109 protein-coding genes and 7 pseudogenes (1 of these 116 running past the window's edge) are annotated in these 113,243 nt (G+C 60.3%); 54 read left to right on the top strand and 62 right to left on the bottom strand.

Annotated elements, in window-relative coordinates; genetic code table 11:
* Window positions 1-1,583, bottom strand: the 5' portion of a protein-coding gene (traA, locus tag FJ978_RS01995) for a Ti-type conjugative transfer relaxase TraA (RefSeq protein ID WP_140569716.1). It extends 1,465 nt beyond the left edge of the window; 1,583 of the gene's 3,048 nt are visible here — the first part of the coding sequence; its start codon is at window positions 1,581-1,583; its stop codon lies off the left edge, out of view.
* A gap of 172 nt (window positions 1,584-1,755) precedes the next feature.
* Between traA and FJ978_RS01990 the strand changes: the two genes are divergently transcribed.
* The 3 genes from FJ978_RS01990 (at window position 1,756) to FJ978_RS01980 (ending at window position 3,218) form a co-directional block, all read left to right on the top strand.
* Complete coding sequence (locus FJ978_RS01990) at window positions 1,756-2,082, top strand: conjugal transfer protein TraD (protein ID WP_210241432.1); 327 nt, start codon at window positions 1,756-1,758, stop codon at window positions 2,080-2,082.
* 1 nt (window position 2,083) lies between these two features.
* The gene (locus FJ978_RS01985) at window positions 2,084-2,326 is read left to right on the top strand and encodes a conjugal transfer protein TraD (protein WP_140569713.1); all 243 of its coding nucleotides are present in this window, start codon (window positions 2,084-2,086) and stop codon (window positions 2,324-2,326) included.
* A gap of 265 nt (window positions 2,327-2,591) precedes the next feature.
* A complete protein-coding gene (locus FJ978_RS01980; RefSeq protein ID WP_140569711.1) occupies window positions 2,592-3,218 on the top strand; it encodes a hypothetical protein in 627 nt (208 codons plus the stop codon).
* Window positions 3,219-3,434: 216 nt separating this feature from the next.
* On the opposite strand, the gene cydB is transcribed toward FJ978_RS01980, so the two are convergent.
* From cydB to FJ978_RS01935, 9 genes and pseudogenes are all read right to left on the bottom strand, one after another.
* A complete protein-coding gene (gene cydB, locus FJ978_RS01975; protein WP_140569710.1) occupies window positions 3,435-4,445 on the bottom strand; it encodes a cytochrome d ubiquinol oxidase subunit II in 1,011 nt (336 codons plus the stop codon).
* The gene (locus FJ978_RS01970; protein ID WP_140569708.1) at window positions 4,442-5,845 is read right to left on the bottom strand and encodes a cytochrome ubiquinol oxidase subunit I; all 1,404 of its coding nucleotides are present in this window, start codon (window positions 5,843-5,845) and stop codon (window positions 4,442-4,444) included. Before FJ978_RS01970 ends, cydB begins: the two co-directional genes overlap by 4 nt.
* Window positions 5,835-6,065 (bottom strand): hypothetical protein, encoded by a 231-nt coding sequence (locus tag FJ978_RS01965; RefSeq protein WP_140569707.1) that lies wholly within the window; start codon window positions 6,063-6,065, stop codon window positions 5,835-5,837. The genes FJ978_RS01970 and FJ978_RS01965 overlap by 11 nt, the downstream gene beginning before the upstream one ends.
* Before the next feature lie 681 nt (window positions 6,066-6,746).
* A complete protein-coding gene (locus FJ978_RS01960) occupies window positions 6,747-7,298 on the bottom strand; it encodes a DUF488 domain-containing protein (RefSeq protein WP_140569913.1) in 552 nt (183 codons plus the stop codon).
* A gap of 497 nt (window positions 7,299-7,795) precedes the next feature.
* Window positions 7,796-7,912, bottom strand: a pseudogene (locus FJ978_RS01955) (GTP cyclohydrolase I FolE); the annotation flags it as partial.
* 306 nt (window positions 7,913-8,218) lie between these two features.
* Window positions 8,219-10,237, bottom strand: coding sequence for a hydantoinase/oxoprolinase family protein (locus FJ978_RS01950; RefSeq protein ID WP_140569705.1), 2,019 nt, complete (start codon window positions 10,235-10,237; stop codon window positions 8,219-8,221).
* Window positions 10,238-10,241: 4 nt separating this feature from the next.
* The gene (gene fdxA / locus FJ978_RS01945; RefSeq protein ID WP_140569704.1) at window positions 10,242-10,580 is read right to left on the bottom strand and encodes a ferredoxin FdxA; all 339 of its coding nucleotides are present in this window, start codon (window positions 10,578-10,580) and stop codon (window positions 10,242-10,244) included.
* Between the two features lie 10 nt (window positions 10,581-10,590).
* Window positions 10,591-11,283, bottom strand: a complete 693-nt coding sequence (locus FJ978_RS01940) for a CBS domain-containing protein (protein WP_140569702.1) — start codon at window positions 11,281-11,283, stop codon at window positions 10,591-10,593.
* Window positions 11,284-11,294: 11 nt separating this feature from the next.
* Window positions 11,295-11,816 (bottom strand): hypothetical protein, encoded by a 522-nt coding sequence (locus FJ978_RS01935; RefSeq protein ID WP_140569700.1) that lies wholly within the window; start codon window positions 11,814-11,816, stop codon window positions 11,295-11,297.
* Between the two features lie 315 nt (window positions 11,817-12,131).
* On the opposite strand from FJ978_RS01935, the gene FJ978_RS01930 reads away from it, so the two are divergent.
* The 8 genes from FJ978_RS01930 to mnhG all read left to right on the top strand — a co-directional run bounded on the left by FJ978_RS01930 (window position 12,132) and on the right by mnhG (window position 19,080).
* Window positions 12,132-12,431 (top strand): XRE family transcriptional regulator, encoded by a 300-nt coding sequence (locus tag FJ978_RS01930; protein ID WP_140569699.1) that lies wholly within the window; start codon window positions 12,132-12,134, stop codon window positions 12,429-12,431.
* 90 nt (window positions 12,432-12,521) lie between these two features.
* Window positions 12,522-12,728 (top strand): hypothetical protein, encoded by a 207-nt coding sequence (locus FJ978_RS01925; protein WP_140569697.1) that lies wholly within the window; start codon window positions 12,522-12,524, stop codon window positions 12,726-12,728.
* A 306-nt stretch (window positions 12,729-13,034) separates the two neighbouring features.
* Entirely contained in the window at window positions 13,035-15,953 is a 2,919-nt protein-coding gene (locus FJ978_RS01920) for a monovalent cation/H+ antiporter subunit A (RefSeq protein WP_140569696.1), read from the top strand.
* Window positions 15,953-16,294, top strand: coding sequence for a Na+/H+ antiporter subunit C (locus tag FJ978_RS01915; protein WP_140569694.1), 342 nt, complete (start codon window positions 15,953-15,955; stop codon window positions 16,292-16,294). The genes FJ978_RS01920 and FJ978_RS01915 overlap by 1 nt, the downstream gene beginning before the upstream one ends.
* Window positions 16,294-17,934: a monovalent cation/H+ antiporter subunit D gene (locus FJ978_RS01910; RefSeq protein ID WP_140569692.1), complete on the top strand. Its 1,641-nt coding sequence runs from the start codon at window positions 16,294-16,296 to the stop codon at window positions 17,932-17,934. Before FJ978_RS01915 ends, FJ978_RS01910 begins: the two co-directional genes overlap by 1 nt.
* On the top strand, window positions 17,931-18,416 hold the full coding sequence (locus tag FJ978_RS01905; protein WP_140569690.1) for a Na+/H+ antiporter subunit E: 486 nt from the start codon (window positions 17,931-17,933) through the stop codon (window positions 18,414-18,416). Before FJ978_RS01910 ends, FJ978_RS01905 begins: the two co-directional genes overlap by 4 nt.
* Window positions 18,413-18,694, top strand: coding sequence for a K+/H+ antiporter subunit F (locus tag FJ978_RS01900; RefSeq protein ID WP_140569688.1), 282 nt, complete (start codon window positions 18,413-18,415; stop codon window positions 18,692-18,694). The genes FJ978_RS01905 and FJ978_RS01900 overlap by 4 nt, the downstream gene beginning before the upstream one ends.
* Window positions 18,691-19,080: a monovalent cation/H(+) antiporter subunit G gene (mnhG, locus tag FJ978_RS01895; RefSeq protein ID WP_140569685.1), complete on the top strand. Its 390-nt coding sequence runs from the start codon at window positions 18,691-18,693 to the stop codon at window positions 19,078-19,080. The genes FJ978_RS01900 and mnhG overlap by 4 nt, the downstream gene beginning before the upstream one ends.
* A gap of 7 nt (window positions 19,081-19,087) precedes the next feature.
* Here the strand turns inward: mnhG and FJ978_RS01890 are convergent, their stop codons facing one another.
* Window positions 19,088-19,945, bottom strand: coding sequence for a universal stress protein (locus FJ978_RS01890; protein WP_140569683.1), 858 nt, complete (start codon window positions 19,943-19,945; stop codon window positions 19,088-19,090).
* 464 nt (window positions 19,946-20,409) lie between these two features.
* On the opposite strand from FJ978_RS01890, the gene rnk reads away from it, so the two are divergent.
* The 3 genes from rnk to FJ978_RS33355 all read left to right on the top strand — a co-directional run bounded on the left by rnk (window position 20,410) and on the right by FJ978_RS33355 (window position 21,823).
* Window positions 20,410-20,874, top strand: a complete 465-nt coding sequence (gene rnk, locus FJ978_RS01885; protein WP_140569682.1) for a nucleoside diphosphate kinase regulator — start codon at window positions 20,410-20,412, stop codon at window positions 20,872-20,874.
* A gap of 161 nt (window positions 20,875-21,035) precedes the next feature.
* A complete protein-coding gene (locus tag FJ978_RS01880) occupies window positions 21,036-21,599 on the top strand; it encodes a nucleoside-diphosphate kinase (protein WP_140569680.1) in 564 nt (187 codons plus the stop codon).
* A 95-nt stretch (window positions 21,600-21,694) separates the two neighbouring features.
* Window positions 21,695-21,823 carry a hypothetical protein gene (locus FJ978_RS33355; RefSeq protein WP_281406132.1) on the top strand — a complete coding sequence of 43 codons (129 nt, stop codon included), beginning with the start codon at window positions 21,695-21,697 and terminating at the stop codon, window positions 21,821-21,823.
* A gap of 74 nt (window positions 21,824-21,897) precedes the next feature.
* On the opposite strand, the gene FJ978_RS01875 is transcribed toward FJ978_RS33355, so the two are convergent.
* Entirely contained in the window at window positions 21,898-22,743 is an 846-nt protein-coding gene (locus FJ978_RS01875; protein ID WP_140569678.1) for a LysR family transcriptional regulator, read from the bottom strand.
* Between the two features lie 119 nt (window positions 22,744-22,862).
* Between FJ978_RS01875 and FJ978_RS01870 the strand changes: the two are divergent.
* From FJ978_RS01870 to FJ978_RS33345, 4 genes and pseudogenes are all read left to right on the top strand, one after another.
* Window positions 22,863-23,522 (top strand): annotated as a pseudogene (locus FJ978_RS01870) (5-formyltetrahydrofolate cyclo-ligase).
* A 102-nt stretch (window positions 23,523-23,624) separates the two neighbouring features.
* Window positions 23,625-25,220: a cytochrome c oxidase subunit I gene (gene ctaD / locus FJ978_RS01865; RefSeq protein ID WP_140569676.1), complete on the top strand. Its 1,596-nt coding sequence runs from the start codon at window positions 23,625-23,627 to the stop codon at window positions 25,218-25,220.
* A 61-nt stretch (window positions 25,221-25,281) separates the two neighbouring features.
* Window positions 25,282-25,614, top strand: coding sequence for a TIM44-like domain-containing protein (locus FJ978_RS33350; protein ID WP_140569674.1), 333 nt, complete (start codon window positions 25,282-25,284; stop codon window positions 25,612-25,614).
* Window positions 25,607-25,903 carry a Tim44/TimA family putative adaptor protein gene (locus tag FJ978_RS33345; RefSeq protein WP_140569672.1) on the top strand — a complete coding sequence of 99 codons (297 nt, stop codon included), beginning with the start codon at window positions 25,607-25,609 and terminating at the stop codon, window positions 25,901-25,903. The genes FJ978_RS33350 and FJ978_RS33345 overlap by 8 nt, the downstream gene beginning before the upstream one ends.
* A gap of 109 nt (window positions 25,904-26,012) precedes the next feature.
* Here the strand turns inward: FJ978_RS33345 and FJ978_RS01850 are convergent, their stop codons facing one another.
* From FJ978_RS01850 to FJ978_RS01810, 9 genes are all read right to left on the bottom strand, one after another.
* On the bottom strand, window positions 26,013-26,834 hold the full coding sequence (locus FJ978_RS01850; protein WP_140569671.1) for a universal stress protein: 822 nt from the start codon (window positions 26,832-26,834) through the stop codon (window positions 26,013-26,015).
* Window positions 26,835-27,029: 195 nt separating this feature from the next.
* A complete protein-coding gene (locus FJ978_RS01845; RefSeq protein ID WP_140569669.1) occupies window positions 27,030-27,326 on the bottom strand; it encodes a hypothetical protein in 297 nt (98 codons plus the stop codon).
* 83 nt (window positions 27,327-27,409) lie between these two features.
* Complete coding sequence (locus tag FJ978_RS01840) at window positions 27,410-28,942, bottom strand: FAD-dependent oxidoreductase (RefSeq protein WP_140569667.1); 1,533 nt, start codon at window positions 28,940-28,942, stop codon at window positions 27,410-27,412.
* A 262-nt stretch (window positions 28,943-29,204) separates the two neighbouring features.
* A complete protein-coding gene (gene fsa, locus FJ978_RS01835; RefSeq protein WP_140569666.1) occupies window positions 29,205-29,861 on the bottom strand; it encodes a fructose-6-phosphate aldolase in 657 nt (218 codons plus the stop codon).
* A 124-nt stretch (window positions 29,862-29,985) separates the two neighbouring features.
* The gene (locus FJ978_RS01830) at window positions 29,986-30,357 is read right to left on the bottom strand and encodes a DUF488 domain-containing protein (RefSeq protein WP_140569664.1); all 372 of its coding nucleotides are present in this window, start codon (window positions 30,355-30,357) and stop codon (window positions 29,986-29,988) included.
* Window positions 30,357-30,575, bottom strand: a complete 219-nt coding sequence (locus tag FJ978_RS01825) for a hypothetical protein (protein WP_140569662.1) — start codon at window positions 30,573-30,575, stop codon at window positions 30,357-30,359. The genes FJ978_RS01830 and FJ978_RS01825 overlap by 1 nt, the downstream gene beginning before the upstream one ends.
* Window positions 30,576-30,613: 38 nt before the next feature.
* Window positions 30,614-31,021, bottom strand: coding sequence for a cytochrome c family protein (locus FJ978_RS01820; protein ID WP_140569660.1), 408 nt, complete (start codon window positions 31,019-31,021; stop codon window positions 30,614-30,616).
* A gap of 118 nt (window positions 31,022-31,139) precedes the next feature.
* The gene (locus FJ978_RS01815) at window positions 31,140-32,909 is read right to left on the bottom strand and encodes a GMC family oxidoreductase (RefSeq protein WP_140569658.1); all 1,770 of its coding nucleotides are present in this window, start codon (window positions 32,907-32,909) and stop codon (window positions 31,140-31,142) included.
* A gap of 27 nt (window positions 32,910-32,936) precedes the next feature.
* Window positions 32,937-33,677: a gluconate 2-dehydrogenase subunit 3 family protein gene (locus FJ978_RS01810; protein ID WP_181176672.1), complete on the bottom strand. Its 741-nt coding sequence runs from the start codon at window positions 33,675-33,677 to the stop codon at window positions 32,937-32,939.
* 218 nt (window positions 33,678-33,895) lie between these two features.
* Here FJ978_RS01810 and FJ978_RS01805 point away from each other — a divergent pair, with 218 nt between their 5' ends.
* On the top strand, window positions 33,896-34,768 hold the full coding sequence (locus tag FJ978_RS01805) for a LysR family transcriptional regulator (RefSeq protein WP_140569654.1): 873 nt from the start codon (window positions 33,896-33,898) through the stop codon (window positions 34,766-34,768).
* Here FJ978_RS01805 and FJ978_RS01800 read toward each other — a convergent pair.
* From FJ978_RS01800 to FJ978_RS01790, 3 genes are all read right to left on the bottom strand, one after another.
* A complete protein-coding gene (locus FJ978_RS01800; RefSeq protein WP_140569652.1) occupies window positions 34,761-35,591 on the bottom strand; it encodes an ATP-binding protein in 831 nt (276 codons plus the stop codon). The two genes, FJ978_RS01805 and FJ978_RS01800, sit on opposite strands and share 8 nt — an antisense overlap.
* Before the next feature lie 114 nt (window positions 35,592-35,705).
* Complete coding sequence (locus tag FJ978_RS01795; RefSeq protein WP_181176673.1) at window positions 35,706-36,230, bottom strand: plastocyanin/azurin family copper-binding protein; 525 nt, start codon at window positions 36,228-36,230, stop codon at window positions 35,706-35,708.
* The gene (locus tag FJ978_RS01790; protein ID WP_140569650.1) at window positions 36,227-36,640 is read right to left on the bottom strand and encodes a DUF5602 domain-containing protein; all 414 of its coding nucleotides are present in this window, start codon (window positions 36,638-36,640) and stop codon (window positions 36,227-36,229) included. The genes FJ978_RS01795 and FJ978_RS01790 overlap by 4 nt, the downstream gene beginning before the upstream one ends.
* 433 nt (window positions 36,641-37,073) lie before the next feature.
* Here FJ978_RS01790 and FJ978_RS01785 point away from each other — a divergent pair, with 433 nt between their 5' ends.
* The 4 genes from FJ978_RS01785 to FJ978_RS32670 all read left to right on the top strand — a co-directional run bounded on the left by FJ978_RS01785 (window position 37,074) and on the right by FJ978_RS32670 (window position 38,879).
* Window positions 37,074-37,595, top strand: coding sequence for a PTS sugar transporter subunit IIA (locus FJ978_RS01785; protein ID WP_246678027.1), 522 nt, complete (start codon window positions 37,074-37,076; stop codon window positions 37,593-37,595).
* Between the two features lie 189 nt (window positions 37,596-37,784).
* On the top strand, window positions 37,785-38,174 hold the full coding sequence (locus tag FJ978_RS01780; protein ID WP_210241431.1) for a group III truncated hemoglobin: 390 nt from the start codon (window positions 37,785-37,787) through the stop codon (window positions 38,172-38,174).
* 61 nt (window positions 38,175-38,235) lie between these two features.
* Complete coding sequence (locus tag FJ978_RS01775) at window positions 38,236-38,697, top strand: Rrf2 family transcriptional regulator (RefSeq protein ID WP_140569646.1); 462 nt, start codon at window positions 38,236-38,238, stop codon at window positions 38,695-38,697.
* Window positions 38,698-38,735: 38 nt separating this feature from the next.
* The gene (locus FJ978_RS32670; protein WP_181176674.1) at window positions 38,736-38,879 is read left to right on the top strand and encodes a hypothetical protein; all 144 of its coding nucleotides are present in this window, start codon (window positions 38,736-38,738) and stop codon (window positions 38,877-38,879) included.
* A 369-nt stretch (window positions 38,880-39,248) separates the two neighbouring features.
* On the opposite strand, the gene FJ978_RS01770 is transcribed toward FJ978_RS32670, so the two are convergent.
* From FJ978_RS01770 to FJ978_RS01730, 8 genes are all read right to left on the bottom strand, one after another.
* Window positions 39,249-39,911 carry an ABC transporter ATP-binding protein gene (locus FJ978_RS01770; protein ID WP_246678032.1) on the bottom strand — a complete coding sequence of 221 codons (663 nt, stop codon included), beginning with the start codon at window positions 39,909-39,911 and terminating at the stop codon, window positions 39,249-39,251.
* Window positions 39,912-40,021: 110 nt separating this feature from the next.
* Window positions 40,022-40,750: an ABC transporter ATP-binding protein gene (locus tag FJ978_RS01765; RefSeq protein WP_140569642.1), complete on the bottom strand. Its 729-nt coding sequence runs from the start codon at window positions 40,748-40,750 to the stop codon at window positions 40,022-40,024.
* Window positions 40,747-41,694: a branched-chain amino acid ABC transporter permease gene (locus tag FJ978_RS01760; protein ID WP_140569641.1), complete on the bottom strand. Its 948-nt coding sequence runs from the start codon at window positions 41,692-41,694 to the stop codon at window positions 40,747-40,749. Before FJ978_RS01760 ends, FJ978_RS01765 begins: the two co-directional genes overlap by 4 nt.
* On the bottom strand, window positions 41,691-42,554 hold the full coding sequence (locus FJ978_RS01755; RefSeq protein ID WP_140569639.1) for a branched-chain amino acid ABC transporter permease: 864 nt from the start codon (window positions 42,552-42,554) through the stop codon (window positions 41,691-41,693). Before FJ978_RS01755 ends, FJ978_RS01760 begins: the two co-directional genes overlap by 4 nt.
* A 30-nt stretch (window positions 42,555-42,584) precedes the next feature.
* The gene (locus tag FJ978_RS01750; RefSeq protein WP_246678031.1) at window positions 42,585-43,781 is read right to left on the bottom strand and encodes an amino acid ABC transporter substrate-binding protein; all 1,197 of its coding nucleotides are present in this window, start codon (window positions 43,779-43,781) and stop codon (window positions 42,585-42,587) included.
* A gap of 855 nt (window positions 43,782-44,636) precedes the next feature.
* Window positions 44,637-46,073, bottom strand: a complete 1,437-nt coding sequence (locus FJ978_RS01740) for a glycosyl hydrolase (protein WP_140569636.1) — start codon at window positions 46,071-46,073, stop codon at window positions 44,637-44,639.
* A complete protein-coding gene (locus FJ978_RS01735) occupies window positions 46,070-47,632 on the bottom strand; it encodes a GMC family oxidoreductase (protein ID WP_140569634.1) in 1,563 nt (520 codons plus the stop codon). The genes FJ978_RS01740 and FJ978_RS01735 overlap by 4 nt, the downstream gene beginning before the upstream one ends.
* A 4-nt stretch (window positions 47,633-47,636) precedes the next feature.
* Window positions 47,637-48,446: an SDR family oxidoreductase gene (locus FJ978_RS01730; protein ID WP_140569632.1), complete on the bottom strand. Its 810-nt coding sequence runs from the start codon at window positions 48,444-48,446 to the stop codon at window positions 47,637-47,639.
* A gap of 247 nt (window positions 48,447-48,693) precedes the next feature.
* Here FJ978_RS01730 and FJ978_RS01725 point away from each other — a divergent pair, with 247 nt between their 5' ends.
* The 5 genes and pseudogenes from FJ978_RS01725 (at window position 48,694) to FJ978_RS33060 (ending at window position 52,871) form a co-directional block, all read left to right on the top strand.
* Window positions 48,694-49,167, top strand: coding sequence for a DoxX family membrane protein (locus tag FJ978_RS01725; RefSeq protein WP_140569631.1), 474 nt, complete (start codon window positions 48,694-48,696; stop codon window positions 49,165-49,167).
* The gene (locus FJ978_RS01720) at window positions 49,164-49,607 is read left to right on the top strand and encodes a cupin domain-containing protein (RefSeq protein ID WP_140569629.1); all 444 of its coding nucleotides are present in this window, start codon (window positions 49,164-49,166) and stop codon (window positions 49,605-49,607) included. The genes FJ978_RS01725 and FJ978_RS01720 overlap by 4 nt, the downstream gene beginning before the upstream one ends.
* Window positions 49,608-49,611: 4 nt before the next feature.
* Window positions 49,612-50,514, top strand: a complete 903-nt coding sequence (locus tag FJ978_RS01715; protein ID WP_140569628.1) for an SMP-30/gluconolactonase/LRE family protein — start codon at window positions 49,612-49,614, stop codon at window positions 50,512-50,514.
* Window positions 50,511-51,236 (top strand): annotated as a pseudogene (locus FJ978_RS33480) (VOC family protein); the annotation flags it as partial. The gene FJ978_RS01715 and the pseudogene FJ978_RS33480, both read left to right, overlap by 4 nt.
* Window positions 51,237-51,560: 324 nt before the next feature.
* Window positions 51,561-52,871, top strand: coding sequence for a glucoamylase family protein (locus tag FJ978_RS33060; RefSeq protein ID WP_246678030.1), 1,311 nt, complete (start codon window positions 51,561-51,563; stop codon window positions 52,869-52,871).
* A 64-nt stretch (window positions 52,872-52,935) separates the two neighbouring features.
* Here FJ978_RS33060 and FJ978_RS01705 read toward each other — a convergent pair whose 3' ends face one another.
* The 4 genes from FJ978_RS01705 to FJ978_RS01690 form a co-directional block, all read right to left on the bottom strand.
* Window positions 52,936-53,634 carry an ABC transporter ATP-binding protein gene (locus FJ978_RS01705; protein WP_140569625.1) on the bottom strand — a complete coding sequence of 233 codons (699 nt, stop codon included), beginning with the start codon at window positions 53,632-53,634 and terminating at the stop codon, window positions 52,936-52,938.
* Complete coding sequence (locus FJ978_RS01700) at window positions 53,631-55,466, bottom strand: branched-chain amino acid ABC transporter ATP-binding protein/permease (RefSeq protein WP_140569623.1); 1,836 nt, start codon at window positions 55,464-55,466, stop codon at window positions 53,631-53,633. The genes FJ978_RS01705 and FJ978_RS01700 overlap by 4 nt, the downstream gene beginning before the upstream one ends.
* Before the next feature lie 13 nt (window positions 55,467-55,479).
* Complete coding sequence (locus FJ978_RS01695; protein WP_140569621.1) at window positions 55,480-56,355, bottom strand: branched-chain amino acid ABC transporter permease; 876 nt, start codon at window positions 56,353-56,355, stop codon at window positions 55,480-55,482.
* Between the two features lie 202 nt (window positions 56,356-56,557).
* Window positions 56,558-57,910, bottom strand: coding sequence for a substrate-binding protein (locus FJ978_RS01690; RefSeq protein WP_140569620.1), 1,353 nt, complete (start codon window positions 57,908-57,910; stop codon window positions 56,558-56,560).
* 232 nt (window positions 57,911-58,142) lie between these two features.
* On the opposite strand from FJ978_RS01690, the gene FJ978_RS01685 reads away from it, so the two are divergent.
* Complete coding sequence (locus FJ978_RS01685) at window positions 58,143-58,886, top strand: Crp/Fnr family transcriptional regulator (RefSeq protein ID WP_140569618.1); 744 nt, start codon at window positions 58,143-58,145, stop codon at window positions 58,884-58,886.
* Window positions 58,887-59,168: 282 nt separating this feature from the next.
* The gene (locus FJ978_RS01680; protein WP_140569616.1) at window positions 59,169-59,768 is read left to right on the top strand and encodes a carbonic anhydrase; all 600 of its coding nucleotides are present in this window, start codon (window positions 59,169-59,171) and stop codon (window positions 59,766-59,768) included.
* Between the two features lie 218 nt (window positions 59,769-59,986).
* Here the strand turns inward: FJ978_RS01680 and FJ978_RS01675 are convergent, their stop codons facing one another.
* Entirely contained in the window at window positions 59,987-60,883 is an 897-nt protein-coding gene (locus tag FJ978_RS01675; RefSeq protein ID WP_140569614.1) for a LysR family transcriptional regulator, read from the bottom strand.
* Window positions 60,884-60,998: 115 nt separating this feature from the next.
* Here FJ978_RS01675 and FJ978_RS01670 point away from each other — a divergent pair, with 115 nt between their 5' ends.
* The 4 genes from FJ978_RS01670 (at window position 60,999) to FJ978_RS01655 (ending at window position 64,074) form a co-directional block, all read left to right on the top strand.
* On the top strand, window positions 60,999-61,865 hold the full coding sequence (locus FJ978_RS01670; protein WP_140569612.1) for an NmrA/HSCARG family protein: 867 nt from the start codon (window positions 60,999-61,001) through the stop codon (window positions 61,863-61,865).
* A 47-nt stretch (window positions 61,866-61,912) separates the two neighbouring features.
* Window positions 61,913-62,716 carry an alpha/beta hydrolase gene (locus FJ978_RS01665; RefSeq protein WP_210241429.1) on the top strand — a complete coding sequence of 268 codons (804 nt, stop codon included), beginning with the start codon at window positions 61,913-61,915 and terminating at the stop codon, window positions 62,714-62,716.
* Window positions 62,717-62,864: 148 nt separating this feature from the next.
* Complete coding sequence (locus tag FJ978_RS01660) at window positions 62,865-63,494, top strand: SDR family oxidoreductase (RefSeq protein WP_140569611.1); 630 nt, start codon at window positions 62,865-62,867, stop codon at window positions 63,492-63,494.
* Window positions 63,495-63,627: 133 nt separating this feature from the next.
* On the top strand, window positions 63,628-64,074 hold the full coding sequence (locus FJ978_RS01655) for a hypothetical protein (RefSeq protein ID WP_246678025.1): 447 nt from the start codon (window positions 63,628-63,630) through the stop codon (window positions 64,072-64,074).
* Window positions 64,075-65,644: 1,570 nt separating this feature from the next.
* Here the strand turns inward: FJ978_RS01655 and FJ978_RS01640 are convergent.
* From FJ978_RS01640 to FJ978_RS01630, 3 genes and pseudogenes are all read right to left on the bottom strand, one after another.
* Window positions 65,645-65,929: a hypothetical protein gene (locus FJ978_RS01640; RefSeq protein WP_140569900.1), complete on the bottom strand. Its 285-nt coding sequence runs from the start codon at window positions 65,927-65,929 to the stop codon at window positions 65,645-65,647.
* Between the two features lie 219 nt (window positions 65,930-66,148).
* A pseudogene (locus FJ978_RS01635) lies at window positions 66,149-66,379 on the bottom strand (hypothetical protein); the annotation flags it as partial.
* 430 nt (window positions 66,380-66,809) lie between these two features.
* A complete protein-coding gene (locus FJ978_RS01630; protein ID WP_140569609.1) occupies window positions 66,810-67,673 on the bottom strand; it encodes an ATP-dependent DNA ligase in 864 nt (287 codons plus the stop codon).
* 83 nt (window positions 67,674-67,756) lie between these two features.
* Between FJ978_RS01630 and FJ978_RS01625 the strand changes: the two genes are divergently transcribed.
* The 3 genes from FJ978_RS01625 to FJ978_RS01605 all read left to right on the top strand — a co-directional run bounded on the left by FJ978_RS01625 (window position 67,757) and on the right by FJ978_RS01605 (window position 69,219).
* Entirely contained in the window at window positions 67,757-67,951 is a 195-nt protein-coding gene (locus FJ978_RS01625) for a hypothetical protein (RefSeq protein WP_140569607.1), read from the top strand.
* Between the two features lie 127 nt (window positions 67,952-68,078).
* Complete coding sequence (locus FJ978_RS01620; protein WP_140569605.1) at window positions 68,079-68,309, top strand: hypothetical protein; 231 nt, start codon at window positions 68,079-68,081, stop codon at window positions 68,307-68,309.
* Between the two features lie 676 nt (window positions 68,310-68,985).
* Window positions 68,986-69,219, top strand: a complete 234-nt coding sequence (locus FJ978_RS01605; RefSeq protein ID WP_140569603.1) for a polymerase — start codon at window positions 68,986-68,988, stop codon at window positions 69,217-69,219.
* Window positions 69,220-69,667: 448 nt separating this feature from the next.
* On the opposite strand, the gene FJ978_RS01600 is transcribed toward FJ978_RS01605, so the two are convergent.
* Window positions 69,668-69,943, bottom strand: coding sequence for a DUF3102 domain-containing protein (locus FJ978_RS01600; protein ID WP_140569601.1), 276 nt, complete (start codon window positions 69,941-69,943; stop codon window positions 69,668-69,670).
* Window positions 69,944-70,155: 212 nt separating this feature from the next.
* Between FJ978_RS01600 and FJ978_RS01595 the strand changes: the two genes are divergently transcribed.
* The 4 genes from FJ978_RS01595 to FJ978_RS01580 all read left to right on the top strand — a co-directional run bounded on the left by FJ978_RS01595 (window position 70,156) and on the right by FJ978_RS01580 (window position 72,311).
* The gene (locus FJ978_RS01595) at window positions 70,156-70,413 is read left to right on the top strand and encodes a hypothetical protein (protein WP_140569599.1); all 258 of its coding nucleotides are present in this window, start codon (window positions 70,156-70,158) and stop codon (window positions 70,411-70,413) included.
* Between the two features lie 2 nt (window positions 70,414-70,415).
* Complete coding sequence (locus FJ978_RS33055; protein ID WP_246678023.1) at window positions 70,416-70,808, top strand: hypothetical protein; 393 nt, start codon at window positions 70,416-70,418, stop codon at window positions 70,806-70,808.
* An 816-nt stretch (window positions 70,809-71,624) separates the two neighbouring features.
* Window positions 71,625-71,828: a hypothetical protein gene (locus FJ978_RS01585; RefSeq protein ID WP_140569595.1), complete on the top strand. Its 204-nt coding sequence runs from the start codon at window positions 71,625-71,627 to the stop codon at window positions 71,826-71,828.
* A 291-nt stretch (window positions 71,829-72,119) separates the two neighbouring features.
* A complete protein-coding gene (locus tag FJ978_RS01580; RefSeq protein ID WP_140569593.1) occupies window positions 72,120-72,311 on the top strand; it encodes a hypothetical protein in 192 nt (63 codons plus the stop codon).
* A gap of 2,296 nt (window positions 72,312-74,607) precedes the next feature.
* Here the strand turns inward: FJ978_RS01580 and FJ978_RS01550 are convergent.
* The 4 genes from FJ978_RS01550 to FJ978_RS01535 form a co-directional block, all read right to left on the bottom strand.
* Window positions 74,608-74,811, bottom strand: a complete 204-nt coding sequence (locus tag FJ978_RS01550) for a hypothetical protein (RefSeq protein ID WP_140569585.1) — start codon at window positions 74,809-74,811, stop codon at window positions 74,608-74,610.
* Window positions 74,812-75,138: 327 nt separating this feature from the next.
* Window positions 75,139-75,936 (bottom strand): hypothetical protein, encoded by a 798-nt coding sequence (locus FJ978_RS01545; RefSeq protein WP_140569583.1) that lies wholly within the window; start codon window positions 75,934-75,936, stop codon window positions 75,139-75,141.
* 184 nt (window positions 75,937-76,120) lie between these two features.
* A complete protein-coding gene (locus tag FJ978_RS01540) occupies window positions 76,121-76,261 on the bottom strand; it encodes a hypothetical protein (protein WP_246678021.1) in 141 nt (46 codons plus the stop codon).
* Between the two features lie 651 nt (window positions 76,262-76,912).
* The gene (locus FJ978_RS01535; protein WP_140569581.1) at window positions 76,913-77,137 is read right to left on the bottom strand and encodes a hypothetical protein; all 225 of its coding nucleotides are present in this window, start codon (window positions 77,135-77,137) and stop codon (window positions 76,913-76,915) included.
* 319 nt (window positions 77,138-77,456) lie between these two features.
* Here FJ978_RS01535 and FJ978_RS01530 point away from each other — a divergent pair, with 319 nt between their 5' ends.
* A complete protein-coding gene (locus tag FJ978_RS01530; protein WP_140569579.1) occupies window positions 77,457-77,711 on the top strand; it encodes a hypothetical protein in 255 nt (84 codons plus the stop codon).
* 451 nt (window positions 77,712-78,162) lie between these two features.
* Here FJ978_RS01530 and FJ978_RS01525 read toward each other — a convergent pair whose 3' ends face one another.
* The 3 genes from FJ978_RS01525 to FJ978_RS01515 all read right to left on the bottom strand — a co-directional run bounded on the left by FJ978_RS01525 (window position 78,163) and on the right by FJ978_RS01515 (window position 79,653).
* Complete coding sequence (locus tag FJ978_RS01525) at window positions 78,163-78,654, bottom strand: class I SAM-dependent methyltransferase (RefSeq protein WP_140569577.1); 492 nt, start codon at window positions 78,652-78,654, stop codon at window positions 78,163-78,165.
* Window positions 78,655-78,788: 134 nt separating this feature from the next.
* Window positions 78,789-79,145, bottom strand: coding sequence for a lactoylglutathione lyase (locus FJ978_RS01520; RefSeq protein ID WP_013895432.1), 357 nt, complete (start codon window positions 79,143-79,145; stop codon window positions 78,789-78,791).
* A gap of 109 nt (window positions 79,146-79,254) precedes the next feature.
* Complete coding sequence (locus tag FJ978_RS01515; RefSeq protein WP_013895431.1) at window positions 79,255-79,653, bottom strand: MAPEG family protein; 399 nt, start codon at window positions 79,651-79,653, stop codon at window positions 79,255-79,257.
* 1,311 nt (window positions 79,654-80,964) lie between these two features.
* Here FJ978_RS01515 and FJ978_RS01505 point away from each other — a divergent pair.
* Complete coding sequence (locus FJ978_RS01505; RefSeq protein ID WP_140569575.1) at window positions 80,965-81,279, top strand: preprotein translocase subunit YajC; 315 nt, start codon at window positions 80,965-80,967, stop codon at window positions 81,277-81,279.
* 738 nt (window positions 81,280-82,017) lie between these two features.
* Window positions 82,018-84,174: a glycogen debranching N-terminal domain-containing protein gene (locus tag FJ978_RS01500; protein ID WP_013895428.1), complete on the top strand. Its 2,157-nt coding sequence runs from the start codon at window positions 82,018-82,020 to the stop codon at window positions 84,172-84,174.
* Window positions 84,175-84,537: 363 nt separating this feature from the next.
* Here the strand turns inward: FJ978_RS01500 and FJ978_RS01495 are convergent, their stop codons facing one another.
* The 4 genes from FJ978_RS01495 to FJ978_RS01480 all read right to left on the bottom strand — a co-directional run bounded on the left by FJ978_RS01495 (window position 84,538) and on the right by FJ978_RS01480 (window position 89,902).
* The gene (locus tag FJ978_RS01495; protein WP_013895427.1) at window positions 84,538-84,834 is read right to left on the bottom strand and encodes a DUF982 domain-containing protein; all 297 of its coding nucleotides are present in this window, start codon (window positions 84,832-84,834) and stop codon (window positions 84,538-84,540) included.
* Window positions 84,835-85,022: 188 nt separating this feature from the next.
* Window positions 85,023-87,191, bottom strand: a complete 2,169-nt coding sequence (locus FJ978_RS01490) for an amylo-alpha-1,6-glucosidase (protein WP_013895426.1) — start codon at window positions 87,189-87,191, stop codon at window positions 85,023-85,025.
* 189 nt (window positions 87,192-87,380) lie between these two features.
* The gene (locus FJ978_RS01485) at window positions 87,381-88,493 is read right to left on the bottom strand and encodes a glycosyltransferase family 4 protein (RefSeq protein ID WP_140569895.1); all 1,113 of its coding nucleotides are present in this window, start codon (window positions 88,491-88,493) and stop codon (window positions 87,381-87,383) included.
* 14 nt (window positions 88,494-88,507) lie between these two features.
* Window positions 88,508-89,902: a Do family serine endopeptidase gene (locus FJ978_RS01480; RefSeq protein WP_140569574.1), complete on the bottom strand. Its 1,395-nt coding sequence runs from the start codon at window positions 89,900-89,902 to the stop codon at window positions 88,508-88,510.
* Window positions 89,903-90,148: 246 nt separating this feature from the next.
* Here FJ978_RS01480 and FJ978_RS01475 point away from each other — a divergent pair, with 246 nt between their 5' ends.
* From FJ978_RS01475 to FJ978_RS01450, 6 genes and pseudogenes are all read left to right on the top strand, one after another.
* Entirely contained in the window at window positions 90,149-90,508 is a 360-nt protein-coding gene (locus FJ978_RS01475; RefSeq protein ID WP_140569892.1) for a hypothetical protein, read from the top strand.
* Between the two features lie 264 nt (window positions 90,509-90,772).
* A complete protein-coding gene (locus FJ978_RS01470; protein ID WP_140569572.1) occupies window positions 90,773-91,243 on the top strand; it encodes an Hsp20 family protein in 471 nt (156 codons plus the stop codon).
* 75 nt (window positions 91,244-91,318) lie between these two features.
* Window positions 91,319-91,813, top strand: a complete 495-nt coding sequence (locus FJ978_RS01465) for an Hsp20/alpha crystallin family protein (protein WP_140569571.1) — start codon at window positions 91,319-91,321, stop codon at window positions 91,811-91,813.
* Window positions 91,814-91,884: 71 nt separating this feature from the next.
* Window positions 91,885-92,628 (top strand): NADH dehydrogenase ubiquinone Fe-S protein 4, encoded by a 744-nt coding sequence (locus FJ978_RS01460; RefSeq protein WP_140569570.1) that lies wholly within the window; start codon window positions 91,885-91,887, stop codon window positions 92,626-92,628.
* Between the two features lie 10 nt (window positions 92,629-92,638).
* The gene (locus FJ978_RS01455; protein WP_140569568.1) at window positions 92,639-92,947 is read left to right on the top strand and encodes a DNA-directed RNA polymerase subunit omega; all 309 of its coding nucleotides are present in this window, start codon (window positions 92,639-92,641) and stop codon (window positions 92,945-92,947) included.
* 24 nt (window positions 92,948-92,971) lie between these two features.
* Window positions 92,972-93,336 (top strand): annotated as a pseudogene (locus FJ978_RS01450) (SPW repeat protein).
* A gap of 83 nt (window positions 93,337-93,419) precedes the next feature.
* On the opposite strand, the gene FJ978_RS01445 reads toward FJ978_RS01450, so the two are convergent.
* The 4 genes and pseudogenes from FJ978_RS01445 to FJ978_RS01435 form a co-directional block, all read right to left on the bottom strand.
* On the bottom strand, window positions 93,420-94,547 hold the full coding sequence (locus tag FJ978_RS01445) for an ATP-binding protein (RefSeq protein WP_140569567.1): 1,128 nt from the start codon (window positions 94,545-94,547) through the stop codon (window positions 93,420-93,422).
* An 11-nt stretch (window positions 94,548-94,558) separates the two neighbouring features.
* A complete protein-coding gene (locus tag FJ978_RS33045) occupies window positions 94,559-95,239 on the bottom strand; it encodes an ATPase domain-containing protein (RefSeq protein WP_246678019.1) in 681 nt (226 codons plus the stop codon).
* 124 nt (window positions 95,240-95,363) lie between these two features.
* Window positions 95,364-95,954, bottom strand: a pseudogene (locus FJ978_RS33040) (ATPase domain-containing protein); the annotation flags it as partial.
* Window positions 95,955-96,021: 67 nt separating this feature from the next.
* The gene (locus tag FJ978_RS01435; protein WP_013895415.1) at window positions 96,022-96,342 is read right to left on the bottom strand and encodes a circadian clock KaiB family protein; all 321 of its coding nucleotides are present in this window, start codon (window positions 96,340-96,342) and stop codon (window positions 96,022-96,024) included.
* A gap of 359 nt (window positions 96,343-96,701) precedes the next feature.
* Between FJ978_RS01435 and FJ978_RS01430 the strand changes: the two genes are divergently transcribed.
* Both FJ978_RS01430 and FJ978_RS01425 read left to right on the top strand, forming a co-directional pair.
* On the top strand, window positions 96,702-97,343 hold the full coding sequence (locus tag FJ978_RS01430) for a Crp/Fnr family transcriptional regulator (RefSeq protein WP_342447410.1): 642 nt from the start codon (window positions 96,702-96,704) through the stop codon (window positions 97,341-97,343).
* Between the two features lie 262 nt (window positions 97,344-97,605).
* The gene (locus tag FJ978_RS01425) at window positions 97,606-98,778 is read left to right on the top strand and encodes an MFS transporter (protein ID WP_013895413.1); all 1,173 of its coding nucleotides are present in this window, start codon (window positions 97,606-97,608) and stop codon (window positions 98,776-98,778) included.
* A gap of 1,469 nt (window positions 98,779-100,247) precedes the next feature.
* On the opposite strand, the gene FJ978_RS01415 is transcribed toward FJ978_RS01425, so the two are convergent.
* On the bottom strand, window positions 100,248-101,444 hold the full coding sequence (locus FJ978_RS01415) for an MFS transporter (RefSeq protein WP_013895410.1): 1,197 nt from the start codon (window positions 101,442-101,444) through the stop codon (window positions 100,248-100,250).
* Between the two features lie 177 nt (window positions 101,445-101,621).
* Here FJ978_RS01415 and FJ978_RS01410 point away from each other — a divergent pair, with 177 nt between their 5' ends.
* Window positions 101,622-102,557 carry a LysR family transcriptional regulator gene (locus FJ978_RS01410; protein WP_013895409.1) on the top strand — a complete coding sequence of 312 codons (936 nt, stop codon included), beginning with the start codon at window positions 101,622-101,624 and terminating at the stop codon, window positions 102,555-102,557.
* Window positions 102,558-103,144: 587 nt separating this feature from the next.
* Here the strand turns inward: FJ978_RS01410 and FJ978_RS01405 are convergent.
* The 4 genes and pseudogenes from FJ978_RS01405 to FJ978_RS01390 all read right to left on the bottom strand — a co-directional run bounded on the left by FJ978_RS01405 (window position 103,145) and on the right by FJ978_RS01390 (window position 106,789).
* Window positions 103,145-104,371, bottom strand: coding sequence for an MFS transporter (locus FJ978_RS01405; RefSeq protein WP_140569563.1), 1,227 nt, complete (start codon window positions 104,369-104,371; stop codon window positions 103,145-103,147).
* Complete coding sequence (locus tag FJ978_RS01400) at window positions 104,368-105,756, bottom strand: NAD(P)-binding domain-containing protein (RefSeq protein WP_140569561.1); 1,389 nt, start codon at window positions 105,754-105,756, stop codon at window positions 104,368-104,370. The genes FJ978_RS01405 and FJ978_RS01400 overlap by 4 nt, the downstream gene beginning before the upstream one ends.
* A gap of 44 nt (window positions 105,757-105,800) precedes the next feature.
* Window positions 105,801-105,938: pseudogene (locus FJ978_RS33035) on the bottom strand (transcriptional regulator); the annotation flags it as partial.
* A gap of 149 nt (window positions 105,939-106,087) precedes the next feature.
* Window positions 106,088-106,789 (bottom strand): DUF4336 domain-containing protein, encoded by a 702-nt coding sequence (locus FJ978_RS01390; protein ID WP_140569560.1) that lies wholly within the window; start codon window positions 106,787-106,789, stop codon window positions 106,088-106,090.
* Window positions 106,790-107,279: 490 nt separating this feature from the next.
* On the opposite strand from FJ978_RS01390, the gene FJ978_RS01385 reads away from it, so the two are divergent.
* Window positions 107,280-109,073, top strand: a complete 1,794-nt coding sequence (locus FJ978_RS01385; RefSeq protein WP_140569558.1) for a PAS domain S-box protein — start codon at window positions 107,280-107,282, stop codon at window positions 109,071-109,073.
* A 1,276-nt stretch (window positions 109,074-110,349) separates the two neighbouring features.
* On the opposite strand, the gene FJ978_RS01370 is transcribed toward FJ978_RS01385, so the two are convergent.
* The gene (locus FJ978_RS01370) at window positions 110,350-112,932 is read right to left on the bottom strand and encodes an EAL domain-containing protein (protein WP_140569890.1); all 2,583 of its coding nucleotides are present in this window, start codon (window positions 112,930-112,932) and stop codon (window positions 110,350-110,352) included.
* Between the last annotated feature and the right edge of the window lie 311 nt (window positions 112,933-113,243).

Below are 113,243 nucleotides of genomic sequence, written 5' to 3'. Positions count from 1 at the left end.
GCATCGATCGCGGCGCCGATCCTGCCGGTTGCCAGATCGCGCGTGGCATCGCGCTGCCAGTCCTCGCGCTGCCGGCGCACCTGACCGATTTCGACGCCGCCGCGTCGCTCGTGGATGGAACGGAATGCAGCGCCGGCTTCGATGGCCTGCAACTGCTGCGGATCCCCAACGAGGACGACTTTTGCGCCAACGTCCGCCGCATGGGAAAGCACGCGCTCCAACTGGCGCGTGCCGACCATGCCGGCCTCATCGATCACCAGCACATCGCGGGCGGTGAGCAGATCCCTGCCCTGTCCCCAACCATGCTCCAGACTGGCGATGGTGCGTGACGAGATGCCTGATCCGCCTTCCAGATTCTCGGCGGCAATGCCGGAGAGTGCGGCGCCTCGAACCTCGAAGCCCGCCGCTGCCCATGCCTGGCGCGCAACGCCCAGCATGGCGCTTTTGCCCGTTCCGGCAAAGCCGACAACGATACCAAGCCCGTGACCATCGGTGATGTGCGCAAGCGCATCGGTCTGCTCGCCTGACAGGACAAGCCCGCGTTGCGCGGCCCGCGCCAGCGCTGCCTCGCGATGTGCGTTGCTCACCGCGTGGCGCTCGTCCAAATCCATACGCTGCGCAGCGCGGTGAAGGCGCTGCTCGGTCTCGATCATCTGCCTTGTGGTGAAGCGGTCTTCGCCGCGTCCGTCCTTGCCGAGTCCGACCAGATCGGGTGCGTTGCTGATGGCTCCCACCACCTCGTTGAACTGCTCCATGCCTTCGCTGTGGCGATGCGAGAACTTGGCAATGTCCTTTCGGGTGAAGGTCGATTGCTGATGCGTGATGGCATCGAGCGCCACGGATGGATCGGCAAGGATGCGCGCGCCATTGTTGCGCGCGATCTCGCGATGCAGTTCGGCGCGATCTGCTTCAATGTCGCCAGCAGCAAGGCCACCGCCCTCAATGCGTTGCGCCGGTGCACCAATCTGCGTTTGCGGCTCCAATGAAATGCCCTGCGCTTCCAGACTGCGATGATCGATGCGTGCGTCGATGTCGAGTTCGGCAAGGCGTTCATTGGCCAGCTCCGCCCATCGCTCGCGCCAGCGCTCGACCATCTGGGTAGCATTCCAGTCTCGAACCTTCGCCCCAAAACCGTTCGCGTCCACGGACCGCATGGTCAGCATGACATGAGCATGCGGCTTGGGGCTGCCATCCTCCGCCCTGTCCCAATGCACATTGAGATCGGCGACCATGCCCCGGCTGACAAACTCGACTTGTACAAAGTCGCGGGCCAGTTCGATGCCTTGCGCCTGGCTGAGTTCGCGCGGGAGCGAAAATTCGACCTCGCGGGCAAGCTGCGCGTCCTTGCGCACCTCGAACGCCTCGACATCGTTCCACAGCCGTTCGCGGTCGCGCCACGCCTCGGGCGCATCCTCAGGCAACATCACCTCGGAATGGACGACACCGCGTTTGGCCGAGAAATCATGGCTGCGTTCGATCCGCTCGTCGCGCAGCCGCGACGCTGAACGGTAGGCGGCTGACGCCACCGAGCTCGAGCCTGCCTTGCGGCCAATGACCTTGACGTGAAGATGATAGATCGCCATCGCGACCAGATCATTTGCACGTCAAAGCGCACGTCGGCACGACGTATAAGCGCGCCCTCCCTCGAAAAATTCTCGGGATGGACCAGCCCGTGCCGGGCTGTCTCGGCAACCCTGAAGCCTTCCGGGGTGCGCTCGCCTATCATAGCCACATCAACAATCAATGGAGAAGGCCATGCGCAAACCACGGGACTTCGACGCCGAACTGAAGGCGCTGGAAGAAAAAGCGCGCGAGCTCAAAACGCGGAAGGTGCAGCAACTTGGCGAGCTGGTGATCGCCACCGGCGCCGATCAGCTCAGCACCGACGAACTGGCCGGCGCACTGGTTGCAATTGCCGAGACGGTCGACACGGCAAAGCGCGAGGCATGGGCCAAGCGTGGGGTGACGTTTTTCGAAAGCCGGTCCCGGCGAGCTGCTCCGGCATCTCAGCGCAACCCTCGCAGCGCTCCAGCGCAATCGGGCAGCCCACAATCGCAGACAGGCGGCTCTGGCTCGCAATGACATGCGTACATGGCAGGTCGAGCGTCGCAAGCGTACCCGGCAGCTCATCGAACTTGGCGGTCTCGTCGCCAAGGCAGGCATCGTTGATCTGACCAATGACGATCGCGCTACCATCTACGGCGCGCTGCTTTGGATCGCCGCCAAGCTGCAAAGCCATGAAGGCGGTCATGCGCGGAACTTGTGGGCCGCAAAGGGAAGGCAGGCGTTCGATGCGGAACGGCATGGTGAGCCGAAGGCCCGGTAAACGAAGCGGTGTCTCGCGCAAATAGCGGGCGGCGCGAAGCACCCAAAGGCGTAGCTCCGCCCGCCTTGCACCAGCAGCCAAGGATTTCGAGCCTGTCGGGAACGTACAGGTTTGGCAGCAATGCGGACGCCGCTCTTTATTTCCCGCCACGAGCCACACCGAGTGTTTCACCGCCTAGTGGCGGGGATCTACGGAAAAACCATCCAACAGACACCCGACGGGTTTCGCGTTTCGGTTGCGCCGCGCTCTGTGGCAGAATTCTCTTATGCAAATAGAGGAAATCAAATCCCGCCTGGAGAAGGCCGTCACGTTATTCATGGACGACCAGAAGCAGCTGCTCGAACTCGATGTGAACGAGCGCGCATTAGGGGCGACGCTCGCCCATCTTTTCGTGCGCGAGCTCTTTCCGGATCACAAGGTCGATGCCGAGTACAATCGTGTCAGTCTTGACGGCAGCCCGAAGCGGCTAAACTTGCCACTGAAATGCGGTGGGGAAAACACGCCCGTCTACTCCGATATCGTCGTGCATCATCGCGGCGACAGTGAAGAGAACATCTTGGTCGTCGAAATCAAAAAGCCGACAGAATCGAACAGCGGAATCTGTTCCGGCGCCTTGCGGTCTTCTGCCTGCCCGGTCCCGCCGGCCTCTTCGCAACACCCCAATCTCCTGGGCACTGCAGCGAACACCTGTTTGCACAGCTTCGGTCGACCTTGGGCATTTGAGCGCATAACCGCACGTCGAGGGAAGACCACGAGCGGGGGCTCATCGCGTTCAACTGTGGGCTGGCATGGATCGCAACATCATAGGACCGTTCGATCAAACATCGCTTGGAATGCACTAGTTGCGCAGAGCCTGAAAGGGAACGGCGTCGGTGAGGTCTTGAAAGACTGAGCAAGAAAGGGAAGTCGGCCGACCGATCACAGTGAGCTTCCAAAGCACAGTGGCCCACTGCTGTCTGCGCTTCTGAGCCATAGAAGAGCGGGTACCTGCGCAGGTAGTTCTTGGCGATAGGTTGCGGACAGTTTAGGTGACGTCACCGGAACGGCCACACCGCAGCTCACAGTCTCGTTAGAGCTGGCACCAAGCGACTGAGTGGCGCACACGAAATCAATGATATCCGACATCTGTACGGACCTTGCCGCGAAACACCCAATAGGACCAGCCGGTGTACATCAGAATCACCGGCAGCAACACGAGCGTGCCGACAAGCAGGAAGGCTTGCGTGCGCTCGGACGAAGCCGATTCCCAAAGCGTGAAATGATAAGGAACAATCATCGGAAAGAGGCTGATCGCGATACCGACGTAAGAGAGCATGAAAAGACCGATGGCGCCGATGAAGGGCTTTATCTCACTTGCGCTGTCCAGAACCTGCCACGTGAAGAATGCCACCGCCGCGGTCGCTACGGGCACCGGGGCCAAGTATAGAATGTTGGGCCAGGCAAACCAGCGCGAGGCGATGGCCTCGCTCATGAATGGGGTCCAGATGCTGACCAAGCCGATACCGATGAGCACGCCAACAAGGCACACGCGGCCGTGCCGACGCGCTGTTTCCTGTACGGCTCCGTTTGTCTTCAAGATCAGCCAGCCCGCGCCCAAAAGCCCATAGCCGAACAGAAGGGCAAAGCCGGTCAAAAGCGAGAACGGCGTCAGAAAGTCGAAGGACCCTCCCGAGAACTGCCTGCCAGTGACCTCGAAACCCTGGATGAAGGCGCCGAGCACGACCCCTTGAGCAAAGGTGGCGACGGCCGAGCCGTAGCAGAAACCATGGTCCCAGAAGGTCTTGTGCTCGGCATCGCGGAAGCGGAACTCGAACGCCACGCCACGGAACACCAGTGCCAGCAGCATGACGAGAATGGGAAAATACACCGCGGGAATGATGATGGCGAAGGCGAGCGGAAACGCCGCAAGAAGCCCCAGGCCGCCCAGCACCAGCCATGTCTCGTTGCCATCCCAGATCGGCGCGATCGAGTTCATGATCGTGTTGCGGGACGCTGTGTCGGGCGCGAAGCCGTAAAGCATGCCGACGCCAAGGTCGAAGCCGTCCAGAAGCACGTAGAAAAACACCGCCATGCCGAGGATCAGCGTCCATATCGGCACGAAATCGAGAACCTGGCTCATCGCACTTCCCCCTCTCGTAGTTCGACCGCTCCGGCACGAACCGGCGCCTCTGGCCTGCCCCCTTCAATCTCAGCGCCCTCGTCGGCGACGATGGACGGGCCTTTGCGCACGATGCGCAGCATCAGGAATAGGCCCGCGGGATAGATGATGAGATAGACGGCGATGTAGCCAAGCAGCGAGATGACAACATCGGACCTCGTTAGCGACGGTGTCACTGATTCCGCCGTTCGTAGAAGGCCGTAGACCGTCCAGGGTTGACGTCCGACCTCGGTGGTAATCCATCCGGCGATAACCGCCACGAAACCGATGGGCGCCGCGATCTGAGTGATCGTGAGAAAAGCCGGCGAAGTGTCCAGCCGGCCGCGCCAGCGAAGCCATCCACCAAAAAGGACGAGGCCGAGCATCAGCATGCCGCAGCCGACCATGATGCGGAAGGCGAAGAAGGGGATCGCGACGGGCGGACGCTGATCGGCCGGAAAGTCCTTGAGGCCCTTGATCTCGCCGTCAAGCTGGTGGGTTAGGATGAGGCTGCCGAGCCGTGGAAGGTCGATGGCAAAGAGGTTGCGCTCGCCCTTGTCGTCGGGAATAGCGAACAGGGTCAGTGGCACTTGCCGCGCGGTTTCCCAACGCGCTTCGATTGCAGCGAGCTTTGCCGGCTGGTGCTCAAGCGTGTTCAGACCGTGCTGGTCGCCGATGAAAATCTGGAGTGGGACTAGCACTGTAAGCAGCCATAGCGTCATCGACAGCATCGTTCGCCCTTCCGCGGCCGACCTCCCGCGACGTATCAGATAGGCGCCGACGCCCATGACGACGAAGCCGGTCGTGACGAAGAAGGCGACGACGGTGTGCGCCAACCGGTAGGGAAAGGAAGGATTGAAGACCACCTTGAACCAGTCGGTCGGGAAGAACCGGCCGTCGATGATCTCGTAGCCGGCCGGCGTCTGCATCCAGCTATTTGCCGACAGGATCCAGAAGGAAGAAAGCAAAGTTCCCAGTGCCACCATCAGCGCGGCGACAAAATGCGCCCAGCGTGGCACCAACTGCCGTCCGAACAGAAGGACGCCAAGGAAGGCCGCCTCCAGGAAGAACGCCGTCAGGCCCTCATAGGCGAAGAGCGGTGAAAGGACATTGGCGGTCGCGTCGGAAAAGCGGCTCCAGTTCGTGCCGAACTGGAAAGGCATGACAACGCCTGTGACGACGCCCATGCCGAAAGCAATCGAGAATATTTTGATCCAGAACGTCGAGATGCGGAGATAGATGTCCTTCCCGGTGAAAAAATTGATGCCCTCCAGCATCGCGATGAAGGCGGCCAACCCAACGGTGATGGCCGGCAGCAGGATGTGCCAGCCGATCACCCAGGCAAATTGCAGTCGCGACAGGAATACAGGATCAAAATCCATTACTCGTCTCTCCCGATGCATGCGAGCCGGCGAGAATCACTTCATCTGCTACTTCACCAGCCGCAGCCACAGTGATAACGGCCCGCTTCAACACCAGGATCAAGCTATAGAAATTGGCGTAACTGTCGACACCGGATTCCAAACCGCTCTTCTTTCCCACCTTCAAGTGAGCGACCTGCGCACCCAGCGTTGCTCGTGAGCCTTCGAAAAGGGCAGCCAAATGACAAATGAATTGTCCAGCGGCTGCTGCGACAGTCAGCGGCCTCCGTTCGCCCCTGAAAGAAAGCTGATCTCAAAGCCTACAGCCGAAGCCGGCGACTTGGCGCGACATCTTCTGGCATTCAATCCTCTAACCACACCATGCGAAAACAAGGCCGTAGTTCCGTCAAGCCGCGGAAGACGCTCCTTCGCCTGTGCTTCCGTGAGCCTTGGTGAGATGATGACCGGCTGACTCCGGCTCCCGGTGTCGACCTTCTGGTTGTCGGTGAGTTGCAGGCTGTTTCGGAAAAATTGCGGCCCGCACTCGGCGGATAGGTCAGGCTGAGACGAATTTCATGTTGGATCAATGTTGTAGACCGCGCGCACCGTCTCACTTGGATCGGTCTCGGCGTGGTTTCACCGCATGTCTCGTCGACGACCTTGGCCGAAGAACCGATCCGATCCGTGATCAGCCGCGCACCCGCAACAATGCCGAAACCGGCGGCACTAAGCTGGCCACGGTAAACGGCTGGTTTACGCGCGCGTTTCGGGCACCGAAGGTATCTACAAGATCTACGGAGAGCGTCTTCGCGGACAAGATCACTTGCGTGAAATCCTGACAAGGGCGCAGACGATCATCGACCACGCCTTTGGGACACCGGAGGCAAACTGAGCCGGCCGCACCGCTGGCAATGATCGATGTTTAGTTCCCAAGGAAATGCTCCCCGGGATAAACGATCGTTCTATCCTCGCGCACGACAGCGCCGGGCGTCAGGCTGGCCTCCTCGACATGACCTGCCCCGAGGATGTGCATGACGTGTTCGCCTTCTCCGAGCAGGTAGTCGGCAATGATGCGGCGGTGGCAGCGCCACCAGACCGCTTCCGCACACATGACTGCGCAGCGACGCTCACTGCCAAGCTCTCTCAGTTGCGCCAAGCCTTTGGCGAACGGCTCCGTCAGCGCATAGTCGGCGTAGTTGCGAAAGCTATTTACGCGCCAATAGCTATTGGGGGAAGGCACCGGCCCACGCGCCTTGCCCCGCAAGCCGCCGAGCGCAGCGATATGCTCATAGCCGATCCGCCACGGCGCCAACGTTATGGGAAGGCTGTCTTCGTTGAACTGCGGATTGGTGCGAGAGCGCGGCATCGACCTTACATCGACAACGAAATCGACGCGAGACGCCTGAAGCAGTTCGGCGAACTCGACGATCGTTCGCGTGGAATGGCCAATGGTGAAGAAGGTGTTCGTTTTGATTCCAATCTGACGGCGCTCGGCGACCCTGGCCAGTTCGGCGCGGGTCGGGGTTCGTTTTCCAACGCCATAGTCAATCCGGCAAAGCTATAGTAACTCACCACAGCGTCGATAGTGCGGATTTTGAAACCATGCGTTCTGGAAATTGCGTGGGAACGACCGAACGAAACCCGGCAAAATGCTTGCTCCTGAACGCCCGGCAGTTTCCGGTTTGTCGCTGTGGGAGATAACGCACGCACTAAATTGAGTGCTTGTGCTGCCTAGCTGCGTAACGACACCCGAAAGATCGGAACCGCCCGCGGCGATTCAGGATTCGGTGTTGCTAGCAACCCGCTCAACAAATCGCATCTCTGGGAGTAGGTAACGGGGCGATCCGACCAACGGACAAGCGACGGCAGGACGAGAAGTCGGTGCTGCCATCAGTCCCCCCTAAAATTTCCGCACGAAAGGCAGTGTCAACGCGTGCAAGACGTTTGAATCGTCACATTCCGCTATGAGAATTCGATAAGTCCGGACAGGGCCGGATCGTCGCCAGCCCATAAGATCAGAGTCCTGACCGCCGCCTCTGCATCGGAGCGCGTCGGGCGCGCGCGGGCGACTGGCCTAAGCTCTCTCACTGAATTTCCCCCGGCGGCTGCCGGCGCGGCGTCTTCGATGCCGTCTAGAATTTGCGATTGTAGGCACATCGATCTCTCCAGTTCCATGCTCTAAACCATTGGATGGGGTTTGCGAGGATTGGTTCCCGAAAGCACGACACAGGCAGGAAAGCTTGCCGACCGTGGAAACTGCCCCAACCTCTGCGGAGTAATGTCTCACAGTATTCTTGGCTATATCTGGCGCCAGATCTGCATCGTCTCCGTGACCGTTGAAGCGCTCCAACGCTCGTACATGCGGCCATAGCTGCAGCGCGGCAATGATCTGCGTCACGACGCGATACGCGGCCGCCCGGTGGCTGTCGCGACGACGATGGCTTCGACGAAAGTGCGTTCGCCTTCGATTGTAGCAACCCTTATGTCCCGTGCGATCTCGATCCGAGCCTGGTCGGTTCCGGCGCGCTCGGCAAGGCCTGCCGCCAAGGCAAAAATGTGGGCCTCGGCGGCAGCCATCGCTTCGTCCTCGGTGTCATAGTCATCCAACCGCTCGCCTGAATTCAGACGGAAAAGGCCGATCTCGGGTTGGCTGACGCGCGCTTCAGCCGACATCCTCACTTGCCCGACGACGGCACCCAGCGCATTCGCGACATCTGCGTGTTCAGCGATGCTGCAGTCATTGCCGATCAATTGCGGTAGACCGGCATAATGGAGCGTGGCAGAGGCCCCCAGGCCGATTACCGGCCGGTCGAGTGCGATCGACAGCCGCGCCATGCCGCCTCGCCGGCCAATCGCCCGCTGAACCAGCGGATTGGCAACGGATACGCCGCCATCCAGCCCATCCTCGGCAAAGACTGTTTCAAGAAGTGCTTCGGCAGAACGCCGGGTAACGGCGGCGAGAACCATCTCGGAAAAAGTTTCTGCGTCTTTGGCGACTTGATGCCCCTGGCCATCACGCTTGCGCGAGAACAATTCGGCGCCCAGTCGAGCCGCGACAGGATCCCAATTCCCCTGACGGCCGAGCACATGGGCCGCATCGGATGGCGTGAAGCCCGCGATATGCACCAGACCACGCGCAACCAAGCGATTGAGTGTTGCGACCTGTGATGTCGATACGAGCAGCCGATCGAGCGCAGCGGGAATTGCCGAAATGTCGGCATAGAGCCGCGCCTCGGTAACTGTCAGGCCCGCAGCCAGACGCTCGGGCACTCCTGTGCGCAACGCGAAGCGGCCATCCAGCCGGCTGGTGTTAGGGCTGAGCAATTGGCGCTTGAGTACTTTATATATGGCATGGCCGTGCTTCACCGCGGCCAGCGCCAGTGGCACGAGCCGACGGGGTCCGAGAACGATCGTCGAAGTCAGCGACCGCTCATGGAGCGAGACTTCCGAATCTCCGCCGAGGCCAAAGGTGCGCATGGCGACGGCTTCCACCATGGTTCGCATTGCGCCGACGGTAGCGCCTTCCGAGTCGAGCCGCAGGCGACCGCCGTCGAGAACGGCTATGTCGGTGGTGGTGCCGCCGATGTCGGACACCACTGCGTCATCGATGCCGGTCATGTACCGCGCCCCCACCAGGCTTGCCGCTGGTCCTGACAGGATGGTCTCGATCGGCCGGGCGCGGGCGAATTCAGCGGTGACAAGCGCGCCGTCGCCGCGCACGACCATGAGCGGAGCGACGATCCCGCGTCTTGCCAGAAAGCCCTCCGTGGCGTCGACAAGGCGATCGATCATCGAGATCAACCGGGCATTGAGAAGCGTGGTCAGCGCCCGACGCGGGCCGCCGAGTTTCGACGACAATTCGTGCGAACAGGTCACCGGAAGACCGGTACGCTCGCGGATGACATCGCGCACTGCAACTTCATGTTCGGGATTGCGAACGGCAAAATAGGAGGCCACGGCAACGCCGGAAACCGTGCTAGCGAGCGACGGCAGCGCAGCCACGAGAGCGTCCAGCACCAGCTGACGCGGATCGCCGTGGACGTCGTGCCCGCCCGGGCAGAAGATCACGGGATCGGAGCCGAGAGCCTTTGACAATCCGTTCCGGGCAAGGTCGGCTTCAGCGAAGCCGATCATCACCAGCGCGACCCGTCCGCCCTGCCCTTCGACGAGGGCGTTGGTCGCGAGCGTGGTCGACATGGAGACGAGCTTGATCGCGCCGGGTTCGATGGCAGCCTCGGATAAAACAGCGTCGACGGCACCGCCGATGCCCTCGGCAAGATCGTGCCGTGTGGTCAGCGATTTGGCCTTGGCCACGATACCGGTGAATTCCGACCACAGCACCGCATCGGTGTACGTGCCGCCGGTGTCGATGCCCAGACAAAGAGGCGACGGCTCCTGCGCATGTCCGTTCATGTGATCAGTCGCCCTGCCCCGGTTCCGGCGAGAAATATTTCGCGAGCTTGTTCGCTTCGCCGTCGAACGCCTTGGCGTCGGCGGGTGGATCGCGCTTGATCGCAATATTAGGCCATACAGACGCGTACTCCGCATTCAGCGCGAGCCAATCGTCGAGACCAGGTACGGTATCGGGAAAAATGGCCTTCGCCGGGCATTCGGGCTCGCACACGCCGCAGTCGATGCATTCGTCGGGGTGGATGACGAGCATGTTCTCGCCCTCGTAGAAACAGTCCACAGGACAGACTTCAACGCAGTCCATGTATTTGCATCTGATGCAATTGTCAGTGACCACGAACGTCATTCCGTGGCCTTCAGACCAAACCGTAGGTCATATCGAGGGGAATGCGATGGTCGTCGATAGCAAGTACGCCAGCGGTGTTTTCGGCCAGGACGATCGAGGCTTTCCTCTCCTGCTCCGACATGTACGTTCCCCACAGGGTGACCACGCCGTTGTTCACGCTCACCTCCGAAGTCGAGGGCCACGATTCGGATCGCAAGGCGTCGACAATCTCCATCCTGATGCTGCTGTCGTCGTGCAAGGCCGGAGCGCGCCAGCCTTTCCTGGCGACGACCAGCGCCCGCACCAGATTGGCGCGACTGACGATCCCCACCACCTGTCCGTCGCGAAGCACCGGAACTCGCTTGATCCGATTGCGTTCAAGCAGGGTTGCGATCTCGGCGACTGGCGTGCTCTCGACCACTGTCGCAACCCGCTGTGTCATGACGTCGGTCACATGCTCGGAATGAGACTTGACATAGCCTTCCGCCTGAGCCGCGTTGTTGGTGAACAAATGAAGCCACCAGGAACGAGCCTGCGGCACCGTGCCGATCTCCGCCCGGCGGATCAGATCTCCTTCGCTGACGATGCCCAGCAGCGCACCTCGATCAATCACCGGCACGGCGCTGATCCCGTGCGACAGGAGAATATCGGCGACCTCATCCATCGTACTGTCAGGCCCTACCGCAATGACAGGTGACGTCATGACGTCCTTGGCGATCAGCATTTCGTTCTCCTTCACCTGTCTGCGGGCGGCAGAACCGGCGGCAAGGTCGTTCCAGAGCCTTGCCCGTCGCCAGCATGGAGGTGGACCGCGCGATAGAACTCCCTCGCATGGAAAGCATAGGCTTCCAGATTGGTCGGATCGCCAGCGAACAGCCCCATATCCTTGGCTTTCCGGAAGAACCAGGGAGCGGGCAGACCGGGCTCGAGCGCCTTCACGGCAACAGCTGCAAGCAACGGCTGGCCTTCGCCCGCATCGTCGTCCATCAGTTGTTCGAGCGCATCCCGGATCACCCCTGTTGCGTCCGAACCGACCATGCTCTCGGCCAGTCTTGCATAGGTGATCGGCAGCCGGGTCTGTGCTTGCAGGAGCAGTTCCTCTCGCAGCCGTCTTTTGAGGGCATTGTCATCCACGAGAGCGATCGGGCCGCGGCCATCTACATCGAGGCGGCTGGCAGATCCCATTCGCCCTACTACATGACGCTGGATGTCCCTGCCGGAAAGTATTCTGCCGAAATCATATTCAAGCCTGTCCATTATGATCATCGCCGAGCCCAAGGTGCCCCTCGTGGGATACGCCAAGAACTCCCCTGGCGTTGAGACTGCTGGCTGGCACCGAATGAGTCAATTTCGTTACGCACGAGCTTCACTCGTCCTTACCTGCAAGACAAACGAAATTTATTGCCGCTTTAGCACAATTATTCTGCATGATAATTGGATTGCGGCGCGTAGCATGGCCCTTCCCTTTTGCAATTCGATATGCACTTTTGATTGGATTGAGCCATCGACTCCGGGAATGCGGCTTTCAGCAAGCGGCGATTTCGGCCTCGAAAGCGAGCAGGAGATTTTACGATGATCACTGGTGCTCAATGCCGTGCTGCTCGCGCGCTGGTCGAATGGTCCCGTGACAAACTCTCCAGCAATTCAGGCGTGGATGCCTTGGTCATCGAGGAATTCGAGCGCCGGATCAACCTTCCCGACCAGGATATCTGCGACAAGCTGCAAACCGCGCTTGAAAACGCCGGCGCCGTTTTCATCGCGGAGAATGGCGGCGGTGTCGGCGTTCGCCTGAAACTCAACCGCTCGGAAGTCAGACGAATTGGCGTCCTGGAAAATGAAGGCGGCATCGTCGGAACGGACGCCGTTCCATAGGTTTTCGGAGCCCGATGGGATCGGCGTCCCGGTCCGCTGCTGGGCAGTTCCGATCCCGCTTGGCTGGGCAGGCGCAAGAAAGAGTCCTTCATGACGGTTATCTGGGACGATCTCACCGAGGACGAGCAAACGGCGCTCAAACGAATGAACCGCGGACCTTACCCATCTCTATCGGAAGCCTTGGCCCAACGCCTTGTCTTGCTCGGACTGGCGGAAGAAAGACCGGGCGGGACCGGGATAAACAGGGCCGGAAGAGAACTGGTGATAGCCACCTTGCTTGGCGCCCGCCACGACTAGGCGTGCGTCAAACGGATCGGATGGCAGCTGGCGACCGGGCAGCTGACGGCATGCCGGAAGCAGCCGAACGCCACCTTTCTCGGAGAGTCCCCGGCGGGGCTCCCAGCACGGTACAGTGCTTGACACGCGAATCCCTGGTCGTTTTCAGCGAGTCCTCCAAGCTGCTCCTGCCTCGAGTTGACTGGCCTCGCGTGGCGCCCGGTTGCTAAGGGAGAACGCACCAATCAATGCCTTGCCCAACTTCATCGGAGAACCATAATGGGCGAGCCAGGCATGGTTTTCTCCACTGACATTGGGCAGCAATAGATGACAGACGACACGGCGCTGATACTGATGATCGTCCTGCCTTTCGCAGGCAGCCTTGCCGCTATCATACTCCCGACAAACGCCCGCAGCGCTGCAGCGATCCTCGCCGGCGCAGTGGCTTTTATCTGTCTGGGTCTGGCGGTCATGTTTTATCCCTCCGTACTGGATCGAGGTGTGGTGAGCAGCGATATCGAATGGCTTCCGACGCTTGGCCTTGATTTCACTTTGCGGATGGACGGATTTGCCTGGCTGTTCGCCATGCTCATAAGCGGCATCGGCTTTCTCGTCGTCATTTATGCGCGCTACTACATGGCGCCGGAAGATCCCGTTCCCAGGTTCTTTTCGTTCTTTCTTGCGTTCATGGGATCGATGCTCGGGGTCGTCATTTCCGGAAACTTGATCCTGCTGGTCGTATTCTGGGAACTGACCAGCATCTTTTCCTTCCTGCTGATCGGCTATTGGCATCACAATGCAAATGCACGCGATGGCGCGCGCATGGCGCTAACCATCACCGGAATCGGCGGTCTTGGATTGCTCGGCGGTGTCCTGCTGATCGGCCATATCGTTGGAAGCTACGACCTCGAACGTGTTTTGGCCTCGGACGACCTTATCCGCTCCCACGATCTCTATGTGCCCACCCTGCTTCTTGTGCTCCTCGGGGCGTTCACCAAGAGCGCGCAGTTTCCGTTCCATTTCTGGCTGCCCAACGCGATGGCTGCACCGACCCCGGTCTCGGCCTACCTGCACTCAGCGACCATGGTGAAGGCCGGCGTGTTCCTGTTGGCGCGCCTGTGGCCGGTGCTTGCGGGGACATACGAATGGTTCTGGATCGTCGGCTTCGCCGGCATGATGTCTTTCGTTTTGGGAGCTTATTTTGCGATCTTCCAGCGGGACATCAAGGGTTTGCTCGCCTACTCGACCATCAGCCATCTCGGCCTGATTACACTTCTGCTCAGCCTCGGTAGCCCGTTGGGGGCCGTCGCCGCCATCTTCCACATGATGAACCACGCCACGTTCAAAGCCTCGTTGTTCATGGCCGCCGGTATCATCGACCATGAGACCGGAACGCGCGACATGCAGCGGCTGGGCGGGCTTTTCCGCTTCATGCCCTACACCGCAACGCTCGCCATGGTGGCAAGCGCGGCAATGGCTGGCGTCCCCCTCCTCAACGGATTTCTCTCCAAGGAAATGTTCTTCGCCGAGGCGATCGAAACGCACGCCGATTCCATTCTCGATACCGCAGCGCCTTATGCAGCCGTCCTGGGCAGCGCTTTCGCGGTTGCCTACTCGGCACGGTTCATCCACAGCGTGTTTTTCGGGCGGCTGCCGGCTGATCTGCCTCGCGAACCTCACGAACCGCCGTTTTTCATGCGGTTTCCGATCCAACTTCTTGTGCTCGCCTGTCTCCTGGTTGGCACCGTTCCCGGCCTAACCATCGGTCCGTTCCTCCACACCGCCGTCACCTCCGTCCTAGGACCCGCGACGCCACAGTACAGTCTGGCTATCTGGCACGGGTTCACAATTCCTCTGTTCATGAGTGTGTTGGCGCTTGCCGGTGGCGCAATCCTTTATCTGCTGCTGAAGGACTATCTGGCGCGCTGCGAGGACGGCCCCCCCTACTTCCGCCGTCTCAGGGGCCAGCGCGTCTTCGAGCGCGTGTTGGTGGTGGTTTCGTGGAGAGGTGCCCGCTTCCTGGAAAGGTTTCTCGGAACGCGGCGGCTCCAGCCGCAACTTCGCTTGCTGGTCGTCGTGGCCTTCATCGCCGCCGCTTGGCCACTCTACAGGCTAGGTTTCGGTCCTGGTCGGCTGACAGCCCAAGGTGTCGACCTCACCTTCGCCGGCATCTGGGCAGTCGGCGTCGTGTGCGCCCTCGGCGCCGCGTGGCAAGCCAAGTTCCACCGGCTGTTCGCCCTTGTCCTGCTCGGCGGAGCCGGACTTGTCACCTGCATCACCTTCGTCTGGTTTTCCGCGCCAGACCTCGCGCTCACTCAACTGCTCGTGGAGGTGGTGACCACGGTTCTCATCCTTCTGGGATTGCGCTGGTTGCCCAAGCGATCGGCAGACGTCGCCCCCGGCCTGGTCACGACTGGCGCAAGACTACGTCGCCACCGCGATCTGGCCATTGCGGTGGTGTGCGGGACCGGCATGACCATTATCGCCTATGCGGTCATGACACGGATCCCGCCCGTCACTATCGCCGACTTCTTCCTGAAAAAGGCCTATTCGGAAGGAGGCGGCAAGAACGTCGTCAACGTCATCCTGGTGGACTTCCGGGGTTTCGACACGTTCGGCGAGATCACGGTTCTCGGCATCGTCGCCTTGACGGTGTTCGCCCTGCTTCGCCGGTTCCGGCCGGCGCCCGACAATATCGAATCCCCTGAACAGCAACGCCTCCAGAGGGCATTCGACGAAGCCAGGCCCGATCGCGAGGCGGGCGATACGGTGAGCGACTATTTGCTGATCCCGGCGGTAATCATGCAATGGCTGTTCCCGGTCATCATCGTGTTCGCCGCCTATCTGTTCATGCGCGGCCACGATCTCCCGGGCGGCGGCTTTGTCGCCGGAATCGCATTGGCCGCCGCCTTCATCTTGCAATATCTGGCGGCGGGCACACGCTGGGTTGAAGACAGGTTGCGGGTCCTGCCGGTGAACTGGATCGGCTTCGGCCTTCTCCTGGCGGCCCTCGTCGGGGCGGCCTCCTGGCTGTTCGGATACCCTTTCCTGACCTCGTATTCGCGCTATGTCGAATTGCCACTGATCGGTTCCGTGCCGGCGGCTACCGCGACCCTTTTCGATCTCGGCGTCTTTTCCCTCGTTCTTGGTGCGACCGTGCTGATGCTGGTTGCTCTCGCCCACCAGTCCATCCGCCGATTGCGTGCATACCGGATCGTCGCGCAAAGCAACGAGGAAATCGCGTAGTGGAGCTTGTCCTCGCCATCGGGATCGGCGTACTGACGGGGTCCGGCGTTTGGCTGTTACTTCGGCCGCGGACCTTTCAGGTCATCATCGGCCTGTCGCTCATCGGCTATGGGGTCAATCTGTTCATCTTCTCGATGGGCAGACTGAGGGTGAATACGCCACCCGTTCTCCAATCCGGAGCGGTGGTCAACCCAGGGGACTACGCCGATCCCATCCCGCAGGCGCTTGTTTTGACCGCGATCGTCATCGGCTTCGCGACAACGGCCCTGTTCCTCGTGGTGCTGCTCGTATCGCGCGGCCTGACGGGCAGCGACCATGTCGACGGCAGGGAGCCCAATTGATGGAAACGGCAGGTCATCTCATGATCATGCCGATCGTCCTGCCGCTCGCGGCAGGGGCCGTTCTGCTGCTGCTGGACGAGCGCCGCCATGTCGTCAAGGCAGTGATCAGCATCGTCTCGGCGCTTGCGCTGATGGTCATCGCCATCGCTCTGCTTCGCTCGGTCGACAATGCCTCTGCATCGTCAACAACCACCGACGTCTATCTGCTCGGCAATTGGCGGGCGCCATTCGGCATCGTGCTCGTGCTCGACAGGCTGTCCGCCCTGATGCTGGTTCTGACCAGCGTACTGGCGCTCGCTTCCCTGGCCTTCTCGCTGGCGCGCTGGCACAAGGGAGGGCCGCATTTCCATACGCTCTTCCAGTTTCTGCTGATGGGGCTGAACGGGGCGTTCCTCACCGGCGACCTGTTCAACCTGTTCGTCTTCTTCGAGGTGCTTCTGGCTGCATCCTATGGTCTCGTTCTGCATGGCTCGGGGCCGCTCCGCGTCAAGGCGGGCCTGCACTACATTGCAGTCAATCTCGCGGCTTCGTCGCTGTTTCTGATCGGGGTCAGCCTGATCTACGGCGTGACCGGCACACTGAACATGGCAGATCTTGCGCAGCGAATCCCGACGGTGCCGGCGCAGGATCGAATGCTGCTCGAAGCAGGCGCCGCCGTCCTCGGGGTCGCCTTCCTGGTCAAGGCGGGGATGTGGCCGCTGAGCTTCTGGCTGCCGGGCGCTTATTCGGCGGCAGCGGCCCCGGTCGCCGCGATCTTCGTGATCATGACCAAGGTCGGCTTCTATATCCTGCTGAGGCTTTCCCTGTTGCTGTTTGGCGCAGACGCCGGCGCCACAGCGGGCTTTGGCGACTCGTGGCTGTTGTTCGGCGGCATGGCCACCCTCGCCTTCGGCGCTATCGGCGTGTTGGCGTCGCAGGCAGTGGGCCGGCTCGCCGGCTTCAGCATCCTCGTCTCATCCGGCACACTGCTGGCCGCGATCGGGATGGCCGATGCGAGAGTCACAGCCGGAGCCCTCTTCTACATGGTCAGTTCAACCCTGACGATCGGCGCGTTCTTTCTCCTGATCGAGCTCATCGAGCGGGTGCAGGACCCAGCCGCGCATGTTCTATCGGTGACCATGGAAGCCTATGGCGACGACATGGAGGAGCAAGTGCCAGAGCAGGAGGAAGTCGGCCTTGCCATCCCCGGCACGCTGGCCGTTCTCGGCATCTGTTTCGCGGCATGCGGCCTCTTGCTCGCTGGCCTGCCACCGCTTTCGGGATTTGTCGGAAAGTTCGCGCTGCTGAGTGCGATGGTGCGCCCCGATGCGGTGGCGGGCGCCGGCCTAATCGCGGGCTCGACATGGATCCTGGTCGCGTTGCTGATCCTGTCCGGCCTCTGCGCCCTGATCGCCACGATGCGCGCTGGCATCCAGATTTTCTGGGCGCCGATCGAAGGCACCGTACCTCGCGTGCTGCTCCTGGAGATCGCGCCAGTAGCCTTCCTCCTGACGCTCTGCCTGTTGATGACGGTCCAGGGTGGACCGATGATGCGCTACATGGATGCGACCGCCCAATCGCTGCATTCGCCCGCGGACTACTTGCGAGATGTTCTGTCCACCCAGCCGATACCAGGGCCCAACGCGCCGAGGGACAAATGAGCGCTCTTCTGCCTTATCCGCTGCTGACAGCTTCGCTGCTCGCGATGTGGACACTGCTCAATGGGCTGTCCATCGGCCAGGTGTTTCTCGGCGTCGTGATCGCTCTCGCAGCGTCCTTGGCCATGGCAGCGCTTCAGCCCGCTAAACCAAAAATACGACGCTGGGACATGATCCCGCAATTGGTCCTGGTCGTCCTGGCGGACATTCTTCGCTCCAACATCGCCGTGACGGGGATCATCTTGGAAGGCGGGCGGCATACGCGAACATCCGGCTTCGTGATGATCCCGCTCGAACTGCGCGACCGGACTGGGTTGGCCGTACTCGCTTGCATCATCACCAGCACGCCCGGCACCGCCTGGGTCGAATATCACGCCGGCAGCGGCAGGCTTCGGATCCATGTTCTCGACCTGATCGACCAGCAGGCGTGGATCGACCTGATCAAGCAGCGTTATGAACGGCGGTTGATGGAGATTTTCGAATGAGCGGCGTCATAATCGCATGGTCCGTCACCATCGCTCAATTGCTTCTGGTCGCCGCCATGGCATGTGCTCTGCTGCGCCTCGTTCGGGGGCCGCGCGCGCAGGACCGGATCCTGAGCTTCGATGCGCTCTATGTCGGCGCCATGCTTCTCCTGCTGACCTTCGGCATCCGTGCCGGCAGCACGGTCTATTTCGAGGCTGCCCTGGTGATCGCGCTGCTCGGCTTTGTCTCGACCGTGGCGCTGGCGAAATTCCTTATGCGCGGCGAGGTAATAGAATGACCCCTGTCGCCGACCTGCCGGTCTGGGCTGCTCTGCTCACGGGGTTCTTCCTGATCCTGGGGTCGACGCTGACCCTGCTCGGGTCGGTCGGGCTCCTGAGGTTCAGAAGCTTTTACGAACGAATTCACGCCCCGACACTAGGGACCACCTGGGGAACGGGCGGTGTTCTGATCGCCTCGATCATCTTTCATTCCGTGCTTCAGTCGAAACCTGTCCTGCACGAGATACTGATCGCACTGTTCGTGACTGTCACGACACCAGTCTCGCTTATGCTCCTGGCGCGCGCGGCGCTTTACCGGGACCGCAGCGAAGGCAACGATGGCGTCCCGCCATTCGAGACGGCCGCGAAATCCCAAGACGAACAACCACGATCATCTGGCGCGTAGGCCACGATCAACTTCGGATCGGCGGCACCGCGAAAACATCCACGTCGACCGATCGCAGAACGCTTTCTGTCACGCTTCCCAGAAGTACCTTGATGAGACCCGAACGGCCATGCGTTCCGATCACCAGAAGGTCGGGCGCCACCTCCCTGATCGCCTCCATGATTGCTTCGACGGGGCCTGCTTCCTTGATACGCAGCGACCAGTTGTCGACGCCAAAGTCGTTCGCCTCCAGAAACGCGACCAGTTCCCTACCCGCCTGCAAACGTTCTGCCGCCACGTAGCGCGCTATCTCGTCCTTGCCTATTCCAGCATTTGACATTTTTCCCTTGGCGAACGCATCGAAACCATGGACCAGCGAAAGACTGGCGTCGCCTATCAGCCCACTTTCCCTCGCCATCCTGATTGCGCGCGCCGACGGGTCGGACATATCCACGGCGGCCATCACCTTTTTGTATGAATGCTCTACCTCAGCATTCACCATGAGCACCGGGAATGGTCCGGTTCGGATCACACGCTCGATGGTCGTTCCGACAAAAATATCGCGGAGCAACTGCTTGCGGTGCGCGCCCATGACAATGAGATCCGCCGAGCCCGCCGCGGCCGCCTTCAGAATGCCGTCGAACGGATCGCCAGCAACAACGGTGGACTTACAGGGGAGCCCCTGGAGTTCGGGGATCGAGACCATTTGTTGTTCAAGATATCGCTGTGCCTCACGTCTTTCGAGCTCGAGTATATCTGCGGGCTGGTCGTCGTCGACGACATGGACGAGCGTGAGTTCGGCGCTGAATTCCCTAGCCACTAGACCAGCTCGCCGCAATGCACGTTGTGAACGGGTGGAAAAATCTGTCGCGGCAAGGATTTTCATGGCAGCTCCTTGTTCCTCGTCCCTGAGATCATAACCGCCTATCGTTCAGCGGCCTTTCGCTGGTGATCCAGCTGACGATGCTATCGCTTATTCGAAGTGGCATCCTAGGCGGCGGCTCCACTGTGCTGCAAGGGCCGGAAATGCTTGATCGGCTTCTCTTGCCGCAGGCCTGGCGTCCGCGCGGCTTGACTTCGCAAATTACTTCCCCAACTATAGGTGTATGAGTACCGCTGCCAAAATCCGCCGTGATTTTCTTTTCCGGGTTTGCCCCATAGCGGGATCATAACCCCCGGCTCGGTTGCCATGCGCGCCCCGAGCCGAGGGGTGAACATGTAAAAATATTGGCGCAGGGTTGCATCAGTCCCTGCGGAATCGGCGCATTCAGCAACAAATTTTCGTCTCACTGAAAACCGTTGGCGACCCCTAGGCGGGTTCCGGACGCGAGGCAGAACATGAGTATTCAAATGCAAGACAACACGAAAATCCGGCGCAAGCCGAACATCCGCATCTCGAAGTCGGACCACGCGCGGCTATCGGCCCTCGCGAACACCGTTGCCGCCCGAACTCCGGAGGCGGCAGATGAGTTGTTCGCAGAGCTCGAGCGCGCCCGCATCGTCGCCGATGCCTGGGTCTCCGCCGGCACCGTCCGGATGGGTTCGACCGTGACTTTCAAACCCGACACCGGCGATCGGAAAACGGTCACGCTGGTTTTCCCCGGCGATGCGGACATCTCCGAAGGAAAGGTTTCAATCCTCACACCGATCGGCACAGCGCTGATCGGCCTCTCGGCTGGGCAGTCGATCATGTGGACCGCCCGGGACGGGCGTCGGCATGAATTGTTGGTGCTTGACGTGAGCCAGCCCGCTCCGGAAGGCGATGTCGCCGATCGGCGCGCGCCAGCGTCTTCAGCAGTTGCTGCGGGCGTCTAGACATGGGCGTTGCCATCCGTCTCTTCAATCACGCGGGCAGTCTGATCGCGGGAGCGTGACCCCTGGGCCGGCCTATCCTGGTCGGCGCAGGGGTAGCTTTCCACCATCCGATCAATTGCTTGTCGCCGGAAACCCTTCGTTGGTCCGGCTGGAGACGTGTCATGTCCACTATCGATAGTTGCCAACTGACCACCAAGGACTACACCATTCTTGAGGTGATGCGGGAGCGCCATCCGATCCACGACGAAACGTTCTCGACTATTCTCCAACGGAAGATTTCGAGCGCAGTCGTGATGTTTCGGGAAGACATCCCGGCAAACGTCGTCACGCTCAGCAGCCGCGTGGCCTATCGGGTAAACGACGGCCCTGCCGAAACCCGCATCGTCGCACATGACCACATGCGCGGTTTGGTTGGCATGCTGTTGCCTATCACCAATCCGCGCGGCCTGGCGCTGCTCGGTCTGGCCGAGGGTCAGTCCATTTCCATTCCGACCTCGGACGGCAGCCTTGAAACGCTGACTGTACATGAAGTGGTTTATCAGCCAGAAGCCGCAAGGCGCGAGAGGCTGAAGCTGGCGGGAGTTGCCGAGCCGTGGCCGCCGCGGCCGGGCGGGCCGGGTCTGCGCGTCGTCCATCGTTCCGATGAACCGCACGACGAAGCTCAGAACAAAGTCGCGGTGGTCTTCGATGCCGGGTTCGACGACCCGGGACCGTCGGCCGCCTGAGAACTCGACTGTCCCGAAGGCTTTGAAGGCGGGCGGAAAAGCGTTCCTTCGGGCCTTGCCTGTATCAATTGAGGCCGACAAAGTAGGGGCTGACTATGGATGACTACGACAACCAGAAGGGCGCCAAGCCTGAAGATGTGCGAGCCGCGTTGAGAGGCTGGGCATTCTTCGCCGTTCTAATGGTAGGAATCTTTGGCCTGGCCTACGCTTTGATCGAAAGATGATCCGACGAAGCCGACCGGCGTGTCGTTTCAGCCTTTGCGATCAAACGCCGTGGCTTCGCGCCGGGCAGCGGCGATCATTTCACCACTTGCTTCAGACCGCGCAGCGCCTCCTGCACGTCGGCTCGCGCCTCGTTTGCTTCGGGATACACTGCATAGGCCGGATAGGTGAATTCCGGCGCGCCTACTACCACCTCCAGTTGCCCGGCCTCAATATGGGGAGCTGCTGCGCCCCTGCGGAAATAACCCATTCCGCCGGCGCGCAAGATGTAGCTCAGCCCAAGCGGTCCCAGGCCGACCATCAATCCCGGCTCGCCGAAGGCAGAGGAACTGGCACCATGCTGGGCCGCAAACAGCGGCCCCCAGTCGACATAGACATAGTCCTTGGAGCCGCCGGGTTCCCCGTCTCGGTCCATGGTCCGGACCAGGACGAGTTGCTCCTCGACGAGAAGTTCCACCCTGAAACCCGGCAGCAGCTTCGGCGCATAGAGCACCGCGATGTCGAGGACCCCGGTCCTGAGTTGCTCGATCAGTTGGTCCGGTACGCCGACTTGGGCTTGGATGGCGATTTCGGGCCTGGCTTTCTTCATCCAGACCAGCCAATCGAGCAGCAGCGGGTTCCATAGGCTGAGTTCTCCGCCCAAGGCAACGACGCTTGTCCGTCCCGATGGGATGGCGAGCTGGTGTCGAGCGCGTTCCCATATCTGCACAAAGGACTGGGCGAACCGCTCGAACTCGCGACCCGCCGGCGTCAGTTGCGCACCGTTGCGGTTGCGAATGAAGAGCTGCCGTCCGAGCTCCTCCTCCAGCGTGCGTATGCGCGCGCTCACGGTGGTCTGCGTGACATGAAGGCGATCCGCGGCCTTCAGGAAGCTGCCCGAATGGACGATTTCAAGGAAAGTCCGTGCTCGATCAATGTCCACGGGCTCCTCCTATGAACGCAATAATTTTGCACTGATACAGCATTTAATTCCGTTTGCCTTCCTGTTTCCCGCGGAGCACGTTTTCACCAAACGTGTGGCGCACGGATACGGAGCTACCGATGGCCGAAAAGAGATACCCCGACACTGAAATCCACGAATACGCATCTCCGCCCTGCTATGCGCACGAGCTTTCGCCCGAGTATGGCGGGCATCCGGAGACTGCAGAATCCTGGAGCGAAATCCTGCGCTGGCGAAAGGCAGAGCGGCAGAGATTGATCGAGGAGCGCCTCGCTATCGATGTGATGAGAGGAAGGCCAGGTCGGACCGTATCGCTTCGAGCCTCGATCTTGCCATCGGCAAGGTCAGCGGACGCATCGTCAGCGGCTATTGGCCGTTCCGCGGCGAGCCGGACCTTCGCAACTGGTCGATCAAGATCATCGAGCGCGGCGGCAGGATAGCGCTTCCCGTTGTCATCAGGAAAGGCTGGCCGCTTGAGTTCCGGTCCTGGCGGCCGGGTGATCCGCTCGAGCGCGGCGTTTGGAACATCCTGGTTCCCTCACGTGCCTTCGGTCCTGCCGCATATCGTGATCGCTCCGGTGGTCGGCTTCGACGGCGCGAATTACCGCCTGGGATATGGCGGCGGCTTCTTCGACAGGACGCTCGCGGCTATGCAGAGGCGGCCGCTGGTTATCGGAGTTGGTTACGCGGGAAGCCGGCTCCGAACGATCCATCCGCAGCCTCACGACATCCCGATGGACGTAATCGTCACGGACGCCTGAAACACGAAGCAGGCAGCGCTTGGTTTTCCGGTTGCGACGGCGACTGAACGTCGCCCTCGTGGAAATCATCCTGCATGCCTGAATGAACGGCAGGAGAGCATAATGTCGAACCCAGCAACAACGTTCGATGACCACAAGCCCCGTTTTCTCGCCAGGTGGCTTTGGTCCACGAACCACAAGGATATCGGGACGCTTTATCTGCTGTTCTCGATCATGACGGGGGTCTTCGGCACCGCGCTTTCCGTGTTGATTCGCATCGAACTGCAGGAGCCGGGACTGCAGATATTCGGCGATCCGGCAGTCTACAACGTCGTCGTCAGCGCCCATGGGCTGGTGATGATCTTTTTCGTCCTCATGCCGGCGCTGATCGGCGGTTTCGGCAACTGGATGGTGCCGATCATGATCGGCGCGCCCGACATGGCGTTTCCGCGACTGAACAATATCTCGTTCTGGCTTCTGGTGATGGCGTTCATCCTCTTCATCACCTCGATGTTCGTTCCTGGAGCGCCCGGCACTCTCGGCCACGGCGGCGGCTGGACGCTCTATCCGCCGCTCTCGACCTCCGGCCAGCCCGGCCCCGCTGTCGACCTCGTCATTCTTTCGATCCATCTTGCGGGCGCTTCCTCAATCCTCGGCGCCATCAACTTCATCACCACAATCTTCAACATGCGCGCTCCTGGAATGACGATGCACAAGATGCCTCTGTTCGCCTGGTCGATGCTGGTCACTGCATTCATGCTTCTCATGTCGCTGCCGGTGCTCGCTGGCGCGATCACGATGCTGCTCACGGATCGCAACTTTGGCACGACTTTCTTCATCCCCGACGGCGGCGGTGATCCGATCCTTTACCAGCATCTGTTCTGGTTCTTCGGTCATCCCGAAGTCTACATCATGATTCTTCCCGGCTTTGGCATCATCAGCCATGTCATCTCGACCTTCGCCAAGAAGCCGATCTTCGGCTATATCGGCATGGCTTACGCCATGGTGGCAATCGGGGCGATCGGCTTTGTGGTGTGGGCACATCATATGTACACGACCGGGCTGTCGGTCGACACTCAGCGCTACTTCGCCTTCGCTTCGATGGTCATTGCCGTTCCGACCGGCGTGAAAGTGTTTTCGTGGCTGGCCACGATGTGGGGAGGATCGATCGAGTTCAAGACTCCGATGCTCTGGGCTGTCGGCTTCGTCCTCCTCTTCACCATCGGCGGCGTCACCGGCATCATGGTCGCCAGCCCCGGGATCGACCGCTCGTTGCACGACACCTATTTCGTGATCGCCCACTTCCACTATGTGCTGTCCTTGGGAGCCGTCTTCGCCATCTTCGCAGGCTTCTACTACTGGTTCCCGAAGATGACCGGCTACATGTACAATGAAAGGATGGGCAAGCTGCATTTCTGGCTGATGTTCGTCGGCGTGAACCTCGTCTTCTTCCCGCAGCATTTTCTCGGCATGGCCGGCATGCCGAGACGCTATGCTGACTACCCCGATGCTTTCGCCGGGTGGAATTTCGTGTCGTCGATCGGGGCTTACATTTCAACTGCCGGACTGGTCGTCTTCTTCATCACGGTGGCGGAAGCTTTCAGCCGCAGACGCCAGGCCACTGCCAATCCATGGGGCGAAGGCGCGACCACGCTCGAATGGCAACTGCCGTCGCCACCGCCCTTCCATCAGTGGGAGAAGCTGCCGCGCATTACCTAATCTTCGCTCCGGTTGGAGATCGGTGCCAGCTGTCGCTTCGACATATCGTCGGGAGAACGTCATGAACGAAACCACAGATCCAAACAGCCACATGCTGCTCTTGGGGATCGTCGCGTTTTATTGGGCCTTGCTGAGCACTTGGGGCCAAACCCAGCCGCGTCAAGGCAACGACAAGGCCAAGCGTGATGATGCGCCGACGGGCCAACGGAACGACAGTGACGAACGCAGGGCCTCCGCCGATATCTTCTTGGATGGGATTCGAAAGATCGACCCGGATTTCGACGTCGCCGCGTTTCTGGCTGGCGCCAAGACAGCCTATGAAACTATTCTGCGGGCCTATGCGGACAGTGACATCCAGACGTTGAAGCGGCCTAGTCGGGCCGGAAGTGCTTGATGCCTTCGAGCTAGCCATTTCGGAACGCCGGGACCGCAAGGAGACGCTGCATCTCACCTTCATCGGCACCAGCGAAGCAAAGATCGTCGATACCCTTGAGGAGGACGGCACCACTGAGATTGTGGTCCGATACGTTTCCGAGTTGGTGAGCGTTACACGCTCGGCCAACAACGAGATCGTCGCCGGCGATCCCGAGCAGATTGTTGAGGTGATCGACAAGTGGACGTTCGCCTGTGAAACCCAGTCAACGAAGCGAAATTGGATGTTGATCGCCACGTCAGGCGAGTAACGGGTATGTGCTCTTCCGGTAAGCCTGGCTGACAGCCTGGTCGCAGCTGCGCGGCATCCGCGGATGTGTCAGCTTGTGACCATGCGCGTCCACTATTCGAGTATCGCGATCAATTCGACATGACTCGGTTCAGTCGACCATTTTCAAGCAGTGAGCGTGTAGCACCGCCGAAGATCCATCCCCTGAACCTGCTGTGGCCGAAGGCGCCGGATATGATCAGATCGGCATGCATCGCGTCGGCGACATCGGCGATCGTTCCGCCATCGGATTTTTCCGGAAAAACGTCCGCCTTCGCCTTCACGCCGTGAAAGGAAAGTAAGGCAACAACATCGTCCAGACTATTCCAGGTTTCGTCGGTTGCGTCATTGTCGATCGTAATGACACGAACCTCCTGAGCCATTTGCAAAAAGGGCATGGCGTCAGTAACCGCGCGCCTGGCTTCACGCGTGTCCTTCCATCCGACAAGGATCTTGTCGATGCGGAAATTTTCCTGGTTGCTCGAGGCGACAAAGACTGGCCGTCCTGCTTGAAGGATCAGGCTGCCGAGATCGGTGGACCGATGGACGTTGCCAGAAGAGGCACCCTCGGGCGGTGCTGTGACGATGAGATCGGCCACACGCGCCGCGCTGATCAGCAAGCGGGTCGGATTGCCCACGGCCCCACGCCATTCCGTCTCAACCGTTGCGCCAGCAAGATCTTCGAATTCCGCGCGGAGGTCCTCAATTCGTCGCTCGATGTTCTTGCGGTGGCGCATCATGCTCTCTCCGTCGAAGGCCACTCCTCCTTCCATTACGAAGGGCGGCGGAACGTCGGCGGCCGAGAGACCGATCAGGCGCGCATCAAACCGCTGGGCCAGATCGACGCCAAGCTTGACTACAGGAGCGATCATACCGTCGATGTCGAGATTGAGAACGATTGACTTGTAGCCCATTGGGCGTTCCTTCCATGTTGGAGATGATGCCGGCTCGGCCAACGGGAAAACGTCAACAGACATCCTGCCGCGCAACGCGGCTTCACCGGCAACCCTCAAAGCTGGAGGTCTACCTGCGCAGTTTCAAAAAAGTCGATGATGAACGATCGTTGTGGTGAGAAGTGCGCCGGCCGGCTGATCGAGAACGTCCTCTCCCTACTCGAACATGATCCGAGCGGTACCTCTTTTGGCGATCAACAGTCTCCGAGCCTCCTGGATCCGCTCAGCCTGTTGTTTGGTATAGGGACCCATCGGCCGGGTCTTTTCATCGCCGCGACGGACCCGGCAGTACCAGCGGCCCCTGTCCGAAAAGATTTCGACCGAGGTCGGTGCATCGTTAGCAGCCTGTCTGGCGAGCTCGTCGATGAATTTCACGACCTTTGAATAGTGCTGGGCGGGCCCAACAGTGCGAAAACCGTCGGTGACGCCAAGTTCCTGATGCAGTGTGGACATAGTCGAACTCCTTTCAGTCACAACCACATTCCCGTTCGCCATTTTGACCGCCCTCTTCGGCCCGGATTGCCGCAGAGCGCTTGCTAGGCTATTTGGCGCTCTATCTCGGCCTCGGCCTCCAGGCTCTCTATGTCACGGAAGATCGAAGCGACTGCCAGCGTGCGCCCATCGCGCTTGAAGCGCAGCAGGCAGTCTCTGGCACCGATATCTCCCTCGACCGCGATCTCGTCCCATTGCCCAGCATGGCCGACATAGTTGATGGGCACGTCGTAGTGCTGGCTCCAGAAGAACGGCACAGCTGCGAATTTCTCGCGATGGCCGAGCATGTTCAGGGCCGCGGTTTGCCCCTGCCTCTCTGCAACCACCCAATGCTCGACCCGAATGTTCTCGCCAGTGTGAGAATCCGGCCACCGCGCAATGTCGCCGGCCGCGAATATGTCCGGTGCGCTCGTCTCCAGGAAGGCATTCACGGTGACGCCGCGGTCAAGGACGAGCCCCGCCTTTTCGGCAACCCCGGTTCGCGGCCGCACGCCGACGCCGACGACGACGAAATCCGCCGCCAACGTACCGCCGCTGCTAAGTTTCACCTTCCTGCCGTCGATGCTGGCCGGCGTGTTCTCAAGATGGAATACGACGCCCTTCTCCTCATGGAGTGCGCGGATGAAGTCGCCCATTTGCGGACCGAGGACCCGTTCCATGGGCCGTTTATCCGGCGCCACGACATGAACTTCGATATTGCGCGCGCGCAGGGCTGCGGCAACTTCCAGGCCGATGAAACTGGCGCCAAGCACGACGGCGCGGCGCGCGGTCGTCGCTCGCTCGACGATCGCCTTGCAATCTGCAAACGAGCGCAGCGTGTGAACGTGTGGCTGGTCGGCGCCGGGGATGGTCAGGCGGACAGGTTCGGCGCCGGTCGCAATCAGCAGCCTGTCGTAAGGGATCCTTCCTTCATCGATGAGGACGACCTCGCGGGAACGCAGGTTGATATCGACGGCCTTCGTATCGAGACGCAGGTCGATATTGTTTTTTGAATAGAATTTCTCGCCGCGGAGCGGGATCCAGTCCTCCGGGGTCTTTCCGGCGAGATAGTCCTTGGAGAGGTTGGGCCGGTCGACGGGTGGCGCATGGTCGTCGCTGATCATCACGATGCTGCCCTGGTACTGCTCCCGCCGCAGCATTTCGGCCGCCGCGAAACCAGCCGCGCCGCCGCCGACAATGACGATTTTCTCGGGGGGCCGGCCAGCGTCTCCGCCGCGCGGCTTCGGCGCCGTCCGTTTGAGTTTCTCGCCCACGAATATCCGCCCATCGCGCTGTTCCACCGACCAGCAAGCGAGTGGATTGAAGGCAGGCGCTCGCAAGGCTTCGCCTGTGCGCAAATCGAAGCAAGCATGATGCCACGGGCACCGAATGGTATCCGCCACCACAAGACCGTCACCAAGCGGTCCGCTATAATGTGTGCATGTCGCGCCGATGGCGAAGATCTCGGCCCCGCGGTGCACCAGCAACACCTGCTCATCGCCGCAATGGCCGACAAGCTTTCCGCCATCGGGAAGGTCGGACAGTGCGATCCCCTGGACCAGATCCGGTCCGTTTAATTTGGTATCAGCTTCAGCCATATCCTTCTCCTTGGCGATCCGGTGTCAAAATCGCTCGTGCGGCGAAGCGGCAATCCCACTACTTCGGGATACCTTCTGCCTGGCTAGTGCGCCTTTCAGATTCTCAGAGCCATCTGCGCCAACATTCCGACTGTGTGATGCATTGGGCTGAGTGGTTCCACACTGCAGTTTCCCGCTCTCGCGGATATCGTGCAAACGAATTTAATCGGTAATTAAGTGCAGTTTTCATGATGGCTTCGCTCGGAGATTCCACTGCGCCCAATTACAGGATTGCCTGCCCAGTCTTTCCCCAGTCGGCAAGAAAGGATTCGAGGCCCTTGTCGGTGAGTGGGTGCCTGGCGAGGCTTCTGAGTATCGCTGGCGGTACGGTCGCGATATCTGCGCCTGCGATCGCCGCCTGTTTGACATGGAGAGGGGTGCGAATTGAAGACGCCAGGATTTCCGTCGTGAAGGATTTGTCGTTGTCGTAGATCTTGCGGATTTCTCGGATCACCTCCATGCCGTCCAGACCAAGATCGTCGAGCCTGCCGACGAACGGCGAAATGAAGGTCGCGCCTGCCTTGGCTGCGAGCAGCGCCTGGTTGGCTGAAAAGCACAGGGTGGCATTGACTTTGTGGCCGAGCAGACTGAGAGCCCGGCAAGCCCTGAACCCTTCCCAGGTCGACGGCACCTTGACTGCCACGTTGGCGGCAATGCCGGCCAAAAGCTTTCCCTCGGCGACCATGCCGTCGAAATGGATCGCGGTGACTTCTGCTGAAACCGGACCCTCGATCGTCTGGCAAATCTCCTTGATCACATCCCTGATCGGTCGTCCGGTCTTTGCCACAAGCGACGGGTTTGTGGTCACCCCGTCGAGAACGCCAGCGGCGGCAAGATCACGAATTTCGGAAATATCGGCGGTATCGACGAAGAATTTCATAGTCTTCTCCTCTAAGGTGAGCGCCCATCGATCATTGGATGGGTGTTTTCTGCTTTGGTTCCCGGAGAGTTTGTTGTCGTGGCGCGGATCGCACGCCCAATGGCAGTGGAGGAGCGCCCCGTCTCTATCGGTGTCTCAGCAAAATCTCTCTAAGGACGACGGCATCGTTGTGGGCCTCGTCATGAGCCGAGTAGACGAGTGTGATGGCCCCCTCGCGCGTCATGTCGCGCAGTTGCTCGAGTTCACCGCGATGCTCACGGATTTCCGCCGCATATCGCCGGCGGAATTCCGCCCAACGGGCTGGATCGTGTCCGAACCATTGCCGAAGCTCGGTGCTTGGCGCGAGTTCCTTCATCCAACAGTCGATGGCGGCTTCGGCCTTCTTGACCCCTCGCGGCCAAAGCCGGTCGACCAACACTCGCTTGCCATCGTCGGTAGCGGGACTCTCATATGCCCGTTTCAATTTCACGCTCTCGCCGACGATGTTTTCGTTCATTAGCGTCGTGTCCCGTCTGTCTCCGTCTCGTTGACAGCATCAAGAAGGTCGGAGAATTCATTTCTAAGGATCGCCTCGTCGGCTTCGTCCGATACGATCAGAAAGACGTCGCCACGATACCGCTCGATCCAGTGACGACCCGCACCATGGCTGCGCAGGTAGTCACCGATCCGGTGGATCGAGGAATATCCCAGGCCCTGGTGTAGCAGGAACTTCATAAAGGTCGTGCTTTGCGATCCGGAAGATTGCCCCTAACTCAAGGACCGACCTTCTGTCCTTGGGCGTTGAACTGTTTCAGGTAGGCGATCACGTCGGCGATGTCCTGGTCCTTGCTGAGACCGGCAAACGTCATCTTTGTGCCGGGGACCAGTTTGCGCGGTGCGTGCAGATAAGTCGTCAGCGTCGGTTCATCCCAGGTCAAACCGGAATTCTTGTTCGCCGCTGAATAGTCGTAGCCCGGATACACGCCGGCCGCTCGGCCGACGACGCCGTTCAAGGCCGGACCTACTCCGTTCTTGGCGTCTGGGCCGACCGAGTGGCAGGCCATGCACCTCTTGAAGACGGTTGCGCCGGCTTCGGCGTTGCCGGGGGATGCCTCCAGCGCATGGGCCGACCCGACTGTAGTGAGAATTGCGGTTGTCAATCCAAGCAAAGTCGATTTCATGTTTGCTTCTTTCAACGAGTTAAGGGTTGGTTTCGGTCGACTGGCCCTGGCAATCTGGGGATCGAACGCACCCAGTCTGCCGGACCCGAACCGCGGATCCGGATCCGGCAGCGTTGCCTCAGGAGGGAACCAGTGGGCCGGGGTTCTTCAGATACGTGTTCTTGATCGCGTCCACCGCCCAGTAAGCAAGAGCGCCTACGGGTCCGGTCGGGTTCTTCCCGGCGTTCTGGGGAAACACGCAAGCGCCGGTCACGAACACGTTCGGGACATCCCAGACCTGAAGGTATTTGTTCAGGACACTGGTGTTCGGATCGGTTCCAAACACTGCCCCGCCCGTGTTGTGCGTGCTTTGATAAGGCACGATCGAATAGGGCACTGGGGGAATGCTCCGATCGACCTTGGTCGCACCCATCTCCTTGGCGATCTTCACGCAGATGTCGGCCTGACCGTTCATTTGCTTGACCTCGTTGTCCTGGAAGTCGAACGTCATCCTCATCAATGGACGCCCGAAGACGTCGGTGTAGGTCGGGTCGAGGCTGAGATAGTTCTGTCGGTAAGCCATCACCGCGCCCTGGTTGCCGACGCTGGCCGCGTGGTCGTAATTGTCGACCACTGCCTTCTTCCAGGCGGAGCCCCAGCGCGGCGTGCCGTGCGGAGTTGGATGCGACTGGATGGGCCGGGCGCCCGAGTTGCTGCAGCTGATGCCGCCGCCGCCGATGTAGCCGGCCTTCACGAAATCGTAGTTGTCGCCGTTGAAATCGTCCATGGTCGTGCCGAGCGCACCGGCGCCCATGAAGCGATTGAGGATGGTTTCCTTGTCGAAGAAGGCCGTAGCCCCGCCGCCGCACTGATACGCGTAATTGCGACCGACTACGCCCTTGCCCGTGGCCGGGTCATAAGGCACGCCGATGCCCGATTGCAGCAGCAGGTTGACGTTGCCGAGCGCGTAGGCTGACAGGATGATGAGGTCGGCAGGCTGTTCGAATTCGCGCCCGCGTGCGTCGAGATAGGTGACGCTGACCGCTTTCTTGCGGGTCGAGTCGAGATTGACCTTCAGCACGATCGAGTTGGTGCGCACTTCGAAGTTCGGGTTCTTCATCGCCAGCGGAATGACGGTGAAATGCGGGCTGGCCTTGGCATTGGCCTCGCAGCCGAAACGCTCGCAGAAGCCACAATAGTGACATTGGCCGAAGGCCACGCCATCGGGATTGACGTAGTCCCGCGACGCGTTTGACGACGGATTGGGGAAAGGGTGGTAGCCAAGATTGCGAGCCGCCTTCTCGAACATCACCATGCTCTGCGCGGCGATCATCGGCGGGTTGGGGTATTCCTCCTTTCGCGATCCTTCGAAGATGTTGCCACCATCGATCTTACGGCCGTTGATGTTGCCGGCCTTGCCCGAGGTGCCGCAGGTCTTTTCGAACTTGTCGTAGTAGGGTTCGAGATCGTCATAGGTGATCGGCCAGTCCTGCAGGTGCATGTCCGATGGAATGATCTTTTCGCCGTATTTGTCGACCGTCCTGGTGCGCGCCTGGTGGTCCCATTCGAGCCAGCGCCAGGTGACGCCGTTCCAGTGAACACCGGCGCCGCCCATGCCCTGGCCAGGCAGGAACGAGCCCAGTTGGCGCATCGGCAGCGCCGTTTGCGATTCACTATTGCGGAAGGTGATGGTTTCGCGCCGGACGTTTTGCATGAGATCGTAGCGGGCGGCGTAGCGCAGTTCGTCATGGATCTGCGGGTCGATGAAATCCGGATTGGTGTCGCGCGGGCCTCCCCGCTCAAGGGCGACGATTTTCAGCTTGGTCGAAGCAAGTTCCTTGGCGATGATGCCGCCCGTCCAGCCCAGGCCGACAATCAGGACATCGACAGCGTTGAGTTTGGTGGCCATGTTATCGTCTCCTTTTTCTTTCGGCGATTAAACGAGATCCTGGATGCCCTTCGGTTCAGCCGTGTAGGGCTTGTTCCGAAACGGTTCGATCTTGTCCATGTACATGGCGTCGGCACCTGGAAACCCGATCATCTTCCAGGCCGCCCTGCCCTTGTTCCCGCCATACATCGGGTCGGCGAAATAGCCCTCGATCGTCAGCTGAAGCAGCAGTCCGAAGAAGGTCGCTGTGGGCACGGTTGGGAGCTCGACCTTCTCGCTCTCGAGATCGTTCATCACCGCGGCCCGATCCTTTGCAGAAAGGCCGTCGAAGGTACTCTTGTGGTTTTTCTGTACGTAAGCGCCGACGTCGGCGATGCCGGCACGGATCAGTTCCGATGGCGTCATCGGCAATTGATAGCCCTGCTCGGGCGTACCCTCGCCAAACGGTCCTTCCAGATACAGGCGGTCGCCCTTGCCGTACCCGCCTGCCATCTGCCGGTCGATGTAGGTCGCAACGCCGAGTTCCTTGGCGCCAGGGCCTGTTGAATCGCTCGGTATAAGCATATCGACCGCCGCCTCGATGAAAGCGGACTCATCGACGTTGAAGAATTCGTAGCCAATGCCTCCAGTCTGAGGTTCGGTGGCGGCGGTCACGTGATGATGTTTTGTATCGGCCGTCGCAGCCACGATTTCGTCCGCCGACGCGGATCCCCCTAGCGGCAGAGTACTCGCCGCCGCTCCGGCAGCTCCGGCCGCGCCGAACAGCTTCAGAAAGTCGCGCCGCCCCACATCGCCTTGGCTCTTTTCTCTCCTCGACATGATTACTCCTATGACGCTGCAGGCAAAACGATGGGGACGGTGGAGAGAGCTTGCGCTCGCTCCAACCGGCGCTGCGCAGCATCCAGCGCTAAGCTTGGTGGATTTTTAAGGAAGCCTATTAGCAGTGCGATCTATTTGACAAACGAATTTGATTGACATTTGAGGGCAATTTTTATGCTATGTCCCTCGTGGACATCGAACTCGCCCGCACCTTCATTGAGATCGTTTCGACCGGAAGTTTCATTCGGGCTTCGGAGCGGCTCAACGTCGCGCAGACGACGGTTAGCGCGCGTATCCGCAGTCTTGAGCAGCAGCTGGGCCGGCCGCTTTTTGTCCGGCATAAAGGCGGGGCTTCGCTCACTCCGGCCGGTGAGCAGTTCCTGCGCCACGCGCCGATGTTCGTCCAGCTATGGCAACGCACTCTTCATCAGGTCGCCGTGCCCCCGGGGCGCCGAGCGGTCCTAACCGTCGGCAGCGAAGTCAGCCTTGCGCAACCCCTTCTGCTCGATTGGGTCCGATGGATGCGCGGATCGCTCCAGGACATTGCACTTCGAGTACACGTCGACGTGCCACAGGATTTGATCAACCAGGTCGCGTCGGGAATGGTCGATCTAGCGATCATGTACGCACCGCCACACAGACCAGGTTTGAAGATCGATCTGCTTCTGGAGGAAAAACTCGTCCTCGTGACTACCGATTCCGAAGCGCGCCTCCTGGACGAATCCGATTATGTTTATATGGATTGGGGGCCGGATTTTGGCCTTCACCACGGAATGAATTTCCCGAGTGCTGCGCCCGATCTTTCTTTCGATCTCGGTCCGCTCGCACTGAGCTATGTTCTTGCGACTGGCGGATCCGGATATTTCAGGATGAGTTCTGTGCAGCCTCACATAACAGCCGGCCGGCTGCATCTTGTGCCTGAGATGCCGCAATTCTCCTATCCGGTGTACGCGGTGCAATCCGCAAGCGCGGACGAGAGCGTCGTTGGTCCCGCTCTTGCAGGACTGCATTCCGTCGCACGCGACATCAAATCGCAGGATTCCTTTTCGACGCTTAAGTAGCCTGTTCGATTGATGGGAATAGGAGGTCGACTGTCGTTCCGACGCCTTGCTCGCTCGCAACCCGGATCTGGCCACCAACCATCTTCGCCAATGCCTGAACGTGCGACAGTCCTATCCCTGTGCCCTTCTCGCCCTTCGTCGTGAAGAAGGGTTCGAATGCCTTTTGCAAGACCTCCGGAGGCATGCCGCAACCGTGATCTTTCACGCGAACGCACGCGTAGGTTCCCGGCCCGGGCGGGTCTGGTGACGCGGCCGTCTGCACCAATCGCCCGGTGATGACCTGGATCTCGCCGCCGTTCGGCATGGCATCCCGCGCATTGATGACGAGATTAAGCACTGCTGCGTCGAAAAATGCGGGATCGATCAGGCAGTGCGGGATACCAGAACCAAGTTCGAGCTTCACTCTGATGTCCGGTCCCGCGCCATACCTGAGGAAAGGCTCGAAAGAGCTGAGGAACTCATTCAAGTCACCAGCGTGGGCATCGAGTTCCTGATGCTTTGCGAAAGCGAGCAGCTGCGACGTCAATTCGATCCCTCGGTCGATTCCGTCCCGTGCGGCGGCAATGTAGGCCCGCACACTTTCGGGCTCGTCGGCTCGTCTCTCCGCAAGCCTCAGGCCGGATTCGATTACTGCCAGGAGATTCCTGAAATCATGGGCAATTCCGCCAGTCATCTCGCCCACGGCGGCAAGCCGATGTGTCGCACGCTCACGTTGTTGGACAGCGGTTAGGACGTTGATGGGCATGTCCGATACATGAGCGCTCTCGCCGTGCTCCATTTGGGAGCGTGATTGAATATCGCGCGGAGAAATATTGCCTGTCATGAAGGTCGCCCCCAATCGATCGATAACTAGCGACGGTCGGGAAACTCGCGCTTCCACTCGCACCGTTGCATTCAGTCCTCCCTGTTGCCGATAGTCGTATGCCTCATGGATGGCCTAGGCGCGCCGGACGATCCCTTTCGCCATGATGTCTTCGACCCTCGGAAACGCGTTGAGGGCCTCCTCTGGGAGGCCGTCATTGGCCCCGGCAAGTTCAGTCCAGCCGTTCGTCTCGGGTTCGCCGACAATGATGCGGCCGACCATTCCGGCGTGCTCATGCGGGATACAATAATAGTCGTAGACCCCCTGTTCAGTGAAGGTGACCGAAAAGCTTTCGCTCGGCAGGAGGTAGTCGGAATCCCACGATTTTGCCGCCCCGGGCATGCGAAGCGATCGCCCGAAGTTTGTCGGATTGTACGCCGTCGTCGTGTGCGAATTGCCAGGATTGAGATTGGTCCAGCGGACCGTCTGACCTGGTTTGATCAGAATGCCGATCGGATCGAACCACACGTGCGAGCCCTCGTCGCGCCCTTGCATCCCGATGTCCACCGCCCTGCTGGCCCATGCGGTCGACGGGAATAGGGAAAGGGAGGCGGCAAGCCCGCCGCCCTTTGCCAGCATCTCACGACGCGTGAGCGTCATTTGGCAATCCGCGCTTCGTCAGCAACCGAGACATGCCATAGCACGACGTGGGCATGCGGGACTTCGACGCCTGGATGGCCGGCATTGTAGTAGACATCGACGTGGTCGACATTTCCGCCCGGGGCCGCGAGGTCGTCAAAACGCTTGTCCGGATTGAGATCCTTGATCGGCAGCATGTAGATGGTGCTGACAAGCTTGCCGTCGTGGTCATAGGCAAGGAACGGCCCCGCCGGCAATGTAGCCGGATCAACGAAGAGTTGGCCCATGCCTGGTAGGAAGTCGGGCAATTTCACTAGCTTGCTGACCTGTTGGTAAGGAGCAGCTGGCGGGGATTTGGTTACCTCGTTCGCCGCAAAGGCGCAACACGAGCTACCCGTTGTGAGGACGACTGCGAGGGCGAGATGTTTCATCACGCTATCTTCCTTCTTTAACTAAAAAAGCGACGACAAAAATCTGGACAAGTTTGGCAATGCGCTTTTCATTTGCTGGCGCGGTGTGTTCGCGCCCGCCCAGCAAGCAGGAGACCATTCTGTTCGTCAAACGAAATTAATTGCCGTTTCAGTGCATTATTTCTGTTCGTAAAGCGCACACCGTTTTGCTTGATTTCGAAAGAATTTTTACTATTTTCGGATTGCTATGAATATGTTTCAGACTCGATTTCGACAAAGTCGAAACGCCTCAAAACAGGCTCGTAGCCCGGACGCGAGAGGGCGCTGGCGTCGCGTCCGGGACAGCCAGGACCTCCATTTCGTTCCTTGTGAACTCTGCCCTGCTTAAGCAACGCGGCTGGACGCCATTTAAAGATGCGTGTCGCACGAGGTTGGCTCTGATGACATCCCCACCTTGTCAGATGACGACATTTTGCTCGGCCTTGTGACCAAGGGAAAGCAATCGGCCCTGTCAAAAATTGCCGTCAGGATTGCTCGGAGAACTGGGCTTGACGAGCAGGTAATTCTGCGTGGTCTTTTCGACCGGGAGCGCCTCGGCTCAATGGGCATCGGTCGTGGCGTCGCGATCCCCCACGCTCTGCTCAGTACAATCTATTCGCCGGTCGCATCTTTGACACGCTTGGCTCAACCCATTCATTTTGATGGTCCGGACGACGATCCCGTGGATCTCATTTACACTGTGCTCTGGCCGAGCTCTGCCACTCCCACCTTTCTTCCTGCCCTTTCGCGAATATGTCGCCTGCTTCGGGCACCTCATTTTCGGGAGCAACTGCGGCTGGCACGGTCATCTGATGAGGCGTTGGCGACTCTCGAAACTGAGCCGAATCAGGAATTCCCCGCCAATTTAGGTACTTCCCGCCTCAGGCCTGGCATTGTTTCAGGGCTCGTCATTCGCGGCTTGGTCGAACAGACCTAATTCTGGTGAATGTCGCGCAATAAGATAGATTGACAATCTATCTTTTATGGAGGATTCATCGAAGAGCGACCAAGGCCGCAGGCAGCTTGCGTCGGAGAAAACAGGAGCTACGGAATGACCGGAAACGGTCGAAGCAAGAGAACAATCGTGGTCGACGGTTTGCCATTGCCCGACATACTCGACGAGGCAATGATCCGCCGTGTAGTCCACGGTTTTTATGACGAAATTCGTCGTGATGATCTTCTCGGTCCCATCTTCCGCGATCGGATCGAGCCAGATAAATGGCCGCAGCATCTGGCGAAGATGTGTGACTTCTGGTCTGCAACTCTTCTTCGGACATCCCGTTACGACGGCAGGCCCCTGCCGCCACACCTGGCCATATCCGGTCTCGACGCTCCGCATTTCCGTCGCTGGCTAACGTTGTTTCGGACGACGGTGCGTCGCACTTGTCCGGCCGAAGTGGCGACGCTTTTTATGGATCGCGCGCTGCGCATCGCCCACAGTTTCCGTCTCGCGATAACCTTCAACCGCGGCGAGCCCACGATTGGGATCGAACCCATCGTCGAGAAGGACCTGTGATGCAGCATCGGTTTGTGAGTGGCTTCCGCCAATGCGCACCAATCGGCGACAGGAGACATCCATGCGGCTGACTGCCTTCTCGGACTATGCCTTGCGGATGCTGATGTACGCCGCCTCAGCTGCCGATCGCCTGATTACGATTGAGGAAACCGCCCGCACCTTTAAAGTGTCGAAGACGCATCTGAACAAAGTCGCCAATACCCTGACCCGCAGCGGCTATTTGAAGGCAATCCGCGGCCGTTCCGGGGGCCTTGTTCTGGGTTGTCGGCCCGAGATGATCCGGATTGGCGACGTAATACGACTGACCGAGCCGGATTTCGCCCTTGTGGAGTGCTTTGCCTCCGGAAACCAGTGCGTGCTGACTGCCTCCTGCAAGCTTTCAGGCATGTTTGGCGAAGCGATAGCCTCCTTCCAGAACACTCTTGACCGCTACACGTTAGCCGACATCGTGCTGATGCCCGGGGACTTCCTCGGCGCACCGACATCACCGGCTCGTGCCGGGTCGGCACGCGGCGGCGGATAATGTAGCGCCAGCAGCTTTCCCTCGAACGGAGACGAGCCATGGCTGAACCAAAGAAGAACGATCAACAGGTAACAAAGACGATTGATTCTGGCATCGACCCGGACAACAATCTGCTGCCGATGCTCATTGGCGGACTTGTCCTCATAGTGATCGGCGCGGTCATCGTGATGATGTTTGTCTAGTTGCGGAACGGGGAGCGTGACGCTATTAACCCACGCTGGTCCGAGTGCCTGGACGAACCGAGCTCCGATTTGGTGGGCGCCGGTGTCGAACGGCATCGACGGAGATGGCACAGACCGGTTAGAAAATGGTGGTGGGGATGTCATAAGACGCGCTGCTGACGTTTCGAGCTCTCGCGGCACAAGCTTTCGAAGGCGCATGCCGTACTTCGTGCCTGCTGCGAGATAGATGAGTCCATGGAAAGAAATTCAACCGCAGCCTGGCGCCGCTGTCCGAATGGACGCCTGACGCCCAGTGGCTTGCACAGGTCTGCATCAAGCATTGCCCGGCACTGCGGCTCGCTCATGGCCATCGAGCTCGAGTCGCACCACCTACAGCCCGAGATATGCCTTGCGCACTTCCGGGTCGTCGATCAGCGCCTTTGCCGCGCCATGGTGGACGATGCGGCCGGTCTCCATGACATAGCCGCGATCGGCGCCCGAAAGCGCCAGGTGCACGTCCTGTTCGACCAGCAGGATCGTGACGCCTTCCTTGCGGACCGCCGCCAAAACCTCCAGCAACTGCTCGACAATCACCGGCGCCAGGCCAAGGCTCATTTCGTCGATCATCAACAGCACCGGCGCCGCCATAAGACCGCGCGCCATGGCACACATCTGCTGCTCGCCGCCTGACAGCGAGCCGGCAAGCTGGAGACGGCGCTCGCCAAGACGCGGGAACAGGCCGTAGATACGTTCGAGGTCCCGACCGATCGCCTGGCCGTCGCCGCGCCTGTAGGCGCCCATCAGCAGGTTGTCCTCGATGCTCATCCGGTCGAAAAGCTGGCGGCCCTCCGGCACCTGAACCAGCCCTGTGCCAAACGCCTCGTCGGGCGTCATCGGCGAAAGGTCGCGGCCGGCGAACTCAATCGTGCCGGTCGAGCCGATCACCCGCGACAGCGCTCTCAGCAGCGTCGTCTTGCCGGCGCCGTTGCTGCCCACCAGTGCGACGATCTCGGCTTTATTGACCTCCAGCGAGACCTCGCGCAGCACCGGCATGCCGCCATAGCCGGCCCCGAGGCTGGACACCTTCAGCAGGGGTGCCGCATTGCTCGGCGTGCCTGCGGCCGCACTGCTTGCGTCGCGGCCGCCATTCGGTTTCCTGCCGATCATTCCCGCCTCCTGCCGAGATAGGCTTCGACCACCGTGCGCTCGGCGAGCACCGCATCGGGCGCACCGTCGGCGATCTTCACGCCGTGGTGCAACACCAGCAGGCGGTCGGACAGGCTCTTGATCGCCTTGATGACATGCTCGATTACCAGGATCGAAATGCCGCTATCGCGAAGTTTTCGGATCACGCCGATCACCTCGTCGATCTCGACATGGTTCAGGCCCGCCATCACCTCGTCGCACAAAAGCAGCTTTGGCTGCATGGCCAGCGCCTTGGCGAGTTCCAACCGCTTTCGGCCTGGCCCGCCGAGCTCGTCGGCGCGCTGGTCGCCGAATCTGCCGAGCCCGACGAATTCGAGATGGCCTTGCGCCCGCTCGCGCGCCTCCGCAAGGCCGCCATTGTTGCGGCCGAACAGGGCGCCGACGGCGACATTGTCAAGCACCGAAAGGCCCGGAAACGGCCGCATGATCTGAAAGGTACGTCCGATGCCTAGCCGGGCACGGCGATAGGCCGCCAGCTTGGTGATCGACCGCCCCTCGAAGACGATGTCGCCCGAGCTCGGCGCGAGCGTCCCGCTGATAAGGCTGACCAGGGTCGTCTTGCCCGCGCCGTTGGGACCGATGATGCCGAGGATCTCGCCTTCCTCCAGCGCGAAGGAGACGTCGTTGACGGCGACCAGCCCGGCGAAGCGACGCGTTGCGTGCCTGATTTCCAGAATCGCGCTCATATGCGGTGCGCCCGGATGTTCTCGGCGAAATAGCGCCAGCCAGATTTGCGGAACCGCCGCGCCACGTCGGCCAGCCCACGCGGCATCAGCACCACGGCAGCGACCACTACCAGGCCAAAGAACAGGCTGGCGAGGCTGGTCACTTCGCTCGACAGAACCTCCGACACAACCGATAGGCCGAGCGCGCCGACGACGGGGCCGAGCACCGTGCCCGGGCCGCCGAACACGGCCATGATGATCATCTTGACGTTGAGGCTGATATCGAATGCGCTTTCAGGGTCGAGGAATGTGATCCAGTATGCGTGGATGCCACCGGCCACCGCGCAGAACACGCCCGAAAGCGCGAACGCCAGCACCTTGTAGAGCGTCGTGTTGACGCCCATTGCCGCCGCCGCTTCCTCATTCTCGCGAATGGCGAGCAGCCCGAAGCCGAAGCGGCTTATCGTCAGCCAGTAGACGGTGAGCGTCGCCAGCACCAGCAGTCCGAGCGCCAACTCGTAGAACAGCGGATCGTTGTTGAGCGGCGGCAGCACCAGACCGATGTTCTGGCCGGCGAGATCTACATTGGAGACGATGGCGATCATCACCTGCGCCAGCGCCAGCGTGGCGATGGCAAAATAATGGCCTTTGAGCCTCAGCACCGGTAGGCCAAGCAGGAAGGCGAAGACGATCGCCATCGCCACGCCGAAAACCAGCCCGGCGCCGAAGGGCAGTTCCCACTGCACCATGGCGATCGCCACGCCGTAGCTGCCGAGGCCGTAGAACACGGAATTGCCAAAGGAGGCGTAACCGGCATAGCCGCCGATGATGTTCCAGCCTTGCGCCAGAACGGCAAGCAGCAGCGCGTTGATGCCGAACTGGACCAGCACGTCCGAGCCGAACCAGGGCACGGCCGCCAGCACTGCCACCGTCAGCGCGCAAAGCACGATGCGCGCCGCGCTCATGCTGTCTTCCCAAGCAGACCGCTCGGCCGCGCAATCAGCACCGCGATCAGCAAGCCGAAGCTCGCCACATCGCCGAAGGTGGCGCCAATATAGAGCATGGCGAGCGACTCGATGACGCCGAGCACCAAGCCGCCGACCAGCACGCCGAAGGGATTATCCAGCCCGCCGACGATGGCGATGGCGAAGCACTTGGCCGTCAGTGTCGCGCCGATGTAGGGATTGATCTGCGAGACCGTGCCATAGAGCCCGCCGGCAGCGCCCGCAAGGCCGATGCCGACGCCGAAGGTGACGGCATAGAGATGGCGCGGCTCTACGCCGTAGAGCCGCGCCGCCGTCAGGTTCTGCGCAGTCGCCCTAATGGCGCGCCCAAGCCTGGTGTGCAGCAGCAACGCCCACATCGCCGCCGTCAGCGCCAGAGCTACGCCAAAGGCCATCAGCCGAGCCTGCGGCAGCGCCAGAGGCCCGACCGCGATGCTGTTGCCGGCATAGGGCGGGTTGATGGTGCGGAAGTCGGCGGAAAAGGCAAGCTGCGCCAGATAGGTCAGCACTACCTCCAACCCGAAGGTGATCAAAAGCGTGTTGAACATCGGCGCCTGCACCACGAGATTGAGCAGGCCGCGCTGCACGCCATAGCCCAGCGCGAACATGAGAACCGCGGTGAGCGGCAGGCCGAGAAACGGGTCGACGCCGAGATAGTTGTAAAGGTGCCAGGAGAGATAGGCGCCCAGCATGATGAAGGCGCCATGGGCCAGGTTGACGATGTTGAGCACGCCCCAGACTAGCGTCAGCCCGAGCGCCATTACGGCATAGAGGCCGCCCAGCAGCACGCCGTTGATCAGGATTTGCGCGAACAGGTTCAAGGTCGCCCTCCGCCGACTGCTCACCCTGGTCTAGCGCGCGTTCCAGGCGGGCATTGGATATTTCGGCTTCTCGATCAGTCCATCCGGGCCATAGATCGCCTTGAGTTCTTTTCCCTGCACCTGGATCACCGTCTGCGGCAGATCGATCTGCCCGTTCTCGCCGAAGGCGATCTTGCCGTAGAGGCTGTCGAGGTTGAGCTTGGTCAATGCATCGCGCACCTTGGCCGGATCGGTGCTGCCGGCGTTCTCGATCGCCTGCGCCAGCGCCTCTACATCGGCCGCGCCGGAGGCGGCGTGGTAGTCCGGATCGTAATTGAACTTGGCCTTGTAGTCCTTGGCGAAGGCCGCGGCATCGCCGAACCATCTGTCCTTGAGCTTGGCTGACGGCAGCCAGGCTGCCATGCCGAAGGCGTAGTCGGCGTCCGCGCCGAGCGCCTTGCGGAAATCCTCGCTCGGCACGCCGACAGTGAATGAATACATTTTCGGCGCCACCGCCAGGCTCTTGGCCTGACGCACGAAGTTGAGGATCTCAGTCTCGTGGCCGGAGACCAGCACGACCTCGGCTCCGTTGCTCTTGATCTGCGACAAGAGCGAATTGAAGTCGCTGGCATTGGAGCTGTATTTCTCGTCCATGACGACGTCGAAGCCGGCCTCCTTGAGCAACGGCCGCGTGCCCTCGGCGACCGAGACGTCAAACGCATCGTCTGCATAGAGCAGTGCGACAGTCTTGGGTGCCGGCTGAAGCTCCCTAAGCATCTTGACGGTCGAGCCGAAATAATTACTGGCCGGCGCAAGTGTTCCGAATATATATTTGAATTTTCGCGAGAAAATCTGGTCGGAGGCGCCGCCGCCTTGGACCATCGGGACCTGGTATTTCTCCGACACGGCCGAATCCGCGAGCGCGAAGTTCGACGCGAACGGCCCGAGCAGCAGAGCAATCTTGTCCTTCGCGACGAGCTGCGTGTATTGCCTGACGCTCAGATTCACGTCCGACTGGTTGTCGTAGATCTTCAGCGCCAGCTTGCGTTTTTCGCCGCCGACGCTGACCCCGCCCGCTGCGTTGATCTTCTCGATGGCGAATGCGTAAGCGTCCTTGTAATAGCGTCCAGTATTTGCTGAGGATCCGGTCATCTGCACCGACGCGCCGAGCACGATGTCGTCCGAGGCTGCCAGCGACGTTGCAGTTGCGGCACAGACCAATGATGCGGCGCCGAGCAAGAAAATCATTCTATTCGACATGATGATTCCTCCCTACGAATCCTTTTCCCCGGAGCTGACCCCGCCGCAGCTGAAAATTGTCAAAATGCTCTGACCTCGAATGCCTGTGCTAACAGGGCTGTTCCTGAAAATCCCTGTTGAGATTGAAATCTGGAGCTTGGAAGCTGCAAGGCAATAGAGACGGTGCGAGACTGGTTTTAGGCGGGGCGCGAAAATGTTTGGAAGCTGATCCGCGATCCTTCGACGCCAAAAGCACCGGTGTCGGCCGAAACAATGTGACCTGGCTTTTTGCCGCGCCGTAAGGCGTAAGCGGTGTCGCTTGCCGCCCAAACCGATGCCGGAGGCGCGAGCATCGCGCAAGAGAATTCCGCCCCCAGTGCGGTGCAGTTGGATATCCCGCGACTGGGGGTTCAATCTGGTGCCAAGGCACGCCGCCTCGCGCTTTCCGCAACCATTTTTACAGCGTTGACCCTTCTTGTTCTGGCATTCGGCAGCACGATCCAGGGCATCGATTATCATGCCCTCGTGCACTCGCTCAGTCATTTCCCGGCAGCTGCGATTGGCTGGTCGATCCTTGCAACCGTGGTAAGTTTCGCGGCCGTCATCGGGCGCGACATCTGTGCGGTGTATTACGTCGACGCTCGCACGCCCCGCCTAGCGCCCGTGGTGGCCGGTTTTTGCGGTACCCCTCTCGGCAACAGGTCGCCGCGGTGGCGACCTACATCCGAAATGCCTGGGGAAACCAGGCCAGTCCGGTTTCGGCAGGCGACGTCAAGGCGCTGCGCGATTCAGTGCGGGCCGTGAACAGCGCTTACTAAATTGGCAGGGCCGAGGAGGGTGCAGCGTGCGTCTCCATAAGGCGGGTCACGTGTTCGCCAGACGTATGGCGGCGACCGATAGCGGTGGCAGTGCGATTAAGAGGCTCAAGGTACCGGTTTCGCTCTCCGTCGCGACCGGCTCACTGCGAAGTTCCGACACATCTTTGAGCTCATCGACCGTCGCCGGGTCGAGATATTTGGGCTTGCCCATTTCCTCCCAGCGGCGTTTTGCGTTGGCGTGATCGGCGTCGATTCGTTGGACGGAAGCCATCGTGGCTGTCGGCGCGGCTTTCAGCGTGAACAACACCTGCTCGGTCTCGATCGGATGACGCGGCAGGGCGAAATTCGTCAGCATTAGCGTGCATCCACCGTCACCCCGGACGACCCACGCGTCCACCGTCTGGTGAGCGCCCTCGACAGGCAGCATCTCGGTGCCAACGCCATGCAGCAATTGAAAGGCACGATAGGCCGGCTTGGCAATGCCGTGAATGTTCAACAATCCAAACCCGCCCTGAAAGGGTATTGAGGGAAAATAGTTCTCCTCGAAAATATCGGAGAACGTCCAGTAACTGTATCCCTGGACCAGCCCGTTTGCTTCCAGCACGGTCTTGACGATGAACGCAGCGGCATAGGGGTCGTCGTGCAAGGGGTCGCGCGGATTCGACGAGGTGCACCATTCGGTATAATAGAGCGGCACATCGCCCGCCTGTTTGCGCGTGCCGCGTGCTTCCTCGCACAAGGCGCTGCGCTTGCTCGCCGCGAGCTGCGCTTCGGTGTCGTCGCCTGGTTCGCCGAAATCATCAGTCGGATAGTGATGCGTGCTGACGAAATCGGCGGGCAGTCCGCTGGTCCGGCAGAAATCCAGGAAATCCCCGATCCAGGCATTGTCGGCGGTTGCCGGGCCGCCGACCCGCAACAGCTTGTCGACGCCCTTGATTGCTTCGACGGTGTAGCGGTAGAGCTCGAAATAGTCGCTTTGCTTGCCAGTGCCGAAGGCCGTCAGGTTCGGCTCGTTCCAGACTTCGAAGAACCATTGGCGCACCTCGTCCAGCCCAAATCGGTCAATCCAGTGACTCACCAGCTTGCGGATCAGCACCGCCCATTGCGCGTAGTCCTTCGGTGGCGTGACGTTGGCGCGATAGTGGAAGACAGTCTTATCACCGGACGCCAGGACGCCGGGCATGAAGCTCAGTTCCACGAACGGCTTCATGCCGATCGAGAGCAGGAAGTCGAAAATCTGATCGGCGTTGAAGAACGAATAGAACAAGGTGTCGCCCTCCCCGATCAGCGTACCCATTTCGTCGCTTAAAATACTGTGGAAGCGGACATGGCGCATCCCGAGCTCGTCATGCGTGCGCTTCAGTTGCGCCTGCCAGTCGGCGCGCAAGCCGAGCGTCGCGTGGCCGCTCCCGACCGTGTGTTCCCAGAAATGCGGCAGTTGCGTCGCCGGTCCGTTCAGGTCGCATGAAAATGTCGCCGTCATCCAAGCCGCTCCTTGATCCTGTCCGCCACGCGCAGCGCGTTGGCGATGATCGTCAGTGTGGGATTGACCGCGGCGATCGAGGGAAAGAAGCTCGCATCCACGACATAGAGATTGTCGACTTCGTGGGCTCGGCAATCGAGGTCGAGCACTGAGGCCGCGGGATCGGTCCCAAAGCGCGCGGTGCCCGCCTGATGCGCGGTGCCGCCGATCGGAATGTCGAGGCCGAAGTAGAGACTACGCTCCAGCAGAACAGGGCGGGCATCGGCCCTGCTCAATATCTGCTTGAGCTTTTTCCTCAGCCGGCGATGGGCTTCCAGGTCGCTCACGGCAATCTCAAGGACGACGCGGCGGCCATCGTAGCGGATGCGGTTTTCCGAGCGAGGGAGGTCCTCGGTCGAAAGCCAGAAATCCATCGAATGGCGCGCCATCTCCCGGAAGGGAAGCTTCGGCAGCCATTCCAGCCAGCGGGGCAACGCCTCGCCCCTGATCTGTGCTCCGTGTGAGGTGGCGCACATCTGGATCAGCCCGAGCGGGTAATCCCAATCGTCCGACCCGAAGTAGAAATCGGAAAGCGCGAGCGTCTTCTGGAAAATCGTGTCGTTCGGCTTGCGCGTCAAAGCCATCAGCACGGACTGATCGTGGCGCATGTAGTTGCGCCCGACCTGCCCGGAACCGTTGGCGAGGCCATTCGGATGCCGGTCGCTGGCCGAGCGCAGCAGAAGCAGCGCCGTGGACAGCGCGCCGCAGGCCACCACCACAATGGTACCGCCATAGTGTTCTTCCTCGCCGTCGCGCTTCACAACCACGTCTGTCACTCTCCTGCCCGTGCCGTCCGTCTCGAGCCTGGCCACATAGGCGTTGGTCAGCAGCGACAGGTTGGGATGCGATCTAAGCGCTGGGTCGACGCATATCACCTGAGCGTCGGCCTTGCCGTTCAACAGGCAGGGAAACCCGTCAAAGGCATCGCAGCGGATGCAGGTGCTGGTCGGCGTGGCCCTGCCGTTCTTCTCCTGCAGAAGGACGCCGAGCGGCAGATGGAACGGGTGCAGCCCGTCATTGGCGAGGCTGTCGTGGAGTTCCTGGATGCGCGGCTCATGCGACACCGCCGGATAGGGAAAGGGACCGCTGGCGGGCGGTTCGGTCGGGTCTTCGCCGCGCTGCCCGTGTACATGGAACAGCCGCTCGGCCTCCGCATAGTAAGGTTCGAAGACCTCGTATCCGAGCGGCCATGCGAGAGAGACGCCGGCCTTATGGCGGACTTCGCCGAAATCGCGCTCGCGCATGCGAAAGAGCGCCCCGCCATAGACCTTGGAGTTGCCGCCGACATAATAGTGCAGGCCGGGATGGAAACTCTCGCCGTCCCTGCCGTACCAGGTCTCCTTCGCCTGATAGGTGCCGTCCACGAACACCGTCCGTGCGTCCCAGTTGGCGCGCGAACGCGGCAGGTAGTCGCCGCGCTCGATGAGCAGGATGCGCTTTCCGGTCGGCGCCAGACGTTGCGCGAGCGAAGCGCCGCCCGGACCGCTGCCGATGACGATGACGTCGTACTGCGCGCCCATGCCGTCAGCCGTTTGTCGAAAAGCCGGGGAAGAGCGTCATGCCGCCATCGACGAAAAGCGTAGTGCCGACAACGTAATCGGACTCGTCCGACGCCAGCCAGACGGCCGCCCGCGCGACGTCTTCCGGCAGACCGATCCGCCCATACGGGATCAACGTCAGTAAGCTCTTGAGCGCTTCGGGCGTGTCCCACGCGGAGGTGTTGATGGGCGTGCGTATCGCGCCCGGCGCGATGGCGTTGACGCGAATGCCCTTGGGCGCAAGCTCCTGCGCCATGCTTTCCATGAGCAGCTTGATGCCGCCTTTCGAAGTGGCATAATTCGCGTGGCCTGCCCACGGGATTTGCTGGTGCACAGAACTCATGCAGATGATCTTGCCGGCCGCACGGGAGACGGACGGCACCACGCCGCGCCGTAGGAACTCGCGTGTGGCGGCCCGGGCGCATAGGAATTGGCCGGTCAGATTGACGTCGAGAACCTTGGTCCACTTCGCCAGCGGCATGTCAGCGAACGCCGAGTCCCATTGCAGGCCGGCATTGGCGACAAGAATGTCGACGGTGCCGAACTCTTGCACGGTGCGCGCGAACATGTCGCCAACCGCGTCTTCCATGGAGACGTCGGCCTTGTAGGCGATCGCCTTGCTGCCGGTCCGACGGATCTGGTCTACGACAGCGTTGGCAGCGTCCTCGTTCTCGACATAGTTCACCACCACATCGGCGCCTGCCCGACCGAGAGCGATTGCGACCCCCTCGCCGATGCCTGAGTTGGCTCCGGTTACGATGGCTTTCTGCCGCACCAAAGGCTTGTAATCGGGCATGAAGAACTCACCAGGAAAGGACGGGATCTGAAAATCGCAATTGTCGCCACCGCTCAGGCCCAAGCAAAACGCGTGCGAAGGGCAAAAGGTCCGGCTGGCGCGATTACAATGCGGTAATGCGCAGGAACATCATTGTGATCGCGGCTTGCGAACCAATTTGACGCTCCAACGTATGAGAGTGGTCGGGAACGGCGATCGCGCAACCGGATGAACGGTGGCGCGTCCAGCCATTTCGAAGAAAGCTCCGATGCCGGCTACCCTCGTCACGTTCACGGTGCGCTGTCTGCTAGTCGCGCTGTTCCTGCCGTTCAGCGCGCTGGACAAGGTGTTGAATTTCGAGCAGGCGATTGACCAGGCGTCGCAGGCGATCCCTGGTCGCGCATTCGCGACGGTGATGATCGCGGGTGGATTCTGTATCGAAGTCTCCATGTCGCTGGCCATCCTGGGTGGCGTTGCTGACCGTCTCGCGGCCCTGATCCTGGCCGGCTATTGCCTCGTGACGGCGCTGCTTTGGAAACAGTTCTGGCGCCGGCCGGATTTCCGCTTGAAGGGCAGGAGCGAGGCCCGGGACGTGTTCTGGGATTTCCTCAAGAACACCGCTCTTGCCGGGGGCTTTCTTCTGCTCGCCTTCGGCTCCAACGCTGCCGACGCCGATCGCTTCATTCGCCATCCGCTGGCATCGTCACACCCCTATCGGACAGTTCAGGAGGATCTGCGATGAGCGCAGCGCCGACAGTCCCCTATTGGCATCTGTGGACAGATGCAGACGGGATCAGCCGCCAAACCCGTTGCGCGCTGACTGAATTCGAACTGCAATCGATCAAGCCGCCTGCCGATCCGCAATGGCAGGGGCGGCACTCGAGGGGGCGCATGACAACGCTTTTTACGGTCCTGCCTGTGGGCTGGGCCGGCACATGGCATGAGAACCCCAAGCCGCAATGGATCGTGCCACTCTCGGGACGCTGGTTCGTGCAATCGATGGATGGCGTGCGGGTCGAAATGGGGCCGGGCGAGTTGTCCTTCGGCGGCGACCAGAATTGCCGGGAGGTCGACGGCAGGCGAGGTCATCGCTCCGGGACAGTCGGAGATGAGCCCGCCGCCCTGATTGTTGTTCAGTTGCATGACGCGCCGGCGCCGTCCCTGCCTTGTGAGTTCAGATAATGAGATGAAGGGTTTCGACGTCATCGATCCGCGATTTGCGCACTATGTGCTTGAGAATGCGCTGCTCGAAGAACTGGCCGGCGACTTTCGCTGGATCGAAGGGCTGGTGTGGATGGGCGACGCACACTGCCTGTTGTTCCAGGATCTGCCCCGCGACCGGACTATGCGCTGGATCGAGGACGCCGGCATATCGGTTTATCGTTCGCCGTCGGAATATGCCAACGGGCAGGCGCGCGACAGGCAGGGACGGTTGATTTCCTGCTCGCATCGTGGGCGCTGCCTATATCGGACCGAACTGGACGGATCGCTGACGCGGCTGGTCGACCGCCACGGCGGAAGGCGCCTCAACGCCCCGAACGACGTCGTCGTGAAGTCCGATGGCTCGATCTGGTTCACCGACCCGCTTTATGGGATTCAGAACGATTATGAAGGCGGCCGCCAGGTTTCCGAGCAACCGCCCGCGCTATACCGCTTCGACCCGCAGAGCGGACAGATCACGATCGTAGCTGACGATTTCGACGGTCCGAATGGCCTGGCGTTTTCACCCGATGAAGCGCGCCTCTATGTCGCCGAAACCGGCGACCAGACCACCGAAGACCCGAAGCAGTATATCCGGGCCTTCGACGTGGCAGACGAATGCCGGCTGCGTGGTGGCGAAATCTTCCACAAGGTCGAGCCCGGCTATGCCGACGGGCTGTGCGTGGACGAGAACGGCAACCTTTGGTCGAGCGCCGCCGACGGCGTTCACTGCATTACGCCCAATGGCGAATTGCTGGGCAAGATCCTCGTTCCCTATCGCGTCTCCAATCTGACGTTCGGCGGCTTGGCCCGAAACAGGCTGTTCATCGGTGGCTCCCACACGCTTTATGCGATTTTCCTCAATTGCAGGGGCGCGGCGTGGCCATGATCGCCAGATCTCAGCGCATCGACAGGCTCCTCCGCTTCAGCCTCACCACAGCCGACGCTGCAAGCGCCGCGCGTTTCTACGAAGCCGCTTTCGGTTGCCGCAGAATCGCGGCGGACCGCCTCGCCGGCCCAGAGTTCGAATGGCTGATGGATGTTCACGGCGGCGCCGATCGCATCACGCTAGGGCTCGGCCGGGAAACCATCGAACTCCTGCAGTTCGACGTGCCGGGCGGCCCCTACCTGCAAGACATCCCATCATCCGATCTCCTCTTCCAGCACTTCGCGATCGTGGTCGCCGATATGGGGCAAGCCTTTGAGCGGCTTTCGCGCGTACCGGGCTGGAGACCCATCTCGATTGGCGGGCCGCAGCGCCTGCCGCAGTCCTCTGGGGGCGTCACCGCGTTCAAGTTCCGCGATCCGGAGGGCCATCCCCTCGAATTGCTGGCTTTCCCGAAAGGCAGCGGTCGCCACTGGACGAAGACGCCGGCCGACGAAATCTGTCTTGGCATCGACCATTCGGCAATCAGCGTTTCTGACTCGGCCCGAAGCGTCACGTTTTACCAAAAGCTCGGCCTTGTTGTGTCAGCCCGCTCCTTCAATTTCGGCGCCGCCCAGGAACGGCTGGACAATGTCGCGGGCGCCCAGGTTGATGTCACTGCCCTGGCGCTGTCCTGCGATACCCCGCATCTGGAACTACTATGTTATCGCAACGTGCGCGATCGACGAATGCCAGTCCAACCTGCGGCACGCAGCAACGACATCGCCTGCACGCGTCTTGTGTACGAGGTTCCCGCGACCCAGGACGCCGCCGACAGCCACCGCTTGATCCGAGACCCCGACGATCATGCCTTGCTGCTCGTGTCGCGGGCCTCAACGGTTTGGGGGTCGGCTTCGGGGGACGGCGACCAGAATTCTCGTCCCAAAACACATCAATATCCTATGAAAAATCCCCGACATCGGACGTCTGATCGTCCTGGTATGTTCCCTGTCAAGTCTTGGATACCACCAGCGGACTGGCGACGCCAGAATATGCATACAGGTGCTCGCATGCAGAATGAGCCCAAGCAGGAAGCGCTCGACGATGACCTCCTGGCGACCCTTCAGAGCAGAACGTTCGACTACTTCCTTTACGAAGCCAATGAGGCAAACGGTCTCGTCGCCGACAGGACCAGAAAAGGTTCACCCGCCAGCATAGCGGCTGTCGGGCTGGCGCTCACCTCGTATCCGGTTGGCGTGGTGCGAGGCTTCATGACGCGCAAACAGGCTTGCGCGAGGACTCTCACCACATTGCGTTTCTTCCACAACAGCACACAAAGCACCGAACCGGACGCCACCGGCTACAAAGGGTTCTATTACCATTTCCTCGACATGCAGACAGGTCGGCGCGCATGGCAATGCGAACTGTCCACGATAGACACAGCGCTTCTCATTGCCGGCATTCTGACCGCAGGCGCCTATTTCCGTGAGGACAGCGAGGAGGAGAAGGAACTCCGCACCCTGTCTGAGGCACTCTATGAACGGGTCGACTGGGATTGGGCGCGCAATGGCGGTCCCACCATTACCCATGGCTGGACACCGGAGCGCGGCTTCATCGGCTACCGTTGGGAAGGCTACGATGAGGCGCTGATCCTTTATGTGCTCGGGCTCGGTTCCCCGACGCATGCCCTGCCTCCCGAAAGCTACGCGGCATGGCTCGCCTCCTATCGCTGGAAGAAGATCTACGGTCAGGAATTCGCGTATGCGGGCCCGCTGTTCATCCATCAGCTTTCCCATATCTGGCTCGATTTCCGCGGGATCCGGGACACCTTCATGCGCGAACATGACAGCGACTATTTCGAGAACAGCAGCCGGGCCACCCATGTTCAACGCCAATACGCGATTCGCAACCCGCTCGAATTCGACGGGTACCATGGGACGAGCTGGGGCGTGACGGCCAGCGACGGGCCGGGTTGGCAAACAAGGCGGATCGGCGGCATCGAGCGGCGCTTCTACGGCTACCGGGCCCGTGGCGCACCGTTCGGCCCCGACGACGGCACTCTGTCGCCCTGGGCGACGGCTGCGTCGTTGCCGTTCGCCCCGGAGATCGTCCTTCCGGCGCTGCGCCATTTCCAGGATATCGCGCTCAATCTCGACAATTCCTACGGCTTCAAGGCAAGTTTCAATCCGACGCTCAAAGCGGGCAGCGATGATCCCACCGGTTGGGTTGCGCCGGATCACCTGGGGCTGAATCAAGGACCGATTGTGCTGATGATCGAGAACCAGCGATCCGAATTCGCATGGAGGTTGATGCGCACCTGCCCGCATGTGATCCGCGGCCTGCGCCGCGCCGGTTTCAGCAAGGGCTGGCTTGACGGTTGAACCAGGTAAAGCGGCCGGGCCAGACCGTTATGCTGGGTATGAGGCCGATTGATCGCGATACGCTTTAAACGCCGAGATAGTGCTGTAGCAGGCTGGGCTGTGATTTGATCTGGGCCGCCAGCCCCTCATGGACGATATGGCCGTTGTTGATGATGTAGACCCGGCTCGCCAGCGCCAGCGTCGCGGCGAGGTTCTGCTCGACGAGCACGATCGTCTGGCCGGCCTGCGCCAGTTCGCGGCAGGCGCGCACCAGATCGTGCACGATGACGGGGGCAAGCCCCTCGAAGGGCTCGTCGAGCAGGATGATCTTGGGATCGCGCACCAGGGCGCGGGCAATGGCCAGCATCTGCTGCTCGCCGCCCGACAGATCGGTGCCGCGGCTGGTGCGCCGTTCCTTCAGGCGCGGGAACATCGCGTAGATACGCTCCAGCGGCCACCGGTTGGGAGCGGTCAATCCAGCGAGGATGATGTTTTCCTCGACGTTCAGGCTGCCGAAGATGCGCCGGTTCTCGTGCACGAGTTGCATGCCTTGTCGTGCGATGCTGTGCGCCTTCCTGCCGACCAGCTCGACCCCGTCGAGCTTGGCCGAGCCGGTGCGCGGTGTCACCACGCCCATCAGGCTCTTCAGCGTCGTCGACTTGCCCGCGCCGTTGCGGCCGAGCAGCGCCACGACCTCGTTCTTCTCGACCTTCAACCCGACGTCGAACAGGATGTGGCTGTCACCGTAATAGCTGTTCAGTCCGCTGACCTCGAGCAGGCTCATGCCATCTCTCCATGGACGCCGCCCAGATAGGCTTCCTGCACCTTGGCATTGGTCTTGATCTCGCTGGGCGTGCCTTCGACCAGCACCCTGCCCTCCTGCAGGACGGTCACCTTGCCGACCAGTTCGAACAACGAATCCATATCGTGGTCGATGATGATCATCGTGCGGCCTCGCGCGATCGACTTCAGCAGCGCCACCGTCTCGACGCGCTCGCGCGGGCTCATGCCGGCAAGCGGCTCGTCGAGCAGCAACAGGCTCGGCGACGTCGCCAGCGCCAGGCCGATCTCCAGCCGCCGCTTCTCGCCATAGGCGAGTTCCGAAACCGGCCGATCGAGCCGCGCCGTCAGGTTCACCAGCGCCGCCGTGCGCTCGACCTGCTCGCCGAGGCCGGGAACGCCGTGTAGGCTCCTGAACAGGTCGAGCCTGAACTTGCCACGCGCCTCGCCAAGGGCCGCGATCGTCAGGTTGCGCCTCACCGTCAGGCGGTCGAAGAGCTGGTTGATCTGGTAGCTCTTGGTCAGCCCGAGCTGGCACACATCGGACACGCCCATGCCCGTGATGTCGCGGCCCTCGAACATGATCTGGCCGGAGGTCGGCGCGACCTCGCAGGTGAGCATCTTGAAGAAGGTGCTCTTGCCCGCGCCGTTCGGCCCGATGATGCCGCGGATCTCGCCATGGTCGACGGCAAAGCCGATATCGCTGTTGGCGACGAGGCCGCCATAACGCTTGGTGAGGCCCCGCGCCTGCAGGATCGGCCCGGAGGCCGGCGCGCCGCCACGCGGCCGCGGCGGCATCGGCTCGATGGCCGCCGCGTTGAAGGGCACGCGCTCTAACGAGGCCCCGGCCGGCTCGGCACCCCTGCGGCCGGTCGCCAGCCCGTAAAGGTCGACGATGGCGCCGACGATACCGCGCCGCAGGAAGCACACCAGCAGCACGAAGACGATGCCCAGCACCAGCTTCCACGTCGCGCCGAGATGCAGCGTGTTCTGGAAAAAATCACTGAGGTAGAGCCACACGGTCGCGCCCACCAGCGGTCCGAACAGCGTGCCGGCGCCGCCGATCGCGGTCTGCATGACGACCTGGCCGGAGGTTTCGAACATGAAGGCCTCGGGCGGCATGAAACCTTGCATGACGCCAAGCAGGCCGCCGGCGAAGCCGGCATAGATCGCCGCCACGACGAAGGCCGTGAGCTTGTAGCCGTGGATGCTGTGGCCGAGTGCCGCCGCCCGCAACGGATTGTCGCGGATCGCCGAAAGGATCGCGCCGACCGGCGAACGCACGATGCGCAGCGCGATCACGATGCCGACGAAATACCAGAACGCCAGGAAAATATACATCGTCCAGTCGGTGTCGAACTCGAACACCTTGACACCAAGATCGAAGACCGGCGTGGGCACGCCCGGTAAACCGTTCTCGCCGCCAGTAAATGCCGACAGCGGATTGAATTCCACGAAAAAGAAGACTTCGGCGATCGCCACTGTGATCATGGCGAAATAGATGCCGGTGCGCCTGAGCGCGATCAGGCCGATCACATAGCCGACGACGCCCGCCACCACCGCGCCGACGACGATGGCCGCCATAACGTAGGAGAAGCCGGTTTGGGTCAGGAGGTAGGCGGCGAACATCCCGCCGGTGCCGTAGAAGGCCGATTGGCCGAAGGACAAGAGCCCGGTATAGCCGAACAGGATGTCGAAGCCGATCCCGAACAGGCCCCAGATGAGGATGCGGTTGATGGTGCTTGGCGAGAAGCCGAGATGGGGCAGCACGAAGGGCGCCAGGATCAGCGCCGCCGCCGTCAGAAGCTCGACGAGGAAGGATCGTTTGATGTTCATGGCCGGCCCGCGTCTATTCGCGCCCAGCCGTGCCGAGCAGCCCATGCGGGCGCAGCACCAGCACGAGCGTCATAGCCACGAACAGCATGACGTAGGAATAGCCGGGATTGAACATCGAGGTGATGCTGATGATCTCGCCGGCGATGAGGCCGCCGATGATGGCGCCCAGAAAGGAGCCGACGCCGCCGATCACCACGACGACGAAGGTCTGGACCAGGATCGCCTCGCCGACATCGGGCGCGATCGACACCACGGGCGCGTTGACGATGCCGGCGAAGCCCGCAGCCATCGCGCCGATGCCGAAGACGAGCATGAATATCCTGTAGACGTCGATGCCGAGCGAATCGACCATCACCGAATCCTCGATGCCTGCCCGGACGATCATTCCGATGCGGGTTCGGTAGAGCACGAAATAGAGCGCCAGCAGCGCAACGGCGACGATGCCGAGCAGCGCCAGGCGGTAGGTCGGGTAGATCATGAAACCGAGATTGGTGATGCCGACCAGCAGTCCCGGCGGGGGCACCGTCTGCGACATGCTGCCGAAGAAAAAGCGCACTGCCTCGACGAAGACGATACCGAGGCCGAAAGTGACGAGAAGTTGGTCCTCTTGCGGCCGCGTGTAGAAATGCCGGATGATGAGCCTTTCGACCACCACGCCGACAGTCATCACAAACAGCGAGCCCGCCACGACCGCGACGAGGAACGACCCCGTGTAGGTGTAGGCGACCCAGCCGGCATAGCCGCCCAGCATGAACATCGCGCCATGGGCGAGGTTCAGCACGCCCAGCGTGCCGTAGATGATCGTCAGGCCGGAAGAGATCAGCGCCAGGAGCGCGCCGAGAACCAGCCCGTTGAAGCATTGCGAGATGAAATTCGCCCAGTTGATCACGCTGCGCCTGCCTTGATGGTGAAGGATATGCCCGGTCCCTCGCGTCGCCAAGGGCCAACGGACAAGCCGCGCACGATCGGCATGCCGGTGGCCTGCCGCCGAAGCGCGAATCCGTGCGCGCCTATCGGCTGCAGCCAGTCGTGATGCGAACGCCCTCCCCGCCCGTGACAGGCGGAGAAGGCGAGGCGCGGGGCGCGGGGTATCAGGTGTAGTCGCCGAGGTTGCAGCCGAACGCGTCAGGCTTCTGCATCAGACCTTCGCCCGGAACGACTTCGAGCACTTCCCAGAAGTCCTCGTCGTTCTTCATATCCTTCTTGGCCTTGCCGCGGACGATGACGACGGGACGGATGCATTGATGATCTTCGGGCCGGTAGTGGACATCGCCCAGAAGGGAGGGAATGGTCTGACCCTTTTCATATTGCTTGATGACATCCGGAGGATAGAAGCTGCCGGCCTCCGAAACCATGCGCGCCCAGTGGGCGAAACTGACATAGCTGTTCTCGGCGCCCCATTCCGGCCGATAGCCGAACTTTGCCTGGAAAGCCTCGACGAACTGCTTGGCGAGCGGATATTGGTCCTCCTGCGTCCACCAGAAATCGGTAGCCGCGAAGACGCCCTCGGTGATTTCCGCCCCCACTTCCTTGGCCAGGAACGGGATCTGGTAGGGGATGACGAGCTTCATGTTGGGCAGGAGACCGAACTGCTTCGCCTGCTGCGTCGACAGCACCGCGTCGCGGCCCCAGTTGACATTAATGAGGAACTCGGCGCCGGAATTGGCGATGTTGGTGAGATACTGGCTGAAGTCTTGGGTGCCAAGTGGAGACACCTGATTGGTCACCATCTCCCAGCCGCCCTGCGAGGTCAGGTAGTCGTTCACCGATTTGGTGACAGTGTGGCCGTAGGTGTAGTCCGGCGTCATGAACGCCGCCTTCTTGCCCTTGCCGAACTGCTTCAGCAGCACCGGGCCGATCGCGGCCGCGGCGGTCTGTCCAAAGAAGTTCTGGCGGAAGCCGTAGCGAACGCAATCCTTGCCGGTGGTATCGTTCGAGCCGGAAATTCCTGCGACGTAGAGGACCTTCTCGCGCTGCGCGAACTTGTTGAGCGCAACGGCGACCGCCGACGAGGTCGAGCCGGTCATCAGGATGATCTTGTTCTGGTTGATGTAGTTCTGCTCGACCTCGACGGCCTGGTTCGGCTTGGCCACGCTATCGGCGGACAACAGCTCCACTTTTTTGCCTAGCAGCCCTTTATCGACCTTCGGCGCCAGCGCCTTCAACAACGCGTGACCCTCGTTGATATGCTCGACGGCGAGCTGCCATCCCTTGAGCTCGTCGGCCCCCTGGAGCGCATATGTGCCCGTGAGCGGCACCGCTGCGCCGATGTAGACAGTGTCGCCTTGTGATCCGGTGGGCCAAGTGCCGATGGCGGGCTTGTCGTCGGCCGCGAAGGCCGCAAGGCTGGACCAGGGCAAGACGGCGCTGCCCAGCAAACCCGCACCGGCATGCAGTACCGTGCGGCGGGATATATTGGCGGAATCCTTGTCGTCGAGCGGCATCCGTTGTTCCTCCTAAGCCCTGGAGCCGTCCGATGGCTCTCGTTGTTCTTCCCAGCTTTCCGACCGGCTCTTTTTCCAAATCGAGGTCGAAAAAGGCGCCTGTTCGCATGGTTATTCGCGGCGACGCCGGCAGCCCAGTCAATACAACTTTCGTTTGATGATCCTGTTGATTCATCTGGATTAATAAGCGTAGGAAGGTTTTACTGCAGATCCTGAGTTCTGGAAAACTGGCATGCCGCTGACCGGCCACCCGATCGTGACCAGACTGACACGTGCAATGAAGCTGGATGCGGCCGACATCGAACGCCTTGCGGCGATCTTCGAGGGCGATCTTTCCTTCCGGAAACGAGAGGAACTCATCGTTCACGGCTCGGAATTCCGAAATTTTTGTTTCGTTAAGGACGGCTACGCGATCCGCTACAGGTTGCTTCGCAACGGCAAGCGACAAATCTTGAAGCTCATCCTGCCCGGCGACATCATTGGATTCCCAGTCAGTTTTCTCGATCGATCCAGCTACGCGGTCGTTGCCGTGAGCGAACTGGTTTACGCTGTTTGTCCGTTCGATTCTTACGTTCGGCTTTGCTACGATCAGCCACAATTCGGTTTGGTCTTAAGCTGGCTCGCCGCCCAGGAGGCCGCGACCTATGCGGAACACATCGTCAACCTCGGTCGGCGCACGCCAATCGAAAGGTTGGCGCACCTCTTGCTCGATATTCATTCGCGTCTCCAGGAGGTCGGGCTTGCGGATGAGACGCGTTTCGATCTGCCATTCTCGCAAGAAGTCATGGCGGATGTGCTCGGGTTGAGCGTTCCGCATCTCAATCGGATTCTTCAGCAGTTGCGCGCCGACCGACTTATCACCAGCAACTTGCGCACCGTCGATCTGAACGACCTTGAGCGCTTGAAAAGACTGGCTCAATATGAGCCGATGGCTCTCGCCTCGATTCCAATGCTGAGGCACTTGCAATCGCCTTAAGCAAGTGGAACATCGCTGACTGCAATGTGGTCAGCCCGTCGATGAGCGGCCGTACCCACGACGTTCGACGTCTGAGCTATTGGTTTTTGAGCTCCATCTGAGATCGTTCACGGCAGCTGCTGAACCACCATACTGCGATGCGGGCGCACGGCGAGGGAGAGTCCGGAGTATGTGCTGCGGGCGATTCAGGGGCGTGAAAAAGCGCGTGGCCCTCCCGACAGGAGCGGTGTACTGACCAAAAGCTAAACGGCGACAAGTGGTGGTCGAAATAGAGGTGTTGATGTGCTCAACGAGCTCTTTGCGAAAAACCGGGCCTGGTCCGAAGAACGTCGCCGCGACGATCCCCATTATTTCGAACGGCTTTCCAATCTTCAGCGACCGCAATACCTCTGGATCGGTTGTTCGGACAGCAGGGTACCTGCCAACACGATCACCGGCTTGGAGCCGGGTGAAGTCTTCGTGCATCGCAATGTTGCAAACCTTGTCCACCCAAGCGACCTGAACCTGCTGTCGGTCCTCGAATACGCGATAGACGTGTGGGAGGTGTCACACGTCATTGTCTGTGGCCACTATGGATGTGGCGGCATTCGGGCTGCGCTCGACGGAGAAAGGCACGGGATCATCGACCATTGGCTGCAGCCCATTCGCGACGTGGCCGAGCGGAACAGAGACGACCTCGACCGCCTCCCCAATCTGACATCGCGCCTCAATCTCGTCTGTGAAATGAGTACGCGCAACCAGGTTGCGCGTCTCGAGAGGACGCCAATCGTGCAGTGGGCCTGGAAGCGCGGCAAGCGCATGCGGATACATGGCTGGGTATATGGGCTGACGGACGGGTTAATCTCGGACCTTCAGTGCAGCGTGCCGGCGCTGCAAGGCTGAACCCGCTCGCTGAATCTCAGTCTCCATCTTGTGCCGGTGCTTGAAGCGTCAGGGTCGGAGCCGCCGACGGAAGTGAACGCGGGCGATCGTTGGGGGCTGGAGTCCCTGCTCGATCTGGCGGACAAAATCCAGGAGTCCTAATCGTGTGACGAGTATTCCAGAATGGTTGTGGCCTTGGAACCATGGCGAAAGACAGTTCTTGATCTCGGCTGCCGGCGCTATGGCCCGAAACGATCCTGCAGGGTCGGAAAAGTCCTTTCAATCACATCCAGGAAAGCGCGAACCTTGGCGCCGACAAGACGTCGCGAGCTTTGCAGCGCCCAGATTTCGACAGACGGACCGGCGTGAGTTCCCCAGCAAACGAGCCGGCCCGCGTCGATATCGCCCGCGACAAGAAGCTTCGGAAGCAACGCCGCTCCCGCACCTTCCAAAACAGCCTCGCGCACCATTAGCAGAGAAGAGAAGCGCAGGAGGGGCTCGGGTTTGAAAAGGACTTCGTCCTCAAGATCGGATTTCATGCGCCACACAACATCCAGCGAAGTTGCGCTCAGCAGGACCGCCTTTACGGGACTCGGTGTACCGCCATGCGCCGGCTGAGGGCGCGGCATGTCCGGTGAGGCGACGATCAGGCGCTCGTCATTGAGAAAACGGCGACCGATGAGCCGCTCATCCGGTGAAGGATCAATCCGGATCACAAGGTCGTAGCCATCCTCGACTGGATCGACCTTGCGATCCTCGGCAACGATCTCAAGCTTGACCTGCGGGTAGGCGAGAGCGAACCGGGTGCCGATCCTGGGAAGCACCACATGCGCGAAAACCACAGGAGCGCTCACCCGCAGCCTGCCTCTCGGGGTGGAAGCACCCAAGACAATCGCCTCCCCCGCCTCCGCGATTTCCGATAGCAGTGCGTCGGTGCGCTCGTGAAGCGCTCGCCCTTCGTCTGTCAGCCGCAAACTTTGGGATCCACGCTCGACCAGCCTCACGCCAAGGCTATGTTCGAGTTCGCTCACATGGCGCGACAATGTCGCTTTGGATCGCCCGGAGATGCGACCGGCTCGGCCGAAACCGCCATGAGTGGCAACGAGGTTGAAGTCCGTCAGAGCTTCGAGATCCATAGGATGGATGTTCCAATATCGAGACAGGTTGTTTCTAACATGGCATCTTCCGCTCATGATTGGAACGCGTATCTTTCTCTCGACAACGAGACAATCATCATAAGGAGTTTTCACAATGGCTATTTTGGTAACCGGCAGCACCGGGACGATCGGGTCCCAAGTCCTGGCCCACCTGCAGGGTCGCAACGTCGAGGTTCGCGCCTTGACTCGTTCCCCAGAGGCGGCGCAGCTACCATCAGGTGTAAAGGCGGTCCGCGGTGATCTCGCCGACCCGGATTCGCTGCGATCCGCGCTGGAAGGCGTCAGCACATTGTTCCTGCTCGCCCCGAATGTCGCGGACGAATTGACCCAGACCATGCTTGCGCTGACGGTGGCTCGCGAGGCCGGCGTCAAGGGCATCGTCTATCTCTCGGTGTTCGGCGGCGAACCCTATGCCGACGTTCCGCATTTCGCGGGCAAGTACACGGTCGAGCGGATGATCGAGGCGCTTGATCTGCCCGCGACGATCCTGCGGCCCGCCTACTTCATCCAGAACGATCTTCGTCAAAAGGACGTGCTTCTGAAGGCCGGCGTCTATGGCTCGCCGATCGGCGCGAAGGGCATCTCGATGGTCGATATCAGAGACATCGGCGAGGCCGCCGCGATCGAGCTGGTTCGCCGCGAGCAGGCAGCGACGCCGCTCGGCCGCGAGATCTACGCTTTGGTTGGTCCGGACAGCCTGACCGGCGAAGGTATCGCCGCCATCTGGAGCGAGGCTCTCGGCCGCGCGGTCCGCCATGGCGGCGACGATCTCGTCGTCATGGAGCAGCGCACGAAGACCATGCTGCCCGCCTGGCACGCGCTCGATCTGCGCCTGATGTTCAGCCGGTATCAGACGGAAGGCGCGGTGGCGACCGCGAACGACATTGCCCGCCTGACCAAGCTGCTCGGTCATGCCCCGCGCTCCTATGCCGCTTTTGCCAAGGATGCCGCGACGCAGTGAGCGAAGGGCTGAGCCCACATCCCTACCCCAACCAAAGAGACCAAACGATGACGACGATCCAACCTCTCTTGCCTGAAGACGTTCCGGCCGTGGCTGGAATGCGACAGGCCGCCTCGGCCCACAAGGGCGAAAAGCTCGGGCCTGAGGCGCGGCCGATGTTCGACGCCATGTTCGCTGCCACACCTGCCGCTGCGGATGTGCGGGTTGAGCCTGCGACGGTCGGGGGCATTGCCGGCCTCTGGCTCCGGCCGCCGAACGCACGACCGGGCGCACGCATGCTCTATATTCATGGTGGTGGCTATGTGCTCGGCTCAGCCGAGGCGCTCATCAACTTCGCGGGCCAGATCGCCGCACGCGTTGGCGCCAACACCTTCGTCCCGGACTACCGGCTCGTGCCCGAGTATTCGTTCCCGGCAGCGATCGACGATGCGGTAGCTGCCTATCGCGGTCTCGTTGCGGAGGGTGCCGAACGGATCGTCGTTGTAGGGGACTCCGCAGGTGGCGGTTTGACATTGGCACTGCTGTCGATCCTGGCCGCCGACAAGACGAAGGGCACGGTGCAACCAGTCGGGGCAGCGGTGATGTCGCCCTGGACCGACCTTGCGCTCACCGGCGACAGCTTCGAGACAAGGGCAGAGGCGGACCCGATCTTCACGCGCGGCGTGCTCCAGGGCTTCGCGGGAATGTATCTTCAGGGCCAGGATGCCACGAACCCCAAGGCGTCGCCGCTCTATGCGCAGCTCCGCGGCCTGCCGCCGATCCGCATCGATGTCGGCGACGACGAATTGCTGCTCGCCGATTCGACCCGCTACGCCGGCCGGGCGCGGGCGGCCGGCGTGGAGATCACATAGTCGGTCTGGGAGGGCATGCCGCACGTGTTCCAATCCTCCCTCGGCCAGTTCCTCGCAGCTTTGCAGTCCGTGAACGCCATCAGCGACTTCCTCCGCCAGCGTCTCATCGATTTTTCCCCCTCCATCAGCACGCCTTCGGAGGTTTGACATGAAAATTCTGGTATTAGGCGCCACAGGCGCAACCGGCCGGCTGATTGTCAGCAAGGCTCTCGCACAGGGATACGACGTCGTAGTCCTCGTTCGCTCCAAGGCGAAGGCCGAGAACCTCGCCGGCGCCGAGCTTGTCGAGGGCGACGCCCGCGATCCCGCCGCGCTGACCCATGCCATCGCAGGCTGCGAAGCCGTTATCAGTTCATTGGGCACCGCCATGAGCCCGCTCCGCGAGGTGACGATGCTCTCGACAGCGACGCGCGTGCTGGTCGGCGTCATGGAGCGGCAAAACATCCGTCGTCTGGTGTGCATCACCGGCCTCGGCGCCGGTGACAGTCGCGGCCATGGCGGCTTCTTCTTCGACCGGCTGCTCCTGCCCCTGATGCTGCGGAAAGTCTACGAAGACAAGGATCGCCAGGAAGATGCCATTCGGGGCAGCACGCTCGACTGGATTGTCGTTCGACCGATGGTCCTCAACGATAAGCCAGCGCGCGGTGGCATCAAGGCGTTGACCGACCTTTCAAGTGTACATGGCGGGACGATCGCGCGAGCCGATGTCGCGGAGTTCGTCGTCCAGCAACTCACTACGGATACTTGGCTGCGTAAATCGCCCCTGATCAGTTGGTGAAAGTGGCTAGACTTAGACTAGTGAAACCCACGCTCTAGCCGACCTGATCGGCGGCCGATCCAAGTGCCGGGGCTCGGCGAACTTCATCGTTGAAGATGGAACTGCCGGGGGCCTTTAGCGCTCTTGTTCGAGGTTGAACTTTGTCGCCGAAGACGTACGGTCACTTTCGAAACCCGAAAATTCATGGAGCGTCTCAATGACGCGAATACTGTTTGTCGGCCAGAAACCGGAAACCGTCGACTTCTCGGACCCGTCCTTGCCGCCTGGCTTTGAAGCCGAAAAGATCAACGCTGGGATCGCTTTGGGCGTGGCAAAAATCGAGGAACGGGGCTGGCAGGGTGATACCTGCATGATCACGCCCGATGCCGTCGGATTTGCCGCACTCAAAAGAACGCTGAGCGATGCGACATACGATTGCGTGGTGATCGGTGGCGGCCTCAGGCTTCCGCCCAAGGGCCTGCCGCTGTTCGAAACCGTTGTGAACATCGTCCACAAGGCTGCGCCCAACGCCGCTATAGCCTTCAACACGAGACCCGAGGACACTGTGGAAGCCGCTGCCCGTCAGCTCCCCACCGGTTGAGGGGCTGCTGCGGACGTGACTTAGGAGAAGAGAATTTTTGCCGGTTGTGTGCCGGGCGGCGCACCTCACCAGAATGCACGGTTTCAGCCCTGTTGAGGCAGGCCCGCTATCTTTCGCGGAGGGGCATTCGCAAAGAAGGGAGCTGAAACTGGTTGCCAAACCCAAGCGCATCACCTTCGATTGCTACGGCACGCTGGTGCAGTGGCACCGGGCTTTGCGCAATGTCGTCGGCATTGTTCTGAGCTCCTCGCTTCGAAGATCTGGCGGGCAACTTCCAAAACCGGTTCTGACATCCGAATTTCTCCCATAAGCGCACGCAATTGGGGCTGAGGCGCAAGGCAGAAAGTTTGGAAAGCTTCTAAAAACTCCAGGGGAATTGGAGGCCAGAGCGGATGTTGCGGCCAATGGATATCGTAGCGAACGTCCGCAATGAAGCGGCAATTCTCGTCGGCAAAAGAGGGTCCGAATCGGACTATCGGCGGCTCTGTCGTGGGGAACGAAAAAGGAAAAGAAGCAGAACTTTTGTGTGCGATTTTTGCACACAGCGACTCGTAAATAGCTGATTTTATTTATGTATCTGCCCCATCCATCATCCGATTTATATCCGGCCCTATCCGTCGCTACTACGCCAGGGAACGCCGAGGTTGTCGGTCCTGCACATGGCTCGTAAACAACCGAGGTCTATTGCGGCTGGATTTCAAAGCCAAGGTGTGCGCCGGCTCGAATGTGCAGACCAATACACTACGCCTCGTTTGTTCTGTCGTGACCACTCGGCTTCGAGCATCCCGACGCGAGACCGCCACCGACGCTAATGATAATGAGCGTGGGAAGAAAGCGGACTCATTGCCAACCGCTGCACACCGGCTGGCTAATCATGACCTGAAATCGCGAAGGGTAGGCTTAGGTGAAAGGTTGCACCGCGCCCGTGGGAACCGATCGCCCACATGCGCCCACCATGCGACCCGATGATTGAACGGGCTACTTGTGGCCCCATGCCCGTTCCGTCTTGGCGGCGGGGGGAGCTCGAGGACGGATCACGTCCGTGGCTGCGACGTAGCGCCCTCCCCGCACTCACGTGATGACCACATATTTTGTCGGAGGCACCCTATCTAGAGACAGGGAAGCCCGCCACCGTGAGGCAGCGGGCCAAATTGCGTCATCCAACTCAACGCGCTGCCGTGCCCTAACCAGCGCCACCTTCCTCGCTTGTTTCCGCCATCGCCAAGGAGCTTGAGAACGCCGCCGATAGCATCGCCGACATGTCTCGGACGGATCTTCAGATCATCTTCGGCGGGGCTGCATTGATGCTCCGGAACGTCGCAGGCCTCCCGCTAGAGCCAGCCACGGAGGAAGCACTGAACTCCATTGCCGCCGAAATGAAAATCGGCCGTCGGATCTCATTCAGATCGTCCTGCGTGAGTGGCTGGAGACTCCGGATGATTGACGAGGAAAGCGAGACCGACGGGAGCCCTCACCAACATGGCTCGCAAGGGAATGGCCTGCAGAAAAAGGCCCGTGCCTAAGGGACGGGCCAAATACGTTTCGGGAACTATGCCTAGAGCGGTTATTCTTAGCCGCCCATCTTCTTCGCCATGGCGCAGAAATCCGCGTGCGACTTGTTGAGCGTGGTGTCGCCGCAGTCTTTCAGCACCGCCGTTTTTTCATCCGGCTTCATGGACATCCATGCGGTCTTGAAATCCGCTTCCGACCTCAAGGTTTTCATGCCGGCATCCGTGAAGAAAGGTGACATCGTTGCAGGATCATCGAGCGCGGAGGTGGTGTTGCTGCCTGCCAGCGCTGAGCCCGTCATCATTGCGAGCGCCATCGCGCCCATCGTAAGCATTTTGATGCTCATTTTTTCCTCCGTTAGTTCTACACGCGCAAATCGCGTGACCTGGGGAAAAAACGTCGGCGTCTGAACTCTGTTCCCGCATCTTGCCGATTCCTCATCGACAGCCCTCTGACGCTTGACGAGAATTTGCGACGGCGGACTTGATGCCGTCGCTACGCGCATCGCGGGCATTGTCAGATCTGCAGGTTCGGCTGATCGATCTCCGCCGCTACCGCCAGCCTTAGGGGGCAGCACCGGTCCCGTGGTGTTCCACCGGATGAACTCGACTTCCTTGCCGGTCACTTCCCGCACGGCTTTCAACAGCGCCTCATGCAAGACACGCGTCTGCCTGTAGTGGTCGCAGTGTGGCGATATGAACGGCTTTATGATGCTCAAGTGAAGGGCTTCCGCAGCCGCCAGAAAGCGCTCGATTTCAGCCTGCGATAATTGCTTGGAAGGTTTTGATCTGGCCATTGGTGGCGAACTCCGTTTGAGGGTGATCGCCGCGACGTGAGGACTATATTCCTGAACTCGTCGGCGCCGCAACCGCGCCCGGCAAAACCGCCGCTCATTTTGTACGAAATCAACCAACCCTCTCAGCGGGGAACACGCTCAGCGACTGAGCGTTGATGGGATCATATAACGCCGCCGCCGCACTGAGGCGGGGCGGAGGTTCGCGTATGTTGAACCAGCGTGGCTTCAGAACCTGCATCAGCCCTTACGATCTGGCTGTTTGCCAACGTGTCTTCGACAGGGTTTGCGCCGCCGAAAATCTCGATCCCCTAAGCCGAGACGCTGCGATATTAGCATCGATGGTAGTTGGGATTTTTCGAAATGCTCACACCAACGAACGCGAATTGCTCGAAGCAGTTATGTCTCGTCGCCTTCCAAAGGTCACATCCCCCTAAGTTTCCTCCCTGAAATCTAGCAGCTTGGCGTGGCGGAGCTTTTCCTCTCCCTTCAGGAACCGCACGCGACCGACGAGACCAGGCTTCAGCCATTCGGCCTTTTCCTTCTTGAGACCGATAGGCGGCGGCCCGCCGACTTTCCCTTGCACGCGATCCCATAGTCGCTGACGCTTGTCGGCTTTGAAGGCAACGAAAGCGCCGCCGGCATATTGACCCTTGTCGGCCATGAGCACCATTGCGGGCTTACCTGCCTCGCGCTGCACCCCGATGATGTCCATTTCTTTTTCGGCATAGCACTTGATCTTGCGCCAGTTCATCGTCGGGCCGCTGCGGTAGACGCTGTCCTTACGCTTTGAGACCATGCCCTCCAGCCCTGCCCTGTCCACCCGGCTATAAACTGCGGCCCCGGTGCCGGGCATGGCTTTGCTGACCTGAATGCGACCGACGGCTGGTATCAATTCCTGCAGGATTTCGCGGCGGTCTTCCACCGGCATGTTGCGCAAATCATGTCCGTTCAGGTGCAGGAGATCGAACGCCACCAGATAGAGGTCGCACGACGGCTTCCGGCGGGTGACGGCTGATTGCAGGGCGGGGAAGTCGGACAAGCCGGCCTCGTTGACTGTGATCGTCTCGCCATCGATGATGAAACTTTCGGCCTCGATCGCCTCCGCCTCTCCGGCAAGTTCGATATAGCGGCCGGTCCAGTCGTAACCGTTCTTGGTGAACAGACGGATCCCGTCTTCATCCTTGATAATCTGGGTGCGATACCCGTCAAATTTGATCTCATGGAGCCATTCGTCGCCTTGCGGTGGCGTGTCGACCAGCTCGGGTTCCATCGGTTTGATGAACTTCAGAGGCATGCGCTGACTCGCATAGTGCGATTCAATTAGCGCGCGCTAAAATGGTTCCGGAACATTTTAGGTAAATTGAAAGTTCGACGGGGATGACGAAGCTATCCGATCTTGGACCACCAATCCCCGGCAAACAGCATGGCGGCGAGCCGGCCGACGAGAACGACAATTTCTATACCTGCCCGACTTGCGGGCAGCAGGTCGACATGCGCGACTTGCGCGACTTGCGCCAGGTGATTTGGCACGAACGGCCGAAGCACAAACCGCTCTTCCTGTTGGTAGATTAGGCGGCGACATTCAGGGCGCCCTTTATCAGGGCTTCGCATCCGCTCTGTACGCTTCCGGCTCTTGATTTTTCCAGGGCGCGCTCCCACAGAATAGCTGATTGAGTTCCTGTCTCTTCGGGAGGATGGGATGGACATTCAAGCACCTGTCTGGCCTGTGCAGCAAACAGCGAAAGAGCTGGTCTGCGAGACCCTTCTTGGTTCTCAACCCGGCGACATAATCTCCGTAAAAGCGACGATTGCAGAAGTCCGCGACCATGGTCGTGAGCTCCATGAAACCGACTGCCAGTTGGTCCCAATGATCGTCGATTTTGCCGTCAAACGCGGGCTGTTCGTGGCATTCGACGTCCGCGAGCCCTAATGCCGCGCTGGTTCGCTCCCCCGGTCTATGTGAGGACCGACCGCCCTGGGTTTCGCCTTGGGGTCACCCGTGTCGATACTGCCGCCGAGGAACTCCTGAAGTGGCCCAACCGTGGACCCAGATGGCGACTGGGGCATGCCTTTCGGCCATGGATGGCAAGATGCCAACCAACAAGTTCCGACTGCTGTTTGAGGACGCGGCTCAGGAGGAGGAGATGCTGCTGCCCGATTAACATGTGTTAGTCCGCGAGGAACCTTCGGGACTTCCGTTCGTTGCGCGCCGGGCGCAACAACAAGCCGCTAGCTTCCGATGACCTCAGGTGCTGTCCTAGTTGTGGAGGATGAGAGCCTCATCCTGTTGGACGTCGAGCAATCCCTCGTTGAGGCAGGGTTCGAGGTCATAGCGGTTTATACAGGCGATGACGCCATCGCGGCCTTTGATCGAGCAGGGTGGAGCAACAGCCTAGGCAGCATCACAGGTCGCCCCCAGGTCGAATTGCGCTCCCTCAATGTGAGACCAAAGTCCCATCGGCGGACGCAAAGGTCCTATTCCAGAAACATAAGGCGTTCCGCTTCATTGACACGAAACTGACGGACAAACGTCCCTTCACCGTCAGTTCACAAGATGCCCGCCGCCTCCTGGTGAGGCAGCGGGCATTATGTTTGCGGAGAGCAGGATGCAATTTGGAGAGATCATTGCGAATGTCTTGGCCACCGCCCTGCTCGTGTGCGTGCTGGCAGCCGTATTATTTCTGTTTGGGGGGCCGATTTGGCCCGAGCCCAAGGCCAGGATGGTAATCCTTCTCCCGGCCGATGCCATGACGACGGCTTCAGTCAGGAAAGGCAACGAACCGAGCTTGCCACAGACCTTTGATATTAAACGCGCGCTGCCCCGACCCAAACTGCAATAGACGCCCCCCGTCTGCTACGTTAGGTATCCTTAATAAATGGTTCGTGAGGGTGGCGGTGTCGTATCAGATACGGGAGCTTCTGGCGGGGCGCGTGATAGCGGAATTTCGCGCGGAAGCGCCGACATCTTTTCGTGCAGCGGAAGTGGCAACAGGTCGAACTTTGACGCTCCACAGGACGGGAGACTACTTCATCGAGGTGACTGACGAGGCCAGCGGGAGAGTGTCCGAGTTTCAGTTCGCCGACTTGCTGTACTGAACAACCAGGCGCTGCGAGCCGCAGTGGGTCCGCCCCCACTGGCGAGCAGAGGCGGACCCGGCCGAGGGTTGGGGCCACTCAGCTGGCAGCGGGGGCTGCCGCCTTTAAAACCTGCTCCTAAATATCAAGTTCCGCTAATGCACAAAAAAGCCCGCCACCGGGTGGCAGCGGGCAGGGTCTGGAGTGCTGGGATCAACCAGCACAGGTCAACGAGCGGCGGCAGGGTTGGTTGCGGATGCATGTCGATCCGCCAACGCTCGGTTCACCCGCCCACTGCGTCCCCTCGCCCTTGTGCCCGCCTGTAGCCAGCCGCATGCATTGATGGCCCATGCCGCGTGACAGGCCTTCCTGCTTCTCGAGCCATGGGCCGAAATGGCCGTGCGGCAGCGATGCCTTCTGGTGGAGCAGCCAGCGGCCGATCGCCAGCTTCTGCGGGGATAAAAGAGCGATGGCTTGCGTATAAGTCACGACTTATGCAATATCCGCTCGTTCCCAACGACGAGGCGCGGCATGCTGGCACGGACGGTTCACCCCTGCGACATCCACGCAATCGCCCGTATGTGCGGGGTGAAGCTTTACGACAGCGCCGAGAACCGATCGAGCGGCCGCAAGCCCGGCTACTGCCATTGCAAGCCGACGGTTCGCGCGATCGGCGCCGGCATGGCGAGCAGCACCTGGCCATGGTGCTCAAACTCATCAACTCCACTGGCAACGGGCATGACCTGCATGCCGCCACGCTGCAGGCTGTCTCTGCGGTGCTCCTGACCGGTGAGGTCGAGCTCAACGCCAACCTGTTCCTGGCCATGGATGAAATAGACCTGGGCAGGCTCAGGGCGGCCACCAAGGCGCCGCTGCCGGGCTCGACGGCAGATGTCATGGCCGGCGCGCTGCTGGCGCTGCTCACAGGCCCTGCAATCGCGACGCGCGTGGAATATTAGCCATGACGCCTTTCACCGAAATCGAGATCGAAGACATCGGCACCTATCGGCTCCCGAACCAATGGCAAATCCAGCGGCTGAGGTGCCTTCGTGGTGAGGAGCGCCACACCGCCGTCCTGGCCATCGGTTGCGGGATGATGATGCGCCAGTTCAACAAGCTGCCGGCCGATAAGCAGGCAGAGGTGCACCGTGCCTATCTCGCCCTGATGTCCCGAGCAATGTCGCGCCGCTGGCAGATTCCCAGCCGGCCGACACTCGAGCCACTCCCCGCGGGCACATGTCAGACGGACAAAAGCTCGTCATCGGTCGCTGGCTGCTGCACAACAAGGCGTCATTGCCGCATGGTCATTTCGGGCCGTGGTTGGAGAAGCAGGAGCGCCTGTCGCGATCCATAGCCTCGCAACGCATCCGGCTGGCCACAGGCGGGCGCTAGGACAAGCGGGGCGCGTTGGCCGCGGCCTCGGCGGAAACGCGCGCTGGCGGGGCTCCCACCCAAGCACGTAAGGCTAAGGTCTTAGACGATGGCGCAAAGGTCTGACGCGCCAAACAGGCTGGAACAATAGTGGAGCGGCAGGCTTTTCCGGAATGTTCGCAGGCTTCGCCCGGCGCAGGGCAGATATTGCGGGGTACCGCAAAGCGGATGCTGGTCAGGCCTGCCAAACGGGAAGGAACTTCTCGAACCATCTTCGATCGACCGCTGATTGATGGCGATGTCAAATCTGGGGCGGGCGGCCCGGTGATATCGATTGATGCCGAGGGCATTTACTCGAATGATTCAAAATACCGGTACCTGATTGAACTTACGCTTGGTGAACTTGAGGCACTTATCGGGAGCAGCGGCCCGGCACTTGGGGCGGGCGGGCCAGTAAGCACCGGGCCTAACCGGCAGGGCATAAGGAGGGCGTCGCCGGCGAAATGTCGGGATCGTGACTTGCACCTCAACCTTCGCAGCAGCGAGGGTTGACGCCAGGCGTCGCGGGCAGGAAGCGGGGCGTAGGACAGAGACTAGGGACAAACGTGCGCTGGCGCCGTTTTACGTCGGTGGCGACAACTGTTCGGCGGCCAAAACAACAAGACGACCTCCTGACCTGAAAAAAAGCCCGCGCCACGGAGGGACCGATGACGCGGGCCGGCTGATGTTTGCCGCACCAGCCTGCTCGGATGCCAAGCAGCGACATCCGGGCGCGTGATCCCAACCTTCGAAATAGCTAATGTTCCTCAACGACGCCCCTGCGGCCTATCGATTTGGACGGTTGGTCGCAAAAACATTGAAAAACAGCAAGCACGCTGCCACCGACAAAACCCCGACTAATATTTCGTCGGAGGTCACCCTCGGGCAATGGATGAAATTAAAGGCCAACACAGCCATCGCTCTACCGATCCTAGGTTCGACAACATCGAAGGGAGAACCATGAGAGAACGCTAAAGTTCCGATCTAGGCCTTATGAAGCGCCAAGATAATCAACTTCCCGAAGCGACCGAAATGACGCTCTGGGAGAGCGGCCGGCGCGATCGCAAATGAAAGCAATCCGCCTAGAGCGCCGGCCACTGCGGCAACTTGAGGGAATTGCCACCTGCCGGAGCTAGAGCATGCCGTTGGGTCCGCAACTTCTTGGTAAAAACCGTACAGTCTTTTCCTGTTGAAACCCCGAGTTCGGCGGACTTATAAAAATCGCGTAGCCATTGCTTTTCGTAGAGAGGCTGTGATGGGTAGCGTGGTTCCAATCCGCAAGGAATTGCCTTGTGTCGAAGTGGCCGAAGCCAGCGGCGAATGGTCCGTTCGCGTGGTCGAGGAAGACCAGGAACTTACCCGTTCATTCGAGCTGGAATCGTTCGCCTTGAACTTTGCGGAAGGCCAGCGGATACGCCTGCACCTCGATAGGATCGTGCAAGTCTAGGCGCTCTCCAGTCGCAGCCGTAGACGAGATGGCCGGCGCGGTGGGGCTTGGGGCTACGACCACACCGGCCACACGAGAGGGGTCTAAGTTCCCCGCGCCGCTAAAATTGTAGGCATAGCTACCCAGCCGTCGACGTTCGCCCATCTCCAGGCAAAGAAGCCCGGCACCGTAAGGCACCGGGCTAAGTTCCAACACAAGGGAACACGAACCGGAGGGGAACCGTGCAGAGCCGGAAGCGATTGGGCGCGTAAATGTTCCTCAAAACACCTACAGACCGGCACCTTGGGCGCATCCGTACCGTCCCGACCAAGGAACATGGCTCCGAAACCGAAGGATTGGCGCTTGGCCAGTCGCTCCTCCGTAACCCGCCAAGCTACACCAGGGTGCTCGTGACCGAGGGCTGGTACGAAAGAGACCCTTGGGAAGGATTTTTTTGATGCTTCGGACAGACAAGGGGCGCGGCGCTGCGGCTTTCAGATTTCGTCGACTCTGGCGATGCAGTAAAGGCCGCTATCGAACTCTATGGCCCGGACGCGCAGACCGCAGTGGCCTACTGCGCTTTGGAGGCTCGTTATGACGGTCGGTCGGCTGATTTCCGTTTCTGGTCGTCAGTCTTCCGAGACCTAGCCAGCGCCGTTCATTGAGAGGACGCCCGCTCGTGACCGAGTTGGTCAGCTTTATCTGCCATTGGTTGCTCCCTGATTGTTGTTCTCGTACCTCATTCGGATGGCTTTAAATGTATATTAGCATTGGCGCATAAATCACTCCAGCCGACGGCGCCGTGCTCACAAACAGCCCGGTCGGTTAGGCCCGGTTCCTGTTCACATCCCAATCTACAGGCGCCGGGCCGCATCAATCGCCCGTTAACCAGCCCCTAGCAGGTAGAGCAATGCGCTCAGAACCGCAGCGATCGATCCGCCACCTATGAGCCGCCGCCATTTGCGTCGATTAACCGGCTTCTTTTCGTCAGAAGCGGCATAGGCGCTAAAGATGCGCCGGCCGTCCTCTCCATATCGGTCGCTGGGTTGAACCAGTGGGTGGCCATCAGGTGAACCTCCCCTGGGAAAGCCTGCTCTTCAGGTCCTTGGCATTCAGTAGGTCGACCAGATCGTCGGCATACTCTGCTGAGGCCAACGGCTGCGATACCATCAGGCGAAACTGGCTGCCCGTTGAACACGTCGAACACCGTCCAGGTCCCGTCTGGGTGTCGCCTCAGGTCATACCGCCGCTCTATCATGAGGGTAATTTAGGGTCCGCTTATGAGCCTCTTCAACCCTCAGGATCGTAGAGAAGCATCCCTTCCTCGATAGCAACCTCTACGAACTCCCTTCGAGCCACGTGTGGGGGTAATTTGTCATCAGGTGAGGCCAAGGAGGCACCGGCCGCCAGATACCATTTCGGCCCTCTTTTGGTCCACTGAACGAGTTGTTCCCTTGCCGCTTGAACGTCGCTGATGGTGTGCCGGACATCACACTCGATGGTGGTCTTTACTGTGACCGGAGGATGAACCGACCGAGGGGCATCAGGCTTCACGCACGTCAAAGGCAACGAACATGCCCCGCTTCGGAGCCACATCAACGATAATCTCGACCAGATGACAGTCCGACTCCAAGAGATGCGGCTCGCGTTTCCGCACCATTGCAATGGTCGCCTTTACGGAGACTACGTTCCCCTCTTGAAAATCCCTCAGGACGTCGCAAACCAGGGGCCAACCAGACGCTTGAGCATCCATCCCACCCTCCACCGAGACAGAAGCTCAGTCGACCGATTCTCTCGCGCGTTTTTACAAGAAATCAAGAGCGATAAGCGTACAAAGAAGATGAACGTTGGCTTGCGGACAACCGGTCCCGTCAGGCGAATCGACCGCAAGAGAGTCTGCTCTTCAGGTCGTTGGCGTTCAGGAGCATCACCAGGTCAGTCGCGTAGGTGACGTCCAGGCAGACGGCTGGGTGACCTTCGGGCTCGGCTGGAATTCCGGTGTGTCGGTCGACCACCGACCACCCCTTCGGGTCCTTCTTCAGTTCGTACCTTGGTTCCATGGGACGATAGGTTGTGCTTCCGATTAAGCTCGTTAAGCTTGGACCGCTGCTCCTCGGATAGATCCGGGTCTGCAGGGAGTTTCAGCAGTTGGAAGATGTAATGACGCAGGGTCTCAGAAGTAATCCACTTCCGAACGAGACGCGATATAGCCTGCTGTTGCTCGGTAGACAGTTCTTGCATGGTCGGCCTGCACGGTTGCACTGAGCCCAACCATTGGTGGCCTTGGTGGTTCCCTGATTGGACTGCCTCAAATCGGCTATTTGAGTTCCAACGATTGCGCGAGTTCGTCACCGCGCAGCCCAGCCTTGTAGCGGGCGATCAGCGCCAGGGCCGCCGCTTCAGCTTCATGGCTTTGGCGCTCTATCCCGCGCAGCAAACAGAGTTGGTCCAACATTTCGTACAGAAAGGTCAGATCTTCAGGTTCAAAGACGCTGTCTTTCGCGAGGCGTGCTATCGGCATGTGATCCCCTGCCACCGATTTGGCGGGATCATTTGAGCGGCTCGGGTGAATGTCAACTCGCACTAAAGCCCGACCGATGGTGTCGGAATTTAGTGCAAATCTCTGCGCGGGTGATCGGAGCCAGGAAAGGCTCAGACTAGCCAACTACATGGAGGGTTTAGAGACGAGCCGCGAGCGTTAGAAGCTATGAATGATCGAAGATCTTTCTTGAATAGCACCGGCAAAAAGCCCGTCGCTTGCGGGAGACGGGCTTTCTGACTGGCCGAAGGCTAGGAGAGTGTCATACCGCCCTACGGCTGGTTCGCACTTCCGTCCCGGCTGTCCAGATCAACGGCCGGCGATCAGTAGGCAGAGCTGGCGCAGGTCGCGGTCATAAGTCTCTTGGCTGCTAAGCACGTCTACGCACCGCTTCTTCATGCGAGCCAACTTGCCATCCGACATATTAGCGAGGGCACTGGCTACTTTGGGACCGGTCGGATTGCCTGGGTTGCTTGGGCTGCTCGGACTGTTTCCGACGCCGATGCCGAGAGCCATATTGACGCCGTTGCCAATGCCTACGCCCGCCCCAGCACCAACGCCGCTCGTGCCGCCCACAGTTGTACCCAATCCGGCCGTCACACCGTTGGTTCCGCCTACCCGCGCACCGGCTCCGGCATTAATACCGCTGGAGCCGCCGACCGACGCCCCGAGGCCGGCATTGACGCCGCTTGAGCCACCGACCGAAGCCCCCGCCCCTGCCCGCAATGTATTGGGGCCACCGATCTTTGCGCCAATTCTAGCCTTCAAAACCTTCGGGCTGCCCACCGTCGCAGCGGCTCCGGCACTGATGCCAGTGGTGCCACCAACTGATGTTCCGAGGCCGGCGTTCACGCCGCCTGCCCCTCCAACCGAAACACCAGCACCGGCATTGACGCCGCCCGCGCCACCGTTCGAGGCGCCGACGCCAGCGTTCACTCCGCCCGAACCGCCGATGGAAGCACCCACCCCCGCATTCACGCCGCCGCTCCCACCGACCGAGGCTCCGGCTCCGACGCCGATCCCGCCCGCATATGCCGGGATGCACATAACTGCAATCATTGCACCACTCGCCAATGCTTTGGCGGTTCTCGCAAGGATACTTGCCATGATGCACTCTCCTGTGGTTGACTTACTAAGTGCGGCAAGCGTAGGGCCGCCGCTCACATTAGTACGCGCTAAGGTGCCACTTCGTTGCCGAATACACAGGATATTCAGGCGGCATAGTGTCAGTTGCATATAAGACAACGACAGATTTTACTAAAATACTTGGGAATGCAGGCCAAGGACGTCGTCACTGATCACCTCGGACGACCCCACGTTTCAGGTCTTCGACATTCAGGATCGCTGCCAAGTCCTCGGCGTAGGGCTGGTCGAAGTGTTCAGCCGGTGCCCTCCACTCATCAGCCGGCTGCCCGGTGAACACGTCGAACACCCGTCCAGCTCCCATCCGGGTCTCGCCTCAAGTCGTACCTCTGCTGGCTCATGAGGGTAATTTAGGGTTTCCTGATGAGCCTGTTCAATGGCGTCGAGGAGTGAGGCTAACGTCGGCGGCAACTCAGGTTCGACCTCCAACCGGAAGGACCTCCGAACCTGACGACGGTTGTCCTCGTTTCGGATCAGTTCCTGAAGAGAGTCGGCGACGGTCTTGTGACCGGCATTGTCGCGCCTCGCCATTAGGGAGTCCCCATGAGTCCAGGCGCCTATAACCAATTGTCCGACAAAAGGTTCCATTGGGGTCGCGCCTGTCCGTATCTGGGTTCCATCGGGTCATTGCTTGCGTTTCCGATCTAGCTCGTCAAGCATGGACCGCTGCTCGTCGGACACGTCGGGGTTTGCCGGGAGGTTCAGCAAGCGGGTGATGTAACGCCGCAGGGTCTCTGAAGTAATCCACCTCCGAATGAGACGCGATATAGCCTGCTGTTGCTCGGTAGTAAGTTCTGGCATGGGAGGCCTGCACTGCTAACCAAACCCAACCTTCGGTGACCTTAATGGTTCCCGAACGATTGCTTGAATGGCTACTTCAGCTGGAGTGAATGAATAAGCTCCTCGCCGCGCAGGCCAAGCGGTCGTAAACCCGGTGGGTCTAATCGTGCAGGTCGAAGAGAACGGCTTTCCCAGTCCGCGCAGCTACTTGGACCACCTTTTCACATAGCGGGTTGTCGTGGCCCAATTCGTCCAGCTCGCCCTTTAGGTCAGGGCGCTTCGTTCGGATGAATGCGATGGCCTTCCTAAGGGAGACGATTTCGCCCTGAATAGCCTGGTCTATGGCTTGTTGTATGACGTCGTCGGACTTCAACAGGCGTTCCATCCGCGTGACCTCCCAATCCCCCTCTCAGTGCATATTGGGAGAACCTGCTGAAAAACCAAATCACATTATGGGGTCGGAATATTTGGTAAAAATTTCTGCGTCGGTGATCGGATAATTGGCCCGCGCGCCGGCCCCGCGGGGGTGCCTCCCGGCCGTCATTGATCCGCGATCCGCGCCCGCGTGAGACGTGATGCGCGCTCTGGGTTCGCTGCTCGCCATTCTCGAGCGTGTATTCATGCATCCCCCTCTCGGCAATCGGAACCAAAGCTGAAAATAATGGTTTGCTAATGGAAGGGATGGGAACCGAGGATGCCGAGCTATGACAGTGCTGTTCGAACCGCTCGACTCTGACGGGCATCTGCGCAGCTTGATGTACCATGACGCGCGACTCCAGATGCTCCACGATCGCGTCATCAACCGCATGGAGCGGGTTGATCACTTGGCAAATGAAGTTGAGCAGGCGGCGGCGACTCTGGTGGATGCAACTCGCAGTTCCGCCGTCCCTGAGGACCCGCTCAGCAATTCCTCGGCTGCCTTCCTTCTTCTGGAAGCCGGGCAAACTATTGGGCTGTGAAATCTGCCGCTCATTCGCCGAGACCCTTCAGGGAAGCGTCGCGGCTCGCCGAGTCGTGCCGCTAACAATCCAGACAGGAACCAAAGTGTGCAACGCTTCTGGCGCCCGAAGACCGCACCCGGCTCGAAGTCTACCGAAGACGGTATTCCTAGCTCGAAAGGAAGTCGTCCACTTTGCGTCTGAGCGGTCATCCGTCGCCGGTTCTCGAATGACCGCAGTGGGGCCGGCAGCTGAATGTCCGCTTCTGGCGTGAGATGCAAATGAGTGGAAGGACGGGTGGCGACAACTTGTGATCAACAGGCGATCTCAAATTATCTCCGCACACCTGTCGCAACGAGCCACGCGGTTTCCGAACTCGGTCTCAGCACCTCGGTGTCGCTGAACCCTGCATCTTGCAATGCGGCAATGACCTCGTCCGGCTCGCGTGCTGTGAAGATGTCGGCCGGCATGTTCATCCGATCCGTATGCACCTTCGGAAGGAGGCCAAGCACGACTCGCCCGCCTGGCTTGAGCACACGCCCGAGTTCCGCGGACCCAGCTTTAAGGCTTTGCCAGAAATGTGGATGCTGAGAGCCTTGTCGAATGTTGCATCCGGCAAGGGCAGGCTCTCGACCGTGCCGACCCGAAACTCGGCTCGCCCGGCATTGACTGCATCAACGAACCGCCGCGCGGCGGCGTTCACGACGCTCTCAGAGCGATCAACACCGCAGACGAATACTGCGCCCTCAAGAAGTCGCGGCAGCACCGTCCCACTGCCGAATCCGACTTCCACGACACGATCTTCCGGAGCCAAGTGCAATTGATCGACCGCGTAAGTGTTCAGCCGGGCATTGCCGCGGTTCATGCCTGCCCGGACAAGCCAACCACCGATCCCAGTCGGCCACGAAAGCTGTTTGGCTATGAACCTTGGCGTCACATCCAATCCCACCCCGCGCCGGATCATAGGGCGGTTCCTCTGCCAGGGGCAACTCCGTTTGCCCCGATCAGTCCTGTGAGAGCACCTCTCGCAAGGGTGGGTCACCACGCCGGAACGCGCGATGCTGATGCGTTGCGATGAGAGGGCGCGCTTCGGGCTTGTTATGTTTTGAAGAGCCTCGAGGGTGGCTCCGCAAGAGTGATGCGATTTCCGTCAGGGTCTGCAAACTGAGCGATCCTTCCGTAGTCACCCTCCGATTCGCCGGTCAGCCTCACTCCAGTTTCTTCGAGCGATTTGCGGGCATCATCTATTCTGGGCACGACAATTGTCAGTCTACCTGACCCTGCATTCTCTTTGTCTTGGAAGATCTGGATATTAGCGCCTGCCACGCCACGCCATTGGATCAACCCTTCCATGGGACGATCATCCGGCCCCCGGTCGAACAGGTGAGTATAGAACTTCTCTGCATCGCCCATGCTCGATGTCGCGAGCGCGGCGTATATTCCCTGGATTTCCATTGTGCGCGTCCTTCCAGTCGCCTGACCTGTAATGGGAGAACGCTTGCTTCGGTTCCACGTGCGGAACGCCGGGTAGCGGAGGCTGACGTCACAAGTTTGAGCGCCAGACCTATCCCGGCATCATCAAGAATATGATCCTGCCAAGGGCGCCGAAGAGAAGGGCGAATGCGGCGAGAGCTTGAATAAAGAAGCCGGGGTACCGCCTCAGCGGCGCAGACAGGTAACCGATGAAATAGGCGATCCTTCCGGCTATCCAAAGCAGTCCCAGTGCAGCCGCCCATGGCGCGCTCCAGTAGACCGCGAAAAGCCACATCGACGGCAGAAAGATCGGCAGCCATTCAATTGAGTTTGAATGGGCGCGGATTGTCCGCTCAAGCAACGGATCGCCAGTCATCGTCGGGGCGAGAATCCCTGTCTTTTTGTGGGTTCTGGCGACTGTCAGCGCCATGCCAAAGGTCATCAGGCTGCAGAGCAGCGTCACAATGGCCACCGAGAAATACCGTTCCATGCCTACTCCTTTCATTGCGAAACGGGTAGGCAAGCAAAGGGTGTCGCCAGTGGCAAGCTTGCCCTCTGTCATTCCTGACAAACAACGGTCAGGCGGCTTCACCCACGTGAGAGCTCGACGTGACCTTGACGACGAATAGCTGACTCGCTTGGTCGCGGACGCGGAAGGCAACTTCCCTGAAGCCGTGCGACTTCTGATCCCTGACTATTTCGAGAGGGCTCTAGTCGCTTCGTTCTCAACGGATTCCAAGGTGGGAAGGTCGACAGCTTCGGTGTCGGGATGAATTGCGGCGTCATCAGCTAAGTCGAAGAAAAAACGGGGCATTGCCTTCTAAGTTCGGATCGCGAAAAAAGTTCTCTGTACGATCTTTACGAAGCGAAGCGTTGCGGCGGCGCCGCCTATAAGGCGGTCGATCATGTGCATTGGTCGTGAATGGCATGCGCTTTTTTTGTCCTTAGTAGAACCTCACGTCCCAAGAACCCGTTCCAGCGACGGCAGCGCCTAGCGCTGCTGGTCAAGGAAAGGCAACCCTTGGCCGGGCTCGCATCACCCCCAAGTGGTGCGAGCCCTCTAAACGCCAATCGGATATGCGCCCGCGCGTTCGTTCGTGCTGGCGACACCAAGATGTTCCGGCCGGAACAGTCCATCCTCGAACGAGATCAGGGAGAAAGCGCCGAAAACAGAAGCCGGTCGCTGCGAAACTGCCCATAATTATAGGCCAGGCAAACCGCTTTCTTGACCGCCACCTTCATTTGAGGAACATCAGTCACGCGGCCTCTCTGATGTCTGCGGAGTTGGCAGGAACATGCTGTCGCGACAGGTCAGGCCGCCTAGCCCAGTCCCTCTGAGCGTCGAGCAGTTCATCCTTCCCAGTCAGGCCATTCATGAACAGCTTGAGGACGTGCGCAGCTATGTGCTCTCCGTCCTGCGAAGCAAGCGTTCGTCGTCGTGGACGGCGGCGCAGCGGCTGAAACGCTGCGGCGAGATCAGTACCGGGGCAGTATCAGCATGATCAGCGATGGCCAATCTCGGTCCGTTGATCGGCCGAATCTCTCCACGGACTGCCTTGCTGGGGGCCCAGGCACGGACATGATGCGTTGGTGACCCTCGGAAGGGGCCATGTTCGGGAAATCCGACCGGCCCGATCCGTGAGAACGAAGCCGAATGGCTGACCTCCCAGCCAAAGACCGGTTTCAAGCCGTTCACGTTCGTCGGCCTCGGATGGCGGGGAGTGTGGGCTCTCCATTTGCGAGATTTTACGCAACCAACTTAGTTTGCCAGCATTAACCTGGAAAGCACCGGAGGATCCCCATGCTGCATTACAGTGTGCCTCGGGAGTTTGAGATTGGCGACGAGGTCGCGTTGACCTCTACCGTCATCACGGTGCTCCCTAGCGGATGCGCCAGAGTCAGCATTCCGTCCTACGACCATCCTTATCCCGTGGATGCACCACCTAAAGCCCGAGCTGGGGATAAACTTGTTCTTGTTGGAGACATCATCCGCATCGATCGCGAAGCCAATAAGCTGACGGTGCGGATTGATTGCGGCGGGGTGATAACCATCGACAAGTCGGCGATCGCTAGGGTAAGAAAGCACCGTCACGTTTCGCGGCCTGACGCTCACTAAGGAAGCCGGCTCCATTCGAGGAATGTCATGCGTTCGCTGGACGGGCGCATGCCTACCTGCCTTTGCTTCGAACGCTTCGCCGCCAGAATGAGCGGGCGGCAATGTGCGGACACTCGATCATGGAACCCCGCCAACATGCGAACTGCCGTTGGGGATCGTGCTGGACGCCTGCCCGACCGGATGGAAATACGATGTACAGATCGGGAGAAGGCAGCGCTCCTTCGCAGCAGCACGAGTTGCTGGGTGGAGTCCGCCTCATTCAACAAGTCACGGGCCGGGTCTTGCGTGATCTTGCCGGGCTTGCCCGGTCCGACGGATACCCTGTCTCAGGTTAGCAACTGATACCACGCCGATATCGCTTTCGGATCCGGCCGCACCGATGGGATGGTCAGGTGTCGAGCTGTACTTTGTGATGACGGTGAACCGGGTAAGTGAGGTGAACCGCTCTCAAACGCTTGATCAAATTGGGACGAGCTTCGATTGTCCCGCCGACCACTGACCGCGGTTACACCTGAAGGCTGCAGGACCGTTCGCGAGGCAAGAGCTCTGCCAAGGGCGTCTGCTCCCCGCGGCCAACTAGCCTCGTGGCCGCGACGTCTTGACGAGGGGCGCTGAAGGTCCAAACTCAATTTATCGAGACGGAATATTGCCGGCCCGAACGACGAACTAAGGCCGCATTTGGTGTGCTCTTACGGACGAGATCCCTCCGCGGACGCTGCAATTGGGTCAGTCGTTGAAATGACGCTAGAGATCACCATTGGACCGCCGCGTTTAGCAATCAACCAGGGGCGCAGCTTCCTAGTGACCGAACCGGACGGCCAGATCCGCTGGCCTACGCAAAACGGGTTGTATGCGTCGGACACCCGCCTGATATCCAGCTGGCAGATCTTTGCCAATGGGCAACCATGGGACCTCCTCAATTCCGGAAATATCGCCTACTTCGCAGCCAAGGTCTATCTCGTGAACCAGGCGTTCGCGACTGAAACAGGCCATGTGCTCGCGGGCAGCCTGGGATTGGGGATCGGCCGAGCGTTGGATGAGGGGCTACATGAGGATCTTGACCTCGTAAACCACGGGCAAAAGGCTGTACGGTTCAATTTGGAAGTTGCTATGCGCAGCGACTTTGCCGATCTCTTCGAAGTCAAGGGCGGCCCGATCATCCGCCGCGGACGGATCACCACGGAATGGTCGTGCAAACTGGCACGCCTTCGCACGTCCTACGTCAATCAGGATTTTAAGCGAGAGGTCACGGTAAAAATCCGCCACACGTCCAAGAAGCCTGTCTATGCCAACGGCCGGATCAGTTTCGACATTAAGCTCGAGCCGGGCGAGGTATGGCATGCTTGCCTTCTATATGACTTCGGCAACGGTGATGCGGTCTATCGGGCACCACGCGTCTGCATCGACCAAGCCCTTAGCTCTAAAGCGGCGAAACGCCTCGCACAATGGCGAGGCAGTGCCCTGAACTTCAGCTGTTCCAATGACGAATTCTACCGCTTCTATCATCAGGCGGTCGAAGACATGGCGGCGCTGCGGCTGCCGATCGAAGGGACGGACGAGCTAGAATATGTCCCGGCCGCCGGACTGCCATGGTTCATCGGACTGTTTGGTCGTGACAGCCTGATAGTCTCGCTTCAGAATGCGCTGGTCTATCCGGATTTTTCGCGCGGTGCCCTGGACGTTTTGGGACGCCTTCAAGCAACCGAGCGCGACGACTACCGCGATGCGGAACCAGGGAAGATAATGCATGAGCTTCGCACCGGCGAACTCGCCCATTTCAATCTGATCCCCCATACACCGTATTACGGCACAGCCGATGCAACGCCTCTCTACCTCATCGTGCTTCACAACACTTGGCGATCCACCGGTGACTCCAGCCTGCTGGACCGACACATCGCCACGGCCGAAAAATGCCTGGATTGGATTGACCGCTATGGGGACCGCGACGGTGATGGCTTCCAGGAATATGAAACCCGTTCGGCTTCGGGATACGAAAATCAGAGTTGGAAAGACGCCGGCGATGCCCTGGTTTACACAGATGGTACGCTGGTAAAGGGACCCAAGGCGCTTTGCGAATTGCAAGGCTATGTCTACGACGCTTGGCAGCGCATGGCTGAAATCTTCGATGCCAGAGGCGACGGCGCACGTGCCGAGCAGCTTCGTGTCAAAGCCAGGAGCTTGTTCGACCGGTTCAACCGGGTCTTCTGGGATGAGGCGTCCGGCTTCTACGCGTTCGCGCTCGATGGCGACAAGAAACCGGTGCTGAGCGTCGCCTCCAACCCTGGTCACTGTCTTTGGTCGGGAATAGTTCCACCCGAACGAGCCGCTAGGGTGGTGCAGCGGCTGATGATGCAGGATATGTGGAGCGGTTGGGGAATCCGGACGCTTTCAGCCGATCACCCTGCCTACAATCCACATTCCTATCAATGCGGCTCCGTGTGGCCGCATGACAACGGACTGATAGCGCTCGGATTCCGACGCTATGGCTTCTGGGCGGAAGCTTGTCGCCTCTCTCGCGACGTAAGCAGCGCCGCAATCTACTTCATGCAACATCGAATGCCAGAGCTGTTCGCCGGCTTGCCGCGAACGCCCGCAACGTTCCCGGTGCAGTATAAGGGAGCGAACGTTCCGCAGGCCTGGGCGGCGGGGTCGTGCTTTTCACTTTTGCAGGCGATCATCGGCTTCCAGCCCGACGCTCCAAATGGCAAGCTGTACATCGATCCCACGCTGCCGGACTGGATGCCTGAATTCACCTTAAAAGACGTGCGGCTCGGGAAAGAGCGGCTCGAACTCCATTTCTGGCGCTCCGGAGCCGAGAGCTGTTGGGAAGTTCGAAGCGGCGATCCGTCCTTGGTGGAGGCGCGCAGTTGCGCTACCGGGCCCTCCTTGCGCTAGCCTGCCGGTCGCGGTGCGCGTTCGGCGTTCTGGTTAGGTGTCGCCTTACTGCACAAGTCGCAACTTATAGCCAGGCCAGATCGAACCGCCCAGACAGTTTTGCCCACGTCCGGGGCGGGCTGTGGAAGCTGAATGGAGGCAGCTCCGACCTTGGCTAGGGGGATTCAACCAAGGCAGATTCCGAACTTCACGCGTCTACGAATGTTCCAAATGTCGGTTGGGGACCAGGCTAACGGTTGGCGCAAGATGAGGCGATGACGGACACCAGCCAGTGGCTGGCCGCCCCGGTCTACAGCCCTCAAAGACCACGCTCGAGACCGCCGGATGATCACCGGTGACGAGCATCGTCCCGGTTCCGCACCCTCACACGCGGTCTGCGTTACTGATCTTTGGCCCTGTCATCCACGGCGGTGCTGTAGGCACATCCTCGATGACGCCGATCTTGCGGGCCCAAGTCGTAAAAGCCTTGTGCGCAGCCTCGACAGGCTTGCGGCCATCGTAAGCCGAGTAGCACGCCTCACAGGCCGCCGCGTGAAGGAGACCACGTTTTTCGACAGGCCATTCTTCCAGAAACTCAATAGCATCCATCACGCAGTCGATTTTTTGGATGTAGCCATTCTCCCCTACGAAGACTGGCTGCTTGAAAGCATCACTTTCCATAGTGACCTCCCTTCAACAACTGGACCTGGTGATCGTATCCGCAGATGCACTGCTCGTCCTCGAACCGCTGAATGCCGGCTGGACATCACAGAAGAGATTGGAAGCACCTCTTTTACCTTCAAGACCAGCTCGCCAGGCAAACGCCAGCAGTATCTCGAAGCCGATGGCAGGCACTCCGGCTGCGATTGCTAAGAGCGAACGGCCAGCGGCACCAGGCCCTCGTGCCGTTCACCGAGATAGCAGACAACCCGGTCGCCGACGCGCTGGAAATTGAGATCGACCTTCGCCTCCCCAACGGCTAAATGCCGGATGACGATGTTGTCGATGCCGATCGGCAACCGTGGGCGTTCGACATTGATCTCGCGCTTCCAACCATCGATGCGGATCCCAAGACAGGCCTGCAACATCATGAAGGCCGAACCGGCAGACCACGCCTGCGGCAGACAGGCAACCGGATAAGCAATCGGCGCGTCGCCGATGGCGCGCGTAAAGCCGCAGAACAGCTCCGGAAGCCGCATGTTGAACTGGACCGCCGCCTCGAACATGCTGCTCAAAAGCTTCACGACGCTGGTGCGCTGCTGATAGCGGGCTAGTCCTGCGGCACAGATTGCCGTGTCATGCGGCCAGATCGAGCCGTTATGATAGGACATCGGATTGAACGGGAGCTCGTCGTCGGCCAAGGTGCGAACGCCCCAACCGCTGTGGAGATGCGCCGACAGCAACTGCTCGGCAATTGATTGCGCCCGTTCCGCCGATGGCAGCCCAACGTAAAGCAGATGCGCCGCATTGGAGGCGCGCACCGCGCATTGCTTGCCTTCCCCATCGATTGCTAAGGCGTAGAAGTTTCGCTCCGGCATCCAGAATCGGCTCTCCACTGCGCTGCGGATTTTTTCCGCCATGGCGCTCCAGTGCGCTGCCTTGGCCGCGTCGCCGCGTTTGGCTGCCAATGCAGCCATGCCTTGATAGGCTGCGAAGACATAGCCTTGCACCTCCACCAGTGCGATTGGCCCCTTCGGTATCGTACCATCGGCATGGAAGATCGCATCGGCGCTGTCCTTCCAGCCCTGGTTGAAAAGCCCGGTATCCGCCGCCCTGCTGTAGGTCACGAAGCCGTCCCCGTTGCGAGCTCCCACCTCCTCCATCCACCCGATTGCCGCACATAGCGAATCCCACATGCGGTCCACGAATTCCTGATCTCCGGTGCGATCAGCGTAGGAACAACCCAGGTAGACATAGAGCGGAGTGGTGTCGACCCCACCATAGTAGCGGCCGAACGGCAGTTCGCGCAGGACAGCCATTTCCCCCTTGCGCGTCTCGTGCATGATCTTGCCGGGTTCGGCATCGTCAAATATCGAAGTCTCTGTCGACTGATAGCGGGCAAGGAACGCCAGGACTCCGCGAGCGAGCGCGGGGTTCAGCCACAGCATCTGCAAGGCGGAAATGACGCCGTCGCGGCCAAAAGCGGTCGAAAACCAGGGAATGCCGGCATACGGATATGGCCCGGTCTCCAGATCGGTGGTCAGCAGGGCAATGTCGGCCCGTGTTCGCGTGAGCCAGTCGTTGAACACGCGGCCCGAGCTGAAGATAGTGGCGCCCTGCCGACGCTTTGAGCGCATGGCAAACCGAGCTCGCGCCGCCGCCGCGCGGAAGCGATCGCTGGATGGCACTTCTTCGTTTTGACCGACCTCCAGGTACAATGCTCTTCTGGCGCGCCTCTCCACCCGAATGAGGAACTCGGCGTGATTGGGGTGCACCTGATCAGGCCTAATCGAAAACGCAATAACAGATTGGCGCGAAACATTGTCGAGGCCTTCGTACCGGAACGTGACGCTCGTCTCACCGACCAGCGCGTCATGGGCGCGACCACGGCGGCTTCGAGTGGTGCCGCGCACCTCGAACATGTCACGAAAATCGGCGTCAAAGTCGAAACGAACCGGCAGCAGGACCTCGCGTCGGGAGTAGTTCGAGAACGCGATTCGCTCGAACATGCGGTCTTGCCAGATGAACCTGGTCCGCTCGATGTGCACGACGCCCGGCAGTGCCTCACTACCGTCGGATCCGATTGTGGAAAGATTTGTGAGATTGGCTGTGAATAGGATGTTGTCCTGCGACAGCGAGGCGCCGAGCAGCGAGGGCATGTGGTCGCCGACGAACAGCCGGAAGCGCGACAGCACACGCGTATCGTCGCGGAAAAGCCCGTCGCCAGTGCCGCGTATGTCGCCATAACTGTCCGCAACGACGAAACAGTCCTCGTGCTTCAGCGCAAATTGTCTATGCGGCTCGCGCGGGGCCGATTCATCGAGTGCGGGAAGAGCAACGGCTGGATCAAGCTTACGCTCTTCGACTTCGATGCTCATCTCAACCCTCCTGTTCAGACGGCCGATGCTGGCGCTCATTCATATAGCCGCGCCCGGCCATACCCTATCAATAGTGTTTCGCATCAATCCCGCGATGCGCGCGTGCGGAGAGCGTCCTTCGAATCCTTGGCGGATTTTCGGCGAAGTTCCGCTGTTGAAGGTCGCTGAAGCCGGCGGGATTCTGGCGGCTCAGACAGCCAACAGTCCCGAAACAGGGCTGGTTACCGTATCTGCTTTTGCCGCGAAGCCATTTCGCGAGCCCAGTGAGAATCGTTGGTCGCGCGCCAGCGAGTGGTAGATTGCCAAATAATCGCTGCACATGCGCTCCACCGTGAACCGCTTTTCAAAAGTTTCCCGCACCTTTACGCGATCGAGACCGCCTATCCGCCGTATTGCGTCTACGGCCTCGTCAACGCTTTCCACGATCACTCCGGACACTCCATTGTCGATGACCTCTGGAACGGCTCCGCGGTTGAAGGCTATCACCGGGGTGCCGCAGGCCATCGCCTCGATCGTTACCAGGCCGAATGGCTCCGGCCAGTCTATAGGAAACAGCAGCGCCGCCGCATTGCCGAGAAACTCCGCCTTCTGCCGCTCATCGATCTCGCCAATGAACTCGACCTTCGAATTTCGAAGCAAACGGGGTTCGACTTTCTCACTCCAAAATGATTGGTCCACCGCGTCGATTTTGGCCGCGATCTTCAGTGGCATCCCGGCGCGCGCGGCGATTTCCATCGCGACTTCAGGCCCTTTTTCCGGCGAGATGCGGCCAAGGAACGCCAGATAGCCCGAGGCCTTGGGCTGGAAGGGGAGAATGTCGGGCGGCAAGCCATGATAGACGGTTCCGAGCCAATTGACCGGCGGCATCGGCCGCCGCTGGTCATTGGAAATCGAGACCAGCGGAATGTCGTCAAACATCGCGTAAAGCTGCGCCAGGTCCGGAAGGTCGAGCCGACCATGAAGGGTGGTAACGGTTCGCTGCGCGAACTCACGGATTATCGGAAAGTGTAGGACATCAACGTGAAAATGCAGAACGTCGAATTCATCCGCCCGTCGGCGGACGCGTTCCAGCATCATGACATGATACGGGATGTGGTTATGGGCATTCGGGTTCAGGCGCAGTGCAGCGTCGCAACACGCCACAAGTTCGGCCGAAGTGCTTGAATCGCCGCTGGCGAACAACGTCACATCGTGGCCCTGTCGAACCAGCTCTTCGGTCAAATAGGAAACGATCCGCTCGGTCCCGCCATAAAGCTTGGGCGGTACTGACTCCATCAGAGGTGCGATCTGGGCTATCTTCATCTGCACATAGTCGCTCAAGATTTTGAGACGGCCACGAAGAGCGATTGTCCCTGCCGTTCGATGCGGAACAGGATCGGCTTGTTCTGCTGCCGGGATTTCGCCCACTCCTGTCGGACATCCGAAGGCTGGGTAACATTCTGGTTGTTCGCCGAGACGATCACATCGCCGGGCTTGAGACCGCTTTCAGCCGCAAGACTGTTCGGCGCGACCTCCTGGACAAACACGCCGGTGGTACCCGGCTGGAGACCGAGCTGCTGACGCGCTTCATCCGGAATTGGGCTGAGCGACAGCCCGAGACCTTGATCCGCCGCTTCCGGATTCGGAACAGCACCGGTCTGCACCTCCTCGTCCTTGCGTTGACCGACGGTCAACTCGACCTCCTGCTGGGAGCCGCCGCGTTTCCTTGTCAGCGTCGCTCTCGACCCTGGCTTTTCGTTCGCCGCAGCCAGCGTCAAGTCATGGACACCCTGGATGTCCTTGCCGTTGAACCGAGTGATTACGTCGCCTGATCGTAGGCCGGCCTTCTCCGCTGGACTGCCGGGCTCGACCGAGGCGACCAGCGCTCCCTTGGTGCCAGACATTCCAAGCGCCTCGGCAATCGACGGAGTCACCTCCTGGAGACGCACACCGATGAAACCGCGCTCGATCCGGCCGGTGCGGATCAGTTGATCGGCCACGCTCCGTGCCGTTCGCGACGGCACGGCGAAGCCGATGCCTATGCTGCCGCCCGACGGCGAGACGATGGCCGTGTTGACGCCGATCACTTCGCCGCGTGCGTTAAATAGGGGACCCCCGGAGTTGCCTCTGTTGATCGAGGCGTCTGTCTGGAGGAAATCGTCATAAGGGCCGGCCTGGATGTCGCGCGAGCGGGCCGAAAGAACACCGACGGTAACGGTTCCCCCGAGCCCGAAGGGACTGCCGATCGCGATCGTCCAGGCACCCGGCTGCATTGCGTCGGAATCACCCCAGACCGCGATGGTCATGTTGGGCCGTGGATCGACCTTCAGCACCGCGATGTCGGTTGCTGGATCGCGGCCCACCAGTCGCGCGGGCGAAGTCTCCTTGTCGGAGAAGACGACGTGGATTTCGGTGGAGTCGGCTACGACATGATTGTTGGTGACGATATAACCCTCGGGACTGATGACGAAGCCGGAGCCAAGCGCTTCCCGCACCTGCGGCTGGACAGGCCCGCGGCCGTCGAAAGGATTCAGAAAATCGTCGAGCGTCGTTTGGTCCTGGATGATCTGCCTGGTCGTGATGGCGACCACCGCCGGCAGTTTCTGGCGCACGATGGCGCTGAAGTCGTTTGGGATTTCTTGTGCTGAAACCGGAGCAAAGCCGGCAGCCGAGAGCGTCAAAACTCCTGCGAGGAGGCCAATGCACAGCCGCTTCCTGGAAATGTGAGACATGATTGACTCTCCTGCCCGACTGCCCTGGCGCTGCTGCGCGCCTTGTTCAGACGCCAGAACTGACATTCACGCCGATTGTTTCACCGGTTCGAAAAAATGTTGATGTTGGGCTGAACCGTGAGGATGCGGCCTTGTTGGCGCCATTGAAATTAGGTCGAAACTCTCCAAAATTTCAGTCGGTGGAAATCACGAGAGCCACCAAGATGATGTCAACAGAGGAGCCTAGTGAAAGCGGAGGGACCACCGATGGAAAGAGCCATTTCGACGAGTTTTGCCCCAGTCGGGCCCGAAGCCCCTGATGTTTTTCTTGACCGGTTGCTGCATCCGGCACGGCATTTCGAGCGGCCTCAGGACGTGCTGATCGACGAGACGCTGGACGTCCAGGAGAAGCGTGCAATCCTGTCGTCATGGGCATCGGATGCCTGTGCAGTGGAGTCGATGCCGGCGCTGCGCATGCCGCCCGGGGTCACCGAACCGGTCAGCTTCGATGCCATCATGGACGCGTTGCGCCAATTGGATCAATGCGAGAAGCTTCCCGCCGCCGGTCGCAGTCACGAGATCGACATCGCGGCCGCCGGTTTCACAGCACTGGTCGATCGACTTTAACCCAAGCGCCGTCCTTCCGGAATCCGATGGGCCTTTCTGCTGGCGAAAATTCGCCAGCAGAACCACCCAATGCGTTCTTCCCGCCCATTCCCCAATACGTCCGGATCTTGCCTGAAAATTTTCCTAACCGCCCTCTTGAACGCGCAACCCGCCATTCTAAATCGACAATCGCCGGCCGCCTGATGGGGCCGGCGCTAAGTCAGGAGGCGTCAAGGCTCTCTTGGCGTCCTTTTGTATCCATGTTGCTCAAAGGAGGATATGGCTATGAAGACAAACCTCGATTTTACCCCCTTGTTCCGGTCCAGCATCGGCTTCGATCGCATTTTCGATCTGCTCGAAAATGCGAGCCGTGTCACCGCGATAGACAATTGGCCGCCCTACAACATCGCCAAGACCGGTGAGGACGACTATCGCATCACAATGGCGGTAGCCGGCTTCTCGCAGGATCAACTGACCATCACTCATCAACCGAACTTGCTGCTCGTGAGCGGCTCGCAATCGGGTGAGGACGACGGCCAGTATCTTTATCGCGGCGTTCCCGGGCGCGCCTTCGAGCGGCAGTTCGAACTGGCAGACCATGTGAAGGTCGTCGGCGCCAGCCTGGAAAACGGGCTGCTGAACATCGAACTCAAGCGCGAGCTTCCCGAAGAGATGAAACCGCGCCGGATCGCCATCGCCGGCAGCACGGCCCAGGCGAAGCCACGGCAGATCGAAGGCGAGAAGAACGCCGCCTGAACTCAGAGTGAACCAGAAGCGACAGGCACCGGCGGTCGTCCGGTGCCGCGCGGTTGAACATGGAGGTGAATGAAGATGAACATGCGTGACCTTATCCCGTGGAGCCGCAACAACAACCAGGCTCCCAGCATCTATAGCGGTGGCGATCCCTTCCTTTCGCTTCACCGCGAGGTAAACAGGCTCTTTGACGATATGTTGAGGAGCTTCGAGACGCGCTTGCCTGCTGCGGGGCAGCTTTCGTCTTTCGATAGTGGCTGGCCGAAGGTGGAGATTTCGGAGTCGGATAATGAGCTTCGCGTCACCGCCGAGGTCCCCGGCATGGAAGAGAAGGACATCGAAGTCCTGCTCGACGAAGACGTGCTGACCCTGCGTGGCGAAAAGCGGTCGGAGACCGGCGAGAAGGGCTACTCCGAGCGCTTCTACGGTCGCTTCGAGCGGCGTATACCCCTCGGCTACGAGGTCGAGGACGACAAGATCAAGGCGTCCTTTGCCAATGGCGTCCTGAGCCTGACGCTGCCGAAGAACCCGAACTCGCAGTCGAAGGCGAAGCGCATCCCGATCACCCACTGACGCATGGAGCAAGTCGGAGGCGGCAGCCCGCTGCCTCCGGCGCATCCTTCGGCAAAATGGGAGGATGAACGATGCAGAAGCAAGAAAGAGAAGTCACACCAGTCGTAGAAAATCTCGGACCGGCAAACGACAATCGCAGGCCAGCGCTGTCATTCGGCAGATCCGAGTTCCCGCGTGATGCGGTCGCGCGGATCTACAAGCCTTCCCGTTCAGTCACGACCTCGGGCCGTGCGCGGCCGAAAGGCTGGCGTCTGGTGTTCGAGCGCCGTATGGCGCCGGTCATCGAACCGCTGATGGGCTACACCGGAAGCGGTGACACGCTGACTCAGGTGGAGCTCGATTTTCCGACGGTTCAGGCGGCCATTGACTATGCCGAACGTCAGGGCCTCGCTTATTCGGTTCAGGTAAATCCCGCGGCGGAAAAATCCGCGGAATCTTCCAGCGCCGAAAAGCGGCTGCAGGCCGGCAGGGACCTTGTCTGGAACCGCCTGCAACTGGCGTTGCACACGAGCAGCTACGGTGCCGTTTCACAGGCCTCGCATTATGGACCGGCATTGGCCGATCCTGAGGCGCTTTATGCATCGCCGATGGACCTCGTTGTCGATCCTCTTCTGACAGTCGACGAGAAACGCGCCATCCTGCGCAACTGGGCGTGGAACGAGTATCTCGTGGATCTCGCGACGGCCGAGGGGATGCCTGAAAACGCGCGTCCGACACGGCTCGACGAAGTGGAATCGGCACTGCTCGCACTGGAGCAGCTTACGACAGCGAAACTGGCCGTTTCCGTTCCTGAACAGAAGCAGAAGGCAGCGTGAGGTCGGCATCATGGATCCGATGATCGTGCTCGATTGTGAAAATACCGTGCCGAACCGTTTCGCGGCGGCCGGGCGGGCCTGGGCGCTCAGCCTGGGTGCTGAGCCTCGCCTGACCGGCGACGTGACGGTGCCCGTCGAACTCGCCCTGCGCGAGATCGCCGGCAACCGCTTCCAGCCCGACGAGGTCAAGCCCTTCGTTCTGGCCGGTTCGGTTCCGCGCGATGACCGCGTTCGGCCCGGCCGACGAAGAGAACTTAGCGGTGACGAAGGGCAATCCCTCGCCGCCGAACCCGCCCTCGCTCAAGGGGCGGTGCACTGAGCATATAAGGAAGGAGGATGAACAATGGAGAAATGGCTGAAAACTGAAAATCGTCCGGTGATCGATGTGGTCAATCTGATCGCCGGCATAGCACTAGTACTGTCGCCCGGTATCTCGGCTTTGCGGCTGAAACCTATGCAGCTTGGAACGCCTGGATCGCCGGTGCGGTGATTGCCCTGATAGCCGTGGGTGCGCTGGTCGCCTTCCATGCCTATGAGGAATGGGCAAATCTGGCGGTTGGGCTGTGGACACTGGTCTCGCCTTGGGCCCTCGGCTTTTCGGGGTTGGCGACGGCCATGTGGGCGCATGAAATCGTGGGTATTATCGTGGCGGCCTTGGCTGCCGGAAGCCTCTGGTTCTTCGGCAACCGCCCGCTTTCAACCGCCTGACGATTCCTCCCCGTGGGCCCGGATTTCCGGGCCCACCTTTTTTCAGCCGCGGTGGATGCGGTGTGCCATTGCAGGCGCAGTGTTCAGACCGGCCTCGTCCTGCCTTCGCAGCGGGTCGTTCCCGTGTTTGGCGCGCGGGGAAGGAAGAGATGAACGCTTGTTCCCTCGCCGACCTCACTCTCGATCCGAATATGCCCCCCGGACTGCTTGATGAAACCGTAAACCTGGCTAAGCCCAAGGCCGGTCCCCCGGCCATCGGCCTTTGTAGTAAAGAACGGCTCGAACACCTGGGCCAGGATCTCCTTGCTCATGCCGCACCCCGTATCCCTGACCGTGATCCGAACGAATGAGGCAGCCAGAGCGGGCACCTCTTCAATGTCGCCGGGGGTATCGCTGGTCTCGATCGCCAGCGTGCCTGTGCCGGCCATCGCGTCCTTGGCATTCACAGCCAGGTTTAGGATGGCGACGTCCAGCTGATTGGCGTCCACGACGACAGGACCGAGTGCTGGATCCAGTTCAAGGTTGATACTGATCCCATTCCCCAGCGTCCGCTCCAGCAGCATCGTCATCGCTTCGATTCGTCCATTCAGGTCGATTGTCTCCGGACGCAGTGACTGTCCACGAGAGAACGCGAGCAATTGCTGCGTCAGCGCACCGCCGTTCTGGGTTCGCTTAAGCAACTCTTCGATCAGCATCGACGCGTTCGGATTGGCAGGATCCTCGCGCAGCTGCTTCTGAAGCAGTCGCAGCCCCGATTCGAACACCGCGAGCAGGTTGTTCATGTCGTGAACGATGCCGGCAGCGAGCCGGCCGATCGCTTCGAGCTTTTGCGGTTGACGTCGACGCTCCTGCCGCGCGCGTTGCGCTGAAACGTCGCGAAGACTGGCAAGCAGTGCCGGCTTGCCATCCCAACTGAGCTCAACCGTCCGCATTTCCACGTCGGCTGGTGCTCTATCGGGCCGGTGGACGGTAATCTCCATGGTTTCGCCGGAGATGACCGGACGGCCGAGGGGGATGTGGACGAGATCGGCGACCGGATAGCCGAAAATCGCGGCTGCCGCCGGATTTGCATAAAGCACAGTTCCCAACAGACTGACGACGAGAACCCCGTCGGCCGTGTTCTCGATCAGCCGTCGAAAATCAAGTTGACTAATGCCCGTCAGAGTTGCATCGCCGTGTCGGTCTGAGACTTCGGCTGCGCTGCGCGCCACGTCGACGCTCCTCACGCCGGGGATGCGGCGGAATCGCCGAACACGTCGGGGGCGCCGTCGAAGGGCTGACCGAGATGCATGCCGGCACCGTCGATCGCGAAGCGTCGAATCTGCTTGTCATGCTCGCTGCCGCGCATTTTCAGCACCATGATTCCGCGATGCATGAAATCTCCCTCCTGGATGTACCGCAAGAGGATGATCGAGTCCGTAAGGGTTGAAATATGCTGTTCGCTGGCGCTCTGGCCGCCGACGAGCGACTTGTTGGTGGCCGTGCAAAGGCCGGCGATCTCGTGTTTCTTGATGAAGGAAGTGAGACTGATCAGGAACTCCCGGAAACCGGTCTCTGGCGCGATCCGTTCCAATGCCGACAGGCTGTCGATGGCGATCCGGTCAGGTTTGAACTCCTCAACGAGTTCGCGGACCATCAGCAGGTGGTCCGGCAAGTTCTGCGCTTCAGGGTAAATGCACACGATCTTCAGCCGGCCATCCGCCTCCATTGCCTCGAAATCGACGCCCCAGCCGCGCGCGTTGCGGAACAGCTGGCCACGGCTTTCCTCGTAGCCGACCAGCAAGGCACGTTCGCCGGCCGCTGCCCCGCCCGCCAGAAAGTTTGTCACCAGCAGCGTCTTGCCGGTGCCCGTCGCTCCGCTGACGAGAGTGACGCTGTCGCGGAAAAACCCACCGCCGCACATCCTGTCGAGTTCGGGATTGCCGCTCGTCACCCGCTTGGTGCTGGATTGCTGCTCGAGCCGCAGGCACCGCCACTATGCCTTGCTTCACCACGAGCGTGATCGGCACCTCGCCCTCGACGTGGCGGCTGCCCCGCATCTTGAGAACCTCGATCGTGCGCCTGCGCCGCTCGCGGTCCAGCGCGTTGCGCAAGATCACGACGTTGTCGGCGACGAACTCCTCGATCCGGTGGCGGGAGATATCGCCATATTCGCTGTTGCGTTCGGCGGTCATCAGCACCGTCAAGCCTTCCCGCTTGAGGGCTGTTGCGATGCGCAGGAGTTCCCGACGCACCGATGTCTGCTCGGCGACGAAATGGTCGAAGAGCTGGGTCACGGAATCCAGCACGATGCGCTTTGCCGCGGCGTGTCGCGCAGCGTGCAGGACACGCGTCAGCAGGCCCGACAAATCGAAATTGCCGATGATCATCTGGTCGTGGTCACGCGGGCTGGCGTCGACGAAAACCAGCTTGTTGTTCTCCCGCCAACCGCGGATGTCCCAGCCGAAGCTGGCCATGTTGACCTCGATCTCGGCCGGCGATTCCTCGAACGTGACGAAGACGCCGGGTTCGTCGCGCATTGTGATGCCGTGGGCGAGGAACTGTGTGGCAAATACTGTTTTGCCGCTGCCAGGCGTGCCACCGACGATGGTGGTGCGCCCGCGCGGAAGGCCGCCCATCACAAGATCGTCGAAAGCCTCGATACCTGTCCTGACGCGTTCGAGCGCAGGATCGACGAGGATCTCTTCAGCTGTGGTCATAGCCGCTGTCCTTCTTGCGATAACCGAAATAGTCGAGAACCTGAGCGATGTTGCTGATGTCACCAATCAGCCGGCGTGGAGGGGTGGTTGACTCATCCGAGAGCGTCGGCGTCGCCAGAATGCCGGCCCTTTCCGCCTCTTCAGGATGCGCAAGGACGTCTACGATCTGGATTTCGATACCGCCGGCCAACTCCTCCATTATCCTCAGACGGTTTTCCAGCGCCCGACGCGCACCCGGCGCATCGCCGGCGACATAGAGTCGAAGCAAGCCGTTGGCCCCCGGATCGGACCGATCACTGACGCTCATGCTCACGCCTTGCTGCACAAAGTTGCAGTTTTCGGCGTGCACGAGGCGCCACGCCACGGAATCCAGACGCCAGCATTTTTCTTCCCCGGCAGCCGTCGGTCTGCCTGGAAGCCGATGCACCGCGGCTCGCGCTCGGTGAGGCCCGGATCAGCGCCCCTATGCGGTTTGTAGATAGCCGCGCCCGCCTCGTCTGCGCACTTGTGAACATTTCTCGGCGCGGATCGTTGTAGACGCCGCCATTTGGAAAGAGGAGTGCTATGGAGAATCCGCGAGAACGATCAGACCCGATCGGGAACAACCTGCTTCGGGCTCTCAGAGCCGACGACTGGCAAATCCTGCAGCCGAGGCTCGAACAATGGTTGGCGCCCGCCGGGACTTTGCTGCACGAGCCAGGCGATGCAGTCCGTTATGCCTACTTTCCTCGCGGATCGGCCCTGGTCTCCTATCGTGTCGTGCTGCGCGACGGGCGAGCGATCGAGACTGCGCTCATCGGTCGTGAAGGAGCGGTCGGCGGCATCGTCAGCCAGGGCAGGCTCCCGGCGTATGCACGGGCCGAAGTTCAACTCGGTGGCTCGTTCTTCAGAATCGACCTGAACCATCTCGAAGAGGCCAAGGAGCGTTCCTTGACGTTGCGCCACCTGTTTGCCCGCTATGCCGATTGCCTGATGGCGCAGGTATTCCAGTCCGTCGCCTGCAGCGCGGCGCATTCGATCGAGCAGCGAACGGCAAGATGGCTGTTGGCCGCGACAGAACGCACGGGAGCCGAAAACCTGACGGTGACACAGGAACAGCTTGCAACGATGCTCGGGGTCGGCCGCTCCTATCTCAGCCGTGTCATTCACGAGCTAAGGCACCGTGGCGTCATCGAAACCAGGCGATCTCGGCTTGCGGTGCGCAATCCAGAAGGACTGCGCTCGCTCGCGTGCGAGTGCAACAAGGCCGTCAGCCGCCATTTCAATGATGTTTTGGAGGGTGTCTATCCGGCGGGGAAAACGGGTTAGCGGTGCGGCGGGCGTCTCGCCGAGGAAACGACAATAAGGCCCCAGCGGTCTTCGCCGGTCGGGCTTGACCTCCATTTTTGCGCCTCTGCCGATGCCGCTCGTGCTGGGCGCCCCTCCGGCTTAACCTTGCCGTCAGTGCGATGATACACAGGAACACGGTAGCGTGTCGAAGCCGCTTTCGCGAGGCTGGTTTCTAGGTGGAAGGAGCATGGTCCGCCAGATCTCCCTATGACGCGAGGCGCTTCCGTGGCAGAATTTTGGCATGGCACGTCTCGGCCCGCTGCTGGCGTTTTTAGCGCTCTATGCTGCAATTTACGCGGCATTCGGGACAGCGTCCCCGTTCTGGCCACGGTACTTTGAGGCGCGTGGCCTGACACCTGAAGAGCTGGGTGTTCTGTTCGGGTTAGGCAACGCTGCCCGGCTGATCGCCGGACCGCTCGCGAATCGAATTGCAGACATTTTCGGCGCTCTCCGTGTCACCCTGGCGGTCTGCATCGGGATCGCGGTGGCGGGGACGATTGGGCTGGCTGCCGTGCAAGGTCTGTTTCTTCTGCTGCTCGTTTATCTCACGCAGTCAGCCGGGCTGGCACCGATCACGACCCTTGCCGATGCACTTGCGACGGGCGCGTCGGTGCGCGAGCCGGGTTTTGAGTATGGCTGGGTGCGAGGTGCGGCATCGGCCGCCTTCGTTGTTGGCACCCTCGCTGCTGGCCAGGTGGTCGGAATCTTCGAGCTGGATGCGATTATTTGGATGTACGCCGCGCTGCTTGCCGCAGCGCTGGCAGCCGCAGCACTGGTGCCTGAATCAGACACCAACGCCGAGCGGGCTGCCGATCCGGTCGGGCAAAGCGTAATGGGCGGGCTGCGCGAGCTGCTCGATGTTCCGACTTTCCGGCGCATGGTGGTGCTTGCGGCGCTGATTTATGGCAGCCATGCGATGCATGACATCTTTTCGGTCATCCGCTGGACAGCGGCCGGGGTTGGCACGGCAGCGAGCAGCATACTTTGGTCGGAAGCCGTTGCAGCGGAGGTGGTGGTGTTCGTTTTGGTCGGGCCGATCCTGCTGCGCCGGCTTGGCGTGGCCGGTGCCGCTGCTCTGGCCGCCGTGGCCGGAATACTGCGCTGGGTCGTGGAAGCGGGAACGGCGGCGGGCTGGATGCTTGCGTTCGTGCAACCGCTTCACGGCATAACTTTCGCACTGCTGCATCTTGCCTGTATGCGTGTTATCGCCAGCAGTGTCCCCGCACATCTTGCCGCAACCGCGCAGGCCCTCTACGCGATAGGCCCAGGGCTCGCCACCGCCGGCCTTGTCTGGGTATCAGGTCAGCTATATGGAGCTTACGGTCCCCCCGCGTTCCTCGTGATGGCAGGACTGTGTGCGCTGTCCCTTCCGCTAGTGATTGGACTGCGCGAAAGGCCCCCGTCGCCGGATTGACACAGGCGCACCTGCCTCGTCCCCGCCGCTTCAGCAAAACCAGGCGGACCGGCACTTCCGCATGCACCGGAACGCCCCTGAAGATCACGGCCAAGATGGACGAATTTAAATTGCTTTGGGGTGACCGCAGGTGCCTCAGCATTCAATTGTCGAGTTGATGGGCGAGATCAATGAGCGGCAGAAGGCGGAGTTCTTGGGCAGTGCGACCTCGGTTAGAGGCCGAACGGTTCCGGCCAGTTGATGGGAACAGCAGCGGCGTCGGTGAAGCCTTCAGACCCGGTGCCGTTCCGGAAGTCATCGATGATGTTTTGTTCGGACCGATCGTAGCCAGCGTGGACGAAGCTGTGGAGACCCTACGGCGGATAGCTCGTCTCGATCGCGCACGGGTCCGGGAAACTTTTGAAAAGCGGTTCTTGGTCGGGCGCATGTGTCGCGACTGTATGGCGATCTATCGCTCGCCCGCAGGCAACAAGCGATTTGCAAATTTGTAGGTCGGAGACAAATTTCGGGGGAACAATGGTTCCTTATTGTCGTTCATTCGACCCCGGACGCATGTATGGCTGACCCATTCGGTCGCTCGTCCGCCGCTCGATGTTGGCACGGCGGACTGGCGTTGGACGATGAAAATGGAGGAAACTATGATACGCACTGTTATAGTCGCCGCCGCACTAGTAGGCTTGTTGGGTGCTCCCGCAATTGCTGCGACGCACTATTGGGTCGCCAAGGACACGAGCACCAAGACATGCACGGTGGTCTCTATGAAGCCCGATGGAGTTAAGATGACGGCTGTCGGCAAGAAAACCTACTCGAGCTATTCCAGTGCAGACAAAGCTCTGAGAGCATCGGCCGCGTGCAAGAGCTGACAAGCATATGTGACCTGGCCTTTTGCCGCGCCGTAATTGTCGCTGATGCCGCGCTTTCCGGCTTTCGGCTGCGTTCCATATCGAGGCTATTTGTCTCGCCCATGGGTCTATGGCCGCTAAGTCGTTATCTGTCGAGGGAGGCGCAATCTACGGCTGGCGTCGTCAGCGGTATGTCTGCCTATAAGCCGGCATGAAGACCGCAGCGACTTACGATTCGGAGGCAGGCACTTTCACGATCGAGAAAGACAAATGGCGAGGGACCTTCTCGATTGCCGACTTGCCGAAATGGCTGCACTTCTACCGCCAGCAGCAGGAGCGATACCCCGCTCACGCGCATTCCTATGGGTCAGACGTGGAGGCGCTTGAGGGCCTCGCCGTCATACTAGCCTGTGGCCAGTAACTAGCTATCCACCATGGCTGCATCCTAATTGAAGGCGACACAATCGCGCTAACGTGGCGGTGCTCCAGAGCGCCTGCATGATCACCGCCAATTTGTGCGCCACTGCGAAACGAGCGTCTGATGTTGCGCCCCTGACTTCAGAGGCTGAGGAAACGAAGGTCCACTTCAAGCGAACACAGACGGGCGGTACTCAGGATGTCCTGCTGTTACGAGTTTCCGATGTTCCGGATGGGTGCGCGGCAAACGGGGAACAGCACCAGCAGGATGATGGCCGCATCGATCCAGAGGACCCTGTTCACGCCCATAGTATCGACGATCTGACTGCTCGCGAGGGTACCCACGGAGATCGCAAGATTGAAAACGAAGCAGTAGATGGCCGTCGCAGCTTCCGGGCTTTCTGATGCTGCACCTAACACCCACGTCTGCAGCGTGACGGGAGCCGCACCATACGCGAAGCCCCACACCAGCAGCAGGATGGTTCCCGTGAGCGGTGTGACGCCGAGCAACGGGAAGAGAGCAAGCGTGGCCCCGAGCCCAATCACGATACAGGCCAATGTGCGACCCACGGATTTTGCGGCCCAGAAGCCTGCGACGGCGTTGCCAATCATTCCCAGAATACCATACCCCAACAGGAGCCAACCGACGCTCCTTGCGCTGACGCCCGCGACGTCCAGCAAAACTGGGCTCACGAAGGTGTAGGCACCGTAGTGGGCAGCCACCAGCAGCGCGGTCGCAACCACACCCGCCGTGAGGGCAGGATTATGCAACTGTGCACGCAGGGCTTTAATCTCCACGGGCTCCGCCGCCTCGAGCTTCGGAAGCACGAGCAGTGCGGCGAGCAGAATGGCAAAGCTCAGGGCGGCGAGAGACCAGAACGCGCCGCGCCAGCCGACTACATGGCCAATGATCGCACCGGCAGGCACACCCAGCACCGCAGCGGCACTGACACCGCCGAAGACGATCGTCAGGGCACGCGGCACGGACGGTCCAGGGACGAGGCGGACCGCGATACTTCCAGCGATCGCCCAAAAGCCACCGATGGTGATCCCGACGAGCAGCCTGGACGCGAGCAGCACGGGAAAGCTTGGCGCGAGTGCTGAAATCACGCTCGCCGCGGCCATCACCGCGAGCAGGCCGGCCATCAGAATACGCCGGTCAAGCCTGCCCACCGCCAACGGCAAACCGATAGAAGCGAAAGCGGCGATTACACCCGGTATCGTTACCGTGAGACCGCCACTCCCAACAGAGACATTCAACTCAGAAGAAATTGCCGGGATCAGCCCTACAGGCAGTTGCTCCGCGGTGATCATCGAAAAAATACCCATCGAAACAGTGAGCACGCTGAGCCACATGCGCACAGTGGCTCCCCGTTCCTCCTGAAGGACTGCTTTGGTCACAGACATGATCACCTCCAGCCCGCGCGAAAGCACTCGACGCCAGCGTTTCCCGGGCAACGTTAGGGAGACGGATCGGCGAATTGATCCGCGTTTCCTGTGAAATAATCTGTGCATTGCGAATTGATAATTGAGGCAAACATGGATGGTGAATTTACGAAGCGTAAATGAAAGAGGTGATCGCAGTTGGACCATCTGACCAGCATGACCGTGTTTGCCAATGTCGTCAGCGAAGGCAGTTTCGCTGGAGCGGCAAAGCGAATGCGACTATCTCCAGCGGCCGTGAGCAAGCATGTCCATTTGCTGGAGGAGTGGCTTGGCGCACGCCTTCTCAATCGGACGACCCGGCGCATCAGCCTGACCGAGGTCGGCGCGTCGGTCTACGAACGCAGTCTGCGCATCCTGGAGGATGTCGAGGATGTTCGTACGAGCGCAGCTGAGAGCCATGCACGTCCGACCGGCTCACTGCGCGTCAGCGCGCCGATCTCCTTCGGAGCGCTGTACCTGGGTAAAGTCGTTGCGGAATACCTTGCGGCCTATCCGGAGGTGTCGGTTGAGCTGGTGTTGGACGACCGCGTCGTTGATATCGTGGAAGAGGGACTGGACGTCGCGGTACGCATCGCTCCACTCACGGATTCCAACCTTATCGCTCGCCGGATCGCCCCCTCCTGGGAGGTCATCTGCGCTTCGCCCGAATATATAGACAGACGCGGACGTCCCACCAAACCGTCAGATCTCCAGGACCATGACTGCCTGGACTACGCGTTGCGCGCTGGCCGCGGAAAATGGCGGTTCGACGGGCCGGAGGGTGAAGTAGCGGTGAAGGTCAGCGCACGCATGACGGCGACGAACGGGCAGCTCCTGCGCGATGCGGCGCTGAGTGGAGCAGGCATAGTACTTGGTCCTACATTCCTTCTTGGCGAAGCCGTCCGTTCGGGCTGGTTGGAGATAGTGATGCCACTGTTCAAGCCGGTAGGGCGGTCGATATACGCGGTGTACCCATCACGAAGGCATCTTTCCGCCAAAGTACAGAGTTTCGTGACGCTTCTAGCCGACCGTTTCGGCGAGAACCCACCTTGGGACAATTGGAACGTGGCGAGTGGCGTTGACAACCCGGACTGAGTGAGCGGGACATCCCTTCACCCAGCCTTCACCTCCACGCCATCGTGACTAGAGGCACCCGGATGTGCCCTAGCGCCAACCACGTTGACTCACGCCAGGCCGCTACCCGGTGCCAAGCCGGCAAGTATATGGCGAGCAAGCGAGCCACCGGTCCATCGGTGGGGTCGATAACAAAATAATCACTTACCTTCAAAGGCGCGCAACTTCTGCGGTGTGCGCAAGAGAGCACAGTTCGGCCGGACGCATCGGACAGAAATTCGAAAAGCTTCCAGGAACCCGAGGGAAATTGGACGCCGTATCGGACAACAAGAGGCACGGATATCGCAGCGAAGGTCCGCAATGGGACGGTCAATGTTGTCGGCAAAAGAGCGTCAAAATAGGGCTGTCGGCGGCTCCGTCGCGGGAACGAAAAAAGAAGAGAAGCAGAACTTCCGTGTGCGATTTTTGCACACAGCGACTCGTAAATAGCTGATTTTATTTATGTATCTGCCCCATCCATCATCCGATTTATATCCGGCCCTATCCGCCGCTACCCGCCATGGAACGCGAGCTTGTCGGTCCAGCACATGGCTCGTAAACAACCGAGGCTATTGCGGCTGAATTTGAAAGCCACGCCGACTGAAAACCAGCCAGCCCATTGCGCATGCCAAGCCGACGTTGATCAGTGCCAGGCCGGTGAGCGTGGCCAGTGTGCCGTAGGCGCCAAAGCGTTGCAGCAGCAATGCGCCAATGGACGGTGCTGCTGCCTGGGCGATCAGGCTGGGCATGGCAAGGCGGCCCATCAGTTGGGCGTATCCGTTAGAGCCGAACAAGGCGAGCGGTAGCGTACCGCGAGCAATGGACTCCAACCCGATGCCCGCCCCGTAGAACGCGAGCGCCAACGGCACGATCGGCATGCCGACCCAGAGCGCCGAGACCCCGATTGCGACGAAGGCCACCGACGCGAACTTGGTCCAGATCGGGTGATGAAAGCGCGCGATCATCATCTCGATTGTGCGTGCAGCGACCTGGGAGGGACCGACGAGCGCCCCAAGCGCCACGGCCGCAGTGAGAGTCTTGCCGCTCTTTTGCAGGATCGTTAGAAAATGCACCGACAAGGTCGAGGAGATGACGGCGGCAAGCGTAAGAGTCGCGGCCAGGACAACCATGATCGTGAGATGGCGGCCGATTGGCAGAGCCGGCGTCGCTACCGCGTTCGGTCCGGCTTGGGCAGACGGTTGAGGCACGCCGCGAGGCAGGATCACGAGGTAGAGCGGCAAAGCAATGAAAAGCTGAACGGCGGCGTAAACCAGACAGGCGCCGCGCCAACCAATCTCGCCCAGCAGAAACGCCGAGATCGGCCAGCACACTGTGCTCGCAAAGCCACCGAACAGGGTGAGCGTCGTGATGGCGGACCGCGCCCCATGACCGTAGAGCCGGCCAAGCGTCCCAAACGCGGCGTCGTAAAGCCCTGCCCCCATGCCGAGGCCGATCACCAGCCAGGCCCCGATGTACGCGGCCAAATTGGGCGCGACCGCAAGTCCGATCTGGCCAAGGCCGATGCATCCCGCGCTGAATGCCAAGACGTTTCGGCCGCCGTGTCGTTCGATCGAGGAACCGACATGCGGCGAGATGACTCCCGCCGTGAGCAATCCAAGAGACAGGCCTCCGACGACCCAGGCCAGAGGCCAGCCGGTATCCGCAGCGACTGCCGGCGCAATGACCGCGGGGAGATAGTACGATGATCCCCACGCCATGATCTGTGTGACGCCAAGCGTGGTGATGATCGTGCGCCGGCTGCGCACGGTGGTGGTCGGCTGAGGCGAAGAGGTCATGCCGCGGCGCTGCAGCCGCAGCCAGACTTGCCACTCTCCTTGGCCTGGACATCCGCAACACAGCAGGCATCAACCGCCGCTGGCGCCGGGCCACCGCAACAGCCTTCGGCTGACGAGCCGAAAAAGGATGCCGGCACCGTGCAAACTCCCGTCTCCGGCAGAACCAGTTGAACGGCATCGGCGGCCGCCATGTCACCGGCGATCGCCGCCGCGACGGAGCGGGCCTGCTCGTAGCCCGTCAACAGCAGGAATGTCGGAGCGCGACCGTAGCTCTTTATGCCGACGGTATAGAACCCCGGTTCGGGGTGGCTGGGCTCGCGGTGGCCATGCGGCGGGACGTCCCCACAAGAGTGCTCATTGGGATCGATGAGAGGACCGAGGGCCTTCACGCTTTCAAGCCATGGATCGAGGTCGAGCCGCAGCTCGCGGGTCAAGGCAATTTCCGGGCGCTGGCCGGTGGCCGCGATAATCCTGTCGACGGGACCGATGGTTTGAATACCGTCTTTTGTTTGCCCTTCCACGAGCAGGCGGCCGTCAACCTCCCGGATTGCTGTCGTGGCAAAGCCCGTGACAAGTTGGACGCGACCGCTTTCGGCAAGCTCCCTCACTTCGGAGCCGAGTTCGCCACGTGCCGGCAACGCGTCGGCATCGCCACCACCGTAGATGCGGACTAGGTCAGTGCTGCGCGTCGTCCAGATTGCTGAAGTGCCCGGGGCGCTTTCTGACAGCTTGGTCAGTTCCAGCAATGCGTTGGCTGCGGAATGACCGGCCCCCACCACGAGAGTCGTACGCCCCGCGTAGAGATGGCGGTCCCGGCCGAGTACATCAGGTATGCCGTAGGCGATCCGGTCGCCGAACTCGTTTTCGCCTTCGGCGGATAGGCCTCCGGCGCCAAGCGGGTTGGGTGTTTGCCATGTGCCCGAGGCGTCGATTACAGCGCTGGCCGCATCCCCGCGCCGGCCGCCGGCAGTTTCGACCATCAGCATAAAGGGCTTAGTTGCACGCTCTTTGCTGACAACCTTGTCCGCACCCCATCGGGACACCGCGACGACGCGAGCATTTGTTTCGATGGACGGGGCCAGTTCCGGAAGTTGCGCGAGCGGGCTGATGTATTGGGCGACGATCTCACCGGCAGTGGGGAATGCCTCGGGCTCGGGCATTCTCCACCCATGGCTTTCGAGCAGCTGCCGGGCGACGGCATCGACGCAATAGCGCCAGGGCGTGAAGACCCGCACGTGCCCCCAGTCCAAAAGGTTCGAACCGGCATGCGAGCCGGCCTCGTAAACCTTCACCTTCAGCCCGCGGCGGATCAGTTGGGCTGCCGCGGCCAAGCCGACCGGACCGGCGCCGATGACTGCCACCGGTAGATCTGCGATTGCGTCCATTTTTCGATCCTTCCAGTATCTTCGAATTACGCAGGTAAAAAAAATCAGGCCATGGCTTTGCTGGCCGCGGGCGCACATTTCGCGTCGGCACAGCACTCGTCGGCCAAATAGCCAATCAACGCATTCATCCCGGGATAGTTGGCGCGGCAGATCAGCGTCGTCGCCTGGCGTTCTTGCGCAAGCCCGGCTGAAGCCAGGCCAAGGTTCCAAAGCGTTCAGGAACCTTTCAGTCGCAATTGCAGAACTTTCGAACCTCAGAGCGAACTATCTCGTCTCGCGCACAGATCAGCAGATAAAGGCCGTTCGGCGACTGTCCGCTCTGACGTTGGGGCTAATGGAGCAACCATGAAAACGCCCGCCGCAAAAATGCTTCGCCACCCGTCCTGACAACCTCACCGTGCGCCACGACGACGTGCTCGGGGTGCTTTCCGATCAGCTCACGAATCTTTGGGCGCGCTGTTGAGCGGTTGCGGAAACTGACCCGATAGTCGATCGGGGGATAACCCCACCCTTCGATCATTTTGGAAACTCTTGCGATTGCTCGCATCCACCAAGGCCAATGGTGTTTCAAGAACGTCGCGCTGAAGGTCTGAGAGAGGTCGGCGATGATGGCGGTCCGCGACGCGCGGTGAAAGAAGATCAGTTCGTCCATGAATGGCGAATTGGTGAAGTAGAATTGGTCGACCTGCCCGTTCCATTCGGCGGGCGGATTGTCGGCCAGTACCCCGCAAAAGCGGAGCTGCCTGCACTTTGCGAGTGTCGTCGCCGTCGCCCACACATTCGCATCCGGGAATGCGGCCTGCCAGTCCTCCAGAAACAGATAGTGCAGCTTGTTGGGGCTGACGATATGCCGAACAGGACCCAGGGACCGAATCTCGGCCTCAATTGCTGCCGTTCTTTCGACTGGCGACCATAGCCACAGTCCGCCGTCGGCAAGACGCACGACGACCATGCGTGTTGGATAGTCGAAGCCTTTGAACGATACGACTCCGCCATCCGCAAACCAAAGATCCGATCCCAGCGGCTCCAGCATGTGGGGAAATCTAGTCCGCCAGATGAACGCTTTCCACCCCCTCAAGGGCGTCATGGTGCGATCGAGGCGGTATCGAAAGCGATCGCCCGACACGGCCGAACAACCGCTTTCGCCCTGCATATCTTTTCACAGTCAGGTCCGCAGGCCATTCTGTAAAGTTCCTCACGACCTGCTTGGGCATACCAAGCCGATCCAGGATCGCGCGGGCATGTGGTTCGCGAGCAAACGCTCTGCCTGTGCACACGACGATCCCAAAGCTACGTGAAGCCCGACTCGGAAAGAGCAGTCTCCATCTCCGCGGCAATCAAGGCTTCGTCGTCGACGACCAGGACGAGAGGTTTGTCCATGTGAGGCACGGTGGTTTCCGTCCGAGCTCAGATTTGCATGCCTCCACAAGCTCAATCAAGAGGAGCGTCCCGCGAGGGACGAGCTACAGGAACAAATTGGCGACACCCGCGTTACAGCCGGTTGAGCAGAAAGGGGTTTTGGGATGAATGAAGTGCCGCAGGCGAATGTTGTCGCGTTCAAGAACCCGGACATGCCTTGTGAGGATAATCGGAACTTCGACTACCAGGATTTCTTCGAAAATGGCGCCGTTGCGCTCCATCTGGTAAGTGCGGATGGTGTCGTTCTTCATGCCAACCAGGCCGAGCTCGACCTTCTCGGGTTTCCGGCGCAGGACTATATCGGTCGCCACGTCGCGGAGTTCTATCCCGACCGGGAAGTGATCGAGGACATTTTGGACCGCCTCTCCCGTGGCGAGAAGATCGCCAGATATCCGGCGCGATTGAGAGCCCACGACGGATCGATCAAGCACGTTGAAATTTCTTCCAGCGGGCATTTCCGCGACGGCAAGCTAATCAACACACGCTGTTTCACTGTCGATGTAACCGACCTGGAACGCACCCGCACGGAGCTCAAGCGGCAGGACAGCACCTATCACCAGGTCCTCGACAGTCTCCCTGTCGCCATCTACACGACTGACCCGGATGGGGTCATCACCTACTACAACCGAGCCGCCGCCGAAATGGCGGGCCGCGAGCCCGAGATCGGCAAGGACAAGTGGTGCGTGACGTTCAAGCTGTTCACACCGGACGGCAAGGACCTTCCTCACGATGAGTGCCCCATGGCGATCGCGCTGAAGGAAAACCGCCCTGTGCGTGGCCAGCAGGCGATAGCGCAGCGCCCTGACGGATCTTTCTTCCCATTTCAGCCATATCCGACGCCACTCCGCGATGAGACGGGCAAGCTGATCGGTGCCGTCAACATGCTGTTTGACCTCACCGACCGCCAGAATGCCGAGGAGGCCAGGCACCATTTGTCGGCGATCGTGGAATCCTCGTTCGATGCCATCGTGAGCAAGGACCTGAACACCATCATCAAGAGCTGGAATCGCGGCGCAGAACGGCTGTTCGGCTACACCGCCGAGGAAGCGATCGGCCGTTCGGTGACGATGCTGATCCCGGATGACCACCAGGACGAGGAACCCCGCATCCTCGAACGCATCCGCCGTGGGGAAGTCGTCGACACATACGAGACGGTCCGTCAGCGCAAGGATGGCAGTCTGGTTCCGGTCTCGCTGACGGTATCGCCCGTGCGCAGCGCAACCGGGCAGATCATCGGCGCATCGAAGATTGCCAGGGACATCACATCGGCAAAAGAGAACGAGCAGCGGATCCGCATGCTGATGCGCGAGGTCAACCACCGGGTCAAAAACCAGTATTCCGTCATCCTTTCGATGATCAGGGAAACCAACAAGCGCGCCGAGAACCCTGCGGTGTTCGAACGGCAGGTTCGCGAGCGGATCATGGCCCTGTCACGCTCGCACGATCTGCTTGTCGCTGGCGATTGGAGAGGCGTGACCCTTTTCGAACTGCTGCTGTCGCAAGCCAAACCGTTCGGGAATGAGGGGCGGATTTCCATGTCGGGACCATCGATCGTGCTGAGCCCCAACGCCGTCCAGTATTTCGGCATTGCCTTTCACGAACTCGCGACCAACTCAGCCAAGTACGGCGTGCTTTCGGGGGACAGGGGCACGATTTCCGTCCAATGGCATACGACCGGTTCGGGAGATTCGAAGCTCTTCAAGCTCGCCTGGGCCGAAACCGATGGGCCGAAGGTCCAGGCCATCGGTCAGGGCGGCTTCGGAACCGTGGTGCTGAAGCGGGTGGCGCCTGAGGCTGTCGGCGGGAAGGCCGATCTTGAGTATGGCTCGCATGGCATTACTTGGACGTTGGAAGCGCCAATGGCTGCCGTGGACGCATCTGTTGTGAGTGAGGCCTAGTGAACTCGGCATTCGGTGGGTAGATAACTACAGGACCGGTGCTGCCGCCTGTAGGTGGGTGGCGCCTCGTAACAACGGGTTTAACGTGGGGATAACCGCCAACTAAGAAAGGGGCGCTTCGTCCCATGTCATCAATTTGATTTGGATCTGCAATCACAAAATATTAGATTGACGCTGCTCAAGTATGGATGTTCTTCTCTGAATAAAAACGCGAAGCATCTCGCGTCGCGCAAACACCGAGAACGGGGATGGTGGCTGGAGAACCAAACGAGGTGTTGGTTAAACACGTCGAGAACCGGTGGATCGTCCGTGTCGTTGAGAGTGGCGAGTCAACGGTCGAAGTGTTCGCGACGCAGGCTCTTGCCGAGGACTACGTACACAATCATCGAAACAGACTTGGGCTTCCTGGGAAGCCGCCTGTAGAACCGATGGGATTTCGAAACACTTAGGGCCAAACAATTGGAAAAGACAGTCGCATCTCCACTCGGAAATGGAGTCAGCGCGAAACCATAGGTCGCATTGCTTGCCGGAGCCGCCGACCATGTGTAGCTCAGTGTCCTGGGCAGGTCGCACACGTAGGCGCCGCGAGGAACGATTAGTCGCTTGTCGTCGGAGCCGACTTTGACCTGGAACTGATCGAGAGCCGGACGTTTGACGGCCTTACCCAAGAGCTCATCTATCGGCCTACGCTGCACGGTTGAGGTCGTTCCGCGCTGTCGGAGATCGAGGCGTGCATTCCGCCGTCCGATCGTTTTGCGTCAGATATGCACGAGTGTAACATTGCAACCCAAGCGAGGACGGTCTCCTTGTGGCTCAAAGCTGCCGTTCAAAGGTAGCACGCGTGGGACATCGTGCTGACACGCAATCTGGCGTATGTGCAAGAAGTCGATGCCTTCAAAGCTATCCTAAAACCGAATCTAGTGTCCTACTTTGTTCAAAAACAACCGCAATTCGGACTGAGGCGCCACCCAGAAATTTCGAAAAACTTCCAAGAACCCCAGTCAATCACGAATTGTAGAACTGTTGAATGACCGCTTGGCCGTGAGCAGACTGGCGGCCTTGGGCGATCTGGACCGGACAGCTGCCGTTCCGCCAAGCAGGTAGCCGGTACGACCGTTTTCGCCCAGAGCCGTCATGTTGTCACGTCCTTGTAGATCCAGATTGCGGGGAGCGAGATATTGCCTTCTGACACGATGTATAGGCGAAGGCGCTAGCGTCAACGTCCGCGGTTCCAGTATATGCGAAGCAGGCAGGCAGCAAACGCAGCAGCTATCACTCAGCTGGCCGCACGCAGACGCCGAGAGCGAACCAAGACCTTCAGGCGGTCGGAATCCAATGCCTGCCCAAAGGCATAACCCTGCAGTATATCGCAGCCCAACCCCTTGAGCACGCGTGCGTGCTCCATCGTCTCGACGCCTTCCGCTATAACCTCGATACCCAAGGACTTGCCAATTTCGATGATCGACGAGACAACCTGCCTTCGTTGCGGCGATTCGACAATTGGGATGACCAGCTGCCGATCTATCTTCAGTCGGCGAGGCTGTAGCTTGAGCAGGCTGACTATGGAGGCATAGCCGGTGCCAAAATCATCTATCTCTATATCAATGCCCAGTTGCTTGATCTGGTCGACATTCCAAGTCACCAAATCGTCGTTTTCATCAAGGAAAATGGATTCAACAAGCTCGAACGAAACTGTTCCCTTCTTGATATTTAGTTCTCTCAAGCTCTTTATGAGTTCTTCGTCCTGAAGCCGCCGTGCCGAAACGTTGACCGATACGCGCGGTATATGAAGACCCGCAGCAGACCAGCCTTGGAAAGCTGAAAGCGCTTGGTTCAGTATGGTTCGATCGATCGTCGACACGACATTTAGTTCTTCTGCAATCTTTAGAAAGACATCCGGCGCTAAAATACCCTCCTTTGGGTGTCTCCATCGCGCAAGGGCCTCGACTCCGACAATTTCGAGCGTTTTTGCGCTAAATTGGGGCTGGTAGAAGGCTATGAACTCGTTACGCTCGAGGCCGCCAAGCAGCTCATCGGCAATCCGCTTTGTGTCGACGATTTCGCTTTGCATCGCCTCAGTGAAGAATTCGTGTCGATTGCGCCCACGACTTTTTGCTCGGTAAAGCGCGATGTCGGCGTTCATCAGCAGGTGCTTGGCTTCGGCGTCTTTTCGGTTGTCGACTGCAATTCCCACGCTGACACCAAAACGGCATCGGTGACCGCGGTAGTAGACGGGTTCGCCCATCTGACTGATGATGCGGTCAGCCAGCAGCGCTAGTTGCTTGATATCGTCATTCACCGTGCACAGGACGACGAATTCGTCTCCTCCGATCCGAGCGACGAATCCCCCATTCTCGACCTTGGATCGGAGGACGGCAGATGCGTGTACCAACATCGCGTCACCCGCGGCATGGCCAAGAGTATCGTTGATGTGCTTGAACCGGTCCAAGTCGATGTGAAGCAGGGCCGCATAGCACCCATCACGCTTTGCATTTGCTGTGTACTCCTCCAACATCTGGTCGAGGTAACGACGGTTGGGCAGACCGGTCAGCGAATCGTGAAGCGCAATATGCTCTATGCGCGCCTTGGCTGCCCCGAGTTCCGCATTTTTCGACTCAGACAGCTGTTTTGCGCGAACCAGATCGGTATTCAGCAAAACGTCGGCTGTTACATCCCATTCCGCACCAATCATTTTGGCCGTCTCGTTTGGAGCCTGGTATATCGTCGCCTTGGCTCGGACATGACGAATCTCGCCGTCCGAACGAATAATCCGGTACTCCGACGAATATGTTCCGCGGCTGGCCACGGCACGGTCGAAATCTGCGTTGGCGCCGGCTAAATCCTGGGGGTGAATTGCCCCCGCCCAATCCGAGTAGCCGCGAGGTCCTCCATCGCTGGGTTTGCCGTATATTTCGTTGACGCGGTCGTCCCAGGACAGATCATTGGTCGCGAGATCGTGTTCCCAAACGCCAATAGCCGACGCCTCCAGAGCGAGTTCGAGGCGTCTCGACAATCGACGCAGTTCCGCATAATTGCGCTGCCTCTCGCCAATCAGACGACTGGTGACCAAGAATGGGATCACAACCAGCGCCCCGGCCGCGGCCATGATCGCGCGCAAGAACCACGCGTTGCTAGGTGTCGAAGGCCAGCCGCTTTTGGGGATGGCCGCTATTTGCCAGGAACCTGAGGGGAGCAGAACTTCGGCCGTCACTGGATTGCTTTTGCGGACGCCGATATCGCCGAAGAATTGATCTCCACGCGGGCCGAGGGCGTCTTTACCGATGAGCGCGACGTCAATCCCGAGATCATCGTCAAACAGGCCGCTCGCCCTGTAAAGGCGCTGCACGTCGACAACGGCGGAAATGATGCCCCAGAATCTTTCAGTATTGCCCGCGCTCGGCACGAAAACCGGAAAACGGCCGATGAAGCCTTGGCCGCCCTGCTTCAGGTCGACCGGACCGGCTAGAATCAACTTGCGCTCGTCTCGTGCCCGCAGCGCGGCGTTGCGCTGCCGATCGTCCATTCGGTAATCGAGGCCCACCGCTTTCTCGTTGCCCTTCAGAGGGTACATTAAGGAAACGACCAGATCGGGCGCGCCAGCAATATTGTTCAATTGCGAGTCGCCGCCAAACAGGTTGCTCGCGAGCGAGGCGAAGCGTTGCTGTCCCATATAGGGTTCAGTCACGACCGTCGCGACCAGTCCATGCACGAGTTGAAGGTTTCCGTTGATGTTCCCTTCTAGCTTGGCGCGGATCAGATTGACCTTGACCAGAACATCCGCACGAGCGGTTTGGTCCGAAACGATTTTGTTCTGGTGGTCCGCATACGCTGCGCTAATCGCAATAACCAAGACCGCCATTGCGGCCGGGATGTTTGCCGAGGAAAAAACAGCATCCTTTATGCCGCCGAACCTAGCGCCGAAAAGAGCCAATAGGGTGAGACTCCCCTGTGTTGTTCAGATTCTCGGATCTATCCGCCGATAGAACATTAGCTTTCATTAATTAATTTTGAACTTCACAGTTCTGAAAACTTTGCACTGTCCGACCGCGGAGGTCGTTCTGGCACGTCGCCGGAGGCGATTGGACCCAGCGGCCACTCAATGAGGCAACGTGTCGGCGGGGATGATCCCCGGGTCCGGGTGATCGTGCCCAGGGGATGACAGTGCAAAAC

This window comes from Mesorhizobium sp. B1-1-7 (genome assembly GCF_006442705.1).
GTDB classification, from domain to species: Bacteria; Pseudomonadota; Alphaproteobacteria; order Rhizobiales; family Rhizobiaceae; genus Mesorhizobium; species Mesorhizobium opportunistum.
Note: the sequence above shows the minus strand (reverse complement) of the source record. Positions and strands in the feature narration are given on the sequence as shown.

Coding starts and splice junctions, on each gene's coding strand:
- FJ978_RS01675 (WP_140569614.1), bottom strand. CDS start 60,883: ATGGATCTCGAAGCTCTGACGGACTTCAACCTCGTTGCCACTCATGGC.
- ctaD (WP_140569676.1), top strand. CDS start 23,625: ATGTCGAACCCAGCAACAACGTTCGATGACCACAAGCCCCGTTTTCTC.
- FJ978_RS01465 (WP_140569571.1), top strand. CDS start 91,319: ATGAACATGCGTGACCTTATCCCGTGGAGCCGCAACAACAACCAGGCT.
- FJ978_RS01850 (WP_140569671.1), bottom strand. CDS start 26,834: ATGGGCTACAAGTCAATCGTTCTCAATCTCGACATCGACGGTATGATC.
- FJ978_RS33350 (WP_140569674.1), top strand. CDS start 25,282: ATGAACGAAACCACAGATCCAAACAGCCACATGCTGCTCTTGGGGATC.
- FJ978_RS01490 (WP_013895426.1), bottom strand. CDS start 87,191: ATGAGCATCGAAGTCGAAGAGCGTAAGCTTGATCCAGCCGTTGCTCTT.
- FJ978_RS01520 (WP_013895432.1), bottom strand. CDS start 79,145: ATGGAAATCCAGGGAATATACGCCGCGCTCGCGACATCGAGCATGGGC.
- FJ978_RS01690 (WP_140569620.1), bottom strand. CDS start 57,910: ATGCCGCTCGACGACAAGGATTCCGCCAATATATCCCGCCGCACGGTA.
- FJ978_RS01990 (WP_210241432.1), top strand. CDS start 1,756: ATGCGCAAACCACGGGACTTCGACGCCGAACTGAAGGCGCTGGAAGAA.
- FJ978_RS01970 (WP_140569708.1), bottom strand. CDS start 5,845: ATGGATTTTGATCCTGTATTCCTGTCGCGACTGCAATTTGCCTGGGTG.
- FJ978_RS01385 (WP_140569558.1), top strand. CDS start 107,280: ATGAATGAAGTGCCGCAGGCGAATGTTGTCGCGTTCAAGAACCCGGAC.
- FJ978_RS01455 (WP_140569568.1), top strand. CDS start 92,639: ATGGATCCGATGATCGTGCTCGATTGTGAAAATACCGTGCCGAACCGT.
- FJ978_RS01985 (WP_140569713.1), top strand. CDS start 2,084: ATGCGTACATGGCAGGTCGAGCGTCGCAAGCGTACCCGGCAGCTCATC.
- FJ978_RS33045 (WP_246678019.1), bottom strand. CDS start 95,239: ATGTGCGGCGGTGGGTTTTTCCGCGACAGCGTCACTCTCGTCAGCGGA.
- FJ978_RS01905 (WP_140569690.1), top strand. CDS start 17,931: ATGAGCGCTCTTCTGCCTTATCCGCTGCTGACAGCTTCGCTGCTCGCG.
- mnhG (WP_140569685.1), top strand. CDS start 18,691: ATGACCCCTGTCGCCGACCTGCCGGTCTGGGCTGCTCTGCTCACGGGG.
- FJ978_RS01515 (WP_013895431.1), bottom strand. CDS start 79,653: ATGGAACGGTATTTCTCGGTGGCCATTGTGACGCTGCTCTGCAGCCTG.
- FJ978_RS01845 (WP_140569669.1), bottom strand. CDS start 27,326: ATGTCCACACTGCATCAGGAACTTGGCGTCACCGACGGTTTTCGCACT.
- FJ978_RS01740 (WP_140569636.1), bottom strand. CDS start 46,073: ATGACGGCGACATTTTCATGCGACCTGAACGGACCGGCGACGCAACTG.
- FJ978_RS33060 (WP_246678030.1), top strand. CDS start 51,561: ATGCAGAATGAGCCCAAGCAGGAAGCGCTCGACGATGACCTCCTGGCG.
- FJ978_RS01775 (WP_140569646.1), top strand. CDS start 38,236: ATGCGGCTGACTGCCTTCTCGGACTATGCCTTGCGGATGCTGATGTAC.
- FJ978_RS01725 (WP_140569631.1), top strand. CDS start 48,694: ATGCCGGCTACCCTCGTCACGTTCACGGTGCGCTGTCTGCTAGTCGCG.
- FJ978_RS01525 (WP_140569577.1), bottom strand. CDS start 78,654: ATGATCCGGCGCGGGGTGGGATTGGATGTGACGCCAAGGTTCATAGCC.
- FJ978_RS01815 (WP_140569658.1), bottom strand. CDS start 32,909: ATGGCCACCAAACTCAACGCTGTCGATGTCCTGATTGTCGGCCTGGGC.
- FJ978_RS01390 (WP_140569560.1), bottom strand. CDS start 106,789: ATGCTGGAGCCGCTGGGATCGGATCTTTGGTTTGCGGATGGCGGAGTC.
- FJ978_RS01750 (WP_246678031.1), bottom strand. CDS start 43,781: ATGATTTTCTTGCTCGGCGCCGCATCATTGGTCTGTGCCGCAACTGCA.
- FJ978_RS01405 (WP_140569563.1), bottom strand. CDS start 104,371: ATGACCTCTTCGCCTCAGCCGACCACCACCGTGCGCAGCCGGCGCACG.
- FJ978_RS01475 (WP_140569892.1), top strand. CDS start 90,149: ATGGAAAGAGCCATTTCGACGAGTTTTGCCCCAGTCGGGCCCGAAGCC.
- FJ978_RS01685 (WP_140569618.1), top strand. CDS start 58,143: ATGCCGCTGACCGGCCACCCGATCGTGACCAGACTGACACGTGCAATG.
- FJ978_RS01535 (WP_140569581.1), bottom strand. CDS start 77,137: ATGGAACGCCTGTTGAAGTCCGACGACGTCATACAACAAGCCATAGAC.
- FJ978_RS01370 (WP_140569890.1), bottom strand. CDS start 112,932: ATGGCGGTCTTGGTTATTGCGATTAGCGCAGCGTATGCGGACCACCAG.
- FJ978_RS01425 (WP_013895413.1), top strand. CDS start 97,606: ATGGCACGTCTCGGCCCGCTGCTGGCGTTTTTAGCGCTCTATGCTGCA.
- FJ978_RS01640 (WP_140569900.1), bottom strand. CDS start 65,929: ATGAGCATCAAAATGCTTACGATGGGCGCGATGGCGCTCGCAATGATG.
- FJ978_RS01910 (WP_140569692.1), top strand. CDS start 16,294: ATGGAAACGGCAGGTCATCTCATGATCATGCCGATCGTCCTGCCGCTC.
- FJ978_RS33055 (WP_246678023.1), top strand. CDS start 70,416: ATGACGCCTTTCACCGAAATCGAGATCGAAGACATCGGCACCTATCGG.
- FJ978_RS01830 (WP_140569664.1), bottom strand. CDS start 30,357: ATGAACGAAAACATCGTCGGCGAGAGCGTGAAATTGAAACGGGCATAT.
- FJ978_RS01765 (WP_140569642.1), bottom strand. CDS start 40,750: ATGAGCGCGATTCTGGAAATCAGGCACGCAACGCGTCGCTTCGCCGGG.
- FJ978_RS01795 (WP_181176673.1), bottom strand. CDS start 36,230: ATGACGCTCACGCGTCGTGAGATGCTGGCAAAGGGCGGCGGGCTTGCC.
- FJ978_RS01935 (WP_140569700.1), bottom strand. CDS start 11,816: ATGGACAGGCTTGAATATGATTTCGGCAGAATACTTTCCGGCAGGGAC.
- rnk (WP_140569682.1), top strand. CDS start 20,410: ATGCAAGACAACACGAAAATCCGGCGCAAGCCGAACATCCGCATCTCG.
- FJ978_RS01470 (WP_140569572.1), top strand. CDS start 90,773: ATGAAGACAAACCTCGATTTTACCCCCTTGTTCCGGTCCAGCATCGGC.
- FJ978_RS01415 (WP_013895410.1), bottom strand. CDS start 101,444: ATGTCTGTGACCAAAGCAGTCCTTCAGGAGGAACGGGGAGCCACTGTG.
- FJ978_RS01660 (WP_140569611.1), top strand. CDS start 62,865: ATGAAAATTCTGGTATTAGGCGCCACAGGCGCAACCGGCCGGCTGATT.
- FJ978_RS01605 (WP_140569603.1), top strand. CDS start 68,986: ATGCAATTTGGAGAGATCATTGCGAATGTCTTGGCCACCGCCCTGCTC.
- FJ978_RS01790 (WP_140569650.1), bottom strand. CDS start 36,640: ATGAAACATCTCGCCCTCGCAGTCGTCCTCACAACGGGTAGCTCGTGT.
- FJ978_RS01890 (WP_140569683.1), bottom strand. CDS start 19,945: ATGAAAATCCTTGCCGCGACAGATTTTTCCACCCGTTCACAACGTGCA.
- FJ978_RS01760 (WP_140569641.1), bottom strand. CDS start 41,694: ATGAGCGCGGCGCGCATCGTGCTTTGCGCGCTGACGGTGGCAGTGCTG.
- FJ978_RS01595 (WP_140569599.1), top strand. CDS start 70,156: ATGGTGCTCAAACTCATCAACTCCACTGGCAACGGGCATGACCTGCAT.
- FJ978_RS01900 (WP_140569688.1), top strand. CDS start 18,413: ATGAGCGGCGTCATAATCGCATGGTCCGTCACCATCGCTCAATTGCTT.
- FJ978_RS33355 (WP_281406132.1), top strand. CDS start 21,695: ATGGATGACTACGACAACCAGAAGGGCGCCAAGCCTGAAGATGTGCGA.
- FJ978_RS01700 (WP_140569623.1), bottom strand. CDS start 55,466: ATGAACATCAAACGATCCTTCCTCGTCGAGCTTCTGACGGCGGCGGCG.
- FJ978_RS01925 (WP_140569697.1), top strand. CDS start 12,522: ATGACGGTTATCTGGGACGATCTCACCGAGGACGAGCAAACGGCGCTC.
- FJ978_RS01665 (WP_210241429.1), top strand. CDS start 61,913: ATGACGACGATCCAACCTCTCTTGCCTGAAGACGTTCCGGCCGTGGCT.
- FJ978_RS01880 (WP_140569680.1), top strand. CDS start 21,036: ATGTCCACTATCGATAGTTGCCAACTGACCACCAAGGACTACACCATT.
- FJ978_RS01735 (WP_140569634.1), bottom strand. CDS start 47,632: ATGGGCGCGCAGTACGACGTCATCGTCATCGGCAGCGGTCCGGGCGGC.
- FJ978_RS32670 (WP_181176674.1), top strand. CDS start 38,736: ATGGCTGAACCAAAGAAGAACGATCAACAGGTAACAAAGACGATTGAT.
- cydB (WP_140569710.1), bottom strand. CDS start 4,445: ATGAGCCAGGTTCTCGATTTCGTGCCGATATGGACGCTGATCCTCGGC.
- FJ978_RS01550 (WP_140569585.1), bottom strand. CDS start 74,811: ATGCCGATAGCACGCCTCGCGAAAGACAGCGTCTTTGAACCTGAAGAT.
- fsa (WP_140569666.1), bottom strand. CDS start 29,861: ATGAAATTCTTCGTCGATACCGCCGATATTTCCGAAATTCGTGATCTT.
- FJ978_RS01770 (WP_246678032.1), bottom strand. CDS start 39,911: ATGCCGGTGCTGCGCGAGGTCTCGCTGGAGGTCAATAAAGCCGAGATC.
- FJ978_RS01730 (WP_140569632.1), bottom strand. CDS start 48,446: ATGCCCGATTACAAGCCTTTGGTGCGGCAGAAAGCCATCGTAACCGGA.
- FJ978_RS01435 (WP_013895415.1), bottom strand. CDS start 96,342: ATGAGCGTCAGTGATCGGTCCGATCCGGGGGCCAACGGCTTGCTTCGA.
- fdxA (WP_140569704.1), bottom strand. CDS start 10,580: ATGACGTTCGTGGTCACTGACAATTGCATCAGATGCAAATACATGGAC.
- FJ978_RS01620 (WP_140569605.1), top strand. CDS start 68,079: ATGGACATTCAAGCACCTGTCTGGCCTGTGCAGCAAACAGCGAAAGAG.
- FJ978_RS01820 (WP_140569660.1), bottom strand. CDS start 31,021: ATGAAATCGACTTTGCTTGGATTGACAACCGCAATTCTCACTACAGTC.
- FJ978_RS01950 (WP_140569705.1), bottom strand. CDS start 10,237: ATGAACGGACATGCGCAGGAGCCGTCGCCTCTTTGTCTGGGCATCGAC.
- FJ978_RS01485 (WP_140569895.1), bottom strand. CDS start 88,493: ATGAAGATAGCCCAGATCGCACCTCTGATGGAGTCAGTACCGCCCAAG.
- FJ978_RS01840 (WP_140569667.1), bottom strand. CDS start 28,942: ATGGCTGAAGCTGATACCAAATTAAACGGACCGGATCTGGTCCAGGGG.
- FJ978_RS01500 (WP_013895428.1), top strand. CDS start 82,018: ATGACGCTAGAGATCACCATTGGACCGCCGCGTTTAGCAATCAACCAG.
- FJ978_RS01720 (WP_140569629.1), top strand. CDS start 49,164: ATGAGCGCAGCGCCGACAGTCCCCTATTGGCATCTGTGGACAGATGCA.
- FJ978_RS01545 (WP_140569583.1), bottom strand. CDS start 75,936: ATGGCAAGTATCCTTGCGAGAACCGCCAAAGCATTGGCGAGTGGTGCA.
- FJ978_RS01825 (WP_140569662.1), bottom strand. CDS start 30,575: ATGAAGTTCCTGCTACACCAGGGCCTGGGATATTCCTCGATCCACCGG.
- FJ978_RS01920 (WP_140569696.1), top strand. CDS start 13,035: ATGACAGACGACACGGCGCTGATACTGATGATCGTCCTGCCTTTCGCA.
- FJ978_RS01585 (WP_140569595.1), top strand. CDS start 71,625: ATGTTCCTCAACGACGCCCCTGCGGCCTATCGATTTGGACGGTTGGTC.
- FJ978_RS01400 (WP_140569561.1), bottom strand. CDS start 105,756: ATGGACGCAATCGCAGATCTACCGGTGGCAGTCATCGGCGCCGGTCCG.
- FJ978_RS01800 (WP_140569652.1), bottom strand. CDS start 35,591: ATGACAGGCAATATTTCTCCGCGCGATATTCAATCACGCTCCCAAATG.
- FJ978_RS01670 (WP_140569612.1), top strand. CDS start 60,999: ATGGCTATTTTGGTAACCGGCAGCACCGGGACGATCGGGTCCCAAGTC.
- FJ978_RS01480 (WP_140569574.1), bottom strand. CDS start 89,902: ATGTCTCACATTTCCAGGAAGCGGCTGTGCATTGGCCTCCTCGCAGGA.
- FJ978_RS01505 (WP_140569575.1), top strand. CDS start 80,965: ATGCTGCATTACAGTGTGCCTCGGGAGTTTGAGATTGGCGACGAGGTC.
- FJ978_RS01530 (WP_140569579.1), top strand. CDS start 77,457: ATGACAGTGCTGTTCGAACCGCTCGACTCTGACGGGCATCTGCGCAGC.
- FJ978_RS01930 (WP_140569699.1), top strand. CDS start 12,132: ATGATCACTGGTGCTCAATGCCGTGCTGCTCGCGCGCTGGTCGAATGG.
- FJ978_RS01715 (WP_140569628.1), top strand. CDS start 49,612: ATGAAGGGTTTCGACGTCATCGATCCGCGATTTGCGCACTATGTGCTT.
- FJ978_RS01940 (WP_140569702.1), bottom strand. CDS start 11,283: ATGCTGATCGCCAAGGACGTCATGACGTCACCTGTCATTGCGGTAGGG.
- FJ978_RS01980 (WP_140569711.1), top strand. CDS start 2,592: ATGCAAATAGAGGAAATCAAATCCCGCCTGGAGAAGGCCGTCACGTTA.
- FJ978_RS01580 (WP_140569593.1), top strand. CDS start 72,120: ATGGGTAGCGTGGTTCCAATCCGCAAGGAATTGCCTTGTGTCGAAGTG.
- FJ978_RS01630 (WP_140569609.1), bottom strand. CDS start 67,673: ATGCCTCTGAAGTTCATCAAACCGATGGAACCCGAGCTGGTCGACACG.
- FJ978_RS01780 (WP_210241431.1), top strand. CDS start 37,785: ATGATCCGCCGTGTAGTCCACGGTTTTTATGACGAAATTCGTCGTGAT.
- FJ978_RS01495 (WP_013895427.1), bottom strand. CDS start 84,834: ATGGAAAGTGATGCTTTCAAGCAGCCAGTCTTCGTAGGGGAGAATGGC.
- FJ978_RS01625 (WP_140569607.1), top strand. CDS start 67,757: ATGACGAAGCTATCCGATCTTGGACCACCAATCCCCGGCAAACAGCAT.
- FJ978_RS01705 (WP_140569625.1), bottom strand. CDS start 53,634: ATGAGCCTGCTCGAGGTCAGCGGACTGAACAGCTATTACGGTGACAGC.
- FJ978_RS01460 (WP_140569570.1), top strand. CDS start 91,885: ATGCAGAAGCAAGAAAGAGAAGTCACACCAGTCGTAGAAAATCTCGGA.